Source organism: Chitinophaga silvatica, assembly GCF_003419895.1.
Lineage (GTDB): Bacteria > Bacteroidota > Bacteroidia > Chitinophagales > Chitinophagaceae > Chitinophaga > Chitinophaga silvatica.
Map to the genome: position 1 here is coordinate 1 of NZ_QPMM01000008.1, position 115,343 is coordinate 115,343.

Annotated in this window: 92 protein-coding genes (1 of these 92 running past the window's edge); 50 read left to right on the top strand and 42 right to left on the bottom strand. The window is 39.7% G+C overall.

Translation table 11 applies throughout. The features are described 5' to 3' along the window. Nucleotides 1-1,977: 1,977 nt before the first annotated feature. Nucleotides 1,978-3,003 (bottom strand): LacI family DNA-binding transcriptional regulator, encoded by a 1,026-nt coding sequence (locus DVR12_RS15540; protein WP_116976726.1) that lies wholly within the window; start codon nt 3,001-3,003, stop codon nt 1,978-1,980. A gap of 126 nt (nt 3,004-3,129) precedes the next feature. Continuing rightward, the gene (locus DVR12_RS15545) at nt 3,130-5,697 is read right to left on the bottom strand and encodes a zinc-dependent metalloprotease (protein ID WP_233522405.1); all 2,568 of its coding nucleotides are present in this window, start codon (nt 5,695-5,697) and stop codon (nt 3,130-3,132) included. Between the two features lie 758 nt (nt 5,698-6,455). On the opposite strand from DVR12_RS15545, the gene DVR12_RS15550 reads away from it, so the two are divergent. The 5 genes from DVR12_RS15550 (at nt 6,456) to mnmE (ending at nt 11,055) form a co-directional block, all read left to right on the top strand. Further along, nucleotides 6,456-7,310: a MotA/TolQ/ExbB proton channel family protein gene (locus DVR12_RS15550; protein WP_116976727.1), complete on the top strand. Its 855-nt coding sequence runs from the start codon at nt 6,456-6,458 to the stop codon at nt 7,308-7,310. Nucleotides 7,311-7,369: 59 nt separating this feature from the next. Then, complete coding sequence (locus tag DVR12_RS15555) at nt 7,370-8,026, top strand: ExbD/TolR family protein (protein WP_116976728.1); 657 nt, start codon at nt 7,370-7,372, stop codon at nt 8,024-8,026. Between the two features lie 66 nt (nt 8,027-8,092). Further along, the gene (locus DVR12_RS15560) at nt 8,093-8,683 is read left to right on the top strand and encodes an ExbD/TolR family protein (protein WP_116976729.1); all 591 of its coding nucleotides are present in this window, start codon (nt 8,093-8,095) and stop codon (nt 8,681-8,683) included. Between the two features lie 37 nt (nt 8,684-8,720). Beyond that, nucleotides 8,721-9,557 carry an energy transducer TonB gene (locus tag DVR12_RS15565; protein ID WP_116976730.1) on the top strand — a complete coding sequence of 279 codons (837 nt, stop codon included), beginning with the start codon at nt 8,721-8,723 and terminating at the stop codon, nt 9,555-9,557. Between the two features lie 115 nt (nt 9,558-9,672). Then, nucleotides 9,673-11,055 carry a tRNA uridine-5-carboxymethylaminomethyl(34) synthesis GTPase MnmE gene (gene mnmE, locus DVR12_RS15570; protein ID WP_116976731.1) on the top strand — a complete coding sequence of 461 codons (1,383 nt, stop codon included), beginning with the start codon at nt 9,673-9,675 and terminating at the stop codon, nt 11,053-11,055. A gap of 93 nt (nt 11,056-11,148) precedes the next feature. On the opposite strand, the gene DVR12_RS15575 is transcribed toward mnmE, so the two are convergent. From DVR12_RS15575 to DVR12_RS15590, 3 genes are all read right to left on the bottom strand, one after another. Next, the gene (locus DVR12_RS15575; RefSeq protein WP_147323469.1) at nt 11,149-11,586 is read right to left on the bottom strand and encodes a helix-turn-helix domain-containing protein; all 438 of its coding nucleotides are present in this window, start codon (nt 11,584-11,586) and stop codon (nt 11,149-11,151) included. A gap of 39 nt (nt 11,587-11,625) precedes the next feature. Next, the gene (locus DVR12_RS15580; RefSeq protein WP_116976733.1) at nt 11,626-12,204 is read right to left on the bottom strand and encodes a helix-turn-helix domain-containing protein; all 579 of its coding nucleotides are present in this window, start codon (nt 12,202-12,204) and stop codon (nt 11,626-11,628) included. A gap of 316 nt (nt 12,205-12,520) precedes the next feature. Continuing rightward, a complete protein-coding gene (locus DVR12_RS15590) occupies nt 12,521-13,315 on the bottom strand; it encodes a helix-turn-helix domain-containing protein (RefSeq protein ID WP_116976735.1) in 795 nt (264 codons plus the stop codon). 224 nt (nt 13,316-13,539) lie between these two features. On the opposite strand from DVR12_RS15590, the gene DVR12_RS27590 reads away from it, so the two are divergent. The 3 genes from DVR12_RS27590 (at nt 13,540) to DVR12_RS15600 (ending at nt 16,880) form a co-directional block, all read left to right on the top strand. Next, nucleotides 13,540-13,698, top strand: a complete 159-nt coding sequence (locus DVR12_RS27590) for a hypothetical protein (protein WP_158563284.1) — start codon at nt 13,540-13,542, stop codon at nt 13,696-13,698. Continuing rightward, nucleotides 13,698-14,360, top strand: a complete 663-nt coding sequence (locus tag DVR12_RS15595) for an N-acetyltransferase (protein ID WP_116976736.1) — start codon at nt 13,698-13,700, stop codon at nt 14,358-14,360. The genes DVR12_RS27590 and DVR12_RS15595 overlap by 1 nt, the downstream gene beginning before the upstream one ends. Before the next feature lie 90 nt (nt 14,361-14,450). Continuing rightward, nucleotides 14,451-16,880, top strand: coding sequence for a TonB-dependent receptor (locus tag DVR12_RS15600; RefSeq protein WP_116976737.1), 2,430 nt, complete (start codon nt 14,451-14,453; stop codon nt 16,878-16,880). 56 nt (nt 16,881-16,936) lie between these two features. On the opposite strand, the gene DVR12_RS15605 is transcribed toward DVR12_RS15600, so the two are convergent. Further along, nucleotides 16,937-17,581 (bottom strand): response regulator, encoded by a 645-nt coding sequence (locus tag DVR12_RS15605; protein ID WP_116976738.1) that lies wholly within the window; start codon nt 17,579-17,581, stop codon nt 16,937-16,939. Between the two features lie 92 nt (nt 17,582-17,673). Then, nucleotides 17,674-19,557, bottom strand: a complete 1,884-nt coding sequence (locus DVR12_RS15610; RefSeq protein ID WP_158563285.1) for a tetratricopeptide repeat-containing sensor histidine kinase — start codon at nt 19,555-19,557, stop codon at nt 17,674-17,676. A gap of 572 nt (nt 19,558-20,129) precedes the next feature. On the opposite strand from DVR12_RS15610, the gene DVR12_RS15615 reads away from it, so the two are divergent. The 6 genes from DVR12_RS15615 to DVR12_RS15640 all read left to right on the top strand — a co-directional run bounded on the left by DVR12_RS15615 (nt 20,130) and on the right by DVR12_RS15640 (nt 32,094). Beyond that, complete coding sequence (locus DVR12_RS15615; protein WP_116976740.1) at nt 20,130-23,309, top strand: SusC/RagA family TonB-linked outer membrane protein; 3,180 nt, start codon at nt 20,130-20,132, stop codon at nt 23,307-23,309. A 10-nt stretch (nt 23,310-23,319) separates the two neighbouring features. Next, a complete protein-coding gene (locus DVR12_RS15620) occupies nt 23,320-25,002 on the top strand; it encodes a RagB/SusD family nutrient uptake outer membrane protein (RefSeq protein WP_158563286.1) in 1,683 nt (560 codons plus the stop codon). Nucleotides 25,003-25,035: 33 nt separating this feature from the next. Beyond that, nucleotides 25,036-26,181 carry a glycan-binding surface protein gene (locus DVR12_RS15625; protein ID WP_116976742.1) on the top strand — a complete coding sequence of 382 codons (1,146 nt, stop codon included), beginning with the start codon at nt 25,036-25,038 and terminating at the stop codon, nt 26,179-26,181. 17 nt (nt 26,182-26,198) lie between these two features. Continuing rightward, nucleotides 26,199-26,804: a hypothetical protein gene (locus tag DVR12_RS15630; RefSeq protein ID WP_116976743.1), complete on the top strand. Its 606-nt coding sequence runs from the start codon at nt 26,199-26,201 to the stop codon at nt 26,802-26,804. A gap of 104 nt (nt 26,805-26,908) precedes the next feature. After that, nucleotides 26,909-31,069, top strand: coding sequence for a hybrid sensor histidine kinase/response regulator transcription factor (locus DVR12_RS15635; RefSeq protein ID WP_116976744.1), 4,161 nt, complete (start codon nt 26,909-26,911; stop codon nt 31,067-31,069). Nucleotides 31,070-31,080: 11 nt separating this feature from the next. Next, nucleotides 31,081-32,094: a glycoside hydrolase family 5 protein gene (locus DVR12_RS15640; protein WP_116976745.1), complete on the top strand. Its 1,014-nt coding sequence runs from the start codon at nt 31,081-31,083 to the stop codon at nt 32,092-32,094. On the opposite strand, the gene DVR12_RS15645 is transcribed toward DVR12_RS15640, so the two are convergent. Genes DVR12_RS15645 through DVR12_RS15655 form a run of 3 tightly spaced genes read right to left on the bottom strand, consistent with a single transcriptional unit; the run spans nt 32,091 to nt 33,872 of the window. Next, on the bottom strand, nt 32,091-32,837 hold the full coding sequence (locus DVR12_RS15645; RefSeq protein ID WP_116976746.1) for a DUF4262 domain-containing protein: 747 nt from the start codon (nt 32,835-32,837) through the stop codon (nt 32,091-32,093). The genes DVR12_RS15640 and DVR12_RS15645 overlap by 4 nt on opposite strands. Before the next feature lie 41 nt (nt 32,838-32,878). Then, nucleotides 32,879-33,307: a hypothetical protein gene (locus DVR12_RS15650; protein ID WP_116976747.1), complete on the bottom strand. Its 429-nt coding sequence runs from the start codon at nt 33,305-33,307 to the stop codon at nt 32,879-32,881. Further along, nucleotides 33,297-33,872: an RNA polymerase sigma factor gene (locus DVR12_RS15655; protein WP_317126757.1), complete on the bottom strand. Its 576-nt coding sequence runs from the start codon at nt 33,870-33,872 to the stop codon at nt 33,297-33,299. The genes DVR12_RS15650 and DVR12_RS15655 overlap by 11 nt, the downstream gene beginning before the upstream one ends. Before the next feature lie 113 nt (nt 33,873-33,985). Here DVR12_RS15655 and DVR12_RS15660 point away from each other — a divergent pair, with 113 nt between their 5' ends. Further along, nucleotides 33,986-34,522, top strand: a complete 537-nt coding sequence (locus tag DVR12_RS15660) for a type II toxin-antitoxin system death-on-curing family toxin (protein ID WP_116976749.1) — start codon at nt 33,986-33,988, stop codon at nt 34,520-34,522. 2 nt (nt 34,523-34,524) lie between these two features. Here the strand turns inward: DVR12_RS15660 and DVR12_RS15665 are convergent, their stop codons facing one another. From DVR12_RS15665 to DVR12_RS27805, 7 genes are all read right to left on the bottom strand, one after another. Next, nucleotides 34,525-35,214: a metallophosphoesterase gene (locus tag DVR12_RS15665; protein ID WP_116976750.1), complete on the bottom strand. Its 690-nt coding sequence runs from the start codon at nt 35,212-35,214 to the stop codon at nt 34,525-34,527. Further along, nucleotides 35,211-35,984: a hypothetical protein gene (locus DVR12_RS15670; protein ID WP_116976751.1), complete on the bottom strand. Its 774-nt coding sequence runs from the start codon at nt 35,982-35,984 to the stop codon at nt 35,211-35,213. The genes DVR12_RS15665 and DVR12_RS15670 overlap by 4 nt, the downstream gene beginning before the upstream one ends. A 242-nt stretch (nt 35,985-36,226) precedes the next feature. Continuing rightward, nucleotides 36,227-36,865 (bottom strand): Pr6Pr family membrane protein, encoded by a 639-nt coding sequence (locus tag DVR12_RS15675; RefSeq protein ID WP_116976752.1) that lies wholly within the window; start codon nt 36,863-36,865, stop codon nt 36,227-36,229. Nucleotides 36,866-36,874: 9 nt separating this feature from the next. Further along, nucleotides 36,875-37,507, bottom strand: coding sequence for a DUF5710 domain-containing protein (locus DVR12_RS15680; protein ID WP_116976753.1), 633 nt, complete (start codon nt 37,505-37,507; stop codon nt 36,875-36,877). A 44-nt stretch (nt 37,508-37,551) separates the two neighbouring features. Beyond that, on the bottom strand, nt 37,552-38,016 hold the full coding sequence (locus DVR12_RS15685; RefSeq protein WP_116976754.1) for a VOC family protein: 465 nt from the start codon (nt 38,014-38,016) through the stop codon (nt 37,552-37,554). A gap of 43 nt (nt 38,017-38,059) precedes the next feature. Then, nucleotides 38,060-39,154 (bottom strand): hypothetical protein, encoded by a 1,095-nt coding sequence (locus DVR12_RS15690; protein ID WP_116976755.1) that lies wholly within the window; start codon nt 39,152-39,154, stop codon nt 38,060-38,062. A gap of 231 nt (nt 39,155-39,385) precedes the next feature. Further along, entirely contained in the window at nt 39,386-40,204 is an 819-nt protein-coding gene (locus tag DVR12_RS27805; protein ID WP_199417122.1) for a DUF6515 family protein, read from the bottom strand. A 2,114-nt stretch (nt 40,205-42,318) separates the two neighbouring features. On the opposite strand from DVR12_RS27805, the gene DVR12_RS15700 reads away from it, so the two are divergent. The 4 genes from DVR12_RS15700 to DVR12_RS15715 all read left to right on the top strand — a co-directional run bounded on the left by DVR12_RS15700 (nt 42,319) and on the right by DVR12_RS15715 (nt 45,479). Further along, a complete protein-coding gene (locus tag DVR12_RS15700; RefSeq protein ID WP_116976756.1) occupies nt 42,319-43,221 on the top strand; it encodes an aldo/keto reductase in 903 nt (300 codons plus the stop codon). Between the two features lie 101 nt (nt 43,222-43,322). Beyond that, nucleotides 43,323-44,015, top strand: coding sequence for a DJ-1/PfpI family protein (locus tag DVR12_RS15705; RefSeq protein WP_116976757.1), 693 nt, complete (start codon nt 43,323-43,325; stop codon nt 44,013-44,015). 90 nt (nt 44,016-44,105) lie between these two features. Further along, entirely contained in the window at nt 44,106-44,930 is an 825-nt protein-coding gene (locus DVR12_RS15710; RefSeq protein ID WP_116976758.1) for an N-acetylmuramoyl-L-alanine amidase, read from the top strand. 159 nt (nt 44,931-45,089) lie between these two features. After that, nucleotides 45,090-45,479, top strand: coding sequence for a hypothetical protein (locus DVR12_RS15715; protein ID WP_116976759.1), 390 nt, complete (start codon nt 45,090-45,092; stop codon nt 45,477-45,479). A gap of 52 nt (nt 45,480-45,531) precedes the next feature. Here DVR12_RS15715 and DVR12_RS15720 read toward each other — a convergent pair whose 3' ends face one another. The 4 genes from DVR12_RS15720 to DVR12_RS15735 form a co-directional block, all read right to left on the bottom strand. Continuing rightward, the gene (locus tag DVR12_RS15720; protein WP_116976760.1) at nt 45,532-46,119 is read right to left on the bottom strand and encodes a LutC/YkgG family protein; all 588 of its coding nucleotides are present in this window, start codon (nt 46,117-46,119) and stop codon (nt 45,532-45,534) included. Continuing rightward, nucleotides 46,109-47,341 (bottom strand): LUD domain-containing protein, encoded by a 1,233-nt coding sequence (locus tag DVR12_RS15725; protein WP_199417123.1) that lies wholly within the window; start codon nt 47,339-47,341, stop codon nt 46,109-46,111. Before DVR12_RS15725 ends, DVR12_RS15720 begins: the two co-directional genes overlap by 11 nt. Nucleotides 47,342-47,424: 83 nt before the next feature. Then, the gene (locus DVR12_RS15730; protein WP_116976761.1) at nt 47,425-48,210 is read right to left on the bottom strand and encodes an SDR family oxidoreductase; all 786 of its coding nucleotides are present in this window, start codon (nt 48,208-48,210) and stop codon (nt 47,425-47,427) included. Nucleotides 48,211-48,324: 114 nt separating this feature from the next. Further along, nucleotides 48,325-49,449, bottom strand: coding sequence for an acyltransferase family protein (locus DVR12_RS15735; protein ID WP_116976762.1), 1,125 nt, complete (start codon nt 49,447-49,449; stop codon nt 48,325-48,327). Between the two features lie 172 nt (nt 49,450-49,621). Between DVR12_RS15735 and DVR12_RS15740 the strand changes: the two genes are divergently transcribed. The 7 genes from DVR12_RS15740 to DVR12_RS15770 all read left to right on the top strand — a co-directional run bounded on the left by DVR12_RS15740 (nt 49,622) and on the right by DVR12_RS15770 (nt 60,011). Continuing rightward, a complete protein-coding gene (locus DVR12_RS15740) occupies nt 49,622-50,683 on the top strand; it encodes a glycoside hydrolase family 2 TIM barrel-domain containing protein (RefSeq protein ID WP_116976763.1) in 1,062 nt (353 codons plus the stop codon). A gap of 770 nt (nt 50,684-51,453) precedes the next feature. Next, nucleotides 51,454-52,281 carry an energy transducer TonB gene (locus DVR12_RS15745; RefSeq protein ID WP_116976764.1) on the top strand — a complete coding sequence of 276 codons (828 nt, stop codon included), beginning with the start codon at nt 51,454-51,456 and terminating at the stop codon, nt 52,279-52,281. Between the two features lie 265 nt (nt 52,282-52,546). Next, nucleotides 52,547-55,126, top strand: a complete 2,580-nt coding sequence (locus DVR12_RS15750; RefSeq protein ID WP_116976765.1) for a phosphoenolpyruvate carboxylase — start codon at nt 52,547-52,549, stop codon at nt 55,124-55,126. A gap of 123 nt (nt 55,127-55,249) precedes the next feature. After that, nucleotides 55,250-56,671 (top strand): NADP-dependent phosphogluconate dehydrogenase, encoded by a 1,422-nt coding sequence (gndA, locus tag DVR12_RS15755; protein WP_116976766.1) that lies wholly within the window; start codon nt 55,250-55,252, stop codon nt 56,669-56,671. 21 nt (nt 56,672-56,692) lie between these two features. Then, nucleotides 56,693-58,198, top strand: a complete 1,506-nt coding sequence (gene zwf / locus DVR12_RS15760) for a glucose-6-phosphate dehydrogenase (protein WP_116976767.1) — start codon at nt 56,693-56,695, stop codon at nt 58,196-58,198. Between the two features lie 212 nt (nt 58,199-58,410). Further along, nucleotides 58,411-59,136, top strand: a complete 726-nt coding sequence (pgl, locus tag DVR12_RS15765; RefSeq protein WP_116976768.1) for a 6-phosphogluconolactonase — start codon at nt 58,411-58,413, stop codon at nt 59,134-59,136. A 116-nt stretch (nt 59,137-59,252) separates the two neighbouring features. Next, nucleotides 59,253-60,011: an amidohydrolase family protein gene (locus tag DVR12_RS15770; RefSeq protein WP_116976769.1), complete on the top strand. Its 759-nt coding sequence runs from the start codon at nt 59,253-59,255 to the stop codon at nt 60,009-60,011. A gap of 57 nt (nt 60,012-60,068) precedes the next feature. Here DVR12_RS15770 and DVR12_RS15775 read toward each other — a convergent pair whose 3' ends face one another. After that, entirely contained in the window at nt 60,069-61,628 is a 1,560-nt protein-coding gene (locus DVR12_RS15775; protein WP_116976770.1) for an FMN-binding glutamate synthase family protein, read from the bottom strand. Nucleotides 61,629-61,852: 224 nt separating this feature from the next. Between DVR12_RS15775 and DVR12_RS15780 the strand changes: the two genes are divergently transcribed. The 5 genes from DVR12_RS15780 to DVR12_RS15800 all read left to right on the top strand — a co-directional run bounded on the left by DVR12_RS15780 (nt 61,853) and on the right by DVR12_RS15800 (nt 70,011). Next, entirely contained in the window at nt 61,853-64,459 is a 2,607-nt protein-coding gene (locus DVR12_RS15780; protein WP_116976771.1) for a family 20 glycosylhydrolase, read from the top strand. A gap of 200 nt (nt 64,460-64,659) precedes the next feature. Further along, nucleotides 64,660-66,840: a carbohydrate binding family 9 domain-containing protein gene (locus DVR12_RS15785; protein WP_116976772.1), complete on the top strand. Its 2,181-nt coding sequence runs from the start codon at nt 64,660-64,662 to the stop codon at nt 66,838-66,840. Nucleotides 66,841-67,029: 189 nt separating this feature from the next. Beyond that, nucleotides 67,030-68,391 (top strand): TlpA family protein disulfide reductase, encoded by a 1,362-nt coding sequence (locus tag DVR12_RS15790; protein WP_116976773.1) that lies wholly within the window; start codon nt 67,030-67,032, stop codon nt 68,389-68,391. A 222-nt stretch (nt 68,392-68,613) separates the two neighbouring features. After that, nucleotides 68,614-68,889, top strand: a complete 276-nt coding sequence (locus DVR12_RS15795) for an HTH domain-containing protein (protein ID WP_116976774.1) — start codon at nt 68,614-68,616, stop codon at nt 68,887-68,889. 429 nt (nt 68,890-69,318) lie between these two features. Beyond that, nucleotides 69,319-70,011 (top strand): LytR/AlgR family response regulator transcription factor, encoded by a 693-nt coding sequence (locus tag DVR12_RS15800; RefSeq protein ID WP_116976775.1) that lies wholly within the window; start codon nt 69,319-69,321, stop codon nt 70,009-70,011. A 383-nt stretch (nt 70,012-70,394) separates the two neighbouring features. Here the strand turns inward: DVR12_RS15800 and DVR12_RS15805 are convergent, their stop codons facing one another. From DVR12_RS15805 to DVR12_RS27595, 4 genes are all read right to left on the bottom strand, one after another. Continuing rightward, entirely contained in the window at nt 70,395-71,084 is a 690-nt protein-coding gene (locus DVR12_RS15805) for an AcvB/VirJ family lysyl-phosphatidylglycerol hydrolase (RefSeq protein WP_116976776.1), read from the bottom strand. Nucleotides 71,085-71,136: 52 nt separating this feature from the next. Continuing rightward, nucleotides 71,137-73,716 carry a phosphatidylglycerol lysyltransferase domain-containing protein gene (locus DVR12_RS15810; protein WP_116976777.1) on the bottom strand — a complete coding sequence of 860 codons (2,580 nt, stop codon included), beginning with the start codon at nt 73,714-73,716 and terminating at the stop codon, nt 71,137-71,139. A gap of 177 nt (nt 73,717-73,893) precedes the next feature. Next, nucleotides 73,894-74,331, bottom strand: a complete 438-nt coding sequence (locus DVR12_RS15815) for a universal stress protein (protein WP_116976778.1) — start codon at nt 74,329-74,331, stop codon at nt 73,894-73,896. Nucleotides 74,332-74,368: 37 nt separating this feature from the next. Beyond that, the gene (locus DVR12_RS27595) at nt 74,369-74,569 is read right to left on the bottom strand and encodes a hypothetical protein (RefSeq protein WP_116976779.1); all 201 of its coding nucleotides are present in this window, start codon (nt 74,567-74,569) and stop codon (nt 74,369-74,371) included. Nucleotides 74,570-75,216: 647 nt separating this feature from the next. Between DVR12_RS27595 and DVR12_RS15825 the strand changes: the two genes are divergently transcribed. From DVR12_RS15825 to DVR12_RS15855, 7 genes are all read left to right on the top strand, one after another. Next, nucleotides 75,217-77,007, top strand: coding sequence for an alpha-L-fucosidase (locus DVR12_RS15825; RefSeq protein ID WP_233522407.1), 1,791 nt, complete (start codon nt 75,217-75,219; stop codon nt 77,005-77,007). Nucleotides 77,008-77,023: 16 nt separating this feature from the next. Next, nucleotides 77,024-79,174 carry an alpha-galactosidase gene (locus tag DVR12_RS15830; RefSeq protein ID WP_199417124.1) on the top strand — a complete coding sequence of 717 codons (2,151 nt, stop codon included), beginning with the start codon at nt 77,024-77,026 and terminating at the stop codon, nt 79,172-79,174. A gap of 36 nt (nt 79,175-79,210) precedes the next feature. Further along, nucleotides 79,211-80,551, top strand: a complete 1,341-nt coding sequence (locus tag DVR12_RS15835) for an alpha-L-fucosidase (protein ID WP_116976781.1) — start codon at nt 79,211-79,213, stop codon at nt 80,549-80,551. Between the two features lie 121 nt (nt 80,552-80,672). Then, nucleotides 80,673-82,130 carry a sulfatase family protein gene (locus DVR12_RS15840; RefSeq protein WP_116976782.1) on the top strand — a complete coding sequence of 486 codons (1,458 nt, stop codon included), beginning with the start codon at nt 80,673-80,675 and terminating at the stop codon, nt 82,128-82,130. Nucleotides 82,131-82,468: 338 nt separating this feature from the next. Beyond that, the gene (locus tag DVR12_RS15845) at nt 82,469-83,071 is read left to right on the top strand and encodes a response regulator transcription factor (protein ID WP_116976783.1); all 603 of its coding nucleotides are present in this window, start codon (nt 82,469-82,471) and stop codon (nt 83,069-83,071) included. Nucleotides 83,072-83,260: 189 nt separating this feature from the next. Next, complete coding sequence (locus DVR12_RS15850; RefSeq protein WP_116976784.1) at nt 83,261-85,783, top strand: glycoside hydrolase family 95 protein; 2,523 nt, start codon at nt 83,261-83,263, stop codon at nt 85,781-85,783. A 101-nt stretch (nt 85,784-85,884) separates the two neighbouring features. Beyond that, the gene (locus DVR12_RS15855) at nt 85,885-86,121 is read left to right on the top strand and encodes a hypothetical protein (protein WP_116976785.1); all 237 of its coding nucleotides are present in this window, start codon (nt 85,885-85,887) and stop codon (nt 86,119-86,121) included. Here the strand turns inward: DVR12_RS15855 and DVR12_RS15860 are convergent. Then, nucleotides 86,118-87,416, bottom strand: coding sequence for a tetratricopeptide repeat protein (locus DVR12_RS15860; protein ID WP_116976786.1), 1,299 nt, complete (start codon nt 87,414-87,416; stop codon nt 86,118-86,120). The genes DVR12_RS15855 and DVR12_RS15860 overlap by 4 nt on opposite strands. Nucleotides 87,417-87,600: 184 nt before the next feature. Here DVR12_RS15860 and DVR12_RS15865 point away from each other — a divergent pair, with 184 nt between their 5' ends. After that, nucleotides 87,601-88,545: a FecR family protein gene (locus tag DVR12_RS15865; protein ID WP_116976787.1), complete on the top strand. Its 945-nt coding sequence runs from the start codon at nt 87,601-87,603 to the stop codon at nt 88,543-88,545. A gap of 6 nt (nt 88,546-88,551) precedes the next feature. Here the strand turns inward: DVR12_RS15865 and DVR12_RS15870 are convergent, their stop codons facing one another. From DVR12_RS15870 to DVR12_RS15885, 4 genes are all read right to left on the bottom strand, one after another. Continuing rightward, the gene (locus DVR12_RS15870; RefSeq protein ID WP_116976788.1) at nt 88,552-89,022 is read right to left on the bottom strand and encodes a MarR family winged helix-turn-helix transcriptional regulator; all 471 of its coding nucleotides are present in this window, start codon (nt 89,020-89,022) and stop codon (nt 88,552-88,554) included. A 397-nt stretch (nt 89,023-89,419) separates the two neighbouring features. Continuing rightward, on the bottom strand, nt 89,420-90,595 hold the full coding sequence (uxuA, locus tag DVR12_RS15875; RefSeq protein ID WP_116976789.1) for a mannonate dehydratase: 1,176 nt from the start codon (nt 90,593-90,595) through the stop codon (nt 89,420-89,422). Nucleotides 90,596-90,687: 92 nt separating this feature from the next. After that, entirely contained in the window at nt 90,688-92,004 is a 1,317-nt protein-coding gene (locus DVR12_RS15880) for a glycerate kinase type-2 family protein (RefSeq protein ID WP_116976790.1), read from the bottom strand. 4 nt (nt 92,005-92,008) lie between these two features. Further along, nucleotides 92,009-92,440 carry a hypothetical protein gene (locus DVR12_RS15885; RefSeq protein WP_116976791.1) on the bottom strand — a complete coding sequence of 144 codons (432 nt, stop codon included), beginning with the start codon at nt 92,438-92,440 and terminating at the stop codon, nt 92,009-92,011. Nucleotides 92,441-92,616: 176 nt separating this feature from the next. On the opposite strand from DVR12_RS15885, the gene DVR12_RS15890 reads away from it, so the two are divergent. Beyond that, nucleotides 92,617-95,661, top strand: coding sequence for an amidohydrolase family protein (locus DVR12_RS15890; protein ID WP_233522408.1), 3,045 nt, complete (start codon nt 92,617-92,619; stop codon nt 95,659-95,661). 19 nt (nt 95,662-95,680) lie between these two features. Then, complete coding sequence (locus DVR12_RS15895) at nt 95,681-96,961, top strand: amidohydrolase family protein (protein WP_116976861.1); 1,281 nt, start codon at nt 95,681-95,683, stop codon at nt 96,959-96,961. 76 nt (nt 96,962-97,037) lie between these two features. Here DVR12_RS15895 and tyrS read toward each other — a convergent pair whose 3' ends face one another. Further along, complete coding sequence (gene tyrS / locus DVR12_RS15900; RefSeq protein WP_116976792.1) at nt 97,038-98,321, bottom strand: tyrosine--tRNA ligase; 1,284 nt, start codon at nt 98,319-98,321, stop codon at nt 97,038-97,040. 150 nt (nt 98,322-98,471) lie between these two features. Between tyrS and DVR12_RS15905 the strand changes: the two genes are divergently transcribed. After that, nucleotides 98,472-99,164 carry a TapB family protein gene (locus DVR12_RS15905; RefSeq protein WP_116976793.1) on the top strand — a complete coding sequence of 231 codons (693 nt, stop codon included), beginning with the start codon at nt 98,472-98,474 and terminating at the stop codon, nt 99,162-99,164. Nucleotides 99,165-99,285: 121 nt separating this feature from the next. On the opposite strand, the gene rfbD is transcribed toward DVR12_RS15905, so the two are convergent. From rfbD to DVR12_RS15935, 6 genes are read right to left on the bottom strand one after another with little or no spacing between them, the layout of a single operon-like run. Beyond that, entirely contained in the window at nt 99,286-100,149 is an 864-nt protein-coding gene (gene rfbD / locus DVR12_RS15910; protein WP_116976794.1) for a dTDP-4-dehydrorhamnose reductase, read from the bottom strand. 9 nt (nt 100,150-100,158) lie between these two features. Continuing rightward, a complete protein-coding gene (gene rfbC, locus DVR12_RS15915) occupies nt 100,159-100,719 on the bottom strand; it encodes a dTDP-4-dehydrorhamnose 3,5-epimerase (RefSeq protein ID WP_116976795.1) in 561 nt (186 codons plus the stop codon). A 5-nt stretch (nt 100,720-100,724) separates the two neighbouring features. Next, complete coding sequence (rfbB, locus tag DVR12_RS15920) at nt 100,725-101,780, bottom strand: dTDP-glucose 4,6-dehydratase (RefSeq protein WP_116976796.1); 1,056 nt, start codon at nt 101,778-101,780, stop codon at nt 100,725-100,727. A 12-nt stretch (nt 101,781-101,792) separates the two neighbouring features. Beyond that, nucleotides 101,793-102,743: a UDP-glucuronic acid decarboxylase family protein gene (locus DVR12_RS15925; protein ID WP_116976797.1), complete on the bottom strand. Its 951-nt coding sequence runs from the start codon at nt 102,741-102,743 to the stop codon at nt 101,793-101,795. A 13-nt stretch (nt 102,744-102,756) separates the two neighbouring features. Further along, nucleotides 102,757-104,070, bottom strand: a complete 1,314-nt coding sequence (locus DVR12_RS15930; protein ID WP_116976798.1) for a UDP-glucose dehydrogenase family protein — start codon at nt 104,068-104,070, stop codon at nt 102,757-102,759. After that, nucleotides 104,067-105,203 (bottom strand): DegT/DnrJ/EryC1/StrS family aminotransferase, encoded by a 1,137-nt coding sequence (locus tag DVR12_RS15935; RefSeq protein WP_116976799.1) that lies wholly within the window; start codon nt 105,201-105,203, stop codon nt 104,067-104,069. Before DVR12_RS15935 ends, DVR12_RS15930 begins: the two co-directional genes overlap by 4 nt. 112 nt (nt 105,204-105,315) lie before the next feature. On the opposite strand from DVR12_RS15935, the gene DVR12_RS15940 reads away from it, so the two are divergent. After that, complete coding sequence (locus tag DVR12_RS15940) at nt 105,316-106,575, top strand: 3-deoxy-D-manno-octulosonic acid transferase (protein WP_116976800.1); 1,260 nt, start codon at nt 105,316-105,318, stop codon at nt 106,573-106,575. Here the strand turns inward: DVR12_RS15940 and DVR12_RS15945 are convergent. Next, the gene (locus DVR12_RS15945) at nt 106,545-107,492 is read right to left on the bottom strand and encodes a hypothetical protein (protein WP_116976801.1); all 948 of its coding nucleotides are present in this window, start codon (nt 107,490-107,492) and stop codon (nt 106,545-106,547) included. The two genes, DVR12_RS15940 and DVR12_RS15945, sit on opposite strands and share 31 nt — an antisense overlap. Before the next feature lie 89 nt (nt 107,493-107,581). Here DVR12_RS15945 and DVR12_RS15950 point away from each other — a divergent pair, with 89 nt between their 5' ends. Beyond that, nucleotides 107,582-108,151, top strand: a complete 570-nt coding sequence (locus tag DVR12_RS15950) for a thymidine kinase (protein ID WP_116976802.1) — start codon at nt 107,582-107,584, stop codon at nt 108,149-108,151. A 38-nt stretch (nt 108,152-108,189) separates the two neighbouring features. Here DVR12_RS15950 and DVR12_RS15955 read toward each other — a convergent pair whose 3' ends face one another. Together DVR12_RS15955 and accC are read right to left on the bottom strand one after the other, a co-directional pair. After that, nucleotides 108,190-108,681: a GtrA family protein gene (locus DVR12_RS15955; protein WP_116976803.1), complete on the bottom strand. Its 492-nt coding sequence runs from the start codon at nt 108,679-108,681 to the stop codon at nt 108,190-108,192. Nucleotides 108,682-108,756: 75 nt separating this feature from the next. Next, nucleotides 108,757-110,244 (bottom strand): acetyl-CoA carboxylase biotin carboxylase subunit, encoded by a 1,488-nt coding sequence (accC, locus tag DVR12_RS15960; protein WP_116976804.1) that lies wholly within the window; start codon nt 110,242-110,244, stop codon nt 108,757-108,759. 102 nt (nt 110,245-110,346) lie between these two features. Here accC and DVR12_RS15965 point away from each other — a divergent pair, with 102 nt between their 5' ends. The 4 genes from DVR12_RS15965 to DVR12_RS15980 all read left to right on the top strand — a co-directional run bounded on the left by DVR12_RS15965 (nt 110,347) and on the right by DVR12_RS15980 (nt 113,574). Continuing rightward, a complete protein-coding gene (locus tag DVR12_RS15965; protein WP_116976805.1) occupies nt 110,347-111,015 on the top strand; it encodes a heme exporter protein CcmB in 669 nt (222 codons plus the stop codon). A gap of 142 nt (nt 111,016-111,157) precedes the next feature. After that, nucleotides 111,158-111,817: a cytochrome c biogenesis protein CcsA gene (ccsA, locus tag DVR12_RS15970; RefSeq protein ID WP_116976806.1), complete on the top strand. Its 660-nt coding sequence runs from the start codon at nt 111,158-111,160 to the stop codon at nt 111,815-111,817. Continuing rightward, complete coding sequence (locus DVR12_RS15975; RefSeq protein WP_116976807.1) at nt 111,818-112,048, top strand: CcmD family protein; 231 nt, start codon at nt 111,818-111,820, stop codon at nt 112,046-112,048. It abuts the gene before it with no gap. Nucleotides 112,049-112,155: 107 nt separating this feature from the next. Continuing rightward, the gene (locus tag DVR12_RS15980) at nt 112,156-113,574 is read left to right on the top strand and encodes a Glu/Leu/Phe/Val family dehydrogenase (protein ID WP_116976808.1); all 1,419 of its coding nucleotides are present in this window, start codon (nt 112,156-112,158) and stop codon (nt 113,572-113,574) included. Nucleotides 113,575-113,691: 117 nt separating this feature from the next. On the opposite strand, the gene DVR12_RS15985 is transcribed toward DVR12_RS15980, so the two are convergent. After that, nucleotides 113,692-114,135 (bottom strand): type I restriction enzyme HsdR N-terminal domain-containing protein, encoded by a 444-nt coding sequence (locus tag DVR12_RS15985; protein ID WP_116976809.1) that lies wholly within the window; start codon nt 114,133-114,135, stop codon nt 113,692-113,694. Nucleotides 114,136-114,223: 88 nt separating this feature from the next. Between DVR12_RS15985 and DVR12_RS15990 the strand changes: the two genes are divergently transcribed. After that, nucleotides 114,224-114,994 (top strand): AMP nucleosidase, encoded by a 771-nt coding sequence (locus DVR12_RS15990; RefSeq protein WP_116976810.1) that lies wholly within the window; start codon nt 114,224-114,226, stop codon nt 114,992-114,994. Between the two features lie 20 nt (nt 114,995-115,014). Continuing rightward, nucleotides 115,015-115,343: the beginning of an ABC transporter ATP-binding protein gene (locus tag DVR12_RS15995; protein WP_116976811.1), read on the top strand. Its footprint extends 1,420 nt past the window's final position; only the first 329 of its 1,749 coding nucleotides appear in the window; the start codon lies at nt 115,015-115,017; the stop codon falls past the right edge of the window.

The following is a 115,343-nucleotide window of genomic DNA, read 5'->3' on the forward strand; positions in this document are numbered from 1 at the left end:
AGAGAAGTTAAGCCCCTCATGGCCGATGGTACTGCACTATCATGCGGGAGAGTAGGTAGCTGCCATACTTATTAAAAGCCTCGACATTATTGTCGGGGCTTTTTTATTTTCCACCCTTTATATTTTCTCTCTCAAAGTAATTTTGAATAATATCTCCCTATTTCTATTATTTCCACCCTCAATTTGCCTTCCAGCAATAATATTCATCAACATAAATAAACACAAAACTCAAATACCTGAAACTTCAATACTTTAACTTGAAATCTATACATGGATCTAACAATAACTAAGTTTGAATTATCACATGATGGGGAAACGATTAAAATCTAGAGCGATCATCTAGGAAAATCCTGGCAATACTAATTAACTGAAACATGCGATAAGGCTTTGGGCTTGATTCAATCAGTCAATAGCATAATAAACAAACACTGAACAGTATAATTCGCAAAGGCTTCAGCCCTTCAATGGCAATACGAGCAATCGTTGATTAGTATTAACTGCTTCATTAGCAAAATGAAGAACAAGCTTTAATCTGTGTTAAAAGACATTCCTTAAATAAAATATTTAACAAGTCTTAATCAGTGTTAATCAGGCTACAAGAATGCACACGAGAAGCAATAGAATGATCAAACGTTGATTGATAGAAATTCAGGCTGTATTTGACCCTTCAATGGCATAATATAATACAGCTTCAGGTATGTTCAATCCTTTTTTACTACTGCAACCTAATAGCTAATATGGCTGAATTTAGATCTTGTCAAGATTCATGTAATTGATGAATATCTCCGGATCAAATTTAAATATTACAATGTGACTCTGGTTATGTTCTGAAGCATTAACAACAGAGCAGAAATATGGACCTCAATAGTTAAAATTAATAGAAGAAGATAAGTTTGATTATTATAAGATCATAAAATCTGTTGATTAAACTAAAGAATTTATACAGTAAATGTACTCTCGTAAACACTGTGAAGTTGCTCTGAAATATAGGTTTGTCAATCTTCCATTTTTAATAATTTCATCAATATTAAGCTTTAAAAACTAGCAACAATACCTTCTGTTTTATATAAAGTTGGATGAGTTTTTTCGTTTGCGTTTAATCGTTTTAGTTATATCAATGAAATTTAATTTCTAATTTAATTTTGTTAATGCAAACAATTAATTCGAATTTTTTTATTGATTTTTAGATTGAAGAATATGCTTTGTAATTCTTTGTAGTAAAGGATTTGATATGATATAATTACTAAGTTGATAAGATGGGGTTTTGTTAATCTATTCTTGTTAAGATTTCGCTAACACTTCGATGTTATTAAAGTAATAGTATTGCAATCAGAATGACATACTTAATGTCAAAGTTAGTAATGAATATTATTTTCAAATTTAAAAATAGATTTAAAGAGATAGCTCAACAGAGTTTGAAGACATAAGGACCTATGATTCTGTTACACGTAGCGTTCTGTTTAACTACAAACAGATAACAGAACCATAATTGTTAGTTAACTCCTGAAATAGTTTGTTGCCATATTACATATTAAACTTCAGGAAAAACTTTCCAATTATTATTTACGGGATCAAAAGAAGATAAGTAGCAAGGGAGACGCTGTTTAATAAGCAGGACTTCTTGTTATTTTAAATTGAGTGCGCTCTGTTGGGCTTAACTTTTTCTTGCATTAATTATTGCCTGTTCTGGTAGAATGGTAGGCCATTGCTTGTTACCCTGCCCACATTTTGGGTTGTTTAAGAATGTCTCTCCGCTGTATCTTTTGGTACAGCGGTTGAGGCGTTTATTAACCTTTATTGATTTGTTACCAAACATGAAATAGATATGTAATAAAGAGATTACATATCACTCTCATAGATCAGCAAACAGCTTATAAGTAAGATTGTAGGTGATTATTCACCATACTTGCTTCAAATAGTAGTTGCTCTGTTTAAGATTCCTAATTAAGCGAAAGGAACCTATAAAACCTTAGAAGTTTATTTATTGGTAGATTCTCTCTTAATTAATTCAACAGGAAAAACATAGTTTTTGGTAACCTTAACACTTTCATCCTGATTAATAAGTTGAACAATTGTTTCTACAGCCTTTTGGCCCATATTATATCCGGATTGTTCAATGGTGGTTAAAGTAGGAGAGATAATGCGGGAAGATAAATCATTGGAATATCCTACAACTTTAATTGATTCCGGGATAGCAATATTCCTGTTTCTAGCTTCTTTAATAAATCCTACAGCCGAGCTATCATTGGCTGAAAACAGGCCATCAACTTGCAATCCTGAATCAAATATTTGTTGGGCTGCTGAAGTTGCAGCATCCATTGTCAGATCATGGATAAAAATAAGGCTATCATCATAAGGGATTTGATATTTGGACAATGCTTCTTTATATCCCAAAAGCCTTTGCTGGTATAAATTGCAGGTAAGTGGACCAGAGAAGTGTGCTATTTTTTTACATCCTTGCTGGATTAGGTGCTCTGTAGCCAGAAATCCTCCGGTGAAATCATCACCGGTTATAGTATAACCTTGGAACCCGGTAGGAACGCGATCATAGAATACAATAGGAATATTGTTTTTTATAAAAGGACTGAAATGATCCGGACTGGTAGTGAACATAGAAGAAACTGCTAATAGTCCATCTACTCTTAAAGAGTAAAAGGTATGCACTAATTCCTTCTCCATCGCTACAGTTTCGTCGGATTGTCCGATTACAATACTGAAACCATACTTATGAGCCTCATGCTGAATTCCACTTATGGCAGTACTCTGAAAATACATGGAAGTACGCGGAACAATAAGCCCAATGATATTTGAGCGTTTCTTTCTTAAACTGGATGCTATCCAATTAGGAACATAACCCATTTCTGTTGCAGCCTGTTGAACCTTTTCACGGGTTTCAAGATTTATCAGCGGATTGTTTTGCAATGCCCTTGAAACGGTGGATGCAGACAGATTTAATTGCTGAGCTATATCGTAAATAGTTATTTTATTAGTCCGGTCTTTCACTTTTTTGAGGCTTCGAATGTGAAATAATGGGCGATATTAAGCATTTTCCTGAAAAATTAATAGGGGATTAAAAAGAAAGCGCCCTTTCATAAGTCTATGAAAGGGCGCCAAAAATTGATTTTATGCTTATTGTTTAGGGTCTAAAGCTTTATTGATACGGGCGATCAGGTCCTGGATATGACCACGGGTCATAACATCAGCAGTACCAGCATTTGCCTGTAACTCAGATTTCAGAGCAATTAATTGAGAACGTCCTATGGCGCTAGCGTCAGATTTACCCGGGTTTGCAACCATTGGCATCATCATATTGCCAGAAGCAGGAGCAGCTGGGGATACCAGTTTACTCAGATTATCAACATATGCACGTTGTAAGTTCCTTCTGTATACATCCACAGGCTGGTGTGCATAAATTTCAGAGAAGATACCTTTCTTCAGGTCGGTCAGCATTTCAATAGGTTGATATGCATTCTTTGTATTGAAAGTTGCTTCAGCAGATGATAACTTATTGATTGTGTTTACGTTCATCAGTCTATCCAAAATTGGTTCCTGACGGCTGGCGATAAGGCTAGGCGCATCACCACCAAATTTATTCAGCAGATCCTGGTCGATTAACCATTTAGGAGTAGTGAATAGTTGTTTGTTCAGGAAACTAACAGCATCTTTTTGGATTGACTTTGGAACGATTTCATAAACGGCACCTGACTGTTCTACAGTTTTAGGAGTTTCGTATATACCCCCTACATTCTTGGCAACATGCCCCATGTAGCGGCCAAATTGACCAACAATTTCCTTGTACAGTTCAGAAAGATTGCTATATCCTTCGTTATCTACTTTCGTCCAGGTACCTAAGTTAGGCATGATGCGTTGCAGGTTTTTGATACCATAAGTACTTGCCAGCATAGCATTATCGCCAAGGTCTTCGCTTTGAGATCTGGGATCATCCGGATTCATTTCTGTTCCGAACCAGTATTTTTTATCTTTCAGTTTGTCAACAGTCCATTTATTGAGGATAGGCTTTTCTTCGTCAGCATTTTTTGCCTGAGGAAGTAATTTATAACCCCATTCAATAGCCCATTTATCGTAGTAGTTGATACGAGGATAAAGATCGGCGCCTGAGATACCATCACCAGGTTGAGCTACGTAATTGAAACGGGCATAGTCCATGATTGAAGCAGCATGGCCATTTTGTTTTACCCATTCTTTATCGCGAAGTTTTTCAACTGGATAAGCAGAGCTGGATCCGAAGTTATGACGTAAACCTAAGGTGTGTCCAACTTCATGAGAAGAAACGAAGCGGATCAGTTCACCCATTAGTTCATCACTGAATTGCATATTACGGGCGCGAGGATCATTAGGAGCGGCCTGAACAAAGTACCAGTTACGTAATAAACGCATTACGTTGTGATACCAGTTGATATGGCTTTCGATGATTTCCCCGGAACGTGGATCGTGGACATGTGGACCACTGGCGTTAGGAATATCAGATGGTTTATAAACGATGGCAGAGAATCTGGCATCATCGATAGACCAGGTAGAATCTTCCTGCGGAGTAGGAGCCATTTTAGCCATGATAGCATTCTTAAAGCCAGCTTGTTCGAATGCTACCTGCCAGTCATTAACCCCCATAATCAGGTACTTACGCCATTTTTCAGGAGTAGCAGGATCGATGTAGAAAATGATTGGTTTTACTGGTTCAACGAGTTCACCGCGTTTATATTTCTCCATGTCCTCCGGTTTTGGTTCCAGGCGCCAGCGGGTGATCATTTGGAGTCTTTTAACTCCTTGTGGATCAGCATCGAAGTCGGTAACGCTGGTGGTGAAGAAGCCAACTCGTGGATCGAAGTATCTTGGCTGCATTGGAACTTCAGGAAGGAGAACCAGAGAACTATTCAGTTCAACGGTAGCATTGCCACCCGGAGCAGGCGGCATTCCTGGCATTGATGGGCCACCGCTTTTGCTATAAGTTTTTACGGCTTTGATTTCGGTGTTCATCGGATAAGATTTTACGTCATTCACGTATGACTTATCTGGTTGTAAACCACCTAATTTCAGCAAGCCTTTAACCTGGCCGTCGAAGAAGAGAATATCGTTATCCCCGTTGATGTATTCAGTCATATCGATAACGCTTCCATTATTATTTTTAGAGAAAGCTTTGATATCGAAAGCGGCAACAATAGGTTGTAAGTTAGAATTCCTAACAGACATAAACATAGGCTGGGTAGAGTCTTTGGATATGTCTGAGTAAGAAATGTTTTTCAGGAAAAGGCGGTTATTAGGGCCTTTTTCGAAGCGAACAATATTTTCATTGATGATATCGCCACCGAAACCCATCATTTGGAAACGTAGACCTACGGCTGATTTAGAGAGTCGGTTTACGATAAGGATATCTCTGCCGAGCAATTCATCGGGTACTTCGAAGAAGTAACGATCTTCATGCTTATAAACGTTAAATAACCCTGAATCGGCGATAGCTTTTTCATTGATTATTTCAGCGAAAGGTTTTGGACCGGGTTTTGGACCAGGTTTCAACATTGGAGGTTTGTTGGTAGTGTCTCTGGCTGGCAAAGCAGAAGACGGTGCGGCGTCTTTAGAATTTTTTTTCTTTTGAGCGGCACTAGGTTGGTAGGCTGTAATGCTTAGGCATAGGGCACCAGCCATGGCAATAGCCAGTTTAGTTTGAATTGGTTTGCTCATTTGTGTAAATGAAGGTTTTTGATTATTGTTGATGTTTTTTTAAAACACGTTGCAAGTAAGTATATTAAGTATTAACTTATGTGGAAAATCCACGAGCGCATTAAAAGGGCGTAAGAATGGAAAAATTGAGCTAAAAAGCAAAAAATAGAAATGTTAAAATGACAATAACAAAAGACAGGGTTATGTAATTAATTATTGTTATAAAAAACAATAATATTATATAGTAGAAATGAGTGTTGTGAATATGAAAACCTGCGGCTATATTGCATTCTGATAAGAAAAGGGGTGATTGACAGGAATATGGAGCTGCTAAATTGAATTAGCTTGACTTGGAATATTGATTTAAAGGGAGTTGAAAATAGGTGACAAGATTGTAAGATTTCTGTTGGAACATTTGAATTTTTTCTTAAATTGTGCGTCCAACTTTGAAAAAAATCAAACTTATTTCAAGTCTTGGACAGTAACTAGAGACTGCAATATTGGTTTATTCGCTTATGTAAAGTGTTTGCTCTAAAAAATGATTGGCTAGAAGGCCCAAGAGTCGGGCTTTTGCGTGTGAAGGTTAATTTTTGTGGGTTTTTTTGGGCTGCACTTGTTTTTTTGGACCAACCTTATAACTTTGCGAATCTCTGATTAAAACAGTAAATTGTGCGTTGGGTGTACATTTTAATTTAGCTAAATGGGGCATCTGATTAAAAAGTAATTAGTAACTTCTAACAAACAATAGTTTAATTTTTAACACTAAAATTTCAATCAACATGGCTGAGACTAAAACAACTGTGACTGCAGCTACAGCTAAGGCTTCTTCTCATCAACCTAAAAAGTCATCCAACCTGTTTGCCGCGTTGGCAGTGCCTATCTGCCTGGTGATAGGTTTTCTGTTTTACTTTTTTGTATTAGGAAATCCAGCCAACTTCCAAGGAGGCACTACAGAAGGTCACCCAGTTGAATCTGGTATTGGAAAATGGTTTGCGACTGTGTACAAAGGAGGTTTAATTGTACCTATCCTGATTTCTGTATTGCTGATCTGCTTGACTTTCGTAATTGAGCGTTTCCTGTACCTTTCAAAAGCTAAAGGTAAATTCAGCGGTTCTGAACTGGTTCGTAAAGTACAATTCCACCTGGCTAACCGCAACATTGATGCTGCATTAGCTGAGTGCGACAAACAAAAAGGTTCAGTAGGTAACGTACTGAAAGCAGGTCTGAAAAAGTATAAAGAAATGATTTCTAATACTGAACTGGATACTGATCAAAAGATACTGACTATCAAGAACGAAATCGAAGAAACTACTGCTCTTGAACTGCCTATGATGGAAAAGAACCTGGTGTTCTTATCTACTATTGCATCAGTAGCAACCCTGTTAGGTCTGTTCGGTACTGTATTGGGTATGATCCGCGCGTTCGCTGCGATGTCTACCGGTGGTGCTCCAGATTCTGCACAGTTAGCGGGTGGTATCTCTGAGGCGTTGATTAACACCGCTCTGGGTATCGGTACTTCTGCTGTTGCTATTATCATGTATAACTTCTTTACTACCAATATCGATAGCATCACTTACGCTATTGACGAATCAGGTTTTACTTTAACTCAAAGTTTCGCTGCTAATCACAAATAATTTTGTGGAATTATTGCAGTTTTGAATCTTATTAAAGTAAACTATAAAACAGAGTAAAGATGCCTAAAGTTAAAATGCCAAGGAAAAGCACCAACATCGACATGACGGCGATGTGTGACGTGGCTTTCCTGCTGTTAACTTTCTTTATGCTGGCGACTAAGTTTAAACCGGACGAACCGGTAACCGTAGTTACTCCATCCTCTATTAACACTACCCTCTTACCTGATTCTGATGTGTTGTTATTCACAGTGGATAAGGATGGTCGGGTGTTCTTTAGCATGGACGGACAGCCAAAAAGAAGAAAGCTTATAGAAGACTTGAACACGCAGTATAAATTGGGCCTCGACGAGAAAGAAATCAGAAACTTCGTTGTAGGTGCCAGCGTAGGTACTCCGATTAAAGACCTGAAGACGTATCTTTCAATGAGTGAAGATCAACGTAAAGCTGGGGGACTGGATAAAGGTATACCTACTGATTCTGCTAACAATGAATTAGGTGCATGGATTCAATACGGTATCGCTGCCCAAGGTACTAACTTAGCCAAGGTTAAGTACTGTATCAAAGCGGATAACGAAACTCCTTATCCTAAGATCAAAGAAATTCTGGAAACGTTTAAAAGTAAACATATCCAGAAACTCAACCTCGTAACTAACCTGGAGGAACCTCCAAAAGGTACTGCTGCATGGCAAGAGTTACAAGGAACTAAACAACACTAAGTAAACGACAGCAATAACTTCCTGACCTGGAAGGCTGTTGATTTCTGAACCAAAAAATTCGCTACTATGGCAGAAATGGATACCAGCAGTAGTGGTGGGAAAGGTAAGAAACACGGTGGGACGAAATCGAAAAAGTTATCTACCCGCGTGGATATGACACCAATGGTGGATTTGGGTTTTCTTTTGATTACCTTCTTCATGCTAACCACTACGATGTCCAAGCCCAAAACAATGGACTTGATCATGCCAAAAGATACCGAGAACGAAAAAGAGCAGAACAAAGTAAAAGAAAGTACTGCGTTGACTATCTTACTCGGAAAAGATAATAGAGTTTATTACTACGAAGGTTTAGCGCAAGATCCTAACGCTTCTGCAGATCCTAATTTCTTCAAAGCAACATCATTTGCTAACACTGGAGGAATCAGAGATGAGATCATCAGAAAACGTGACGAAGTAGCCAGACTGAGAAACTCTAAAGGAGAACCTGAAGACGTTGTTGTTATTATTAAGGCGGATGATGATGCCAATTATAAGAACTTCGTAGATATCCTTGACGAAATGGCTATCAACAGGATTCAACGTTACGCAACTGTAGACATCAGTGAACAAGATAAAAAGTGGATTAAATCTACAGAAACTGCGAACGGTGTTCAATAATTAATTTTTTTTTTGCATCCATCATAAAATATCAACAATGGATTCTGCTAAGATCTTAAAATCCGACTTTCTTGATATCCTGTTTGACGGTAGGAACAAGGAGTATGGAGCTTACGATTTGCGTAGACAATATGATAAACGGGTTAGAAATGCCATCTTAGGTACTGCTTCTCTGTTTTTGATTTTCTTCGCAACGTATATGATATCACAGTGGGTGAAAGCTTCTGAAGGTGAAAACTTGAAGAAGCCTGTGATTCAGGAAATTAAGATGGAGGACGTGAAAATTCCGGACGATCCGAAAACACCACCTCCACCGCCACCTCCTCCTGCACCACCACCACCAGTAAAACCGTCAGTGCAGTTCACTCCTCCTGTAATCAAGAAAGATAACGAGGTTCCAGAGGATGAAAAACCTCCTAAACAAGAGGATATTAAAGATAAAGCTATCAGCACCAAAACCCAGGAAGGTGATCCTAACGGGGTTGAACCTGGTCTGTTTGAAGATAGTAAAGGTTCTGGCGTAGTTGGACCTCCTCCTGCTCCTGCCAAAGAAGAGATCTTTACCTTCGTAGAACAACCTCCTACCTTCCCAGGTGGAGAAGAAGCGTTAGCTAAATATCTGAGCAAAAATATCCGTTATCCTCGCGTTGCTCAGGATAATGGTATCTCAGGTACCGTATTCGTTCAGTTCGTAGTAGATTCTGAAGGAAACATTAAAGATGTAAAAACAGTAGGCGCTGCTAAAGGCGGTGGTCTGGAAGAAGAAGCGATCCGCGTGGTAAAAACCATGCCTAAGTGGAAACCTGGTAAGCAAAACAGCCGTCCGGTTTCTGTACAGTTCAACCTTCCAATCCGCTTTACTCTGCAAGAGTAGTACTGTATCAACTTTATACTTAAAAGCCCGTTTCTACTCAGTAGAGACGGGCTTTTTTTATTCCTCCTCCTTTTTAGCGGATTGTCCGTAAATTTGCACCCTTATATTCAATGCTATGCTGGGAAAATTAATAGGTTTTGACGATACAATTGTTGCTGTAGCCACCGCGCCAGGATTAGGAGCCATCGCAGTCATCAGGCTCAGCGGTAGCCAGGCATTTTCTATCTGTAATCACCTCTTCCCATCTAAAGACCTTACTAAACAACCAAGCCACACCCTTCATTTTGGTAATATCGTAGATAACCATGCAATTATCGATGAAGTAGTAGTTAGCCTTTATAAAGGCCCTAAATCCTATACCGGCGAAGACACCATAGAAATATCCTGTCATGGTTCTCCATACATCCAGCAACGCATCATCGATGCCTGTGTTAAAGGCGGTGCCCGCCTGGCAAAACCAGGAGAATTTACCCAACGCGCTTTCCTTAATGGCAAACTCGACCTTACCCAGGCAGAGTCTGTTGCCGACCTGATAGCCAGCAATTCTGCGGCATCTCATCAAACTGCCATGCAGCAAATGAGAGGAGGCTTTTCTAAAGAACTCCATATTCTCAGAGAACAACTAATTACTTTCTCTGCCCTCATAGAATTGGAACTCGATTTTAGCCAGGAAGATGTTGAATTTGCCGATAGAACCGGATTATATACCCTGGTAAACGATGCTGCCAAATTAGTTCATCAGCTTATAGACTCATTCCAAATGGGGAACGTTATCAAAAATGGGGTAAATACTGCTATCGTTGGTAAACCTAATGCTGGAAAATCAACCTTACTCAATACCTTATTGAATGAGAATAGAGCTATTGTAAGCGATATTGCCGGCACCACCCGCGACACCATAGAAGAAGTACTCAATATAGATGGCATTCTGTTCAGATTAATTGACACTGCCGGAATCCGCGAAAGCAACGACACAATCGAAAGCATCGGTGTGCAGAAAACTATGGAAAAAATCAAGGAAGCCGGTGTTGTTGTTTATCTCTTTGATGCGAATGAAATCACTGTCGATGAATTGCAACAGCAAATAGATTCCTTCAAATCCCAACAAATCAATTACCTCCTAGTTGGTAACAAAATTGATATTACCGGAGAATCTGCTCTCAGAGAAAAATTTGTAAACATCCCTGATATTCTCTTCATCTCTGCCAAAAATCATGAACATATTGCTGAACTGAAAAAAGTCTTAGTAGGTAAAGTAATGTCTGGCGACCTCAATACAGAAAATACAATCGTCACAAATGCACGCCATTTCGCTGCGCTAAAAGAAGTACTTAAATCACTTAACGATGTAAGACAAGGAATGGACAATGGCCTGCCAGGAGATCTGCTAGCCCTGGATATTCGTTTATGCCTGCATCATCTTGGTGAAATAACAGGTGAGGTTACTAATGAAGATAGATTGGATTATATTTTTAGTAAGTTCTGTATCGGGAAGTAATTACCAAATTATTTGGCTATAATTTAGTTACCAACTTATAATAGGTGGGATGCAATGTTTTTATCTCCTCCTCATTATTTTCGATTTTAAGATTTAGATTCTTTGACGCTTTATAGTATCTTCTTTTTGTTGTTTGATATTCTGAAAAAATGAAATCGGAAGTCCTGTGACCTGCATTAAATCGGCCGACATTATCTTAACTGAAAAGTAGCCTAATTTCCTCGCTATAACCGGAAGGTCCAAATTTGTATAAACAAGTAGTTCTTTTACTTTATTCACTCTTACTTCCTTAGCATAGTTCTCGAAAGTTTTTTCATATTTATCGATAAACCATATTTCTGCTTCAGTTCGGGGCAAAGTTAACTTGGATTGAATATGGTCATACAGGGAAAAGTTTTCATTAAGCTGAGGATCTGATTGATAAATTTCATTTATCCATGATTTAATATTATTAACAACATGATTTTTAATTTCTTCGGTATACTGCATATTATTTCGGTTACGTAAGGAGTAGTCAGTTTTGTGTATCATCTCAAATAGATAATGGGAATTAATTTGCCAGAATAAAACTTAGATACCTACTAAGTCCAGAAATTTCCGTTCTTTCACGGCTAACTGTTTGTATTGCGAGGGAGTAATGCCTGTAAGTTTTTTAAATTGGGCAGACAAATGATGAACACTACTAAACCCTACTTCAAAGGCGATCTCGCTAAGTGATATTTGATCATAATCCAGTAGTTCCTTAACTTTCTCGAGTCGATGTAACATGAAATACCGTTCAACGGTGATACCTTCCAGTTTTGAGAACAAATCACTCAGGTATCCAAATTCGTAAGCCAGTTTTCCTGAGATAAAGCTTGAAAGCTTAAGTTGATTGGAATCAGTGCTTAAAGAAAGATAATCCCTTACACATTGTTTTACTTCTTCTACAAGTTGATTTACTCTGCATTCAATAATCTTGAGCCCAATTTTTTGAAGGCTATCTGCCAGTTGCTTTTTACGAGTAGAATCCAATTCATACAGAAAAGTTATCCTCCCAAGATTCACACCAGATACGCTGATATCAAGTGTGGTCAAGATGTTCCTGACAATGAGAATACAGCGTTGGCAAACCATGTTTTTAACGTAAAGTGTATAAACGATATCCATTGTAATAACTTTATGATCTCTAAAAAATTTAAAGCTGTTTTATTACATATACTGCAATTGCAACTAATCGTAAACCCATTATTATAATGAGGGCATACATCAATTTCCATTCGGGAGGAATTGATTTAACAGATGCGTATGCAAGTTTGACTTTAATAAACCCAGTTTGTATTAAATGCCTGTAATTGGATTTTGAAGTAAATGCCTGTTTCATTGTTACCTATTCATTTATTTAGAATAGTGCAAAATTATGGTGTGGGAACCTGGGAGGTTTGAAGGAAACAGCTATTGATTTGAATAAACTGGCTATTCTGCCCTAAATATTATAGAAGAATCCAAAATGATACAGTGGTTTAAATGCAGCATAAGCAGAAGGTTGAGCTCCGAATAGTTGAAAAAAAGTGCGGGAAAAATGGGCCTGATCAGCAAATCCGGCCTCGTAAGCCGCTTCTTTGGATGATTTGCCTTCCATCAGGTTTTGGGTTGCCATAGCTACACGCTGCCACAAAACGTATTGTCGAAGTGGGGCACCGACTTGCTCCCGGAACAAGTGTAAAAAGCGATTTTCAGATAAGTGTATGGCAGATGCCAACGCTGCCGCAGAAACCTTGTTGTGAATATTTTGACGTATTAAATCGATCACCTTCTTTATTCTATCGTCAAGTGGTGGACTAAAAGGTACTTCCTGAAGAAGATGATGATAAACAGTATTAGTTAATGAGTTGAATATATTGCTATCTGTGATTAACTGCTGGCGTGTCATTTGAAGCGCTTCAATAACAGGTAGAATGTCTTTCTCCGGAAAATATTTAATTGGCTTCCCTTCTAAAACTTTTTCCTGCACCAAACGACCAAGTTGTACGTCAGGCATAATACAGGTAGTGACCTGCCATCCATTAAATTCTTTCAAACTATGTTCAATCCCAGAATTAATAAGTACTGCCTCAGCCTCCTGCCAGCCATCATTTTCTGTCCAAACAATAAACGGTTTACGATCCAGTGAACAAGTAAACTGAATAACGGCATGTTGATGAATGTCTGTTACCAGGTGAGGTGAAATTAGCATACTACGGGTAGAACCCAGGTACATGGCGGCTTTGGGATGTTGCATACTATTCCTTATTGAACTGCTAATTTATCACAATTCCACCTCAGTAACAAGCCGGAAATGTCTTTCCCTGATAACATAAATATCTGAATTCCTGAAATCTTGGAATTATGTACATCTATCACTTCATGATGTAACAATGAGCCTCCCAGGTCATTGTAGCTTTGTGTTATCAAATCATTCAATAAACAAAAAAATAAAAATCATGGAAACAAAGAATTGCACTTGTGGAACAACTACTAAGAACAACAATACTTGTGCTTGTGGCGACAATTGTCCTGGAAGTACCTGTACCTGTGGTTGTAACTGTGGAGCCTAAACAAAAATCCGGGAAGAGCGTGATCCTCGCTCTTCCTGTTATTACCAAATCTAAAAGCTATTTGTAATGTCGCTATACACCTTCGCGAAACATGAAGAACTTCCTTCAATAAAATCAATTCCGGGTTTACAAATCAAGGAAAGTAAAGACGTTTCCATTCTTTCTCAGTTGGGAAATATAACAGAAAAGGAAGTAGTAAAGCGGGTAAATAACGGCAATCTTGCATTCATAGCTTATTTCCATCAAACACCAGTAGCTTTCGGCTGGATGGCTATGGGAAAAGCAAGTATTGGTGAGCTGGGGCACCAATTTGTTTTACCTCCTCAAAATCGTTACCTCTGGAATTTTAGAACAATTTCGGCATTCCGGGGATTAGGTATCTACCCTGCATTGTTGCAATATATACTTAGGAGTGAAGCAAATAAAACTGATCGCTTTTGGATTATCCATGCCCCTGAGAATAAGTCTTCTCTTAAAGGAATCCTCAAAGCAGGATTTCACCATGTTGGTCAGTTATATGTAAGGTCTGATGGGCTGCCTGGATTTGCTGCAAATTCCCTTACAAATGAAGAAAAGAAGCTCATTGCATCAATGGATTTTATTTTTTCTGAAGAACCAACAACCAAGTGTTGGAGTTGCAATAGTCCATATATGAAAATGAAAGCAACTACTTGCTGCTGTAAGATCTCCGGAAATATTTGTACAAATCCAATTTCCATAAACTACTAAATCCTTTCCATAAACTATTTGTCAAACGAGGCTTATGCGTCGTAATGCTCTCTTATTGTCTGAAAATATTCACACATAAAACAAAATATTATGAAAAAAATTTTATTCCTTCTTCCGATGTTTTCTCTTCTGGCATCGGTATTACATGCGCAGCAAATTCAGGGTAGTGTAAGTGATGAAAAAGGAGAACCTCTTAGTGGTGCCACAATTGCCCTGCGTAGAGCAAAAGATAATTCCCTTATAAAACTTAGTCTTTCTGATATGGGTAATTTTACTTTTACAGAAGTACCTCAGGATACCGTAATTATTACTATTAGCTATGTAGGATTTGAAGTCTATTATTCATTACCATTCTATGTTTCTGAAAAAATAATGAATCTTCCTGTATTTAATCTTCATAAAACAAGCAATAATCTGAAAAGTATAGGAGTATCTGCTCGTAAGCCAATAGTAGATGTCAGACCAGATAAAATTGTATTAAATGTAGAGGGTACGATTTATGCAATAGGAGCAAATACTTTGGAGTTACTACGCAAAGCTCCGGGAGTAATAGTTGATAAGGATGATAATCTGACCTTGAATGGCCGAAATGGGGTACAGGTATACATCGATAATAAACCATCCCCTCTGAAGGCGCAGGACATGAGTAATTACCTGCAGTCTCTTTCTTCCTCACAAGTTGAAGCAATTGAAATTATTAGCAATCCCTCAGTACAATATGATGCTGCTGGTACGGCCGGTATTATTAATATCAGGTTGAAGAAGAATAAAACACAGGGATTAAATGGTAGTATCTCTGCTGGTATAAGTGTTAGCAGTAATATAAGAGTTGATGATGGCTTTTCGCTCAACTATCGTAATAAAACATTTAATGCTTTTGGTTCATACACCGGAGCTTTGGGAAAATCGGGGATGGACTTTAACCTTTATCGCATTGTAAAAGACACTGCTTTTGATCAAAAAAGTGATATTCTTTTCAAAAACCGTAGCCATAATTTCAAGGCCGGTCTTGATTACACACCTGATTCCAAAAATTCATTTGGGTTAATGATAAATGGAAGCCTGGCTTCCCCTACGCAGGAAAATCATAATTATACTCCCATTACCTATTATCCAACCGGGATTAAAGATCGAATCCTGGATGCAGCCAATTACAATAGCATGAAAAATAATAATGTAAATGTTAATCTTAATTATGGGTTTAAAGATAATGCCGGCCACGTTTTAGGAGTAAATGGCGACTACGGTTATTATTCCTTGAATTCCGATCAGTGGCAACCAAATACCTTTTTGCAACCAGATGAAAAAACGGTAATAAGTAACAAAAACTACATTATCGAAAGTCCAACGCATATTGATATCTATTCGATAAAAGCAGATTATGAACAGGGATTGGCAAAAGGACGTTTAGGTATTGGTGCCAAGTTGGGATACGTTAAAACCGATAATATTTTTAATCAAAAGAATGAAGTTGATGGTAAAATATCCCTGGATAGTGCAGCAAGTAATTCTTTTAGCTATACCGAAAATGTAAATGCATTATATACCACGTATTCACGCGATTTCAAAGGCTTTTCATTACAAGGAGGTATACGGATTGAGCATTCTGCGGTTAAAGGAGAATTATTCGGTTCAGAAAATACTCTAACAGAAGAGCAATCATTCCATAAAAACTATATAGACTTTTTTCCGAACCTTTCATTCACACTTGCCCCACAAACTAATCACCAGTTTGTATTGTCATTTAATCGGCGGATAGACCGACCTGTTTATAAGGATCTAAATCCCTTCGAGTATAGAATTAATGAATACACCTATCATAAAGGTAGTACACAGGTACGTCCACAGTATAGTAATACAGTAAGCCTTACATATACATACAAGTTCCGGTTAAATACCACACTTAGCTATGGTCATGTTAAAGATGTATTTGGTCAGGTGGTAGATACGGCTTATGGAACCAAGGGATATCTTTCAAATCGTAATCTGGCTGCTCAGGATATAACTAATTTAAACATTAGTTTTCCATTCCAATATAAGAACTATAGCCTTTTCGCCAATGTAAATGCCTATTATTCAAAGTACCAGGCTTCTTATGGAATAGGCAGAGAGTTGAATCTGGATGTATACGGGGCAAATATTTTCCTGCAAAACAACCTTCGGTTTGGGAAAGGCTGGACAGGAGAATTAAGTGCCTTTTATACAACTCCGTCTATCTGGCAGGGTAGTATGAAGGCAGATGCTATCTGGAGCGCTGATGCTGGTTTACAAAAACTACTATTAAAGGGAAATGCTACTGTCAAAGTATCGGTCAGCGATATATTCAATACCTCTAAGTGGAGTGCCAGTTCTGAGTTTGCCGGACAGAGAATTAATGTAACAGGAAAGCAGGAAACCAGGCAATTTAAATTATCATTTACCTATCGTTTTGGTAACAGCCAGGTAAAAGCTGCAAAACAAATTCAGAGTGGTACTGATGAAGAACGTAAACGTGTTGAGAGTAGTGGTATGTCTAATTAACATTTTTTTGAAGAGTCCATTTGTTAATTTCAAATGGACTTTTTTATACTTTCTACCTACGCCAACCCCCGCTTTATTGCTTCTTTTACCAGGCTGGCTGTATTTTTTACGCCTAATTTCTGAGTAATATTAAACCGGTGGGTTTCAACAGTACGTAAACTAATGTATAGTTTTTCAGCGATTTCTTGATTGCTTAATGCTTCTCCAATGTATTTAAGAACTTCGACTTCGCGTTTGGTGAGAGGAATTTCGTATTTGCTTACACGTTGCCCGGTGATTGCTTCGTGAATAAGGTTTTGCTGGATTTGATTATCGAGATATTGTTTTCCTTCATTCACATCACGGATAGCCTTCAGTAGAGTATTGTAGTCTGTATTTTTGAGGAGATAACCTGCAGCGCCATTACGAAGCATTTGACGAACATAATGTGAGTCGTCATGGCTAGTAAGTGCTATTACACGAACATCTGGATATTTCCTGCTTATTGTTTTGCATAGTTCTACGCCAGATATATCGGGTAATTGTATATCCATTAAGATTACATTGGGCTGCAAGGTTGCCAAATGTTCGAGTAGCTTGTTACCATCCTGGCATTCAAATATTACGTCCATATCAGGAGCTCCTGCCAGCATGGCTTTAAGGCCATTAATCACCATTAGATGATCATCGATAATTGCTATTTTGATGGTAGGATAAATCATACTGTTTTGCGTAAAATTGGTGTTTCTAATAAGTCTGAGATATTTGATGTTCTGACCCGGAACTAATGCTATTGAAATATATCCAATTTCTTTTAAATCCTATCATGAATAACCTGGATAATATCAAATTCGGCATAAACACTGGTTCCCTGGTTTGGTGAGCTATTCCACTCAATAGTTCCGTTAAGCGTTTTTACTCTTGATTTAAGTGATAAAAAGCCTGTTCCGTCAACCTCTGTTGCTTTTAACCCCTTGCCATTGTCTTCGACCGTAACAGAAAGCAGAAGGGCTACCTCGCTGAGTTGTACCATAATACTATCGGCATTGGCATGCCTTATTGCATAATGCACAAGTTCCTGAGTAATACGATAAACTGCAAGTTCAAAGCTATGCAGACAACGAGGAATGTTACCCATGGTATGATATACTACTTTTGTATGGCTGTTTTTCCCAATGTTTTTACAGAAGCGATGCAACGACTCATCGAGTCCGAATTCCATTTCGGGCATCAGGTTATGGGCTGTTTTACGAACTTCCTGCGAGGCATCATCCAGTAACCGGAGTACAATGCCAAAACCAGTTGAGCTCCCAATGCTCGGTTGTACTTGCTGTAATTGGCTTAAGTGCATTTTTATTGCGGCCAGCATGCCTGATACACCATCGTGAAACTCAGTGGCAATTCTTGCCATTTCTTTTTCTTCCCCGTTCATGGCCGCTTCGAGTAATTTCACTTCGTTCCCCTTTCCGAGAGTCTGTAATCTTTCTTTCTGTAGTTTATGCTGGAAACGATTATGCTGAATTAATAATACCATAATCAATAGTATACAGCTTGCAATTGAAAGGATCGATATCAGGAGGTTATTCTTGCGTTGAATTACAAGTTTGCCCTGTGTAATAGCTGCATCTTTCTGCGCTGAATGATGTTTTATCTCCATTTCACCAATGGTCTGCAAGTGTTTATTACTCAATATGCTGTCTGAAACAGTTTTATATAATGTCAAAAATTTATAGGCATTTGCATAATCTCCCGTCTTACTATAAGATTGCTGTAGTTTGTTATATACTTCTGCAATGCCTTCCTGTGAATTTATCTGCTGAGCCGTATTTAATCCTTCTTCGAGTAAACGTCTGGCGGCTTTATGATCCCCCATTTCCATATAAATGCCGGCCAGGATGCCTTGGATTTGTATAATGGCGTACTGACTTTTTACCAGTTCCGCTTTTTCAAAAGCAAGGTTTGCATATACTAGTGCGGAATCATAACGGCGCAATCGGTTATAATGATCGGCAAGGTTTACAGCTGCTATCTGAATAATATAGTCATTGTGGGTGAGGCGACCTATTTCAAGCGCACGTTGCTGGCGAACTAAGCTTTCCTCTGGTTGCTGAAGTTCAAAATATACAGCACCTTGATTAATGATGGCCTGTGCCAGCACTGCGCTGTCTTTGTATTTGATAGCGAGTCTTTCTGCCGTTTCATAATCATTTAGTGCCGGTTTGTATGCTTTCATTGCAAATAATACCCTGCCTTTGCCAACGTGTAGATTACGTTTATATGCTTCCAGGTTATGTACGGTAAACAGATCAATAGCCCTTTGATAATTAGCTAATGAACTATCATATTGTGCCATAAACTGGTAGGAATTTGCGACGCTACCATAACAGGCACCTATTCCCCAATAGTCACTCATTTTTTCATATAGCGTTGCTGCCTTGTAGAAGCAGATCAGGCTGCTATCATATTTACCCATTTCTGTATAAACGAAACCACTGTAGTGGTATGCTTTAGCCTCCCCTTGAATATATTTTTGTTCATGACTAAAGGCAGCAGCTTTATTGTAAGCGGTTAAGGCAGCTCGTTGACTTACCGGTTCCAGTGCTTCAGCCGAATCGAGGAGCCGATCTGCCATTATAGAATCCTGCGCCAGGGTAGGTATAGTAAAAAGCAGATGCAAGACCAATAAAATATGAGTCATTAATTTCATGAGATAATTCAAGAATACAATGATACTGGACAATTTTGGGGTATGTCTACGTAGTTCAACGTAGGCAGAGAATTCAGTTATCTACACTTTTAGGGTCTGTGAAATCTGGAGGAAAGTAGAATATGTTTTTAACGCAGTTAAATGTAAATGTAGTTTACTATTGTCTTTTACGCTTTCGTATAAAGTTTACTCCTCTTTATATACTACAATTGTTAAGACTTATTTATCAATATTAGTATTATGATAACCCGACCTACTACAATTTTTTCAAATAATTTTATTTTAAATTGTTGATTTTCAATGTATTGATGTAGGTTAACATTTGTGTTATAATCGTTATCAATGCTGATAGGTTTTTTTATGAAAGTATGATAGCTTCATCATGAATTCCGATGTTATGAATTGTAATAAGTGACCTATACCACATTTACTACTGTTACAAATGCATCCCGTACTCGATAAGAATTTCACAAACAATTCCACAAATATATCAACCAAACACTGTTAGTTTTTAAATCAAACGTTATGAAACACTTATTATCTCACCTTCAAATCATTCATCAATGAGAAAAACTTTAAACAGGTTAAAACCCGTGTGCTGTTTTTTCATTTGCTATTCATTGTTAATGATTAGTAGTTCCCTCACTGTATTTAGTCAGTCTCGCACGGTTAAAGGCGTAATTACAAGTGAAGCCCATCCACTGCCTGGTGCTACTGTTCTCGTAAAAGGTACAAAAACAGTGGCTCTTAGTAATTTACAAGGAGAATTTTCAATTAATGCAGCAAAAGGTGATGTATTGGTTATCACCTACCTCAGTTATCAAACAAAAGAGGTAGTTGTTGGAGATGAAGCCGTTATCCGCATTGCACTTGTTTCTTCAGCAAGTAAACTGGATGAATTGGTAGTAGTAGCTTATGGTAAATCCAAACGTGCGAACCTTACCGGTGCCCAAACGACTGTAACATCCAAAGAGATGGATCGCACAGTGAATACAACTTTGGAGCAGGCAATTCAGGGAAGAGCTGCAGGTGTATACATTACTCAAAATTCAGGACAGCCGGGTGGAGGAATATCTTTAAACATCAGGGGTATTAACTCTATTAATGGTACAAATGAACCATTATATGTAATAGATGGTGTGCAGATTCCCGGTTCGGTTGTTTCATTTGGCTCAACCAGTTCATCGAATCCATTGGCTGGACTTAATCCTGCTGATATCGATAATATAGAAGTTTTACAAGGCCCCTCTGCTACTGCTTTATTTGGTTCCAGAGCAACCAACGGGGTATTAATGATTACCACTAAAAGAGGTAAAGCTGGCGATTCAAAATTAGATTATTCGTTTCAATATAATGTTCAGGCTCCCCCGCCACGTATAGCTGTTATGGATTTGCGTCAGTATGCCCAAATGGTAAACGAATATCACCAAATTGCAGGTGGTAATACGCAAGGTGAGTTTAAAGACCCTTCATTGTTGGGAAAAGGCACTGACTGGCAAAAAGAGCTGTTTAGAAATGCTCCAATGAGCAAACATCAGCTCAGTTTAAGCGGAGGAACCGACAAAACAACATTCTATCTTTCAGGGGAGTATCTGAAGCAAAGTGGTATCGCTCTGGGCTCAGGTTTTGATAGATATGGATTTAGACTGAATCTTGATAACAAACCCCGAAATTGGGTAACGTTGAATGCTAACCTAAGCTTCAATCAAATCAACGAAAACCTGACAACCAGCCAGGAAAACATTATTTCCACTGCTATAACACTTACTCCTCAAATTCCTGTAAAAAACCTTGATGGTACATGGGGAGGAGGCGACCTTACAAATGGAGCTAATATTTATACACCAGTTAACCCTATCGCAATTGCTAATCTGAATATCAACAGATCAATAAGAAGGCAACTCCTCGGAGGTATTGGTGCAAGCATTAATCCCCTTAAGGATTTGTATATCAAAACCAATTTCAACACTAATGTTGGTTTCTCAAATACAGAAAATTTCCTGCCTACCTATTCTATCGGTTGGGCTGTAAATGATCAGGCAAGCCTCACCAATCTTAATGGTACAAATACCTACTGGAACCTGAATCAATTGATTGAATACACCAAATCAATTGGTAAGCATAATATCAATCTGATGGTAGGTCATGAATCTCAGTATAGCAACTGGAAAAACTTAACTGCTGGAAGAAAAGGCTTTCTAACTAATGATATACTGGATCTAAATGCTGGTAATGCAGCTAATGCTACTAATGGAGGTGGACAAGGTGAATGGGCAATGGAATCATTTTTTGGGAGACTGAATTATAACTATGAAGATCGTTATATCCTTTCTACATCTATAAGAAGAGATGGTTCGGCCAATTTTGGAGATGAAAACATTTGGGGATATTTTCCTGCTGTATCAGCTGCATGGCGTATTTCGAAGGAAAAGTTCTTTAATGTTTCTTTTATCAGTGATCTAAAGCTGAGGTTTGAAACCGGTACAACGGGTAACTCTGGTGGTGGTGGCGCAATTTATTCACCAATGCAGGCCGCAGCTACTCCAACAGGTACCGGGTTTTTACCAGCACGTTATTCCAACCCAACATTACAATGGGAGTCTACCCAGACTAATAACATCGGTATTAACGTAGGCCTTCTGGAAAACAGAATTAGTTTGGAAGTAGATTATTATAAGAAGCGTACCACCAATCTCTTAATGGAGGCATTACTCCCATGGTACATGGGTACTAATGGAACCGGATCTGTGGCAGCTCCTACAGTAAATGCAGGCACTCTCGAAAATAAAGGGTGGGCATTTACAATCAATACTACCAACATCAAAACCAAAGAGTTTAAATGGGAGAGCAGTTTAAACCTTTCTGGCTTCAAAGCTAAAAGTATTGCTTTTAATAGTGAAAGCGGAATGTTTAGTCGCACCTCCTGGTGGTTGGATAACTGGACTCAACGTTCTGTTATTGGCCAAGCACCTTGGTTATTCATGGGTTATAAAGAAGATGGAATATTCCAATCAGTTGAAGAAATAAACAATAGCCCGGTACCTGTTGATAATACCGGTAAACGCTTTCCTACGAATGTGGATAACATCTGGGTAGGAGACGTGAAATACAAAGACATCAGTGGTCCTGATGGCAAACCTGATGGAATCATTGATGTGAATGATCTTACATTCATTGGAAATCCTTGGCCAAAAGTATTTGGTGGATTAACTAATAACTTCTCTTATAAAGGATTTGACATAAGCATACTTATTACCGGAACTTATGGTAACGACGTGTACAATTATCTGGCAAGAGTAAATTCAAACCCAAATCAGATTAATATCAGCCGGAATATGATGGTGAAAGCTATGGAATATGCAAAACCAGTCAGCGAAGACGGAAAGGTATATCTCTCAAATCCAGGTACCAATGTTCCCCGTATTTCAAACGGCCCAAACAATAACTATGTCCGCATTACAGATAAATATGTAGAAGATGGATCTTTTTTAAGACTAAAAAATATTTCTCTCTCCTATAGTTTGCCAGCTTCTCTAATAGGTCATCAGAAAATAATTAAGGGTGCCAGATTCACATTCGGTGTTCAAAACCTCTTAACTCTTACAGGATATTCCGGATATGATCCAGAGGTGGGAGCTTATGTGGGAAGAGATGCCAGTTCTACAAATCAGGCTATTGGCCTCGATTATGGCCGTTATCCACTCACCCGTATTTACACCTTTGCGCTTAATGTTAATTTCTAAAAAGCCGGTTATGAAAAAAAGTAAACTTACTATATATCACTATATGTGCTTGCTGGCAACAGTTTTGCTGGTGTCCTGTGCTAAAGATTTTTTACGCAGACCACCTAAAGATGCAATCGTTGATGCCAGTTTCTATAAAAATGATGATCAGGTAATGGCTGCTACTGCTTTGCTGTATAGCAAAGTATGGTTCGACTATAATGGTAGATCTGCCATTAGCTTGGGCGACTTTCGTGCAGGTACAGCTTATTCGGCATGGAATGATAAAGACAACGTAGAATTTAATACTACAGGAAATACAACTGCCAATGGCGATTCATGGAGGTCATTTTTTATTGTAGTCGGCCAATCAAATCTTGCGATTGCCAACATCAATAAATATGCAGGACCTGAAGTTTCTGCTTCCGTTAAAAAAATGGCGATTGCAGAAGCCCGTTTTATGCGTGCATTGGCATACCGGTACCTCGTAATGAACTGGGGAGAAGTTCCTATTATTGAAGATAATCAGAAACTGGTCTCCGATACCTCACTTCGTAAAAACACAATTCCTAGTGTCTGGAAATTTATTATTTCAGAGATGCGTGCATTGGCAGAAGATTTACCTGAAACTCCAGCCCGTGAAGGTCGTATCACCAAATATACAGCAGAAGGAATGCTGGCTCGCTTTTACCTTACCAGAGCAGGAGTTGGAGCTAATGGCTCCGGAGCCAGAAATCAGACCGATCTGGATAGCGCAAAATATTTTGCTCAGCAGGTAATTACAAAAAGCAGTTATAAGTTGCTGAAAAGCTACTACGATCTGTTCCTCTTCCCATATGATAATAATTCAGAATCGATGTTCTCTCTGCAATGGGCATACGCACCAGGCGACTGGGGTGCTGCCAATGCAGCTCCTTCTGATCTGAACTATGATAATAAAATGTGTAATGGCGATGGCTGGGGAGGCGATAAAGGAGCTACCTGGTGGGTGATCAGTAAGTACGAGGGAATGGTAAATTATGGAGATACACTCATCAGTGGCCGGACGCTGGATCAGCGCCTGAAAACCACCTTCTTTATGCCAGGTGCCTATTATCCTGAAATCACTCAAAAACTTCCTGACGGAACTACCCCTAAATTAATATTCCCATATGTAACAGGTGATAACAACTTCCTGAATATTAAAAAGTATGTAATAGGAAGGGCAGCAGACGTAGGAGGACAAGCAGCACAGCAAAACTATCCTAATGATACATATATGATGCGCCTCTCAGAAATGTATCTTATTTATGCCGAAGCTGCATTGGGAAATAATGCCAGTACTTCAGATGCAACCGCAGTGGAATATTTTAATACCATTCATACAAGAGCAGGATTACCCGAATACCAGAAACCACTGACAGCCGACGTAATCTTTAATGAACGCATTGTTGAATTTGCAATGGAAGGAATGGCCTGGTACGACTTGGTTTCGCTGCATTATTATAATAAAGCAAAAACATACGAAATTCTGAATTCTCAGGATAGAGGTCTGTTTGCTACAGCACCAGATAAAATGCCGGATCCTACATCCTGGAAATGTGTAAAAACATCCTGGGCTTCTTTCAGAAAAATTGTGGCTAATGATGGAAATTTCCGAATTCCAATTCCAACGGCCGAATTAAGCCAGGCTCCAAATCTGAAGAAAGAAGCAGTTGATTACTATGCTAAGTAATCAGATCCATTATTTCCAATAAACATAAAACTTATGCAAAAGATATATAAATCCATATTGCTGTTTCTTCTGTGTATAGGAATAGTTTGCTGCTATTCTGCATGTACTAAGGAAAGCCTTTCAAATAATGGGGAACCAAAAATTAATTATGTAAGAGTTACTGACCCGGCTGCCGCCGATTCATTAGTAGTAGAAGCCGGCCAGGGAATGCTCATTGCAATTGTGGGCGAAAACCTTGGCGATGCCCGCGAAATTTGGTTCAACGATCAGAAAGCAAATCTTACAAGTCCATATATTACCTCCACCGTTATTTTGGTAAGTGTACCGTCTCAGATCCCGGTAGAAGTAGATAATAAATTGAAGATCATCTTTGCAAACGGGAAAAAACTTGAGTATAATTTTCCTGTAAAAATCAGCAAACCATTAATAACACGCATGGATTGCGAATATGTTGCTGATGGAGATGTAGCTACTATTACAGGCGACTACTTCTATGCACCTGTGAAAGTGATTTTTCCTGGTGGAAAAGAAGGTGAAATTGTAGAGGTAAAAGATAAACAGGTGAAGGTAAAAGTGCCGGCAGGAACAGAACCCGGACAAATCACCATTAAAACAAATTTTGGGCAGGTAGAATCGGATTTCTGGTTCCGTGATAACAGAAACATTTTTATTAGCAGCGATCCTTTTACCGGTTGGTGGAATTCCAACTTTGTAGTAAGCAATCCTGGCCCCAATGATCCCCCTTTGATTAATGGGAATTACATTCGTGTTAAACAATCAATCGGCAATTGGGCATGGATTGAATTAGCTGGTGGGCCGGCAAGTGCAATGGGGCCTATCAGTAAGAAAATTCCGGATGAAGCCATTCTGAAACCTGAAAACTACAATCTCAAATTTGAGCTGAATACTAAGAAACCATACAACAGTAATGGAATAAAATTCTGTGTAGGTGTTCCCGATGATAAGCAGGGCGACTACTTCTGGGCTCCTCCCTATGATACAAAAGGGGTATGGCAAACTGTAATTATTCCTTATGAAGAAGTAACAAAAGCCTATGCCAATAGAAGCATTCAGCCGGATGGATATTATACACGTGTAGTATTTAGTGGCCCCGGTGATCTGGATTGCGATATGTCGTTCGATAATTTCCGTGTAGTTCCTAAGGTTATTAAGAAATAAATAGTAAATCGACTTTCATGAATACTCATATATATAAACGTCTCGTTTTAATTCTGGGCATCAACTTAATGCTGCTTTGCATGATCTCTTGTAAGAAGAATGAAGAGACAGCCATACCTGATAAAGTTACGCTGCTTAGCTTTGGCCCTTCCGGAGTAAAGCCTGGAGATAAAATCAGTTTTATCGGTTATCATCTCGATAGAGTTACTGCTATTGAGTTGACAGGCGCAAAAGTTGAAGCCTCTGCGTTTGTTGAGAAAGCTGCTGATCATATTACAATTACAGTACCGCAGGAGACTTTAAAAGGGAAGGTTACCCTGAAAGCACCCGAGGGAGATATTGTTTCCAAAAGCTTGCTGAATCTGGATGTACCGGTTACTGTAACAGATATACCGGCTACAGCAACTAAGGGAAGTAACATTAGTATTAAGGGCACATTTGTAAACTGGATTACCAGAGTAACATTTGGAAACGATGCATCTGTTACAACATTTGTAAGCAAGTCATTGACTGAAATAGTATTACAAGTGCCGAATAATGCTAAAACGGGAACATTGATCTTCAGTGTAGATGGTTTTGAACCTAAGGATATTGAATCAGACGATGTAGTGGTCATACAATAACCCGAAAATAGCAGCGGATTTAATAAGAGGAGTTGTATTTTCATACCTCCCGGCAACGGGAGGTATGTGTAGTATTTTTTTCCCAACAAGGGCCACGTTTTCAGATGAAGCTTACCTATATTAAATATGGATTATTATTACTGATGTGTTGTATAAACGCATCCGCTTTTGCACAGGATATCCCTTATTCTTTTTCACATCTCGATGTAAATAATGGCCTATCTCACAATGGGATTACCAGTATTAAAAAAGATGCTAAAGGATTCCTTTGGTTTGGAACCCTGAATGGATTAAACAGATTCGATGGTTCTAAATTTAAAGTGTACAAACATCGGTTAAATGATCCGGCTTCTATCCCAGATAACTTTATCACTAATATCTATGATGCTCCCGGAAACTGCTTTTGGATAAAAACACAGTTGGGATATGCCATCTATGATCCGGAAACAGATAGCTTCAGTGAGAAAGTTGAAAAACTACTTCCTTCCCCGGAAGTTCCCGGATATCAGATAGAAAAAGTACTGAAAGGAAGTAATGGCGAGTTTTATTTTCTGCGGGCCGATCATGGTATCATCATCTACAATGAACAAACTAAAGTTTCTAAAACCTATAGTTATATTAAAGGAGATACAACCAGTTTGCATGGTATTGATGTTGCCGATATAGCGTTGGACGAACGTGGTGATCTTTGGATTGCATACCTTAATGGGTGGGTAGAACAATTTGATACACGCACTCATAAAGTAATATATCGTGCAACCCCACTGTATAATATGGTTGCAGGAAAGAAACCAGCTAAGTATCAAATATTTATTGACCGGCAACAGGATATCTGGTTGTTCGCTGCCAATAGTGATGGACTTTATTACTATAGCCCTTCAGGTAATATCAGTAAACATTTTTATAAAGATGCTTCCGAGAATAGATTATATGCAAATGTTGTAAATACTGTAATACAGGACCAACAAGGAAGTATCTGGATCGCAACCGATCCGGGCGGAGTACATATTCTGGATAAATCTACTTTCCTCATCCGAAATGTGATCCGCGATGAATTAAATCCAAATAGCCTGAGTCAAAACAGTATAACTACTGTATATGGCGATTCTACCGGTATGATCTGGTTAGGTACCTATAAGAAAGGAATCAATTACTATTATCCTGGTATTTTTAAATTTCCACTATATAGTCATACCCCCTTACAACCAGACGGACTTAATTACAGCGATATCAATGCCTTTGCTGAAGATCATAAAGGTAATCTCTGGCTTGGTAGTAATGGAGGAGGAATAACCTATTTCAACCGGCAAAATAATACCTGGAAAGCATATGTAAATGAAAAATCAAATCCCAATAGCCTTAGTACTAATGTAATTGTTAGCTTGTGTGTAGATCATCTGCAAAATCTTTGGGTGGGTACTTACCTGGGAGGACTTGATTATTTTGATGGAAAGACTTTTAAACACTATCGCCACGATGAAAATGATCCCAATAGCCTGTCGGATAACCGGGTTTATGAAATCATGGAGGATAGTGAACAGAAAATCTGGATTGGAACCCTTTCTGGTGGTGTGAATATTTTTGATCCCCAAACCCAGACCTTTAAGCATCTTCGCCGGGCCGATTCGGTGAGTATCCATTCTGATTATGTTTTCACATTGCTGGAAGACAGACGTAAAGATATCTGGATTGGAACCTCGAATGGAATAGATGTATTCCACCGTAAAACAGGTAAATATGTACATTATCAGCACAATAATGATAGCACCGGAAGTCTGGCAAATGATAATATCCTTTCAATGATTGAAGATAGCCGGGGGTATATCTGTATAGGTACCAGGGAAGGACTAAATATTTTCAATCCGAATACCCAGCGATTTACATTATTCAGAGAAGAAGACGGTTTACCTGATAATAACGTTCTTGGAATCCGGGAAGACCGAAATCACCACCTATGGATTAGTACTGCCAACGGAATTTCTAACGGGATCGTGAATGCCGATAATGAGGAATATAAGATCAACTTCATCAACTATGATGTGAAGGACGGATTACAGGGAAAACAATTCAATGAAGATGCTTCCCTGGCAACTGCTAATGGGGAAATGGTTTTTGGAGGTGGCAATGGCTTTAATATTTTTAATCCTGCTGGTATTAAAATAAACAATACCCAACCCGAATTAGTTTTTACCGATTTTCAACTATTTAATCATTCAATAAATCCAGGAGAAAAAATCAATGGAAAAATAATCTTATCTGCATCTATTACTATTACAAATAATATTGTACTCAACTACAATCAAAACTTTTTCTCAATTGAGTTTGCAGCTCTCGACTTCCTGATGCCGGATAAAGTGAAGTATCAATATAAGATGGAAGGAGTTGATAAAAACTGGATTGCCTCTGATAATAAAATCCGTAAAGCAACCTATACCAACATTGATCCTGGCAATTATATATTTAAAGTAAGAGTTGCTTCAGGAAATGATACGTGGAATGATAAAGTTCTGTCTCTGAATATCCGCATCCTGCCGCCTTTCTGGAAAACTCAGATTGCTTATGCCTGTTATGTTTTTCTCTTCATCTCTATATTACTTTATATCAGATATCGTGGCATCAAGAAGATCCGTATGCAATTTGCTATGGAACAGGAGAAACAGGAAGTTCAGCGAATTAGAGAGCAGGAGCGGGAAGAAGCAAAAAGGTTACATGAACTGGATAGAATGAAGATAAAGTTTCTTACGAATATCAGTCATGAGTTCAGAACGCCTTTGTCGCTGATCCTGGCCCCCATTGAAAAAATGATGAAAGATTCCCAAGGAACAGAACACCAGGCCCAGATGAATATGATTCATCGTAATGTAAGGCGTGTGCTAAACCTGGTAAATCAACTGCTGGATTTTAGGAAAATGGAGGTTTATGAATTGAAACTGGATACAAAACCTGGAGATATAATCAGGTTTATCAAAGATGTCTCTTTCTCGTTCATGGATATTGCGGAACAAAAGAATATCAAATTTGCTTTTGATACAGATATTGATGCTCTGGAAACGTATTTTGACCATGATAAAATTGAAAGAATTCTCTTCAATTTATTATCCAATGCATTTAAGTTTACCCCCGCTGGTGGCCATGTAGGAGTGTTTCTGAATTTTATTCCTGCAATTGAAGAAGGTAAACAGGTACATCTTCGAATTAATGTAATTGATTCTGGAATTGGTATTCCTCCGGAGAAGATCGATAAAATATTTGATAGATTTTATCAGCACGATATTCCGGCTTCTCTTATTAATCAGGGTAGCGGAATAGGATTATCTATAACCCGTGAATTTGTTAAACTACATGAAGGTACTATTCATGTAGAATCGATTACTAATGGCGGTAGTTGTTTTATTGTAGAACTTCCGTTAGAAGTTATATCAACAATAAACAAGAAAGATAACAATGAGAAAAATGATGTTGCACCAGTAAAGGAAATTAATAAAAAACCAACAATTCTTTTGGTAGAAGATAGTGATGATTTCAGATTTTATCTGAAAGATAATTTACAGGAGTATTTCTGTTTGTTGGAAGCAGCTAATGGCAAGGAAGGGTGGCAAAAGGCATTAGCCCTGCATCCCGATTTAATAGTTAGTGATGTGAGTATGCCGGAAATGAATGGTTTGGAGTTATGTACTAAAATTAAACAGGATAAACGTACATCACATATTCCAATCATTCTGCTAACGGCACTGGTAGGAGAGGAATTTCAGCTAAAAGGGCTGGAAAATGGAGCAAATGATTACCTCTGTAAGCCATTCAATTTTGAAATGTTATTATCGAAAATTAGAAACCTGCTAACCTTACAAACAACCATCAAGAAAGTATACACAAAACAGGTAGATGTGCAGGTAGCTGATATCGCTATCCAATCGGTGGATGAAAAATTCATTGCTGCTGCATTGACATATATAGAAGAAAATTTACAGAATGCCGATTTAAGTGTTGCTGAGCTGAGCAAACATTTATGTATTAGCCGGGTTTCTTTATATAAGAAAATGCTTCAGCTTACAGGCAAAACACCGGTAGATTTCATACGCTCTATCCGACTTAAGAAAGCCGCACAGATGCTGGAAAAAAGTCAGCTTAGTATTGCCGAAATATCCTACATCGTAGGATTCAATACACCTCATTATTTTACAAAATCCTTCAAGGCAGAATTTGGAGTATTACCGTCAGTTTATATCAAACAATTAGGAAAAGATACTTCAAATAAGGCCTTATAATACTTATAACTATGCAAAAGATATTACTTACTATTCTCTTTTTATATACTGTTGGATGTTCGAGATCTGCAAAATCCGCAAGTCCGGATACCCCAACGCGTGATACTGTTTCTGCTTCGGTATCACCTGTTAAAAAACATGGAGCCTTGCATGTAGAGGGCCGATACCTGAAAGACCAGCAAAATAATACTGTTGTGCTACGAGGACAGAGCTTAGGTTGGAGCACCTGGTGGCCTCAATACTGGAATGCAGATGTTGTGAATTGGCTGGCAGATGATTTTAAAACAGATATTATTCGTGCTGCCATGGGGGTAGATATGAAACCAGGATTTCTGAATGATAGTTCCCGTCAGCTTTCTTTGCTAAGGAAGGTGATCGATGGGGCTTTGGCTAAAGGTAGTTATGTAATCATCGATTGGCATTGTGAGCCATTTTATCAGGAAGAAGCTGTTGCTTTTTTTAGTGCTATGGCGAAGGCTTATGGGCATCATCCTCATATTATGTATGAGATTATTAATGAGCCTAATAATACTCAAACATGGCCTCAGGTTAAGGCATATGCTGCAGCTGTAATAGCGGCTATCAGAGCTAATGATCCTGATAACATCATTTTAGTCGGCTGCCCAAATTGGGATCAGAAAATTAAGGAAGTAGCTGATGCTCCGTTAACCGGCTATACTAATATCATGTACACGGTTCACTTCTATGCTGCCACTCACAAGCAATGGCTGAGAGACGACTGTGCTTATGCGCTGAGTAAAAACATTCCCATCTTTATTACAGAATGTAATGGCTCTGAAGCTTCAGGTAGCGGACATATAGACTATCCCGAGTGGGAAGCCTGGTTTTCCTTTATGGAGAGTAATAAGCTTAGCTGGATCAACTGGTCTGTTTCGGATAAAGCCAATGAGTTATGTTCTATCCTCCTTCCCGGAGCTCCGGCCAACGGTAACTGGACAAAAGAGCAGCTGACTGAAACCGGGAATTATATTAGGGCAAAGTTGAGAAGCTTCAGTACTCGTTAATCTTCTTCCCAGATCCAGGGATCATTAGGCGAATTACGTGTAGCAGATCGATTATATGTTAAATGATAGAGTTGATTTACACTCGGATCAATTAAAGTTATTTGTTCAAACGCTACTAGTTTCGCATCATCGAGATCTGGATCTTCCTCGCTATGGAATTGCCAGTCGCCATCTTCATTATGATATACATACAGGATAGGTTTTCCTTCCAGTACTTGTTTTGTAGTAAAGACCCCCAGGTTTCTTTCTTCATAGAATTTGAAGTCGATATTTCTATCGAGTAATGGTTGCTTGAATTTCCAATCGGGGTTAAATCCTATTTCCCATGGAAAGCGGGATTGTTTGTCGGGCCATACTAATTGTAACGATGGATAGTTTTCTGTATCATAAAAGAGATTGGTAACTCCCATGTAATCTGAATAATACGTTTTATGTACCTCCAGGAATTGCACTTTATAATTCTGGATGAAATTATCGTATAGGATACCTGGTGTGAGGGAACTTCCATTGGTGATTTTTGCACATCCGATATTTAGCAGATCACCTAATTGATCAGTAGATAAACCGAATGCTATAAGTTCGGGATGATTAAATTTCTGATATAGTCCAATCGTGTATGCGAAGGCGGGGAGATAATCATCCGCTTCTATCAATACAATAAAGCAGCCATATTTATCTATTTTTCTTTGAATCTCTTTTGAAGAAATAGGAGTGTGGTTGCAATCTTTGCTATCCTGATTCATTTTACTTTGGTTGTAAATGTTTTTGTTGATTTTATAGCTTGTTAAGGAATTTCCTTTATGTTCTCTTGTTTTACAGGCTCGCTTTGATGTTTGTCAATATCCAATAATTTATTAAAAAAGAATAAATTCAGAACAACGCTAATTACAAGTATCATAAGAATGATTAATGTCCATCTACGTGTTGGGTTAAAAAACTGGATTGAGGTGGATGCTTGAATTTTGATGAAATGACATTCAGAAATTTGCTTGTCTGAAATAATCTTTAGTAATCTATCCTTTACCCCTGGGGGAGGTGTAATGCTATATAATTTTAAGTGTTTTTCAAAGTCGCTTTCAGTTTGTACGACAGCTGATTCTATTTCAGGATACAGCTTTCTTAGCGAGCCCAGTTCCTTTACTTCATCAGAACTAGCCAGGCCACAGACACATTTTTCTATGATACCGCTCGATATGTAAGATTCAATATCCAAAACTTTTCATCATTTTTCTCAATGATCGTATAGCGCTAGATACCCTTGTTTTAACTGTTCCTAAAGGAATACCCAATATTTGTGAAATTTCTGCCTGAGTATATCCCTGAAAGTAAGATAATTCTATTAATTCGCTATGTTCTTTCTTTAGCAATTTGGCCAAGGGTCTTATTCCATTATCTTCCTGTAAGGTTCCTTCAGGAAGTGGTAAATCAGTTAAGGATTCATTTTTCTTATTGTTTTTGAAATCCTTACTGCGTATAATATCTATAGCTGTATTTCTGGCGATCCAAAGTATCCATATAAATAGGCTTGCTATCTTTGGATCATATTTATGTAAATTATTCCAAACCTTTAAAAAGGTATCCTGTAATGCTTCTTCTGCTATGTTTCGGTTATTTAACATATCATATAGATGTTTGTAGATTGCTGGGGCATGCTCGTCGTATAACTGATTAAAAATAATCTCTTTGTTTTCTGGAAGGAAAACAAAACCTGAATCTTTATGTGGATTATTATTGTCCAAATTTACTTCAGAGATGTTTGATTTTATTATATTGAGCAACAGCCAGCATTTCTTAAGTGCTACTATTCTAAATACGGGATGATAATCCAGAAAGTTTGGGTGCTTAAATTATTTTTTAAATGAGAATATTAATATGATAATAAAAGTTAACTATGAATTACAGAGATGAAACAACAGGTATTTTAAAAGTACTTAATGACTATACCTATGCCTTGAATGTATTGGATCAATATGACCACCAATTACTTGAAATCTCAGATATTACCACCCAAAATTTGTTTGAAATCACGTATGAATCTGCGATGAGGGCAATTGTCGGATTACGCGACAAATTTGGTGGTAGTAGTTTGTTTGGTAATGAGAAAGATGAATCTTTTCAAGGGTCGCTTGCTGCTATTTATCAGACTTTCAATAATGAGTATTTATATCCTTCTGTGGAAGAGAAGGCCGCAAACCTTTTATATTTTGTTGTAAAGAATCATTCGTTCTCTGATGGGAACAAACGTATTGCTGCATTTTTGTTTGTATGGTTTCTTGAAAGAAATAATATTCTCTATCATACTGATGGCACAATGAAGTTGGCTAATAATACATTGGTAGCACTTACATTGATGATAGCAGAATCGAAACCCGAAGAGAAAGAAATGATGGTTAAAGTGGTAGTGAATTTAATCAATAACCGCAACTAACGTTAGCTTTCAATTATCTCCATAGCCGCCAGACATCGGAATTTCATGCCTTCTACAATTATTGTATTTGATTCGTGGTAATGACCATAGTACCATTCTTTGCACCCAGCCTGGTTTACAGCAGCATATATCTGACTCATAATTGCCCTTTCCTGGTGGAGCTCTTGCATTAATTGAGCATCGTTAGAAGCATAATGAGTAACAATTGGTGGGATAATATATGGCCAGGCTTCCTGCGGAGCTATATGGGAGATTACTAAATCAATTTGTTGAGTCGGGATACTCTGAATGGTCGCAGTATCAAAAATTACCTTTTCATCTTCCCAGTAATCTTTTCCTATTGTTCTGCTTTTTCGGTCTATAGAAATACCTCCCCCAATAAAAAGAACTTTTCGGTTCTCTATAGTTAGTACTTCGTAATCTTGTACCAGTTTTATGCACTCAAGTTGTATAGATTCCCTATTATCCCAGAACCATTTATTATCGTGGTTTCCTCTGAGGATATACAGAAAGTTTTGAGATTGGATCAGAAACTTATCTATTTGTTTTAAAATACTGATGTCCCGGGCCTTAGAATTAAAGCCCAGGCCCCAGTCTCCAACCTGAATAATATTAGCCTTGGTAATGTCTCTGCGTTTTAGTTGATAAAGTATTTCAGGATAACCACCATGTATGTCACCAATCAAAATCATTTATCATCCAGTTTAACACCTCTTTCTATACGCTCTTCTACTATTTTCAGTAGATGATTGTATTTATCTGTTTGTTGAACTCTTGCCAATAAAACGTAGGCATCTTTTAAGGATGATAGCGAGATGATATCTTCCAGTGTGGCAGAGTTTTCAGTTGCATCAATAAAACCTTCAAAATCGCCTAATACTGCCAGGGCATACTGAACAGCTAATTCTGTTTCATTAATTTCCTCAAGAATCTCTGCTGTGGCCATCATATCAGGACCTACAAAGTGTGGGTAGTGGCTCATAATTGAACAGGTAATCTTGCTCTTATTTTGCCATACAGCTGCTTTGGGCCGAGGTAAGTTTGTATTGCTAAAGAAATCTATCAATACATTGCACCATTCTCTCAGTACAACTGCGTAGAGCCATACATCGGCAGTGATAGGACGTTCGGGGTAATGATCCGCCAATGTTCTTACTTCTGCTGATAAATAGGAGAGCTGTTGCAGCACTATTTTTCGTAATGTCGCTTCCTGTGGGGCAAAATTTCCATTTTCACTAAGGGAAATCAATAAACGCACCAGATCGGTAAACTGGCTCTCTCCATTAGCTTTCAGGGATAATGTAAAATCTTCAAAGAGGGCAGACTGCGATAATATTTCTTTTGCAAGTTGCACAGGTAGGTAACTGGTGTCTCTTAACTTATCTGTTACTCTACCTAGGTCATTTGAGGCGATGGCCTGCCAAAGCGGGGTGTAATTACTTTTCTCAAATATTGTATTCATGGGTAAGGATATGTTGACTACTATCCAAATATAAGATGTTTTTAGGCTTGCTGTCAAATATAAATTCAAGCAAAAAAAAGGGTAACATTAACACATTTTAATTTAACCACTTCTCATCAATTTTATTAAAAAAATAAGATAATTATTTTCGTTTTTGGCTAGAGAAGTTTGAAGAAAATGTTGTTTGTTAAATCATTCCATTTGCACGATCGCCGTTACAAGGCAATAGATTAATTAATGACTTATGGTTGGCCCCTCTTCGTTAATTGCTTAGCAATCGCCAAGAAAATTAATGAGAATAATATAAAGACAAATGCCAGTACAATAATTGCAACGATAGTCGCATTCCAGCCCTGATCTACAACATTTAGAAACGGATATGGATAGAAACCTGAAATAGTTCCTCTAATTAAAACATAGATTATATAGCCCAATGGATATAATAGAAATGACCATAAGTATTTATAGCATAACGTGTTTTTAGGCACAAAATAAATCCAATACAATACAAATAGGATCGGAAGAACAGTATGCAATAATTCATCAACTATCTTTTGTAATCCGATCGGGTGCCAGAGAGACCTGAGAACAATATTGTATACAAGACTTACAATAAGGATATAGACAGTTAATGCAGTTGCTACCTGTGGTTTTGCAAACCATTTACCAATGCCGGATTTGGGTATTAGCAATAAGGTAGTGCTATTGATGGCAAGTAGAATATTTGTCAGAATGGTAAAGAAGCTAAAAAAGCGAATTACCAGTTCATAGGTAGGAACTTCTTTGTTGCCCATCATAATTACAAATTGGGCAATCAATGCAAACCAGCCTCCAAAAGATAGGATAATAAGAATTATTTGCTGTAATGATTGTTTATTCATAGTGTAACATTAGCCTGGTCGGATAGCAAATTCGTTAATTAATCTTGCATGTTCATTCATTTCGTAATCTGCATCGATAATGGCGTTATATTTTAGGTTAAAGGATTGAAGTTGAAGTTTTGCTGCCTCTTCCCTGGTTTTAGGGTGAAATAATCCATTTTGTTTGTTAAACAGGTAGCTGTCTTCCTGTTTGCTGTGACATATTTCACAATGATTCAGCCAAAGATGGCGGTCGGCCACATCAGACCATACATATTTATACAGAGGATATTCTTTATTCAGGAGAGATTGAAGATTATCTGAAATCTCTATTATCTGCTCAAAAATGGCAAAAAAGTCTTGCAGTCTCCATACCAGTTCATCTCTTTCATTATTATCCTTTTCGTAGAAAAAATTTGCTGCAAAAGCGATGAATGTATTGGAGTGATGGCATTTCCAGCAGGGGGAAGTAGATTTTATGAGAATTACCGGGTCTGGAAGTATGATGCATGGATTCTGTTGAGGAATCCATGCATCTATATCGATTAGCCGATCGAAATCATCGGCTGGCAAGTACCAGGATTGATCTTCATGGCTCCATCTGGCGCCTTTGGCGCTAGCCAGCTCCTTTTCTGTAGGGGGAACATTCAAAAACAATGACATAACAATTATGCTTGTAATTGAATTTAAGCAAAAAAGGGGGATTATTAGTATTTATCGTCATTGATTTCTAACCAATAACCGTCCGGATCTTTCAGATAAATTTGTTGTACACCATCTACCCGTTTGGTAACAGCGTTGGCTTTACCTGGCCAGTCTTCAAACGCTATTTTATGCGATTTCAACACTGCGAGAAAATCAGCCATCGAAGGCACGCTAAAGCATAGGTGGGTATTCTTATCGTGAGTCGTAGCTGCTTTAGCGCCAGAAATGATATGTACCTGGCTATGGTCTCCGACTTTAAACCAGCTATGGCGTCCATCCTTAAATGGTTCGTCCATAGGTTCCAATCCAATTATATCTTTGTAAAATGCCGTGCTTTTATCCAGATCAATCACATATAAAGCCATATGATTGAGCAAAGGATATTGCTTCTTCGTTTGTCCGTTCATCTGAGTTGAAATGCCAGTAAATAGCAGGAGAAATCCTGCAGCGATAAAAAACTGTTTCATAGACAACAAGATAGAAAATTGCTGTCGGGAAATTTAGTTTTTTTTAATTGGCTCCTTTAAATGCAATTGATTCGATAATGACATCCAGTTTTTTCAGTGCTGGCAGGTCAGATTTTAGTATTTTATCGCCTGTTACCTGGTCGTATTGTTTAGGATCTCCTGTATTATTGGCTTTTAGTACAATCAGCACACCTTTACCGTCTAGTGACCCACCTTGCCAGTTGGTGACCATTCCGCTGTTGGTCCATTCGAAAGCATTCAGTTTGAATGGCTTACCATTTACTTTATTTAACTTGTCGAGTGGGTCGCCGGCTTTGATACCATATGGCGATTTCCACTTTGAAGGGAAGTGTGAGAAGGTAATGATATTTCCATTTTCACCATCAAACTGAACTTCTACTTCATTATCTGTATCCGGATAAATTAAGTATGCTTCTCCTTCTTTATCTCCTGCGAGATTTATGGCATCATGTTGAGTAACGTTATGTTCGCCGTACATTTCCACGAGTTGCTCAGGTTTACGCACCTGGAATAGAGGGCGTACTTCCCAGTTGCGGGTATCTACGGCAGCAGTAGCTTCTGTATTGGTTTCAGTAGCAGCATGTTCTGTAGCGGTAGTTTGATTATCTGTTGTTTCGGTAGAAGCACCAGCGCTGGTATTGTTATTGGCAGCAATCACGTCGGCAATTGTAGCAGGTGGTTTTTTACCGGTAACGGGGCCGGCATAAGTTACCAAAAAGTCTTTTTTATCGTCCAGGAGGGCTTTTGTTTCGTCTTTATATTTATTAGCAGTATAGGTAGCAATAGGAAATACGCTGTTTGTTTGCAGGCCCAGGCTACGCAGGTTGGCTATGTAACGTTGACGATTACAATCGCTATACTGATAAAGGTATTTTAAGGCAGCATCAAAAGCTACCAGGTCTTTTTTCAGGTCAAAGACGGTGGAGTCGATATCCAGGCCGGCGTTACCACTGCGGGTAAGTTGTTCGGCGATATATCCGGAAATAGAGTCATGAGGTAATTGATAGTGAGCGGCGATTCTGGCAGAAAAATCATCAATGATCGATTGACTAAGCTTAGACTGAGCATTCGATAAAACAGGAGCCAGGAACGCAACAAATATGAGAAACCTTTTCATGGGTATTATTTAAAAAAGCGTGAAATACTATATTACAATTAACTGCTTTATGATCACTAAGTTATAGAATCTTTAATTTACAGAAAACAGCTTATGTGCTAGTAGAACGTTTCAGGAATTGAATATAGTATTTAATTCGCTTAGAACCTTTGAGGAAGTTACTTTTAATAAGTGAAAGGGGCCAACTAAAACAAGTTTTAGTTAGCCCCTTCGACATAGGAGGATGTATCCCTATTGTTCGTCGGTCATTTTTCCTACCACCTGGTAGCCGGCCAGCGAGTTATCTGAATTATAGATTGGTTGGTAATACATACCGTCTGGTGAGACGTAGTATTGCTGACCGTTAATCTGAACGCTCCTGGAATTCTCTGGTAATTGTGGTATCAGAGAATTTGGATCGTATGGCTGATTATTATTGGTATTATCTGTTGTTACGGTTTGGTTACCTATTTTACCGTTTTTCCCCACTACCATATAACGTCTGCCATTATCTGTCATCGTTTCCTGATAGAAGGTGCCATTGGATTCGAAGTAAGTATTACCATTAAAGGTAATTTCCTGGGCATCATCGGGCAGATTAGGAACGGCTGCGCCTATTGGAGCTTCTACTACCTGATATCCCCTGTCGTCGCCTGTCGATTCATAGTACGTACCACCGTAATAGTAGACAGGACCAAATGCAGGGCCTAATGAGAAGTAGCCAAAAGGCAGAGCTGAAAAGTATAAACCTATTGAAGGGAAATAAGGGCGGTAATATGGCCTGTAGTAAGGGCGATAATATCCATTGTAATGCGGGCGCCCGTAGTAAACTCTTGCTGAGCTGATTGGACCACGATTATATCCGCCTCTGTAAACTGGAGCTGATGCACGGGGGGCTACATAAACTCTGCTACCACCACCGAAGCCGCCACCACCAATTCTTCCTCCACCACCACCATGGAAACCGCCACCGCCTCCATGGCCTCCGCCTCTTTGCGCATAGGTTTCGGAAATAGTTAAGGTGCTTAAGAGGCCTGCCAGCACCAATAACATTAGATATCTGCTTTTCATTTTCTTTAACATTAAGAGTAGAAATTCAATCAATTCCTCAGTTTTTTCCGTTAGTTGTTGGACTGTTTTTGTTGGCTAAAGTTTAATTAATTGATATAGTACAAAAATGCGGCCGAATTTATTAAAGTTAATACTGGAGCTGGTTTGGAGGATCTGGTTTCAGGGCTCGGTGCTGAATTTAGAAAACTTATAACATCTCGATAACTTATTCATTCATTTTATTCACGAAGTTTTCCGTGTTCATACCGTTTTTTTCTATTCGCTTTTCATTCATTTTGTAAATGCTGTAATAATCTGATTTTTAAATTGATAGAGATACTATCTTTGCATTATATCGATTGATAATCGTTATGATTTAACCCAAAAACAAAATCCTATTCTTTTTAGCCATGTCTGTAGCTGTCAAATGTTATTTCAACTATTCTAAGAGCAAACTAATTATTAGCCTTATTAATTCTGAAATGAGCAACCTAATGCAATCCTTTTTATTTAACCGTCAATTTCAAACTTATATTTTTCTTGGTCATTACCATTACCGGTTCTTCCTATTCGTACTGAATTAGGAATTGCAGGCAAATCATTATCAGCAATTCAGAAACAGGAACTGATGCAATGTCATACATTGACCGCTATTTCTATGCATAACTGGTTCCATGCATAACTGAAGAACAAGTCAATGGATAAACAATTTTACCTGTTCTCTCTTCAGATATACGGACTGTTGTGGCAACATATAGAGCAAAATATTATGAATACCTGACCGGTATCTTTGTTTGTTAACCTGTTTTTATTGCAATTCATTTTTTCACTAATGGGGTGATAGTACATTCAACTGAAGGACTGTTTTTCTAAGCGGTCCAAATTTTCTCGAATTACTGACATCCGTAATTGTACTACCTAAGCATTGTTTGCTTGCAGGTTTATACTGTCAGGTAACTCAATGCAGGATAATCCATAACATTATTGGAGTGCAAATACACGATGGAAGCTTTAATCCGGGACCGTTTCTCTAGATGGTCCTTTTACTAAAAAATTCCAGTAGCAATAAGAGTTGCTATTGTTTATATATACTATTGAATTTCTAAATATGATTTATTTATGAAACAGAATTTAATCAAAAAAAATCGCTGCAAAATTTTGCTTGAGTTCTGAAGACAGAGCGGGGCTCCGGCTGGTAATTAAGGTTAGAAGTGAATGTTGAAAGAATAAAACAGTTGCTAAGTGATTACGAGAATAACAGAATCCTGTTATTGGAAGAAGGATGGCAGTATTTGAGTAAAACAGATGCTACCAGCCTAATAACAGAATAGCATTGTTGGAAAAGTAAGTCCGGCAATTGATTATCGTGTAACGGTGTATACCAATTCGTATATCACCAGGGCTGGCTATGCACATCATATTAAAATTTTAATCATGAACAGAAATACAATGTTGAAAGTGCAAAGTGTAAAAATCAAATCCAGGGATCAGTAACCACATTGAAGTTTGATGTTGTAAGATAATCACTGTTGTTTGTTGTTATTGATTCGGCAGGAGCCGTTTTTCTAAACGGTTCCTTTATTCCAAAAAGTATTAATCAATATACTCAAATGCTTTTTCATAGGGGAATTTGACTTGGGAGTGGATAACGGACCATCTTTCCAGATGGTCCATATCATCTCTAAATCTTTTTTGACAATTAACATTCGATGGATCGGACATACTAAAAAGAGGGCTGTTTTTCTAGACGGCCCTATTCCCTAAAATTCTTAGCTACCAATATCATTTTGGATGCTATAAAACGATTATTTTGAGGTGGACGAAAATTGAATACAAGGGCTGTTTTTCAAAGCGGCCCATTTTTTTTATTGATTAAGTATTAAAAGAATAAACCGGCAGCTAAGACAATTATTTCGCTTTAATTCCTTCTTAATTATTAAATACACTGGCTTCAGTAAAACCAATTACTCTCCAAATAAGTTCTTCTCAATTATTAAATACAAAAGCTTTAGCAACTATTTCTATGTTCAGTATGTTCAGCCAGCTTGAAGACAGATTAATCTTATCACACTTATCTCAATCTTATACCCTAAATTTATAGCGTTAAGACTTCCCCCACAATTAATCTAAAGTTTATGGAATATACGTTACTGGGTAAATCAAATCTGAATGTCAGTAAATTGGGTTTTGGTTGTATGTCTTTAAATTATAACGATCAAAACAGTGCTTTCTCCATTATTTCAAAAGCAATAGATAACGGAATCAATTTATTTGATACGGCTGATCTGTACGATCACGGCGAAAATGAGGTACTACTCGGAAAAGCGGTCAAAACTAAACGGCACGACATTATTATTGCCACTAAAGTTGGTAACCAGTGGCGACCAGATAACCAGAGCTGGGATTGGAACCCAACTAAAAAATATATTCTTGCTTCGGTAGAAGACAGCCTTCGAAGATTAAACACCGACTATATAGATTTGTATCAACTTCATGGAGGTACAATTGCAGATCCAATAGATGAAACTATTTCCGCATTTGAACAATTGAAAAGAGAAGGGAAAATCAGATACTATGGCATCTCGTCTATAAGACCCAATGTCATTAATGAATATATTAAGAAATCACATATTGTAAGTGTGATGATGCAGTATAGTTTATTAGACCGGAGGCCAGAAGAAGCCTGCCTGTCTCAACTGCTCGAACATAATATTGGTGTACTGGTGAGAGGAGGGTTGGCAAAAGGGCTATTGGTCAATAAACCCCCGGTAAACTACCTCAATTATACAGCGGAACAGGTAAAAGATGCTGCTGATGCAGTTGCCCGCAATTCCGGTGCCAGCAGAGCTGTAACACAAACAGCACTGGAGTTCGTATTTCAGCATCCTGCTGTCAGCAGTGCCATCGTAGGAATTAGAACAATTGAGCAGTTGGATGAAGCGCTGAAAACAATACACTCGCCTAAATTAAATACCGAAGAAATGCAACAGCTCAGATCTGCAATTCCAATTAACAAATACGAAGAACACAGGATATAGAATATCTGCCATTTTTAAAATTCAGTACAGCATAGGTTCAAAGAATAAATGCGATAAACTTACAGTTGCAATTATTATCTTGTTGAAATTAGAAAGTTGTTATGCAGAAATTAAAAATAGGAATGTTACTATTCCCTGAGCTAACGGCACTCGACTTTGTTGGCCCATATGATGTTTTTATAAAAGCTCCCTGTTTTGAAGTATTCACAATTGCTAAAACCACAGAACCTCTGCAGGCAGAAGGTGGTCTGTGGTTTAAACCTGCTATATCACTTACCGATTGCCCACCGCTCGATATCCTTTTTGTACCAGGAGGTAAAGGAATAAACAATTTACTAACGGATATGGAGGTCCTTGATTTTTTGCGGCTGCAAGGAGCTACTGCAAAATATATCACTTCAGTATGTACCGGCTCCCTGGTACTTGCTGCTGCTGGGTTGTTAGACGGATTTGAAGCTACTACACATTGGCGGTCATTGGAACTGTTAGGATTGTTTGATGTTACGGTACAGAACAAAAGGATAGTAAAAGATCGTAATCGGATTACGGCGGCCGGAGTAAGTGCCGGGATTGATTTCGGGCTTATGCTAACAGCCTTGATTGGCGGGGAGGAAACAGCAAAAATTGTTCAATTACAGCTCGAGTATCATCCCGAGCCTCCATTCAGGGCCGGATCTCCTCAAACAGCCGGATTGCCGGTACTTCAACGAACTAAAGAACTTACTCAACCTATCTACAATTTGCGCAAGAAAATAATCCAACAATTAATCCAACAAAAAACACCTGAATCTTAAACATCCAAACAGGCTTCATTTTTGCAGAGTTCCAGAAATAACAAAAGTAGATGAGTATCTTTACTTTATAAGTTTCATTAAACTGTGATTATGAAGCATAGCATCATCCGCATCAGCTTACTGATTATAATAATCGGGTTTGCATATTGTGCAAGGAATCCATACGCTGCAACCAATAAGGAATATCGCAGAGAGGCTAAGAAGTTTGCGAAGCAATTGAGACAGCAACCCGAAACAATTGCAGGAGCAGATGGAGCACCTGTTGAGCCATGGGTTGGTACTATCAACTTCAATTTGCGTAAACCTGCTTATGTTATCATTCATCATACTGCCCAGAATTCCTGTGCTCAAACTTTAAAAACCTTTACACTGCAAAGAACGCAGGTAAGTGCACATTATGTGATTTGCCGGAATGGTACTATTCATCATATGCTAAACGATTATTTACGTGCCTGGCATGGTGGTATTGCACGATGGGGAAATCTGACTGATATCAATTCAACTTCAATAGGTATTGAATTGGATAATAATGGGGCTGAACCTTTTGATAGTGCGCAAATTAATAGCTTAATGGTTTTATTGGGCAGATTAAAGAGTCAATATGCTATTCCCACAGCTAATTTTATAGGGCATGGAGATATCGCTCCGGGAAGAAAAGTAGATCCCAGTGCCTATTTCCCATGGCAGCAACTGGCAGATAAAGGATTTGGACTGTGGTATAAAGACACTACTGGTATTGTGGTGCCTTCTAATTTTGAAACTATCACAGCACTACGGATTATCGGGTATGATGTGAAGGATACTGCTGCTGCAATAAAGGCATTTAAACGTCATTTTATGTCTGCTGATACTACTGTCGGATTTACAGAAGGCGGGCAAAAGATTCTGTATAGTATTGAACAGCAAAGCCGCTAGGACAAATACCTGCAGTGTATTCAAGAGTTTATTTTGCTATGTGGAGTAAATATGTTATTTTAATAATGAGTTAGGCCAATATACCAAAATCGAAAAGAGATCACTATTTAGCTTGTTATTAATCGCTTGTGTTATTCTCCATGTTATCAATCCTCTGCCATGAATAACTGTAAAAAATTCCCGTTATTGCTGTTTGCTGTAGGTGCTCTGTGTTTTTTATTACCTCACCAGCAAATTATAGCTAAATCTAACAACCTTCGTTACGATTCTTCCTGCCTTGTCAAAACTGATGCGAGTTTTGATTTTACCGACCTGCAACGAAAAAAGGTGATTGCTGTTATTGATAACAGAGTTACGGGGGGTATTGAAGAAGCAGGGAAGATCACCTGGGAAAATTCTCCCAATGCTCCTGAGTACTATCAGATTATTCTCCGAAAAGGGAAGGTAACTATTAAGTATAAGGGAACTGCTTGCCAGGATCGTTTGATTTGGCAAGATATTGAAGACTGTAAGGCAGACCTTAAGAAACTGCTTTCTCCTGCGCAATAGCCAGGAAAAACTGACCGGCTGTAGGAAGATTTACAGCCGGTCAATTTCTAAATTAAACAAGATATACACTTAGACTTCTGGCACCCTGTGCTCCATGAACCAGCACAGCACCGATATCGGCAGTTGCTGAAGGCCCCATCATGAAACAGCCATAGGCTGTATCTTCCAGGCTTACTTTTAGGTAAGCATCATACATATCTGCTACTAATTCTGTTGGCGTTAGCAAGATCACAAGATGCTGGGAGAGGAATCCCAGTGCATTTACAACGAGGTCTTCCTGTGTTAGCCATACCATTCCATTTTCGGCCACGCCAAATCTTGCTCTGATTACTCCAACATCAACATCTGCTAATTCATGTGGGTTTATAACCGAATGAATGTCACGATTCCCCTGGATGTCGGATGATGCTGAGCAAATTACCTTAGCTTCCGGAAATTGTTGGTTGAGCAGAAATTGGGCGGATTTGAGGCTGCCTGGTTTGTAAATGCTTCCTCCTGCATCAATAATTCTCTCTTCAAATGCAGGTAACAGAGCTGTGATTTTTTTAGGAAAATCCGGAATTTCCGGATAATCGATCTGCGTAGCAGGTAACTGACTGCGAACAGCAGACAGTACTTGGTTGCGGGTGTTACTGTCCATGATCTTTAGCTTTATATTGTAAATACCTTTCACGAAATGTTTGCTTGGCGAAAGAAGGAAGTTCCCGATGTCTGCCCCCGGGATTTAATGCACGGTTGTACAATAGAAAATGAGGCGTAAATCGTAATGCACTGCCGGTTGCTGTTTCAGCACTTCTAAATAATCCCGGATGTTCAAATACCTTTCCTATAGTACCAAAGGCCAGTCGTCTGCTGATCGGTAGATATTTCTTTTCTGCCATTACTTTTCTCCACTTTAAGATCTGATCGCTGATATCAATTTTTACAGGACATACATCGGTGCAGGAACCACAAGTAGAGTGGTAGGGCAGTTCACTATATTTCGATTCGTCAAATGTTGGGTCAGGTATTACTCCAATGGGGCCTGAATTGGTGGCTCCATATGCCAGTCCGCCACTCCGGCGATAAACAGGATAAGTATTCATACAGGCGCCGCAACGTATACCCTTTAAGGAGTGCCAGAAATCGTTGAGCCTGAGCCGCCGGCTGCGGCCATTGTCGGTAATGATAATGTGCATTTCTGATCCGGGTCTTGGACCAGTGAAATGGGAGGTATACCGAGTGGCTAGTGTACCTAATGCACTTCTGGAGAGAAGACTGATAAAAATACTGAGATCAGTAACTTCAGGAATTAACTTCTCTATGCCCATACTCACAATGTGTAGGGGCGGTACGGATGCTCCAATGCCGGCATTCCCTTCGTTGGGGCATACGACAAAGGTTCCGGTTTCCGCAAGGGCAAAATTTACTCCTGTCATACCTGCGTCGGCAGAAAGGAATTTTTTGCGTGCGTTTTCTCGCATTGCTTCGTTCAAATAATGAGGGTCATAATTGTTTGGATCTGTTCCAATATTTTTCCAGGGGAAGCTTTCTACTTTAAGGATATCGTGTAGGAATTCTATTAATTCGTTGGTTCGTGGTTGTACTTGTGCTACTTCGTTGGTTTGCGGAATGGCATCGAGGAGCATTTTGATATACTTCACACAACTGCCGGCCGGCCCAATAATATACTCGAATGATTTGAAGTTTTCTGCTGCAGAATGTAGTTGGTCACCCTCATTGGCCATGGGGTGTCCGCAACAGGTCTGAGTAAGCGGATAACCCACTTCTATTCCAAAATGCTCCAACAGCTCAAGGGTTGCAATACCTGCTTCCGGAAAAAAACCATCGATGTAGCATGGAATAAACAAGCCAATTTTCATACAGTGCGATTTGATAGGTTTCTAGTATCAGATAACACCGTATTATTTCAGATAGTTTAATCTGAGAGAGATTCTTTTCCAGATTACATAGCTGGAGTTTTTCCTCCGTCTACTGCGGTACTTGTACCTGTGATGTACGAAGCGGCAGGAGAGGCCAGGAATGCTGCGAAAGCTGCTATTTCATGTGCTTCTCCAAATCGTTGCATTGGAATTTCTTTCAGCCATTCTTCAGAAATTACTGAGGGCGAAACATTTCTTTTTTCTGCTAATGTGTTGAATAGAGAATCTAATCGTGCAGTAGAGGTACTACCTGGAAGCACATTATTTACTGTAATTCCGAAAGGTGCTACTTCTGTTGCCAGTGTTTTAGCCCAGGAAGCTACAGCCCAACGTATTGTATTGCTTACCCCAAGATTTTTCAACGGAGTTTTTACAGAGGTGGAAATTATATTGATAATTCTTCCATAACCTTCTTTCTTCATAACCGGTACCAGCACCTGTGCCAATGTTTGATTGCATAAAATATGTTGAGTAAAGGCATTGGTGAAATCAGATAACTGGGCATCTAAGATAGGGCCGGCAGCAGGGCCTCCGGTATTGTTAATTAATATATGGATGGGTGTTTGCTGTACCAGGGAAACAGCCATATGTTTTACTGCCTCAACATTAGAAAAATCAGCAACGGCATAACGATGGTTTTGCCCTTCTGTGCTGCGAAGTGTTGGTATTATTTCCTTTAATTTATCCTCATTTCGGGCTAATAGAATGCAATTGGCTCCTAATAAGGCTAATTCTTCAGCAATGGCCAGGCCAATCCCTTGTGTGCTGCCACAGATCAGCGCAGTTTTTCCGTTTAATGAGAGATTCATAGTAGCTATATTTCCTGCAAAGATGCGGAAGTTTTTAATAAGGGGTATAAATGAGTGAAGCGAATATCATAAGATGTAATCCTACAATATTCGCTTCACTCTGTTATAAAAAAGCTATACTCTTACGTAGATCTTTTTCTTGTCGAGAAAATACCCAACCAGCCAGCAGGATAGCATAAAGGCCAATGAGAATAATAATGACCCGAATTTACCTGGAGATATAGGTTGGAAGAAAGTATCGTTAATCCATTGATATAAAGAAACGCTACCTACCTGGAAGAACCAGAACAAAATGGCAAGCACTTCAGATAAGAGATACAAAAAGAGCGGGTTCTTACCAAATACTGTAAAGAAGCCAGTGCCTTTTGTGAAACCCTGAATATCGATAATAAAGATTAACAATGATAATAACAGGAAATCTATCCCAACAGTAAGAAGTACATAGGAGCTGGTCCATAATTTCTTATTGATCGGGAATACAGTATTCCACAAATATGCTAAGGCAATCAGTACTGCTCCGGTGAGTACCATTTTGCCGATACCGGCTTTGGTTCTACCTTGTTGTTGTACGAACATACCGGCATAATAACCTGCAATTACATTTACAACCGCCGGGATGGTACTAAGAAAACCTTCAGGATCGAAAGCAATACCTTCGCCATGATACATATGGTTATCGCCAATCAGGAATTTATCGAGCAGGATGCCGGCATTTCCATTGATACCATATTGATCGCCCGGTACACCACAATACCACATAATGGCCCAATAGCCAAGCAGGAAGATTGCGCTGATTGCCCATACTGCTTTCTTGGAGCAATAATGGATCAGTAATGATGCAATGCCATAACAAAGCGCAATACGTTGCAATACTCCGAGAATACGGGTATGGCTGAATGGTTTGAATTCATAACCGCCTCCTTCGGCATGATCAACAAACGGGAACCAATACATTAGGTAGCCCAATAAGAAGATAATGAGGGTTCTTTTAAAAATCTTTCCAAGCACCGCAGAATTTCCAAGTTGCGAATACTTCTTCATACTAAAGCTCATAGCATTACCTACGGCAAATAGAAATGAAGGGAAAACAAGATCGGTTGGTGTCCATCCATGCCAGGCGGCATGATCAAGTGGCCAATAGGTACCGCCGGTTCCTCCAGTGTTTACGATAATCATAAAACAAACTGTCATACCGCGGAATACATCTAACGGCAAAAAGCGTTGAGAGCCTTGTGTCATTCCAATATCAATTGTGGTTGATTAAAAATGGTAAGGAATATTTAAACAGTGAATGAGCTGGATACAATATAGAGATCAATCCCCCAAAATCCAAATACCTTAACAAATTAATTTAAAAAGTAGAAGTCTGGTAGCAGCAGGAAGACGTATTTTATACGCTCATTCGTTACCTATGCATAAGTTCATTGTCCTTTTTACACTGATTCTTTTAGCAATTAGTTGTAAACAATCCCCGAATAAAACGGATGCCTGGCCTCTTGAAAAAGCTGGTAACTGGTACACTGCTAAAGGTTGGTTGCGAGGCTGTAATTTTATTCCCAGTACCGCTGTAAACCAATTGGAAATGTGGCAGAAGGAGACTTTTGATACTGCCACTATCAACCGGGAGCTGGGATATGCAGAAGGTATCGGCTATAATTCTGTAAGGGTTTTCCTTCATCACCTCGTCTGGAAACTGGATGCAAAAGGGTTTAAAAACCGGATCAATAATTATTTGACTATCGCCGAAAAACATCACATCAGTACCATATTCGTGTTCTTTGATGATTGCTGGGATAGCACCTATCATTTCGGAAATCAGCCAGCTCCCAGAACCGGCATTCATAATTCGGGCTGGATTCAGGACCCCGGCCTGGCCATTTATCAACAGCCTAAACTCACAGATACACTGGAACATTATGTAAAAGATATACTCTCAACCTTTAAGAACGATCCCAGAATACTGATGTGGGATTTATATAATGAACCCGGAAATTCAGGTAATGGCACTCATAGCCTGACTTTACTGAAAGAGGTATTTCGTTGGGCCAGGGAAGTGAACCCTTCTCAACCACTGACGTCCGGGCTTTTCACTTATACTTTACCGGAACTAAATGATTTTCAGCTTAAGCATTCAGACATCATTTCCTACCACAATTATTTTTCTGATACTGCACAAAAAGAAACTATTGCCAGTCTGAAGACGTTTGGCCGACCTGTTATCTGCACAGAATACATGGCCAGGATTCTTGGAAGCAGATTCGATAATGTTATGCCTTTGCTTAAGAAGGAGCATGTTGGTGCTTATAACTGGGGATTAGTGAAAGGGAAAACCAATACCATATTTGCATGGGATGTTCCGGTTGTTGATGGTAAAGAACCTGCGGTTTGGTTTCATGATATTTTTTATGAAGATGGCAGACCTTATGATTCAACAGAACTACGTTTGATAAAATCATTAACACAAAAACTATAAAAAAATTTCCGATAAATATTTGGAATTATTAAAACCCTATGTATATTTGTCTACCAATTAAGTAGACTAATAACTACTGGCCAACAGGGAACCTATAAATTAGTTCCCGGCATCCTTTGATCCACCAGCAAGGCGTTGCCAACATCAATAAACAGATTGATTAATTGTGTAAAAACACATACTATGAAAAGGCAATTGCTTGGTGGACTGCGTACCCAAACGCAAAATAATAATCTTACCTGTTCCCGTTATCCAAATTATGGATGCTGTTGTTACGGCATTAACTGTTGAAGATCTTGCGTTCTGTAAGCTGTAAATAGAATGCCTGGTCAGGCTTGCGGGAATGGTATACTGCAATTTATTGGTGGTAAATTTTCAGTACTAATACCTACCCGCACCCTCCTGGCATCATTAACGGTAAAGTATATACGTAAATAATTTTAACCTTACTCAACTTCAGTTCATAGGGGCCTTGCTAAACAATTCTGGTGGGTTTTGTCGGGCATCTGCCCCTGGTGCTGGAGAACATAACTAACTAACCAACCTGCTTACTTAATTTATTTCGAAGTCAGTGTATATAACGCAAATGACTACACTTTTTCGGAAAGCCTGAATTATATCGAAGGAACCACTTGTTTTCAGGTAAGGTCCCCAGTGCCAGCAAGTCCCGACTCCGTGTCGGGACTTCTTTTTTATCTCCCGAAAAAAAATTTTCCCATGGTTTATGGAAATTTATTTCCTGCTACATCTAATTAGTAAACCTGGTACTTATGGACTCAACTAAAATCCTGAAAGCATCGTTTCTCGACATTCTCTTCGATGACAGAAACAAATCCTATGGTGCTTACGAACTGCGTAGCCATTACGACAGAAGAGTGCGTAATGCTATAATAGCAACATCCTCAATTGTGCTGGTTATGATTGGGGGATATGTATTAAACAATAGGTTGATGGCTGCTGTGGATGCCCCCAAACTAATCGTTCGTACTGAAACAAAATTGGAAGAAGTTAAATTACCTGATCCCGACCCAATTATTCCACCGCCACCAGTAGAAGCGGCGCCTCTACCGCAAGTGGCTACACGGGCATTTACAAATCCTGTGATCACTTCGCAGGAAGTACAACCTGAAGAGGCCCCTCCTCGCCAGGAAGAGTTGAAACACGTAGCAATTGGCACTGCAGATATAGATGGAATTGAAGATGGAATACCTGCCGAATTGGGCAAAGGTGGTAATGGAACAGATGTAGTAACTATAGAAAAAGGTAATACTGAAAGTGATAAACCTTTTGGATGGGTAGAGATTATGCCTGAATTCCCTGGGGGAGAAGCTGCATTGATGAAATATTTACAAAAAAATACAAAATTTCCTTCTCTGGCACTGGACAATGGAATTCAGGGAACCGTATTTGTGCAGTTTGTAGTAAACAGAGATGGTACTATCACAGATGTAAAAACAACTGGTGCTCAAAAAGGTGGAGGGCTGGAAGATGAAGCATTACGTGTTGTTCGCAGCATGCCTAAGTGGAAACCAGGACGACAAAATGGGCAGAACGTGGCGGTGTTCTTTAACCTGCCCATTAATTTCAAAAGTGAATAGTTTTAGTATGTGGTACACTTAACGGTCATTATTTATCCCGGCCTCCATCCATCATTTAACCTATGCCCATTCTAATCCTGGTTAAAATCCCGGCTGTAATTACAGTCGGGATTTCCTTTTTAAACGCCATATTTACAATTAGATAATATTCAAACTTTGTACTTATATATCAAACAAAAATCAAAAAACTCAAAAATTACCATAATAATTCTTAATTTAACGGCCGCTTAGTTCTCCTTCTTTAGCAATATAAACGGATTTTAGTATGGAAGCGCCGGTAAATAACTCGCTGCAACAGTTTAAAAACCTTGTAGGCACAAAGTTTCAACTGTATAATAGTCTCTTCACCTCTCTACCATTTCATAAGGTGGAAAAGACTGGTATTTTTCTGTCCTTATTTTTGCTACACTGTGAAGAAGAATATGCCAAGGGAAGCAGCCCGCAAGAAATTGTAACCTCCTTTTTTCATCAATACACTACCTATACGGAAGAAAGACAGTTGACCGATCTCCTGTTCCGGTTTGTGCAATACGCAGAACGTCAGGTAGTATTATTTGATGCCCTGGAAGATGCCGCATTCCGGAATATCCGTGATATGCAGGGCACCGGAACTTTAAGACATCTTCAGTCGGAAGTGACACAGGAACAGGCACAAGATGAGTTGAAGGAAAAATTGAAGGATTTTTCTGTAAGACTCGTTCTCACTGCTCACCCAACCCAATTTTACCCAAGTGAAGTATTAGGTATTATCAACGACTTGTCTAAAGCCCTGATCGATGAAAATACCAGCCAGGTAAATATGTACCTGCAGCAATTGGGTAAAACCCCTTTCTTTAAAAAGGAAAAGCCAACACCATTCGATGAAGCTATCAGCCTGGTATGGTTCCTTGAAAATATATTTTACCCTTCCGTTGGTCGTATACTGTCATTCGTTCGCGGTCAGTTCCCGGGAGCTTTACCGGAAAATAACTCCCTGATCCGCCTGGGCTTCTGGCCAGGAGGCGACAGAGACGGAAACCCTTTTGTAAAAGAACCTACTACCATAGAAGTTGCTGCAGCATTGCGTACCTCTATCCTGAAATGCTATTTCAGAGAGGTGAGGAATCTGCGTCGCCGACTCACCTTTAAAGGAGTGGAAAATGTGGTAGCAGCCCTGGAAACAAAACTCTCTGCCAATCTTTTTAAACCAGGACATATTGCTGATATTTCCAAAGAAGAGATATTGTCAACCCTCCGTGGTATCAGAAATACTATTATGACAGACCTCAACGGCCTGTTTGTGCACCTGGTAGATAATCTGATCAATAAGGTAGAAGTATTTGGAATTTTCTTCGCAACGCTCGATATCCGTCAGGATAGCTCTATACACCAGGCAGTACTGGAGAATGTGGCAAGCAGCACAGACAATCTGCCATCCAATTATAAGGAGCTAGACGATGCTGAGAAGATCAAATTGCTTGCAAATATTCAAAAACCAGTAGATCCGGGATCTCTGGAAAACCTGCTGCATCAGGATACATTACAAACCATTGCGGCCATTAAAACCATTCAGCAAATGAATGGCGAAGAAGGTTGCAACAGATATATTATTAGTCATAGTACCAGCGTACTGAACGTAATGGAAGTTTACGGTTTGTTTTTGCTGAGTGGCTGGAAGAAGGAAGAAATGTCGGTAGATATTGTTCCTCTCTTTGAAACCATCGATGACTTACGACATGCCGGTCAGGTAATGAAGTCATTATACGAAAATGAGATCTATCGTGAGCATCTCCGTCGCCGCCACTGCAAACAAACTATTATGCTGGGCTTCTCCGACGGAACCAAGGATGGGGGTTATCTTATGGCCAATTGGAGTATTTATAAGGCCAAGGAAGAACTGACAAATATTTCCAAGGAATATGGTATCAGTGTGGTGTTCTTTGACGGTAGAGGTGGTCCTCCGGCTCGTGGTGGTGGAAAAACCCATCAATTCTACGCTTCAATGGGTAGAAATATTGCCAATAAAGAAATTCAGCAAACAATACAGGGTCAGACGATTAGTTCCAATTTCGGAACTATTGATGCTGCTCAGTTTAATATGGAGCAGCTGATTCATGCTGGTATCAGCAATGAATTGTTCTCTTCCCGTGAGGTAACACTTACCAAATCGGAGGAGCAAATGTTGCAATCCCTGGCCGATGAAGGTTACCAGGCTTATAATAGACTTAAGAATCATCCTTACTTCCTGGCCTATCTGGATCATGCAAGTCCATTACGCTACTATGCAGAAGCTAATATCGGCAGCCGGCCTAGTAAACGTAACGCCTCAGCGAAACTCAATCTGAACGATCTGAGGGCCGTACCTTATGTAGGTGCCTGGAGCCAGTTGAAACAAAACGTTCCTGGCTATTATGGTGTGGGTAGTGCATTGGAGCAACTAGATAAGCAAGGTAAATGGGAAGAAGTATATCACCTTTATCAACATTCCCTGTTTTTCAGAACATTGCTTGATAACTGCGAGATGGCTATGAAGAAGAGTTATTTCCCGCTAACAGCTTATCTGGCCAAGCATCCTCAATATGGGGAGGTATGGCAGATGATTTATAATGAATTTGAGCTTACTCAGAAATATTTGCTTAAACTAAGTGGTGAAACTGAACTGATGGCTGCCAGCCCGATCGATCAGTTATCAATCCAGATGCGTGAAAGGATTGTGTTGCCGTTATTAACGGTTCAGCAATACGCACTTACTAAGATTCGTGAATCCGATGCACAAAATGGCAACGGGCCTGACCGTGAAACCTACGAAAAATTGATAATGCGCTGCTCTTTTGGAATTATCAATGCAGGTCGAAATTCTGCATAACATAATGATAATTATATACTTGCGGATTTATGGATTGAGGCGGTCTGCGCTTTAATCCATAAATCCGGCTTTTGAATTCGTATTTCTTCCCTACTTTTACATCTCCTTAAGTAACAACTCTATATGGCAAACAGCTTATATGACTTTGGAATGATTGGTCTGGGAGTGATGGGGCGTAACCTGTTACTCAACATGGCTGATCACGGCTTTTCTGTTATCGGTTTTGATAAAGATGCAGCAAAAAATAATGCACTGGAAACTGCTGCAACTCCCGGTACTACTGTGAAAGGTGTTTCAGAGTTATCCACAATGATTCAACTTCTTGAGCGTCCGCGTAAAGTGATGATGTTAGTGCCAGCAGGGCAGCCGGTTGATGACGTAATTACTTCCTTATTACCATTACTGGAACCAGGAGATGTAGTTATCGACGGCGGTAACTCACACTATACAGACACGCTTCGTCGTGTTCAGCAACTTCGTGAGCAAGGTATCCATTTTATGGGTATTGGTGTCAGCGGTGGTGAACAAGGCGCACGTACAGGTCCTAGTATTATGCCAGGTGGCGACGAGGATGCTTATGCAAAGGTGAAACCGATGCTGGAAGCTATTGCAGCTAAAGTAAAGGGAGTACCTTGTGTAGCTTACCTGGGTAAAGAAGGCGCTGGTCACTATGTTAAAATGGTGCATAACGGTATCGAATATGCGATTATGCAATTGATCAGCGAAAGTTATACTTTACTGAAGCTGGGCGCCAAACTGAATAATGACCAGTTACACGAGGTATTTAAAAGCTGGAATTTAGGATCACTTCAATCATTCCTGGTAGAAATTACAGCCGATATATTCCTGCAGAACGACGACAAAACTGATAAACGACTTATTGACGTGATTTCAGATAAAGCTGGTTCCAAGGGTACGGGTAAATGGACTTCCCAGGATGCAATGGAATTACCGGTAGCTGTACCAACTATCGATACAGCTGTAGCGATGCGTACCATTTCTGGTTATAAAGAACAAAGACTGGAAGCAGCCGGAATCTATAAAGCTCCTGAAAATACATTGCATGCACCTGTAGATATGTGGATTCAGCAAGTGCATGATGCTTTATATTTTGCTACTATTCTGAGCTATGCTCAAGGTTTAGCGATGCTGCATGAAGCATCCAAAGATCTGAAAATGGATATTCCTTTACCAGAAGTGGTTAAAGTATGGAGAGGCGGATGTATTATCCGTTCCAGCCTCCTGGAAGTATTCACGCAGGCTTACCAGCAAAATGCAGACTTAGCAAATATTTTACTGGATAAAGGAGTGGCTTACCTGATAGAATCGGTTGAGGCAAATACCAGAAGTGTAGTTGCTCAGGCCGCAACAGCAGGAGTACCTGTGGCAGGCCTCATGTCGGCTCTGTCTTATTTTGATGCTTTCCGTACTGGCCGTATGGCTACCAACTTAATTCAGGCACAAAGGGATTATTTTGGAGCACATACCTACCAGCGCATCGATATGCCTGGAACTTTCCATACAGAATGGCAGCATAATCAATAATATTCATCTTCAATTAAGTATATGCAAGTCCATAAACGCCCACCTGCCTCCATCGTATTTATTTTCGGAGGAAGCGGCGATTTAAACTACCGGAAACTGACGCCTGCGTTATATAATCTCTTTTTAGATGAGTGGATGCCCGAGAAGTTTGCTATCGTAGGCATAGGTCGCAGCCCGTACAACAACGAAGATTATAATAAGCACCTTCTGGAAGGGATTATGAAGTTTTCCCGTCGGAAAGGTGAACAGAATGGTCATTGGAAAGATTTTAGTGACCATGTTTCCTATCTGCAAATGGATGTGGAAGATCCTCCTGCCTTTAACAAGATCTCAGATTTTGTTAAACAAAAAGAAACTGATTGGGGAATACATCCTAATGTGGTTTTCTACCTGGCAGTAGCCCCGCAATTAGTGCCTGATATCGCTACCCGGTTAGGTAATCTGAACCTTTGTTCTGATAAACACTTTACCCGTATCGTGATTGAAAAGCCTTTTGGTCACGATCTGAAAAGTGCCAGTGAATTAAATGAACTGCTTGCGCAGAAATTTACAGAAGAACAGATCTATCGTATAGATCACTACCTGGGTAAGGAAACTATCCAGAATATCCTGGCTTTAAGATTTGCCAATACACTGTTCGAACCTGTTTGGAATCGGAATTATATCGATAATATCCAGATTACTGCAGCTGAAAGTGTAGGGCTCGAAGGACGCGGTAATTACTACGAAAGAGCCGGCGCTTTGAGAGATATGATCCAGAATCATATCCTGCAAATTCTTTGTATCCTGGCAATGGAGCCTCCGGTATCTTTCGATGCCAATGAGGTAAGAAATAAAAAGGTGGACGTATTAAATGCTATCCGCCGAATCACTCCTGATAAAGTTCATGAATTCGCAGTCAGAGGACAGTATTCCAGTGGCTGGATGAAAGGAGATCAGGTAGTAGGATACCGTGAAGAAAAAGGTGTAGACCCTAATTCTAATATAGAAACCTATGCAGCCGCTAAATTCTTTGTGGATAACTGGCGTTGGCAGGGAGTTCCTTTCTATGTTAGAACTGGTAAATACCTGCATCAGAAAGCAACCAACATTGTTATTACTTTCAAAGAAGCACCTCCTTACTCTTTCCCTATAGAAGCCGCTCAGTCGTGGCGCCCGAACAGACTTACCATCAGCATTCAACCTGAAATGGATATCCGTATCCGCTTCCAGGCCAAACGCCCTGGTCAGACTATGACGCTCGACCCGGTTGATATGACTTTCAATTACGATGCTGCAAATGGTGAACATGCTCCTGAAGCTTACGAAACTTTGTTGCTCGATGTAATGGAAGGGGATGCCACTCTCTTTATGCGTGGCGATCAGGTAGATGCTGCCTGGAAAGTAATTATGCCTATTCTGGAAACCTGGGAAAATCGTACACCACAAGATTTCCCTAACTATGCTCCTGATTCATGGGGCCCGGATGAAGCAGATGCACTGGTGGCCCGCGATGGTCATACATGGATTAACTTACCATCTAAATAAGCTCACCTGGTTCGCTTTTTTCTCGCAAAGAAGCAGAGATTAATATTAAGAGGCGTAAGGACCGTGGCGAATGTTTTAAGAACTGCTGATAGGCTTCAATTAAAAAAGAAATTTATCATTGCTTCTGTAATAATCGCTACAGTCCTTACGCCTCTTAATATTAATCTCTGCTTCTTTGCGAGAAATGCGAGCCTGCGAGCCAAAACTAATTTATGGAATTACACGTAGCAAAAGATCCAGTTCAATTAAGCGAAAACGTTGCTGCCTGGATCAGCAATTACATCCTGGAAGTATTACAAAAACAGGAGCGTTTTACCTTTGTATTATCCGGAGGAAACACGCCTAAGCAACTTTATACCCTGCTTGCTAAGGCTCCCTATAATATGATGATTCCCTGGGAACGCATCCATTTTTTCTGGGGAGATGAAAGAGCTGTTCCTTTTGAAGATGACCGTAATAACGCCAAAATGGCTTTTGAAACGTTACTCGACAAAGTGAATGTAAATCCGGAAAACATTCATATTATGAGAACAGATATCAGCCCCGAAGCATCTGCTACCGAATATGAGGAAATCTTAAATAACTATTTCGGAAAAGAGAAAACCACTTTTGATCTGGTATTATTAGGGATGGGAGATGATGGACATACCTTGTCTTTGTTCCCTGGTTTGCCTATCGTACATGAGCATAAGGCATGGGTTAAATCTTTATGGCTGGAAGCTCAAAATATGTATCGTATCACGCTTACTGCTCCTGTTGTAAATTTGGCTGCCTGTGTGGTTTTTCTCGCAACCGGAGAAGGAAAAGCAATTACGCTGAAGAATGTAATTGATGGAACTTTTGATGCAGAGAAATTCCCAAGCCAGTTAATCCGCCCGCAAAACGGAGAGCTTCATTGGTTTGTTGATGAAGCAGCAGCCGGAGCTTTAGAAATATAAATTTATATCTCAGATGTAAAGGGTTAATAATTGATCAATTATTAACCCTTTGTTTTACTTGCTGTCATATCTCAGCTATTTTAAGTAGCTTGTGTACTCAACGAAACAACGATGATATGAAGTTTGATAAGCCCATATTCGATTCGCACCTACACATTATTGATGACCAATTCCCCTTACAGTCTAATCAGGGTTATTTGCCACCAAAATTTACCGTGACAGATTACAAGCAACAAACAGCTAACTTAAACATTAAGGGTGGAGCTATTGTATCCGGTTCTTTCCAGGGGTTTGATCAGGAATATCTGAAAGCTGCATTAACAGAATTAGGATCTGGATTTGTAGGCGTAACTCAAATTCCGGCATCAACCAGCGATGAAGAAATTCTTGCATTGGATAAAGCCGGTGTCAGAGGTGTAAGATTTAATATTCAGAGAGGTGGATCTGAAAGCATTATTTACCTCGAACAACTTGCACAACGTGTATACGACCTCGCTAAGTGGCATGTTGAGTTATATGTCGACTCCCGGCAGCTTCCGGCTCTATTTACCACTTTACAAAAACTACCTGTTGTGGTAATTGATCATTTGGGATTATCAAAAGCCGGATTTAAGCATTTGCTGCAATTAGTAGAAAAAGGAGCTTACGTTAAGGCTACAGGCTTTAGCCGCTGCGATTTTGATGTTCTCCCGGCAATGAGACAAATTACGGCAATCAATCAGGGAGCCTTAATCTTTGGTACTGACTTACCTTCTACCAGAGCGCCAAAACCTTTTTCTGAAAAAGATTTACAATTGATTCTCGATAGTTTTCCTACTTCCCTGGCAGAAAAGATTTGTTGGGAAAATGCAGCGAAACTATACAAGCTTGCATAAAAAACAGAAGCGAATCTTATTAACAAGATTCGCTTCTGTTATATTCAGGTAACTGAATTACCAGTTATCGATACTGATACTTTGTACTCCCGGAGAATTAACTAATGAACCAGGGGTTTGGGAAGGATAGATGTCTTCAAACGATTTAACCTCATTCATAAATACCCTTCTGTAGAGATGTTGTCTGGTAACATCATGAGGATGTTTCAATCCTGCTGCTCCAGCCAATTCCAGGGCGCTTTCTACGGTATCCTGATGATAGTTTGCCACCCTGTGTTTTTTGTCGTCAACCACCAGGCCGGCAGATAACCATTTATCCTGTGTGGCCACACCTGTAGGACATTTATTAGTATTGCAGATTAATGCCTGAATACAACCCAAAGCCATCATCATTGCTCTGGCACTGTTACAGGTATCTGCTCCCAAAGCCATGGCCCTTAGTATATGGAACCCGGTTAATACTTTACCGGATGCAATAATTTTGACATGCTGACGAATATTAAATCCAACCAATGCATTTTGTACAAATGCCAGACCATCCATCAACGGCATTCCCACAGAGTTGGAAAACTCAGGAGGAGCAGCGCCGGTACCACCTTCACCACCATCGACAGTAATGAAATCGGGATATATATCCGTTGCAATCATAGCCTTGCAAATGGCATAAAACTCATGAGGCTGACCAATACATAATTTGAAGCCTACAGGTTTTCCACCGCTTAATTCTCTTAGCTGTTTAATAAACTGCATCATTTCTTTCGGACTATTGAAAGCAGTATGATAGGGAGGGGAGAAGACAGTAGTATAAGGTTTTACGTGACGAATAGCCGCAATTTCAGGTGTATTTTTAGCAGCAGGTAAAATACCTCCGTGTCCGGGTTTTGCTCCCTGCGAAATCTTCAGCTCAATCATTTTTACCTGTGGTAATATTGCTTTTTCTGCAAATAATTCATTTGAGAAATTACCCTCTTCATCCCTGCATCCGAAATATCCGGTTCCTATTTGCCAGATGATATCTCCACCCTGTTTTAAATGATTATCGCTGATTCCACCTTCTCCGGTGTTATGTGCAAAATTGCCGATTTTAGCACCACCATTCAGCGCCTGAACAGCATTGGAACTTAATGAGCCATAGCTCATGGCGCTAACATTTAATATACTGGCGGAGTAAGGTTGCTTACAATCTTTACCCCCAAAAACAACTCTGGGGTCCTTATCCATTTTATCGAAATTCTGTGGTTGAATAGAATGGGCCATCCACTCATAACCTTCAGCATATACGTTGAACTGTGTACCAAAAGGTTGGGAATCCAACTCTCGCTTCGCCCTTTGGTAAATGGTAGATCTATCTACCCGATTGATCGGACTACCATCAATATCACTCTCTACAAAATATTGATAGATTTTAGGTCGTAATGCCTCCATCCAGAAACGCATACGGCCTACTATCGGGTAGTTTCGCATGATAGCATGTTTCTTTTGCATCATGTCCAATAATCCCATAATCACTACCGGAACAACTAATATCAACAACCAATTTACCCAGGGAAAGAAAATGCCTAAACCGATGACGACTGCCAGACTGATAGCCGAGAAAATTAAGAATGCTTTTGCCATACTATTGATTTTAAAGATAAAATGTCGCTACTAAATATTCGTAAATTCTGATATATAAAACTACATAACATCTCCCAGGAAATTTTGTTAAAAATCCCTTTTCTTACCAAAAACTATCTAATAATTCCATTTATCAGCAAATCATAACTATCATATATAATCAAATTCAGTTTTTAAATTAATTTATTATCTTACGTGATAGCCAATTTTCTAATCATCCACATATGAACAGATACAATTATCTAGGTAACCTGCTTACCGGATGCCTGTTGTTAAGCGCCACCAGTAGCATAAAAGCGCAGCAAGCCAGCACATTTGAGGCTGCCAAACTTAAAGCCAGCTGGGAGGTTGTTGAAAATAACTACCAGGGCAAAACGAACTTCCTATCCAACTTTACTTTTGTAAACACCGCCAACAAACCATTCCCAACAAAAGGATGGCAGTTGTATTTCAACTTTATCAGAATGGTTAACCCGGAAGAGTTACCAAGCCATGTTAAAGTAGAACATATCAATGGTGACCTTTACCGCCTGGTACCTACCAGTAATTTTGCCGGGATAGCACCTGGCGATTCTCTGAAAGTAGGAATGGTGGGGGATGCCTGGGCCGTAAACTTTACAGATGCTCCGTCCGGATTGTATCTTGTATGGGATGATCAACCTGCCAAAGGATATTCAATCAATAATTACAGCATCAGACCTTCAACATCAGCCAAACAATTGATGCGCTATCCGGGCGATAAAACAGCCGTTATTACGCCAACGGATATATTCAAACAAAACAGTAGCATTAAAGATATTCCGGCATCCCAATTGCCTCAGATTTTTCCTACGCCAGCTAACTATTCAACCAATAATAGTAGCCTGACGCTGGATGCACCTCCTGTTGTGGAAGCAGATCCTGAACTGGCAAACAGTGCAGCATTCCTGCGAACTGAAATGACAACCTTGCTGGGTAAGCGAGCCAATGGAAAAGCAGTTATATCACTTAAAAAAGATGCTGCACTGGCAGCAGATACCTATACACTCGAAGTAACTGCTGAAGGCGTAAAAATTACTGCCGGTAGCGATGAAGGAGCATTTTACGCTGTGCAATCGCTCCGTTCTTTAATTCCTCCTGCTGCCTGGAGCGCTGCCCAAAAATCAATTACTATTACAGGGGTTAAGGTGAAAGATTATCCGCGCTTTGGTTACAGAGCATTCATGATCGATGTTTCCCGCAACTTCCATAACAAAAGAGATATTAAACGTATTCTCGATGCCATGGCATTGTATAAACTCAATGTTTTGCACTTCCATTTCAGTGATGATGAAGGTTGGAGATTGGAAATACCTGGCTTGCCAGAGCTTACCGGTGTTGGTGCTAAACGCGGCCACAGCAAGGATTGGAGAGATATGCTCCAGCCGTCCTATGGCTCCGGACCAGACACTACTAATGTTGCCGGTACCGGATTTTTTAGTCGCACCGATTTTATAGAAATCCTTAAGTATGCAACAGAAAGGCATATACGCGTACTCCCGGAAATTGAAAGTCCCGGCCATGCCCGTGCTTCTGTTAAATCAATGGAATCGCGCTACTACAAACTTAAGGAAGCTGGTGACGAAGCGGCTGCAAAAGAATATCTGCTCACCGACCTGGAAGATAAATCGGAATATGCTTCTGTTCAATATTGGAATGATAACGTAATGAACGTTGCGTTGCCATCCACTTATCATTTCCTTGATAAAGTAGTTACTGAAATTCAGGCAATGTATAAAGAAGCAGGAGCACCATTAACACATATCCATATGGGGGGTGATGAGGTGCCAGGTGGAGTATTTGAAAAATCTCCTGCCTGCATAAACCTGATGAAATCTGACCCTACCGTAAAAAATGTAAATGATCTGTGGTACTACTATTACCGTAAAGTGAATGAGCTATTGAAAAGCAAGGGCCTGACAGTAGCAGGATGGGAAGAAGCCGGTATGCGTAAAACTGCAATGCAGGGAGCCTCACATAGTATTCCAAATCCTGATTTTGCAAATAATAATTTCCAGCTAAATGTATGGAATAATGTAATCGGAGAAGGACAGGAAGATTTATCCTATCGTCTTGCCAACGCCGGTTATAAAGTTATTTTATCTGGTGTTAGTAATTTTTATTTTGATATGGCTTATATGAAATCCTTTGATGAACCAGGATTTTATTGGGGTGGATTTGTAGATGTGGATAAGCCCTTTTATTTTATTCCATTCGATTATTACAAGAATGTAAAAGTGGACGCCAGAGGTAATCCTGTTGATCCATCAACCTTTATAGGAAAAGACAGGCTAACAGAGTTTGGTGCCAGCAATATACCAGGTATTCAGGGGCTTTTGTGGAGTGAAACTGTTACCAGTTCAGATAGAATGGAATATATGATTTTGCCTAAGTTATTTGGTCTGGCAGAAAGGGCCTGGGCTCAGGATCCTGCATGGGCAACGGAAAAATATCCGGCTAAGGCAGAAGCAATGTATGCAGATGCCTGGAGTGTATTCAGCAACGTATTAGGTAAACGTGAAATGAACAGATTGGAATATTTCAATGGAGGTTATAATACCCGTATTCCAACAGCCGGTGCTAAGGTAGAAAATGGAGTACTTACAGCCAACGTACAAATGCCAGGATTGATTATCCGTTATACTGTTAATGGAGAAGAACCTACTGCTAAGAGTCCTGTTTATAATGGACCTATTCAGGCAGGTGGTAAGATAGTGAAATTGAAAGTCTTTAGCCTTAAAGGTCGTGGCGGCAGATCCACAACCGTAAAAGTACCACAACCCGATAATCAACTGAAAAATATCAAACTATAATAATTGCTCGCAAGCTCGCGGTTTCGCGCAGAGAAGCAAAGATTAATATTAAGGAGTATAAGGGTTGAAGTGAATCTATTAAAGTAAAGTATTCGCCTCAACCCTTATACTCCTTAAAAATTAAATTTGTGCACCTTAATATTAATCTTTGTGCCTTTGCGGGAAATACAATCGAGCTTGCGAGTAACAAAACCCGATCCATGTTTCGACTTATTCCACTGTTATGTTGTTGCCTGTTCATACTTCCGTTATCAGCGCAAAAGAGAAATGACGCATTTCAGCTTCACATCAGAAAAACGACCACACCACTGAAAATAGACGGAGTAGTAGATGAAGAAGCCTGGCAGAAGGCAGATATTGCCTCCAATTTTCACATGGTATTACCCATGGATACCAGTGCAGCGCATTTACGTACCGACGTTAGAATGACCTACGACGATAAATACCTTTACCTGTTGGTAGAAAACTATACGGAAGGAGATGGTCCTTATATGGTAGAATCGTTGCGCCGCGATTTTGCGTTCCTGAAAAATGACAACTTTCTATTGTTTATGGACCCATTTGATGACCAGACGAATGGATTTTCATTTGGAGCAAATGCAGCTGGTGCCCAATGGGATGGATTGATGTATGATGGTGGAAAAGTTGATTTAAGCTGGGATAACAAGTGGGTTTCAGTAGTTAAGAATTATCCGGATAAATGGGTGTTTGAAGCAGCCATACCATTTAAGACTATCAGATATAAAAAAGGCATAACAAAATGGGGAATTAATTTCAGCCGAAATGACCTGAAAACAACTGAGAAGTCGGCCTGGGCACCGGTACCACGCCAATTTCCGACAGCTTCTCTTGCCTATACAGGCAATTTAATCTGGGATGCCCCTCCTCCGGCGGCCGGACCAAATATTTCGTTGATCCCTTATGCACTTGGAGGAATCTCGAAAGATTACGACAAACAGACTAAAACAAAATACAGAAGGGATGCAGGTATTGATGCCAAGGTAGCTGTTACCTCTTCACTGAATCTGGATCTTACGGTAAATCCGGATTTCTCGCAGGTAGATGTTGATAAGCAAGTGACGAACCTCGACAGATTTGAGCTTTTTTACCCCGAAAAAAGGCAGTTTTTCCTGGAGAACGGAGATCAGTTATCCAACTTCGGATATTCCACAATTAGGCCTTTTTTTAGCCGTAGAATTGGTTTGGGAGGAGTGCCTATACGTTTCGGTGCCAGATTGAGTGGTAAACTGAATAAGGATTGGAGATTAGGTATTATGAATATGGAAACAGGCAAACAGGAGGAGACTGGCCTGCCGGCACAAAACTTTACAGTAGCGGCCATTCAGCGCAGGGTATTTTCCCGGTCTAACCTGGGATTTATTTTTATTAATAAAGAATCTATCAACTATTCACCCGAGAAGGAATCGGGTTTGCCTATTTATAACAGATATAACAGGAATGCAGGGTTAGAGTATAACCTGGCATCTTCCAATAATTTCTGGACGGGTAAAGCAATGCTTTTAAAGTCTTATACACCCGGGTTGAGTACCAAAGATTGGGCGCATGCAGCAAATTTGCAGTATACAAGCAAAACATGGAGTATAGGATGGCAACATGAGTATGTAGGTAGTAACTATAATGCAGAAGTAGGCTATGTACCAAGAAAAGGGTATTTTAAAATGGCCCCGCAGATCACGCATTTATTTTTCCCGGTATCCGGATCCATATTGAGCCATGGGCCTCAATTGACCAGCACCTGGATTTTCAATGAAGGAGCATTTTCCCGAACAGATAATGAAACGATGTTGAATTATGGTATTGTATTCCGTAAACGAAATACTTTAAATGTTTGGGCATCCAATACCTATATCAAGCTATTGACACCGTTTGATCCTACAAATCTGGGGAAAGATAGCTTGCTGACGGGAAGCCAGCATAATTGGAATACCATAGGAGCAGACTATGTTTCAAAGCCTCAGAGTTTATTTACCTATGCATTATCCGCCCGCTATGGTGGTTATTATGCTAATGGTAACAGATTGATGACCAATACTGAGCTGGGCTATCGTTTTCAACCCTATGTAAGTATAGCTTTAAGTGCGAACTATAATTATATAGAATTACCAAAGCCGTGGGGGAATACCAGTTTTTGGCTGGTAGGGCCACGGTTGGATGTAACGATGACCAATACACTCTTTTTCACCGGGTTTATGCAATATAATGGACAGCAGAAAAATATGAACCTGAATACGAGGTTTCAATGGCGTTATCGACCTGCTTCTGATCTTTTTATTGTGTATACAGATAATTATTTGCCGGAACCTTTTTTTGTGAAAAACCGTGCCCTGGTGCTAAAGCTGGTTTATTGGTTTAACATTTAACCATTTTGTATTAACAGTTAAGATTCTATTAACACTTTGAAATAATAATCCACTTATCATTGCACCACGAAATTTAGTGTATCAAAATAAAACTATTTGTTTTTGATTAAAGTTTTTCATTTACTATCGTTGTGAATACAAGCTCCCTGTGGTTTTTACCATGGGGATTTTATTTTAAAAGCTGTATTTATGTGCCTCTTGAAAAGACTTTTAATGCCTTTAATTGGCAGTATACTAATATTCTTACCGTTGGTAGCAATATCCCAGGATCTTGCGGTTATAACTGGTAGGACTGATAACCATCGATTGCAAAAGGTTTCACTTGCCTGGTGGCAGGATGGAAATTTCGTGCCGGTTACGATTTTTAATGAAGTGTCGGTTGCCGATAGTTTCAACTTTCATATAACCCTTCCCGTAAATAAACCGGTATTTTTTTATTTAGATGGAGGATCGGATGTTGTTTTATTGGGATTGATAATGGGTGGGGATAGTATTTATATATTGAAACAGAACGATAGTTTACTGGTCAGCGGAAAAGGTGCGAGGGTAAACACGGCGATGTATTTAGCACAGCGGCTGCAAGACAGGGTGGCATTGCAGAAGGGGAGAGTGGAAAACCAACTTGAAGCAGCAGGTTTGCAGTTGGCAATAGCAAAACAAATTTTATTACAATATAAAGATAGTTTAAGTCCTTCTGTTAGTATGCTGATGAAGGCCCATTTAATGGGAGGGCCTATGCAACAGCTAACAGGAATCTTATGGCAATTACCCCCTGCTCCGGATAGTACATTGGAAGAACGGCAGGTAACTTTTTATCGTGAAAAAATTTTACCTCTACTACCGGATGTAGAAATTAATGATATAACGGTAATGTCTACACGTTTTTCAAATTATTTAATACAGAAAGCGGAAGCAGATTTTTATATACAGCATCGTTTCGAATGCAATACCAAAGCAGTGTATGAATGGGTAAAGCAACACTATGGCGGTAAGGTTCGTGATAAGCTATTGGCGCAGGCACTAATGCAGGGATATGCCTCGGGTAATCAGCCGGAAGATCAGGATTGGTGTGTGCGCGATTTTTTGGGTATGGTACAGGATTCGAGCTGCAAACAGGCCATAGCAAGGATTTACGGAAAATCCAGGAAGGGTTTGAGTAGGGGAAATCAGGCACCTTCTTTTAATATTACTGATCCAACAGGTAAGAATGTGAGCCTGCAACAATTCCTCGGAAAGGTAGTGCTGCTGCACTTTTACGACAGTAAAGATCCGGTTTTGCCAGCGCTGCAGGAAATAAAATCCTGTTTTAAGGATACTGAAGTATGTTTTCTGAATATCGGGAATGGCGCTATGGAGGCGGGATTTACTGGATTACAGTTGGTGTTGAATGAGGCGACGAGAGCGGTACTTTCTCAGTATGAAGTAAACAGATATCCTTCTTTAATTGTGGTCGGAAAAGACGGAAAAATATTTGCAGTGAAGCCGCCGGATCCTGCTACAGATCATGGAACTGCACTAACTAATATCATTTATGAAGCATTATTGCAGTGATGTTTTTTTGAAGATTTTAACCAATAAAATAAGGGCTGCTAACGTTTAATATCGGTACGCAGACCGATTGCATTAATGACATTGACCCGCAGCTGATTTTTTCGAAATGTATTTAAACCAGTTTCTTAATATTTACATTAAAATATATATATGATAATGCTGGTTTAATCAATGCTTTTACCGTACATTCAATAAATAACCGTTAAGACCCCTCTATGCCACATGCCAAAGCGTTATTTTGACAGACTGCAGACCATTGATTACTTAATCAGGATCAAAGGGACCGGTAAGCCAGCTCAGTTAGCCAAGCGGCTTCGTATTTCCGAAAGAACACTCTATGAATTCCTCAAAATGATGAAGGAGTTAGGTGCTCCGATTGAGTACGACCGGTACAAAGAAAGCTACTTCTACTCAGAAAAAGGCGGATTTAACGTCAGGTTCTCTAAAAACCTGATTCCCGTCGGTATGATGTTGCTTTTGTTCCTGTTTACATGGTAATAAGTATGGTCCGCGCAAAACGTTGTTAACCAATCGTTCTAACGTTATTGCGCCTACGATACCCGTATCCATCGGGTTTAGATCTGATTATACAGCTGTGATATCAGTTGTTAAAGGATCTTTTATGTAATTCATCTGAAAAGGTGGACTGGCTGCGCATTGTCTTTACCAGGCAATGTTTGCTACCAGTTCACCTTTTTTTGTGCACTTAACATTGGATTAACTATTCAATCAATTATTAACCCCAATTTTAATGATGAAAAGATTATCACCTTGTTAAAGCGAATAACAGAATAAGAATTCTTTTCATAACGCGGTTTAGATTAGATTTTAGATTATACGCGGGTCTCTATTCAGTCACCTGCTCTATTTAAATCGTCTATCCGTCAACAACGAAAGATAATGATTTTTGCGAGCTAAAATAGCTATATGGCTTTAAACTGTATCATAATAGGGAATAACCCGGAAGGCTTCCATGAGCTGGAAAATTATCTCTCCGAAATTCCATTCGTTTACCTGATTGGTCGTTTTGCCAACCTGGAAGAAGCCGACCTATGGCTGAAAAATGGAGTAGTAGACATCTTAATAATGGGAGTTATGGAAGATGATCCCGTTCTGCAATTGGGTGAGGTTTATCTTCTCCCGCTTTTCATACTATTGTATGCTGATGGATTACAGGAACCGGTCGATTTCCAGCCCGTAGAACCCCTAACGTTACCCTTTACCTCAACGGCATTGAAAAACACATTCTCTCAAATCAACACAATAATTAACATGGAAGGTATCGAAACCCCGTCTTCATTCATTTCCGATTATTTCAGTATCCGAACCACCGAAAAATTGGAGAAAGTCGCTTACAACGATCTGCAGTATGTTGAAGTCCTTAATGATCACATAATGCTACACCTCGGAGAACAGAAACTGCTTACAGAAGAAACTCTCGACTACATCATCGCAAAATTACCCGCTACAACTTTTATGAGGGTACACCGGTGGTTTGTTATCAACCTAAAATATATCGATAATATAGGAGAGGATTATGTTCAGGTCGCAGGAGCCAAAATCAGACTGACTTCCGCCATGCAACAAGAATTGCTAAAACGATACAGGATATTGCAATAACCTATAACGTTATAATTGGTATACGCTTTCAGGACGCTTTTGGAGCCGCCCCGCCAGATTGTATTATGTAGTAAATTGTTTATTTGCTGCTATACTGGCTGTGCGCCAATAGTAAACTGATAGAGAGTGAATGGCTGTAACATTATCGGATTTCGTATCGCGCTTATAATGAACTGTATATGAAGTATGGGGTAATGCCTTCGAATATGTATCATTATTAATGATATAGTTCCTGGAGCAAATATTACCAGCTATACCAACGGAATAGCTGATAATATTAAGGTCTCTTAGTTTGGAATAACTGTTAATGGAAAACAGGAATACCTATTTATTGGAAGTTTTTAAATGATTTACTGGCGTTGCAATTATTACAGTATACCTGATTATTTATGAAGTGCAGAAAGTATTTTACCCGCCACTCCATTAGCATCCTCGTCATAATTATGGCCACCTGGTAATATCAGGTGCTGATAGGGAACCTTAATGGCAGTAAAATTGAAATCTTTCTCCTCATCTCCAAAAACAAACAATAACGGCTTATCTGTGATCTTATTGATCTCCGAGAGAACAGATAACCCCTTGTTGTTCGACCGCCCCAACATATCTGATACATGCACCTCAAGATCTGTATATGCAGAGGGCGACAAAAATACCAACTGCTTTATCTCCGCAGCGGTTGCAGGTGGGAGATTAGTGTATATAAAAGAAAGCACATCTGCTCCTAATGAATATCCTACCAGTATTACTCCATCATGAGAGCTCCATTGGGATTGATAAAAAGTAATTAAATCAGCAACATCCCTGGCTGCCTGCTGTGGGGTCTTTTTATTCCAAAAATATTTCAAGGCATTTAGCGCAACAACCGGGTAATTCTTCTGGTTGAAGGCCGTAATCATATTGGCCGAAAATTTTTTCATACCTCCATCTCCCGTAATGTAAAGAATCAAAGGAGAGGTAGTCGCAGAAGCAGGAGCTTTTACCATTGTGGGTAAACTGGCTACCCGGTTTTGAGCCGTAGTAGCCATACCAGCTAATAATAAAGAAATAACAATTATTCTTCGTAGCAATATCATATGATCAATTAACAATTACCTATCCAACAAAATCCATTCCGCTATTGTTCGTCTATGGCTGCATTACCTTACTTAATGCAGAAGGTAATTGTATGAGGTCAAAATCATGTTCGTAAACCAGGTATTTGTTTGTCCACGTAGTTGCATACTTCTCCTTAAATTCACGTAATCCCTGGTAATGCCTGAAGAATCGCAATTTCTCATATGCATATTTTACCATTTTCTCAGCCGTATTCTGTGGCTGAGAAATTCCCGACATCGGTACCATCCCAAGATTCAGATATTCAAGCCCTTTCTCCTGGGCGTCCTGGATCAGGGCAATAATTAATGCATCCATTACGCCTCCTGGTACATTACTCTTCTTACGTATCAAATCATAGGTACATTCTCCTGGTGCATAATCCGGAATAATATTCAGAAAGGCTACTACCTTGCCTTCGCTGTCTGCAACCGTAATAACATCCTGATCCCTGATTGCTTCAGAATCGAACAACCCTTGTGAGAAAGTAAGCTCTTTTACTTCATATTGATGCAACCATTCATCGCTCACTTCTTTCAGTTGGGCAATCAAAGCAGGCAATTGAGGCGCTTTATGGAAGGTAGTCACAAATCCTTTGGCGGCAAGGCTATTCAACCCATTACGTAACGATTTTTTATCCTTACCACTTAATGTGAAATTGCGAATATCCATAATGGCTTCCTGGCCAATCAACATCTTCTTTTTCTTAAGCTGATTGAAATAATAGGTGCTTTCTTCATCTACCCGGTAAAAAGCCGGCCTTAATCCCATTTTTTTACACTGCTGATCAAACTCCTCCAACAAAGGAGTTTTATTCTCCTCTCTGCATACGGGTTCTTCCAATACTATAGCAAAGCTCCCTGCTACTCTGTAAGCAACAAAACCTTCATAGTCTTCCGATACGTAAAGAATCTTGTCCTGCCCCACTTTGAAGTAATCCATCGGAGAATCGCCATACTGGCTCAGATAGAACCTGGCTTTTTCAAGGGCATTATTGGTTGGGTGAGTAACATGCAGGTAGGGCCGGATGATAGTATAGAACAGAAATGCCCAGGCACTTACACCCAGTACCCGGAGGGCCGACATAAATTCTTTTCCAAACTTGGTTAAAGGTTGAAGTCCATCATCTTCCAGTAACATAAAACAATGGAAGGCATGGCGTAACGATTGTTGCCAGGTGAAATCGATATTAAAATGGCGGGCATTAAGAAAGTAAAACCCTATCGTACCGAATATCAGTACTACAAGGAATGTGGCTACTGCTGTTACTATTCCAATGTTTACCAGTTGAGGATTGCTTTTGACACGATATTGCTTCGATGTAATGAGTAATATGATGCTGGTGATCAATGCAAGGGTTGCTTCTTCATAATCCAAAGCCTTTCCAATATGCCCGAATACTGAGAGTAGCGAAACACTCAATGCCACTATCCATGCACTTCGCAGACCTCTGATCAGAAAGGTTCCTGTAACCAGCAGTACCAGACCCATAAACACCACCAACAGGTTTGTTGCATGGATTGAAGTGCCCGGAATATATGCTTTTAACAAGTGCATTCGATAAGAAAGTGGGGGAGTAAGCACTGAGAAAATATTTACCATACCCAATAAAAAAATTAGAATGGGTGGCAATAAACGCAACACCAATTCTCTACCTTTCAGGGCAAAGGCAATCATTCCGGCAATCAACGGTAACCAGAATTCAAATAACCTGAAAAGCAGAGTAATCTCGAGTGCCTGCAAAGTTGTATAACCGTAGCTGGTTAATATAAATGTTAATGATAGTTCAATAGCTCCCAGCCCGCGAAGGAATGGAGAAATAATCAGAAAGATGGTTGCTACAATATATCCTACGCAGGAGGCTTCCAGTGATGGTGGAGCGCCCACTGCCAGCATACTGAGGTAAAGATGTGCAACACCGGCAATTTCAATTAGCACTGATGCCAGAACTGTACCTGTAAACGCAGGTATTGAAAGTTGAAAAGTGAAAATTTCATCTATCTGGTGCGATGCCCCGGGAAAATATTTTGTTATTAGTTGGTAAGCCTTACCTTTTGTTTGCATTGATCTCACCAACATTACAACTCCACCCAGCAGGATACAAATGGCTATTAGCCCCCATGCGGCATCTTTCATAGAACCCGCATGCAGCATAGCATATCCTACTACGGGGATGCCCACCAGAAAAACCGAAAGAATTCCTACGAATCCATAAATACCCGAAGCCTGATGTATTTGTTGTTTATGTAAACTGCTTCGTCTGAGACTTTGAGGAAGGTAGGCGAGGGAACTGATTCCTCCGGCTGGCAGGAATACTGATAATAAATTCCGTTTCAGAAATAATTCAGTACACCTGAATAAATCGAGTTTTGCGCCAATGGCCCTGAAACTAAATACATACATCCCAGCCTGAAGCAGTATATACGCAATAGTGACAATAACGCCAATTACTACCCATTCTATATCCGCGTTTTTAATGGCAGGAATTAAAGAATAAAGTTCGTGACGCTGTGACCGGAAAAAATAAATAGCTAACAAAATGAATAGGACTGCCAGCAACTCTTTTAAGTGGAGTTTACGCCAAAATGCTGCAGTGAAAAACTTTCTTGCCAAGACTAGTAGGTTTGTTTAAATCTGTTGTATTCGTAACCCGCAAAGTTACGGCAACTTTTAACAGTCCATTTTGCTCAACTCCAGTTTAAGCGGATTTTAATGTGGCTGCAAAAAAGAGGCCAGCTGATTTAAGTCGGCTGGCCCATGTTGTTTTATTGATTGTTGAGTGTAAAAGACTTAGTGTTTGGTACTATTGTACGGAACTACCAATACAGGAATCCTTGAATGCCTGATAATATATTCGGCATTGCTACCCAATAACATATGGTCTATTCCTGTTCTGCCATGGGTACCGGTAACAATCATGGATACACGATTGAGATTAGCCTGCGACAATATTTCTTCTTTAGGATATCCGGTTGTTACAATGGTTTGGATAGTAGTATCAGGATATTGTGCCTTGTATACTTCTAATTGATCTTCTACCTGTTTGATCCTGGTAGGAATATCATCAACATACACAGGCCCCGTTTCAGGTAATCCAACACTAATACCTAATTCCACTACTGAAAAAAGGATAACTCCCTGCTGTAATGTATTAGCTAATTGAACGCCGGTATGTATTACCTGGTTAGAATAAGTGCTTAGATCTACTGCAATCAAAATATCTGACATATACTGATATTTAGTGTGAATGATAATTCATGAATGATCACATATCAAAGGTAGTACTAATCCTTATTTTAGTGCGCGTAATGCTATGATAATGAGTTTGTTTGGCCAGCTCATTCATTGAGCTGCCGGGAACTGATAATAAAAAGCTGATATCTGTTAGCAGCGAGAATTCCTTTTTTTTATAAAAAAACGGAGATAGATATAGCGCATTTTCCTGGTTTCTCATTTCTTTCCTCATCTTTCAATTTCACACTGCAAAGATAAGTGAATAAGTATTCATTACTGAGGTTGTTGGTTTGTTAAAATATAAAAGCCTTCGCAGTGGACACTGCAAAGGCGATATAGCTAGATGATGATTAAATCAAAAACCCATTGATTTCTTTAAAACGATGGGAAACTGTTTAACCGTTATATGCGAATGGTTGCTAATTGTCGATGTTGGAATCCGTCAGCCTCGAAAAACCAACGGAGCTAATTTGGTTAGTTGTATGCATTTATTAAGGCAAAATCATATCTACAATATTAGGGGTATCAGAAATTCAGATCGTTAATGGAATCTAAACAAGAATTGAAATAACAGATAATTAGGAAATAAAAAAGCCTCTGCCGCAAACATACGGCAGAGGCCAATAAAACATTCACATGGCACTGGCGACATGGCACCAGATGCAGTATATACCATTAAAGCCTATGATGAAATCGCTTGAGTACAGAGGTTTAGTGCTTCTATTATTAAAATTAGATATAAATTTTCGCAATATTCGTTAACCATTGGTTAATCCAAATATTAGTAGCATTTTCCCTTTCCCTGATATGATTTTTCCAGGCATTTGCTTATACCAGCAGATATATATATTTTTTACCTGTTGTTGTAAAAATCGAGTCATGTTCCACAAAATGCTATCAGTTGTATACTGTATTATCTGCCTTTTCCACTTATCCGTATCCGCTCAGGATATGCCAGATAGCTGGAATAAGGAAGCAGCTGCAACTGTGCATCCCGGACTAAAATGGTTTACAGACGCAAAATTTGGCCTCTTCATCCACTGGGGCCTATATTCTAAATTAGGTGGGCGATGGAAAGATAGCAGCTACTTCGGTAGCGGTGAATGGATTATGAACAGAGCCCAGGCCCCCGCCAGTGAATATGCCGAAATAGCCAAAACCTTTAACCCGGTTGACTTTAATGCCTCCGAATGGGCTACTACTGCCAAAGAAGCCGGAATTAAATATCTCGTGATTACAGCCAAACACCACGAAGGCTTTAGTATGTTCGACTCAAAAGTTACCAACTTCGATATCATTGATGCTTCTCCTTACCATAAAGACCCCATGAAAGAACTGGCTGAGGCCTGCCGGCAGCAAGGACTCCGGTTTGGCTTCTACTATTCACAGTATCTCGACTGGCACGAACCTAACGGGGGAGGAAATACCTGGGATTTCAATAAGTCAGCTAAAGACTATAAACAATATTATCAATCCAAATCCATCCCCCAGCTAAAAGAATTATTAAATAACTATGGCCCCCTCGGCCTGATCTGGTTTGATATGCCAGGTGGATTATCAGAATCGGAAACCAAAACAATGATAGATAGCCTGAAAGTAATACAACCTACCTGTTTGTTTAGTAGTCGGGTAGGGCATGGATTAGGGGATTATAAAGACTTTGGCGATTCAGAAGTTCCTCCAACTCCAATTTCCGGCGCCTGGGAATCTATTTATACACATAACGACTCCTGGGGGTATATTCAGCACGATATGAATTTCAAATCTCCCACAGAGATTATCCGCCTCCTTTCAAATGTAGCTTCTAAAGGTGGAAACCTGATGCTGAATGTGGGCCCGGATGGCAACGGGAAATGGCCGGCGTATAGTATCCTTTATCTCAAAGAAACAGGTAAGTGGTTAAAAAAATATGGAGAAAGTATTTATGGTACAACCTACGGACTTATTCCTGCACAACCCTGGGGGGTATCAACCAGCAAACCTGGAAAAATATACCTGCATGTATGGCAGGTTCCTTCAAATAAAATTTTGAGAGTACATGGTCTTACTGCTAAAATAAAGTCAATCGCCATTTTGGGAGAGAAAAAACCTCTGGCCTTTAAACAATCAGATACTGAAACCCAGATTACTTTGCCGCAAATCTGGCCGGATGAAAGAAATACAGTGGTTGAAGTTGTATATGATGGATATCAGCAAGATCTTTCTCAACTACGTACACAAACCGTTAGCAATTATTATCCACAAACTGAAATACCCGCTGTTTACGCAATCTTCAATGGAGAAGCACATATCAAACAGTATACATTTTCACATTATTTCGGTGATTGGAAACATGAAAATTGTATCACCGATATTAAGAAACCTTCCGATGCAGTAATATTTCCACTTGAAGTAGAAGAGGCGGGCGATTATAAAGTAGTGCTGGATTATGCCTGTGAACCTGAAAGCGCATCACAGCAAGGATTTGTTACGCTCCTGGGGCAACAACTACCTTTCCAGACATTACAAACCGGAACATCCGATAGTCATCGCCCTATGATATTTATTCAACATACTGTAGGCATTATTCATATAGAAAAAGGCAAACAAAATTTAGCGATCAGACCAGCAACAGGTAATAAACAGGCTTTATTCCAACTCCGGAAAATTATTTTACAACCGGTTAAATAGACTTTAGAACAGAGACATGAAAAAATTATGTATGCTCACAGTGTTACTGGTAGGTTGCTATTCCTACATAGTAGCACAGCAAAAGAGCACCACCGATTGGCTTATCAACAATCAGGGATATAAGACAGCAGTAACTGCTACTGCTCAGGATATCACTATTGCAAATGGATTGATAAGCAGAAGTTTTCGTACTTCTCCCAATGTGATATGCACAGATTATCGTAATCTGATTAATGGAGATCAATTGCTCAGAGCTGTAAAACCTGAAGCCCGTTTAATTATTGACGGAAAAGCATATCAGATTGGTGGAGCCTATGGACAGTCGCAACAGGCTTATCTTTTACCTGATTGGTTGCAACAAGTAAAAGGATATACCGATTTTCAGTTTGATAAATATGAAGTGTTACCATTGAAGGCTCCCTTGAAATGGAAGGCGCGTAGCTGGTCTTTCCCGGTAACCCAAATAAGCGGAAAAGATTTGGTGTTTTATTATAAATCAACCATTCCAGTTTTAAAAGGCATAGAAGTAAAGGTGCATTATGAAATGGTTGATGGATTGCCATTGTTATGCAAATGGCTGGAAATTGAGAATAAAAGCCTACAACCTTTACTCCTCGATCAGGTGGTAAATGAAATACTGGCAACGCCGGAGGAAGAATCTGCCGTTGTTGGAAGTGTACAGAAAATGCAGGTGCCACACAACATTTATATCGAAAGTAATTATGCTTTCAATAATGCTATGAAGGCCAATTTAAGTGATCAGACCACTCATTGGAAAACCGATAGTACCTACACATCACAGGTGAATTATGATTTGCAGACTCCTTGTTTGCTGGAAGTTTATCCTGAAGTACCGGTTGGAATTAAGTTAATGCCCAACGAACACTTTACTTCTATACGTACATACGAATTGTTGCTGGATAGTTATGACAGAGAAAGAAATGGATTGGCTAAAAGGCAGATGTACAGGGCGATTGCACCATGGACCTTACAGAATCCAATATTCATGCATCTGGTTAGTACAGATATTCAGAAGGTAAAAGATATTGTTGATCAATGTGCTGCAACAGGATATGAAGGCATCATATTAAGTTTTGGAAGTGGATTGAATATGGAAGATACCAGTGCTGCCAATATCGCAAAGTTCAAATCCCTGGCTGATTATGCGCATAGTAAGAAAGTTTTATTGGGAGGATATTCATTGTTTTCCAGCCGTAGAATTAGCGATGAAGATGATGTAATAAATCCACTTACCGGAAAGCCGGGTGGTGCATTTTTTGGAAATGCGCCATGTTTAGGAAGTAAATGGGGGTTAAGTTATCTCAACAAACTGAAATACTTTATACAGGAAACAGGTTTCGATATTTTCGAAAATGATGGCCCATATCCCGGAGATGTTTGCGCTTCAACAGTGCATCCTGGTCATACCGGGTTGAAAGATTCTCAATGGAAGCAAATGGAGTTGCAGAAAGAATTATATCATTGGTTGTGCGAACGTGGTGTATATATTAATGCGCCGGATTGGTATTTTCTGGATGGCACTAATAAGATTGCATTGGGATATAGAGAAGTGAATTTCTCTTTACCGAGAGAAGAGCAATTGATGTTAAACAGACAGAATATTTTTGATGGAACCTGGGAAAAAACTCCAGCTATGGGTTGGGGTTTTGTTCCACTAAGCGAATACCAGGGTGGAGGCGCAGCAGCTACCATTGAACCGCTTAAAGATCACCTTACTGTTTATCAGCAATTGATGATACAATACTATGGAGCTGGTATACAGGCTTGTTACAGAGGCCCAAGGTTATACGATGCTGATGTTACAAAGGATCTTGTTCGTCAAACGGTTAATTGGTATAAGAAGTACAGGGATATTCTAAATACTGATATCATTCACTTACGCAGACCTGATGGGAGAGATTGGGATGGAATTATGCATGTAAGCGCATCGTTGCCACAGAAAGCATTTGTTTTATTATACAATCCAACTGCTAAAACAATTACCCGCGATATCCAATTGCCAATGTATTATAGTGGTGCTACCCAAAGCATCAATATAAGAGAAAAAGACGGGCCAGCTAAAAAGTATCTATTGGATCGCGGATATAATGCTCACCTTAAAATTACAATACCAGCAGCAGGTTATACCTGGTTGGTTGCAGAATAATCACCTTTATAATTTCTATCAAATCAAATCTACATTATGAAAAAACTGTCTTTATTATTGATGCTATGCCTGGTTGGAGTAGTCCAGATTCAAGCGCAAAAAAAGATATTTAATGAAACAGATGAACAGAAAGAGCAACGTTTAGCCTGGTGGGTAAATGACCGTTTTGGAATGTTTATTCACTGGGGCCTGTATTCTATGCCGGCACGCCACGAATGGGTAAAGAAATATGAAAAGATGACGAATGAAGAATATCAAAAATATTTCGATTTATTTAACCCGGATCTTTACAACCCAAAAGAGTGGGCACGTCAGGCTAAGGCTGCAGGTATGAAATACGCTGTAATCACTACAAAACACCACGAAGGTTTTTGTTTGTTCGATTCTAAATTCACTGATTATAAGGCTACCAATACTCCTATTAAAAAAGATCTGATCAAGGAATTTGTAGATGCATTCAGAGCAGAAGGATTGAAAGTAGGATTTTATTATTCACTGATCGACTGGCACCATCCGGATTTTACAATTGATGGAGTGCATCCTCAGAGCCCTTCTGATGCATCTAAATATGCAGAGTTGAACAAGGGCAGGGATATGAATAAATACCGTGAGTATTTAAAGAATCAATTGAAAGAGTTAATGACAAACTATGGCAAAATTGATATTCTTTGGGCCGATTTTTCTTATCCTGGTGAACATGGAAAAGGAAAGGATGACTGGAATTCACTCGAGCTCATAAAAATGATCAGAAAACTGCAACCGGGAATTCTGATCAATAACAGATTGGATTTGGAAGAATATGATGATGGCGGTGATTTCGTAACTCCTGAACAATATAAAGTAGCTGAATGGCCAACCCGTAACGGAAAGAAAATACATTGGGAAACCTGTCAGACTTTCTCAGGTTCCTGGGGTTATCACAGAGACGAGACTTCCTGGAAGGATAATAAGCAATTGCTCGTATTGCTGATCGAAACTGTAAGCAAAGGTGGTAACCTGTTATTGAACGTAGGTCCAACTTCCAGAGGGTTGTTTGATTATCGTGCAACAGACAGATTACATGATATGGGAGATTGGATGACGGTAAACAGTCGTTCTATTTATGGATGTACTCAGGCGCCGGCGGATATTAAAGTACCGGAAAACAGCCTGCTAACATACAATCCTGATACCAAGCGTTTGTATGTTCATTTACTGGATTATCCGCTACAGCGTTTCGAGTTACCAGGAATGAAAGGAAAAGTGAAATATGCACAATTCCTGCATGATGGTAGCGAAATTAAAATGCGTAGCACAGATAAAGGTGATTTGGCTTTGGAATTACCTGTTCATAAGCCAAAATTAGAGATTCCGGTTATTGAGTTGGTGTTACAATAACCTTATTTCAAACGGGATAAAAGTCCAAAGAGGCATAAGAAATCACATCTTATGCCTCTTTGCGTGTTTATAAGAAAACACTATATTTAGAGCACCATTTTCTTATTGTCAAACATCCCGGATGAAAACAATTTTTATCAGCCTGGCAGCTTTAGTTGCTTTAGTTTCTATTAGTTTTATACCATTCACCAAAGTAGAGAAGCCTCCTAATGTCGTAATAATTTTTATGGATGATATGGGGTATGGTGATCTCGAATGTTATGCCGGTAGCCCCTGGCATACACCAAATTTGAATCAGTTGGCAGCCGATGGAATGCGGTTTACGTATTTCTATGCAGTGCAGGCGGTTTGCTCAGCTTCAAGAGCAGGGCTATTAACGGGTTGTTACCCCAATAGGGTAGGTATTAGCGGAGCGCTATGGCCTACTGCCCCAATAGCGTTGGATACCACAGAACAAACAATAGCCAGTTTATTAAAAGCTAAGGGGTATAAAACCGGAATGGTGGGGAAGTGGCATTTAGGATCAAAAGCCCCGTGGCTGCCATTACAACATGGGTTTGATGAATATCTGGGATTACCGTATTCCAACGATATGTGGCCTGTACATTATGATGGAAAGCCCTATTCTGATACTTCCACCAACCCACGTAAAAATTATCCGATTTTGCCTTTGATAGAGGGTAATAACATGGTGAAGCAGCTTAAGACCCTTGAAGATCAGGCTACCCTTACAACCTTATATACGGAACGTGCATGTAAGTTTATCCGCGAGAATAAGTCAAAGCCTTTCTTTTTATATATGGCTCACAGTATGCCTCATGTTCCATTGGCAGTTTCTGATAAGCATAAAGGGAAAAGTAAGGATGGTTTGTTTGGAGATGTGATTACGGAGATAGATTGGTCGGTAGGGGAAGTTTTAAAAACGTTGGCACAAAACGGACTAGATAAAAATACGCTTGTTGTTTTTACAAGCGATAATGGACCCTGGTTGTCTTATGGTAATCATGCAGGCAATACAGGCGGGCTGAAGGAAGGAAAAGGAACATCCTGGGAAGGAGGGATCAGAGTACCATGTTTAATGAAATGGTCTGGGAAAGTTCCGGCTGGTACGGTATGTAATAAGATGGCGGCTACAATTGATCTGTTGCCAACAATAGCCAGGTTATGTGGGGCTAGTCGGCCAGCCAAAAAAATTGACGGAGTAGATATTCAATCATTATTATTTAATGAAAAGGATGCAAACCCCAGAGATGAATTAGCCGTATATTACCAGAAGAATAGTTTGGAAGCAATAAGGAAGGGGCCTTGGAAATTAGTGTTGCCGCATAGGGCCAGAACCTACAAATTAAATTTGCCTGGCTATGACGGTTTTCCTGGTGCTCAACCTGAAATAGATTTACCTTTGGCATTGTATGATATACGGCGGGATCCCGGAGAAACTTTAGATGTACAAAACCACTTTCCAGAGATAGTAAAGGAGTTATTAGCGATTGCCGATAAGTACAGAAAAACTTTAGGAGATGATTTAACAGGAGAAGTTGGAACAGAAAGAAGAGCAGCAGGAAAGGTAAATTTATAATATATAAAATAATATAATTTATTGAAGACAGATTATTTGCCGGCTTTTAATTAATTGATTTATAGATTATTACACCGATGTTAATCTAATAAGAGTCTAAGATTAACCACGTTATATAATGTTTTATTTCTCATGTAAAACATACTGTCTTGTAATAGTTATTGAAAAACCATATACGTATCCGATTGACTACTGCGGGTAATTGTTTCAAATTTGTTTCGGGTATGGAAACCGTGTAATCTTTCCATTTAATAATTATCAACCATACCAGCTTCCGGGAATTGCAGTTTACAAAATGGAGGATTTCATATGAATATACATAACCCAAAAGGAAAATTATGAAAAAAGTGCGGCCTTTAAATCCTGTGAATGTGGGAGAAGCGCCTGGATTGGAAGTATCAGAATTGCACAGCGAACCAACAGAATTGTTACAACAATTAGCAAAAGATATCTGCAACCTGGTTTTTATGGATATAGAGATACCTGGATTGACTGCGATAGAAGCCGCTAGTATTGTAAAAGCAGCTTATCCGGATATAAACGTGTTATTGCTGACATTGAACGAGAAGGAGCAAGAAATAACAGCAGTTCCGGCTGTAAAAAAAGAATATGAAACAGAGCATGTTCCGCCTGTTACTTTATCTGAATTTATTTCTCAGGTATATGAAACAGCATTACAGTCAAATCTGGTGGCAGTCAATAAAGTACTGGCATTCTTTCGTAAAGAAAAACCTGCCTTTCAGGACCCTTATGGATTATCACCGAGAGAAAAAGAAATATTACGTTGTCTGGTAAACGGAGATACTTATAAGCAGGTAGCTGACGGCTGTCATATTAGTGTGGGCACTGTACGTTCCCATATCATGAACATTTATCGTAAACTCGATGTAAATTCTCGCTCCAATGCTATAGTTAAGGCAATGAAAGAACACCTGGTCTGATAGCCACCCCAGATTTCCCCCTGAGCCTTCCTATTCCCGTTGCAGTGCTTTCCCTGTCGTTCAAATACGCAGTGCTGTTGTACGCCTATGCTTTTGGTTTTATAACGCATGTTATAAACTCCTGCCATCTATATATAGTAAATGCAACCGATTGCGCGTATATTGGCTCTGATTAATTCCTGGCTTTAAATGACTAAAAATATTCTGACAGCTTTATGCTCTCTGATTGCCATTACCTGTAATGCATTTCCACCATCAGATTCCTTGCTAAAACTCTGGTACCGCCAACCTGCCTCTCAATGGGTGGAAGCGTTGCCTGTTGGCAATGGAAGAATTGGCGCCATGATATATGGGGGAACCCAACAGGAAGAACTACAGCTAAATGAAGGCTTCCTCTGGTCTGGCACTCCAAGAGATGGGAATAATCCGGATGCCGCCCGGCAACTACCTGTTATCCGACAACTGCTCCTTGATGAAAGGTATCGGGCTGCCGATTCAGTTGCCAGGAAAATGATGGGAACCTATAGCGCCAGATACCTTACTTTAGGAAGCTTGCTGATAAATTATGATCTGTCGTCTCAATATTCTTCCTACCAAAGAGAGTTGGATCTTAACAGTGGTATTGCCAAAGTGAAGTATGTTGCTAATGGGGTTACTTATACAAGAGAAGTGTTTTGCAGCTATCCGGATCAGTTGTTGGTTATCAGGTTAACCGCCAGTAAAAAAGGTGCCCTTAATTTCGTTACGGCGTTTAAAAATCCTATGCCTGCTACCCGGCAGGCTATCAATAATCACCGTTGGTCTATGAAGGGAAGATGTCCTGAATATGTTGCTGCCAGAGCGTCCGAACCTCAACAAATTATTTACGGTGATAAAGGTATCCGTTATGAAGTATTGCTGGATGCAAAAGTAAACCAGGGTACCATTTCTGCCGATACTTCCGGGATTCGTATTAATGGTGCTACTGAAGCTATTCTATATCTGTCTATTGGTACCAGCTTTAATGATGGCTTACCGGAAGGAAAAGACCCGCATTTAGCAGCAGAAGCTCCTTTACAAAACAATGCAACATATAAGCAGATTAAAAATGCTCACCAAAACGATTACTCAACTATTTTCAACAGCGTAAACTTACAGCTGGGAACCGATAGCGCTGCATTGCTTCCCACTGATACCCGCTTACTCAATTATACCAGGGCCGGTGGAAATATTGATCCTCAACTTACCACACTTCTTTACCAGTACGGTCGCTATCTTATGATTGCCGGTTCCAGAAAAGGTGGACCTGCCATGAACCTGCAAGGATTGTGGAATAGAGAGATGCAGCCGCCATGGGGCTCTAACTACACTATAAATATTAATACAGAGATGAATTATTGGCCTGTGGAAACAGCCAATCTTTCAGAATGTGCTTTACCATTATTTGAGCAGATAGAACGAATGGTTGAACGGGGAAAGATTACAGCAAAGGTCAACTACCATGCAAATGGCTGGGTAGCACATCATAATTCCGATATCTGGGCAATGACAAATCCCTCAGGGGGCATAGATTTCAATGATCCCCGTGGTAATCCTACCTGGGCAATATGGCCAATGGGAGGTGCATGGCTTAGCAGAAGTATATGGGAGCATTATTTATTTAATGGCAGCAAACAATACCTGGAAAAAAATTATCCGATTCTTAAGGGTGCCAGTCTGTTTATGTTGGATTGGCTGATTCGCAATCCAGATGGTAAATGGGTTACCAGTCCATCTACCAGCCCGGAAAATAATTTTTCCACCGGAAAACAGAAGGATGGTTCTGTAAGCATTGCCTCAACAATGGATCTTTCCATTATCCGTGACTTGTTCGATAATACAATTCATGCAGCTACAATATTGCAAACTGATAAAGAGCTTATAAGCCGTTTATCTAATACTCTCAGGGAGATTTATCCTTTTCATGCAGGGCAATATGGGCAATTGCAGGAATGGTATAAAGATTGGGATGACCCAAATGATAGCCACAGACACGTCTCTCACTTATACGGATTGTATCCCGGTAGCTTTATCTCTCCACGAAGAGATAGTGTTATAACGTCGGCGGCTAAACGTAGTTTATTGCTGAGAGGAGATGGTGGTACCGGATGGTCTAAAGCCTGGAAAATAAATTACTGGGCAAGATTGGAAGACGGAAATCATGCCTGGAAAATGTTGAATAAGCAATTATTTCTTGCTGGCGGGCAGGCTGTAAGTATGGCCGATAATAGTGGTGGCTCCTATCCCAATTTGTTTGATGCACATCCTCCGTTTCAGATCGACGGAAACTTTGGCGTAACTGCCGGAATTACTGAGATGTTGCTGCAAAGCCACGATGGTGCTATTTACCTGTTACCAGCCTTGCCCGATATATGGCCTTCGGGTACAGTTAAAGGTTTGAAAGCCCGGGGTGGGTTTATTGTAGATATTAGCTGGGAAAATGGCCGTATAAGCAACGCAACTATTAGATCTACGATTGGAGGAAATTGCAGAATACGTAGTAAGGTGCCCGTAAGAATAAATGGAAAAGTGCTTCAACAGGTAACTGGTTTAAACACAAGTATGTTCTATCAGTTACCATCTAAAACAGTTACGGAGGTAAAGGATAGTAGTAAGCTGGCCAGCCTTAACCTGGTTCAGGTTTTTGAGTATGAGGTGAATATGAAAGCCGGAGAAATTATCAATCTGCAATAACCTAAAGAGTTTAAAATTTTTTAACATATGAATCGCTGGTTTTACGGCAGAAAATGCTTAAATTGTAGTGCAACTATACACTATGTTTAAACTTTAGAGAGATGAGTTGGATGGATGATTTATATGTTATTTACCAAAAGCTGGATGCCAACAGATGTGACGAGGTAAAAAATAACATTCTTAAAGCCCAGATTGATGGATGTGCGCGTGGAAAGGCTTATTTCCTGGTACTGCAACAACTGGTTCATATTAAAACAGGTAAGGCACCTGTTTACGAGTTAATCAAAGGCGAAATTGAAAGCTTTATTCATCATAGCAGAGAACAGTATCTGAATTAATGTTTTAGTTCTTCTATTAACTTCTGTGCTTTGATATAAGTGGGGGCTCCTGGTTGGATTTTTAATAACCATTCCAGACATTCCTGCCTGTGCCCTTCTTTCAGATAACTTAAGGCAATATAAAAAGCAGCATCGCTACGCAGCTCACTACTGTTGTTATATACTAGCAGCAGGTCTTGCCGTGCAGTATCCAGCTGGTTTAAATCTATTAATGCCACACTTCTGTAGAAACGTGCGTAAACATTCCCTGGATTAGTTTTTAATACGTCATTCAACAGTTTGATAGCTTCATTGAAATGGCCATGATTAAACAGGTGAATGGCTGCTTCGGGGAGTCGTATGCTATCTACATCCGGGATCTGCATCTCTGTGGATGCAAATTGCTTGTATATATTTTTCCGCCACGGACTTATAAATAGCAGTATGGCAATTGTTGCCGCTACCAGTGCAACCAGTATTACATATCGTAGTATTGGAATTCCTGAATTGTCTTTCAATGTATACCAGGCGTTACGATGCATATATAACAGATGTTGCAGTTCATCGCGCCTGGAATCCGGACAAATACGCTGTGCCAATAACTGTCGTACTATATTAAATCGTTTGACCTGCTGGCTGAGCAGAGGAGAATCTTGAAGCCGCTCCGAAAATGATTGTCTTTCCGCTTCAGGCATTTGTCCGTTCAAAAATCTGTCGGCATCCAGTAAATCAGTATCTGGTAAGCTGGCTACTTTTAGTTTAGCATCAATATCTCTGAATAAGCTTCTGTAACAATCGGATCTTCTTTCCGGTAGCTCGGTTACGGGAATATTTGTTTCTGCTGCAACGTCTTCCTGCAAACAGTTATCGACCAGCGACCATCTGAGTATTTCCTTACATTCATCCGATAGGGTGAGATAAAATTGATAGGCTAACCTTCGTTTTTCTCCTTCCTTTAAAACATTTTCCACATCCTGAATATCATCTCTGCTAAGCGTTGATAATTCTTCAGCTTCCAATCCCGGAATACGCTGGCCTCTACGCTCGAGTTCCTGTTCCCAGATTCGTTTGCATAGTAGTTGTAGGAAAGGTTCGAAATCTGATACTTTTAAAGGATGGGAACGGGCGAAGTAGTAGATATCCATCAGTGCCTCTTCAAAAATATAAGCAGCATCTTTGATTGTTCCACTTTTTTGTAAGATAAATCGCTTTTCCTTGGATGCAAATTTTTGATAAATCTGCTCAACGATATTTGGGTTATGTTGAAGCAATCCCTCAATATATTCCTGGTCGTTTTCGATTGGTTCAGGTGACATAATGATCGATTTTGCCTATTTCATCTCTAATAAAAATATTAAACGTTCCTCATCTGGCCTAATTAATTATTAGGCACATCTATATCGTAATACAAAAGGAATGCCCTTAATATTGCCAGGAAGTTGAGTATCTTGCCATATTTATACTACTTATACTACCAACATTTTAGGACAGTATTTCAATATGTATCAACCGGAACCGGAGACTATCAGACTGATTTCCAATTATATTCAGTCACCGCAGGACCCTGCATTACAGCAACAAATTGCTGAATTATGCGTTAGCGATCCGGAACTTGCACAATATGTGGAAGAGCAGTTAATGGAGTGGTTGAAACAAGGTGCTGTCTTACCAACTCCTACTATTCCGGTAACTTCTCCAACCGATCACAAACAATCATATTCCTGGTTTCGCTGGGCTATTGCCGGTGTCTTTCTGCTGTTATCAGGCTCATTATTTTTCTGGTACTATAAACATCAGCAGCAAAATCAACTTCAGGTCTATACGAATACCCGTAAAGACACTGTAATTATTCCATTGGTTTACCAGAATTCAATCATATTAAACAAGCAATCGGCTATCGCCTATAATTCAAAATTAAATGGTAATCCTGCGATCAAAATGATTAATGGAGACGCATATATAGAAATTAACAGAACAAAGCAGGTAGGGGTTCAATTAGATGCTCAAACAGTTTTATATACCAGTAAAGCCACCTTTAATGTTCATAAAACCGAAGACCTGGTGCAGGTTATACTGGTTAAAGGACTTGCCACTATTGTGCAGGACGATGTGAAAGAATGGGACCTGAAGCCTAATATTCAGATAAAACGACAATTACACAAACAAATTCTGCAAAGCAAAGTAAAAAGTTTGTCGGCACTTGCCTGGAAAACCAGGATATTAAACTTCAGGGACATTCCGTTGCCCGAAGCGCTGGATGGAATTAACAGCTACTTTCGGATAGAAATAGTAATCCCCCCTTCCGCTGAAACTCTCACTAAAAGAAAGATTACAGCAGACTTCAGTAATCTGTCGATTTCTGAAACCATATCCAGCCTGAAAAAATTGCTAAAACTTCCTATCGTTAAGGAGCGGCCAGGTAAATACTATATTACACTTAAATGATCGGGCTTAAGATAGATTTAGCCCCGTTGTAATGCTTTTGAGAATTGTTTTTAATCGTTGCATCTCTTCTTTCCCGGTAATGTTGGCATAATACTCGGTAACCTCATCAACTACATCATAGACAGTAATCATGAATTCTTTACCCTTATCCGTTAAGAATATCAGGCTGGCTCTATTATCAGTATCGTGCTTACGGGTACTGATATAGTTACTTGCCTCCAGATTCTTAACAACTTTGCTCATTGCCTGTTTGCTAATTCTGGCCTTTCTTGCCAGGTCGTTGTTGATGGTGCCGTGTGAATCTATATTCACCAGTAATACCATATCTCCTAATTTAAAATCAGTATACCCTCTTTCCCTGATTTTCTGAATAATACGGAGATCTATATCCTTTTTGAATTGGTTGATCAGACGGGCAAGACTATTAGACCTATCGGTCATATACGCCTCGTACTTTGCGTCAATAGTTGCACTCATTATGCTGTAGGTTTAGTATAAAAACGGATAATATTAATATCCGAATGCAATGCTACAAAAAATTTCTCTCGCAAAGGAGCAAAGGAAGCCAAGAGGCATAAGAATTTTTTACAGATAAGTCTAAAAAGACCAAAGCGAATGTTTTACGAGTTTCCAATGGGTATGATTATCAATAATAAAACCAATCGGTAATTCTTAAAACATTCGCTATTCCTTATGCTGCTCAAAAAAGCTTAATAGCTTTGTGAGCAAGAGCAGTGTCATTTGTACACGTAATCAGCCATTACGGTATTGGTTCAAATACATTTTCTGCTCTGGTGTAGCATCTCAGTCCGACGATGGTATTGCTTATCCCCACCTTTACTCGTTGTACAGACCTGATGCTGGTAGTAGTTAGTCAATCAGAGCCTAAAGCCCCGGCTATTCCCATTTCCAGGCCTCTTAGCTCTGCCAGGCCGCGTAAACGACCAATGGCGCTATATCCTGGATTAGTCTTTTTATTTAAATCATCCAGCATCTGGTGACCATGATCCGGACGCATAGGTATAGATACATTGCGACGTTTCATTGTCAGAAGGATGTTTTTTACTACTGCAAACATATTCACATCCCCTTCCAGGTGGTTTGCTTCGTAGAAATTACCTAAAGCATCACTTTCTGTACTTCTCAAATGAAGGAAATGGATATGATCTCCCAGTCGCTCAATCATTCCTGGTAAGTCATTATCAGATCTTACACCATAAGACCCGGTGCAGAAACATAGTCCATTGGAGGAGTAAGGAGCTGCTACCAACAATTCTCTTGCATCCTGCTCTGTACTTACAACTCTTGGTAAGCCAAAAATTGGGAATGGAGGATCATCCGGGTGTATTGCCAGTTTTACGCCTACTTCTTCTGCTACAGGAGCAATTTGTTGCAGGAAATAGAAAAGATGGAGCTTTAACTGTGTTGCATCAATTCCTTTGTATTTATCCAGGGCTTCCTGAAAAAGCTCAAGTGTAAAGCTTTCCTCTGATCCGGGTAATCCGGCGATGATATTTCTTTGTATCGTAGTTTTTTCCTCGTCGGTCATGCTATCGAACCGCTCTTTGGCCATAGCAATTTCCTCCTCGGTATAGTCTTTCTCTGCATTTGGTCTTTTCAACATAAACAGATCAAATGCTACCAGTGCTGCCTTTTCGAATCGTAATGCCTTGGAACCATCAGCAACGGTATAGGAAAGATCAGTACGCGTCCAATCCAGAACAGGCATGAAATTGTAAGTAACGATACGGATATCACAAGCTGCCAGATTACGTAGCGTTTGCTGGTAGTTTTGGATATACTCTTTGAAACGGCCACGTTGCGTTTTGATATCTTCATGCACAGGCACACTTTCAACAACAGACCAGGTAAGACCTGCCGCCTCGATAATAGCCTTTCGTTTTAGTATTTCTTCCTTCGTCCATACTATTCCATTGGGTACATGGTGTAGTGCTGTAACAATTCCGGTAGCTCCTGCCTGTTTTATATCGGCAAGACTTACAGGATCGTTAGGGCCGTACCAACGCCATGTCTGTTCCATTCTCTGCATAATGCATATATGTTTAGTAAATCCAGAATTTACGGGTTAGAAACCCCAAAAATATAATCTATCTACACATATACAAACTTTGATTTCAAATTTTAAGCTTCTGATTCTCTTATCAATACAACCATTATGTCCATTACATTTGTATTGGTAGGCCCTGTAATGATTAACCCGCCTACCTTTGAGAAGAACGTCCAGGCATCATTATTTGCAAGAAAAACTAATGGGTTGAGCTGTAAATCTTTTGCTTTTTTAATCGTTGATGCATTTACGATAGCGCCTGCGGCCTCAGTTGGGCCATCATTCCCATCTGTTCCTGCACTCAAAATTGTGATTTGTGGGTAGTTTTCTATAAGTCTGGCCGCAGTTAATGCAAATTGTTGATTACGCCCTCCTTTACCGCTTCCTGTTACCACTACTGTTGTTTCTCCTCCTGCCAGCAAACATGCCGGTAAAGTACCTTTATATTCAAGTGCTGAATTAACCAGCCATTTAGCTACTGTATCAACATTCCCCGTTACAGTAGATGATAACTGACAGGAATAATAACCCAGTTCTTTAGCAGTTTTCTCTGCTGCACTTAAGGCGATGGCATTACTCCCTATCAGATAATTACTGGTAAATGAAAGTTCTTTACTTCCGGGTTTGAGTGTTTCTGCAATGTTGCCCTGCACTCCTTCCTTGATATGCTGTAATATAACCTGTGGAATTTTATTGATAAGCTGATATTTTTCCAGGATAGTCATACAGTCCTGAAACGTAGAAGGATCTGCTACCGTAGGTCCCGACCCAATAATACTCAGATCATCCCCGACCACATCACTTAAAATTAAGGAACAAACCCTGGCCGGAGCCAATAATCTGGCAAGTTGTCCGCCTTTTATTGCTGATAAATGTTTTCTGACAATATTCATTTCGTATATATCAGCGCCACTTTTCAACAAAGCCTCAAATACCGTCTGTATATCAGATAAGGTAGTTCCTTCATGCACATCGGCCAATAATGATGAAGCACCACCGGAAAGGAGGAATAGTACTAAATCGTTTGCTGCTACCAGTTTTGAAAGTTCAAGAATTCTAACAGTAGCGGCTATACTATTAGAATCAGGAATGGGGTGCCCGGCCTCTATCAGCTCCAGGTTTTGTAGCGGCATTCCATGGCCATATTTGGTTACAATGCAACCTTGTAGCCTGAAATAGGGGCTTAATATTTGTTCTGCCTCTCTGGCCATTGCAGCTGATGCTTTACCAGCTCCAAAAATCCAGATTTTACCGTCTGTGGGGATTGTATAGGAAATTCCTGCAATCAGAAGAGTATTGGCACCGGAAATGATGATATTACTTTGCATCAATTGTTCCGGATGCACAGCTGCTACAGCCGCCAGAAATATATTTTCTATATCAGTGTTCAATAGATTACTGATTAGCTTTTCTCTGCCTTTTTTTCTCCATTTTGGCTTCCAGGTGATCTTTTTTGTTCATTTCCCAATCCGTCCATTTCTTAAACTGGGTTGGAGTCAGTACACTTTTAAAACGTTGACTACGTTCAGTATCCAATGTTTTAAATTGAGTCATTCGCTCTTTATTGGTGAGCTCTGAATTGGCCTTTACTTCATCCATTCTGCGAACAATATCTAAGTTGATAGCATAGATCTGCCGGATCTGATCTTTGTTAAGCGCAAGTTTGTGCGATATCTTATCAGTGATTTTGTCGGCCCTGCCTTCTACCGACCAACGTCCTCTCATCATAGTGGTATCCTGCACCTGTGCGTGAGAAGTAATAGCGGTTGTGCAAAAGCAAATCGCCAGGAAAAGCAATCGGGCAGCATTAAACTTCATAGTCAGCATGTCGAGTGAATTTAAACAAACTTAGGTGTATTCATGATTCAAATTATCCCTTTTTCGTGTGAATCCAAAACGCTAATTGCCATTCATAAAAAAAATGGCATTTTATTGAATTCGCCTTTAATGATTTGTTATTTTAGCCGGTCAACTAAATCTGAACCTCTAAATTAGAGACACGCATGAAAAAAGCTTTTGAGAAACCCGGGATAGCGCTACTATCACGGTGTCTGGCCTATGCTATGAACAGGCATCGCAGTAAGTTGCTCATGCTTGGTTTACTGGCTACTGCCACCTATGCCAATGCACAGGAAACCTTCCCGGTTAATGGGATTGCCGACCCAAGGGAACGTTGTTTTGCCTTTACACATGCCACTATTGTAAAGGATGCCCAAACAGTTTTAAATAATGCAACCCTCGTGATCAGAGACGGAAAGATCATCGACGTCGGGCCTTCCGCCTCTATCCCTAAGGATGCTGTAGTTCTGGATTGTAAAGGAAAATACATCTATCCTTCCTTTGTAGATATCTTTAGTAACTACGGACTTTCAGATGCTAAAAAAGGCGGATCCGCCTGGAATGCTCCTCCTCAGTTCCTCTCTAATACAAAAGGGCCATACGGATGGAATCAGGCAATCAAAAGTGAAATAAATGCAGCTGATGTTTTTGCGGTAGATGATTCTAAAGCCAGTCCTTTAAGAGAAATCGGGTTTGGAACGGTTCTTACCCAACAACAGGATGGTATTGCCCGTGGTACTGCCGCCCTGGTGACGCTGGCCACTGAAAGAGAAAATACTGTGGTATTGCGTGAAAAGGCCGCTGCTGGCTATTCTTTCGATAAGGGTAGCTCCACTCAAAACTACCCCAACTCCCTGATGGGTAGCATTGCGTTGCTACGTCAGACTTATCTGGATGCCCAATGGTATAAAAGTCAAACTGGCAAAGAAGGGCTCAATCTTAGTCTCCAGGCCTGGAATAATAACCAGCAACTTCCTCAGATTTTTGAGGTTGCTGATAAATGGGATGCCATCAGAGCCGATAAAATAGGTGATGAATTCGGAGTTCAATACATTATTAAAGCTGGTGGAAACGAATATCAACGGATTAATGAAATTGCTGCTACTAAAGCTACCTTCATTTTACCATTGAATTTCCCAGGCGCTATGGATGTTGAAGATCCTAACGATGCCCGTTTTGTTTCCCTGGCCAGTATGAAACATTGGGAAATGGCCCCTACAGAACCTGCTGCTTTTGAAAAGGCTAATATACCTTTTTGTTTAACTGCTGCAGATCTAAAGGATACCAAACAATTCCTGGCCAACCTGAGGAAAGCAATTGAATATGGGCTCACTCCTGCCAAAGCACTGGAAGCGCTTACAAAAACACCTGCTACCTTAATTAAATCCTATGATAAAGTAGGAAGCCTGGAAACCGGTAAGCTAGCCAATTTCCTCATTACATCTGGTCCTGTATTCGAAGAGAAAACCATTATCTTCCAAAACTGGGTGCAAGGACATAAATACAGTCTGAAGACTGATGGATGGAATGATATCCGAGGCGTTTATTCTGTTACAACTACTCCTGGAGGTACTTATAATGTTGAAGTAAAAGGTTCTGTTACTGCTCCATCTATCGCTGTTTTGCAACAGGATACCTTACCTGGTAAACTGGAAATTGATGGAAAGCTTGTTTCATTGTCGATCCCGCTGGCTAAAAATTCAAAATCAACAGTAAGGCTTAGCGGAATACTTGGAGCCACCAACTGGGAAGGAACAGGTGTTGATACCAGCGGTAACCCCGTTAAATGGACAGCTTCCTTCGTGAAAGCAATTCCGGAAAAAACTGATACTAAGAAGACTAATGCTCCAACTGTTGGGCCATTATACTTCCCATTCAATGGTTATGGTTGGGAAAAATTACCTCAACAACAGGATTTGCTGATTAGAAATGCAACGGTATGGACAAACGAAAAAGATGGTGTACTCCAAAACACTGATGTGCTGATTCGTGGTGGTAAGATTGCTCAGGTAGGTAAGAATTTGCCTGCCGGTAATGCTAAAGTGGTAGATGGAACCGGTAAGCACTTATCTGCTGGTATTATAGATGAACACTCACATATTGCAATCAGTAGTGGAGTGAACGAATCTTCTCAGTCTGTGACCGCGGAAGTTAGAATTGCCGATGTTGTAAACCCTGAAGATGTGAATATCTATCGCCAGTTAAGCGGCGGAGTAACTGCTTCTCACCTGCTACATGGAAGTGCCAATGCGATAGGCGGACAATCACAACTTATCAAACTTCGTTGGGGCCAGACAGCCGAAGGATTAAAAGTTGATAACTGGGATCCGTTTATCAAATTTGCTTTAGGCGAAAACGTAAAGCAATCAAACTGGGGAGACAGAAATACGGTTAGATTCCCACAAACAAGAATGGGGGTAGAACAAGTGTATGTAGATGCCTTTACCAGAGCAAGAGAATATGATAAGCAAGGCCCTAACAAACGCCGTGATCTGGAGCTGGATGCATTGAGTGAAATACTCAATCACAAACGCTTTATTACCTGCCACTCTTATGTACAGAGTGAAATAAATATGCTGATGCATGTTGCTGATAGTTTCCATTTCAGAGTAAACACCTTTACGCATATATTAGAAGGTTATAAGGTGGCCGACAAAATGAAAGCACATGGTGCCGGTGCCGGAACATTTGCTGATTGGTGGGCATATAAAATGGAAGTACAGGATGCAATTCCTTACAACGCTGCTATTATGGATAAAGTGGGAGTAATTACAGCCATCAATTCCGATGATGCTGAAATGGCCCGCAGATTAAATCAGGAAGCTGCTAAAACTGTGAAATACGGAGGGTTAAGTGAAGAAGAAGCCTTAAAACTGGTAACATTAAATCCTGCTAAACTCTTACATATGGATAGCCGTATGGGTAGTATAAAAGTTGGAAAAGATGCCGACGTAGTTTTATGGACAGATAATCCGTTAAGTATTTATGCCAAAGCTGCTGTTACCATCGTAGATGGAGTTATAGAATTTGATCGTGACTCCGATCTGCAATTGCGTAGCCGAATAGCCACGGAGCGTAATCGTCTTATTCAGTTGATGTTGGCAGAAAAGAAAAAAGGAGCGCCTGTAAAGAAGGCAACTTTTGTACCTGATGAGATCTATCATTGTGAAGATCTGCAGGGCGGACATCAAATGGGAATTGTTTTTTAACAAACGTATTAGCACAGCTATGAAAAAGAAATTCATTTTAATGGGCCTGGCATTAGGACTTCATTCGGCCTACGCCCAGGAAACTATATCACCTGCAGGTCCGCAATCCAAACCAGTTTTTCTGTTTGGAGGAACTATACACATAGGCAATGGAAAGGTTATTGAAAATGGCAGTATTGTTTTCGATAAAGGAAAAATCATTGCAATAGGAACATTGGTGCCACCTGCATCTGCTAGTGTAACAACCATACATTTAGAAGGTAAGCATGTTTATCCGGGAATCATAGTTCCTGACTCTGATTTGGGATTGATAGAATTTGAGAGTGTAAGAGCTACTATCGATGCCAGAGAAGTAGGAGAGATGAATCCTTCTGTCAGATCACTCATTGCCTACAATACCGATTCAAAAGTGATCAATACATTACGTTCCAACGGTATCTTACTGGCACAGATTACTCCTAAGGGAGGTATTATCAGTGGTACCTCTTCAGTAGTGCAGCTCGACGCCTGGAACTGGGAAGATGCAGCTTACAAAACAGATAATGGATTACATTTCTTTATGCCACGCCAGAGTGGTGGCGGGCGCCGGGGCCCTAATGGTGCTGAAGCTCCTAAAACAGCTCTGGATCAGGTAGAAGGCGTACGAACCTTTTTCCGTGAGGCTAAAGCCTATTTGCAGGAATCTAAGCATACTGCTACTAATCTGAAATTCGAAGCAATGCGCCCTCTGTTCAAAAAAGATCAGAAGCTATTTATTCACTGCGATTTAGTAAAGGAGATGCTGATTGCAATTGATTTTGCTAAAGAATTTGATTTGGATGTGACCATCGTTGGGGGAGCAGATTCCTGGCAGATTGCCGATTTGCTGAAGCAAGCAAATATCTCCGTAATCCTGAACCAACCACATAGTTTACCTATCATGCAGGACGATGATGTGGATCAGCCTTATAAAACAGCAGCACAATTGCAAAAGGCAGGTGTATTGTATTGTCTTAGCAATGAAGGGTTCTGGCAACAACGTAACCTGGGCTTTGAAGCAGGTACAGCTGCCACTTACGGTCTTACCAAAGAAGAAGCCTTATCGGCCGTTACAATCAACGCTGCTAAGATCTTAGGAATTGATAAACAAACAGGAACCCTGGAAGTAGGCAAAGATGCCAATATCACAGTTAGCGATGGTGATCTGCTGGATATGAAATCCAGCGTTATTATTCATGCATTTATTCAGGGAAGGGAAATTAATCTTGATAATAAACAGAAACAGCTTTCTGAGAAGTATCATAAGAAGTATGGACTTTAATCAGGATAGAAATAAAAAGGAAGAGGAAGTTGCTAAAGCGTAGCAACTTCCTCTTCCTTTTTATACAAAACTCTTATTATACAGTCTTTACCAGGTAATAATTAGTTTTTCCTTTCTGGATTAAAAGGTATTTATTATTCAGAAGATCTGGAGTTGAAATTACCTGATCTATACCTGTAGCTTTTTTCTTATTAACACTTACTCCACCGCCCTGCACCAGTTTACGTGCTTCGCTTTTGCTTGGAAGGATTCCGGTTTCAGCTAAAAGGGTGACGATGTCTTTACCTGCTTCTAAATCAGAGGCTGCAACTTCATGTTGTGGCACCCCGTTCATTACATCCAGTAACTGGTCTTCTGATAAAGAAGCAAGAATGGCAGCGGTGTTATTATTAAAAAGTATGGAAGAAGCTTCAACAGCAAATTCATAGTTTTCTTTACCATGAATGAAGGTTGTTACTTCCTGAGCGAGTCTTCTTTGCAGAATCCTGCGCCCGGCATCCGCTCTGTGTTCTGCGATTATTGCATCTATTTCTTCCTGGCCTAAGAAAGTGAATATTTTAATATAGCTTTCGGCATCAACATCTGTTGTATTGAACCAGAATTGGTAGAACATATAAGGAGATGTTCTTTTCGCATCGAGCCAAACAGTGCCTTGTTCTGTTTTTCCGAACTTGGTGCCATCTGCTTTTTTGATCAGAGGGCAGGTAAAAGCAAATGCTTCACCACCTGCTTTACGGCGTATAAGCTCAGTACCTGTAACTATATTCCCCCATTGGTCGGATCCGCCCATTTGGAGTTTGCAGTTTTTGGCAGTATATAAATGATAGAAATCGTAGCCTTGAATTAATTGATAGGTAAATTCGGTAAAGGACATACCATTTTCACCTTCCAGTCTTTTTCTTACAGAATCTTTAGACATCATGTAATTAACAGTGATGTGTTTGCCTGTATCACGAATAAAGTCTAAGAAGGAGATATGCTGGAACCAATCGAAATTGTTTACCATTTCGGCAGCGTTTGGCTTAGCCGGATCAAAATCCAGGAAGCTTTCGAGCTGTGCTCTGATACCGGCAACATTTTTTGACAGGGTATCGAGGTCTAACATTTTTCTTTCCTCTGCTTTGAACGAAGGGTCACCCACCATACCAGTAGCTCCACCTACCAGTGCAAAGGGTTTATGCCCTGCCTTTTGCAGGTGCACCAGCAATAAGATAGGTACGAGGCTTCCTATATGCAGGGACTCAGCAGTAGGGTCAAAACCAATATATGCGCTGGTCATTTCCTTTAGCAATTGCTCTTCAGTACCAGGCATCATATCCTGTATCATACCCCGCCAACGCAGTTCTTCTATCAGATTCATGATTTATTATTCAATTTTTGCAAACCTACAAAAATAAACAGGAATAACTTAGTTTATGGTGGCCTTCGTCATATATAAGAATATCTATGTACATTTATATCAGAAACCCCATTGTTTACATTGATTTGTTCACCCAGAAAGCGCATGTTTATGAAAAGCCTTGTGATCTTGCTGTTAACAGCATGCAGTGTATTGTCGATTAACGCCCAAAATTGTAAAGGTTACTATTATCTTACCAACAATGCTGAAATCGAAATGACAATCTTCGATTCAAAAGATAATGCAAGCGGAAAAACAGTTTATAAAGTTACCCGGGTCCGGAACACTGGTGACAGCACTATTTCAGATTTTACAAATAACTACTACGACAGGGATGCTCAATTATTAACTTCCGGAGAAGGACATTTCCGATGTTATGGATCGGGTGTGGTATTGGATATGAAAATGAGTATTCCATCCATGCAACAAATGGAGGATATTAAAATTCCGGCGAAACCTAATAAAGCATATCTCGATTATCCGGCCGAAATGCAGGTCGGGCAACAATTGAAAGATGGCTTGTTTGAAATGACCGGTAAAATGAACGGTGTAGACGTTGACGTTAGTTATAGTGTGAATAATCGAAAAGTTGCCGGTCAGGAAATGGTTACTACGCCGGCTGGCACCTGGACCTGCTACAAAATTGCGTATGATATTGATTTTGAAATGAGGATGATGGGAGCGGGGATTCCGATTCAATTTAGTGCGGTAGAATGGTTTGCTCCGGGATTCGGAACCGTGAAATCTGTTTCTATGAAAGATGGACAGTTGGTAGGAGCAACCTTAATAACCTCCGTTAAATGATTTAAGAAGACCAATTCATAGAGGTTGGCTTAAACTAATTATATCTTTCAAAGGTACACTGGAATGGAAAAGGGCTGTCTCGAAGTGTGAGACAGCCCTTTTCTATATTTTCCTAAAACTATTATTTAGCTAATAATTTAGCCAGGCTATCTCTCCAATAAGGAATACTGATGCCGAAAGTAGTTTTAATTTTTTCTTTATTTAATACACTGTAAGCCGGGCGTTTTGCTGCTGTTTTATACTTATCTGATGTAACAGGCAAAATAGTGGTTGTAGCTTTTGTCATTTCTTTAATTGCTACAGCGAAATCGAACCAACTGGTAACCCCTTCGTTGCTATAATGATATATACCACCGATGGCAGTTTCAGGATTTGCCGCTTTAAAATTGATAACCTCAATAATAGCAGCAGCCAGGTCACCTGCATAGGTAGGGGTTCCTACCTGATCATATACCACGGTAAGTTCTGGTCTCTCCTGCATTAATTCCTGCATTCTTTTTACAAAGTTTACAGCAAATTCAGAATACAGCCAGGAAGTACGAATGACGATGGTATCAGGGTTATAACCTATTGCAGCAGCTTCTCCTCTTACTTTTGAAGCACCATAAATCGTTTCAGGATCGGTGTCATCTTCTTCGGTATATGGAACATTCTGACGACCACTGAATACATAATCTGTAGAGATATGTATTAGCTGAGCGTTGTAACGTGCGCATATTTCAGCTAATGACAACACGGCCTGGAAGTTTAGCAGAAATGCATTGTCTTCTTCCTGCTCTGCCTTGTCTACCGCTGTATAGGCAGCACAATTGATGCAGGCATCAATTTGCTGAGCTGCAAAATATGAATCTAAAGCAGTTGCATCTGTAATATCCAGGTCTTCATAATCTGTAAACAGAAAGTTGAGTGCTGGATAGTTATTTGCTAACTGTTTAAGTGATTGCCCAAGTTGTCCGTTTCCTCCGGTTACAAGAATATTTTTCATACTTTAAGATCAACTGTTAAATACAAAGTTGTGGTGAATATCAGCCAATTTAGGTAGAATCTGATCTTTTTCTGAAACTATTGCGTCATTAAGATCAATTCCCCAATCGATGTTCAGTGCCGGATCATTATAAATGATACCACCTTCGCTGGCTTTATGATAGAAATTATCACATTTATACATTACTTCAGCCGTTTCACTTGTTACTGCATATCCGTGTGCAAAACCTTTTGGCACGAGTAGCTGTAGTTTATTTTCTGCACTTAATTCAATAGTAAATGATTTCCCGTAGGTAGGAGAGCCTTTACGAATATCAACTACAACATCGATAATCCGTCCTTCCAATACACGTATTAATTTGGTTTGAGCATAAGGCTCCAATTGGTAATGCAGGCCTCTTAATACACCATAGGTAGATCTGGCTTGATTGTCCTGAACAAAGTTGTATTCAAGCCCGTTGGCTTTAAAAGTGTTGGCATTATAGCTTTCAAAGAAATAGCCTCTGTTATCCCCAAATACTGTTGGTTCGAAGATTAAAAGGTCGGCTATTCCGGTTTGCAGAAAAGGCATGTAGGTTATCGTGTTTGATATTGTTCCTCGTAATATTGTTGATAAGCCCCGCTGGTTACGTTGGTAAGCCAGCTTTCATTTTGTAAATACCAATCAACAGTTTTTTCCAGGCCTTCTTCGAATTGTAAAGAAGGTTCCCATCCCAATTCCTTGTTCAGTTTTGTAGCATCAATGGCATATCTTAAATCGTGGCCCGCTCTGTCTTTTACAAAAGTAATGAGTTGTGCAGAAGCCCCTTCTTTACGATTTAACTTCTTATCCATTATTTTACATAAAAGCTGAATCAAATCAATGTTTTTCCATTCATTGAAACCTCCAACATTATAGGTTTCACCATTTTTGCCATGATGGAAAATGGTATCAATAGCTCTGGCATGATCGTTCACAAATAACCAATCTCTTACATTTTCACCTTTACCATAAACAGGTACCGGTTTATTATTCTTGATGTTATGAATGGCTAATGGGATCAATTTTTCCGGGAAGTGGTGAGAACCGTAATTATTGGAACAATTAGAAATAACAACCGGTAGATGATAGGTATGATGATAAGCCATTACAAAATGATCCGAACTAGCTTTGGATGCTGAGTATGGAGATCTGGGATCATAAGCAGTAGTTTCAACAAAGAAACCTTCTTCGCCTAAAGAGCCATATACTTCATCGGTTGATACATGGTAGAAAAGTTTTCCTTCCATATTATCACTCCAGTGCTTTTTAGCATTATTAAGCAATACTGCTGTTCCCAGAACATTGGTCTTAATAAACGCAAGAGGGTCCATGATCGAGCGATCTACATGGCTCTCTGCAGCTAGGTGAATAACTCCGTCAAATTTATACTTTTCAAAAAGTTCGTTGACTCTGGTGTCGTCTGTAATATCTCCTTTCTCAAAAATATAATTAGGCTTATCCTGAATATCTGTAAGGTTTTCCAGATTCCCGGCATAAGTAAGGGCATCCATGTTCACAATTTCATATGATGGATATTTATTCACAAATAATCTTACCACATGTGAACCAATGAAGCCTGCACCTCCAGTGATCAAGAGTTTCCTTTTCATTAACGAAATTATTTAGCTGTTACTTAATAAAGCTGTTTTAAAATATTCATAGGTGATCCTCAAACCATCCTGACGACTAACTTTTGGTTCCCATCCGAGAATTGAACGGGCTTTGGTAATGTCTGGCTGGCGTTGTTTTGGATCATCTTTTGGTAATGGATGATAAACAATTTTTTGTTTACTTCCTGTTAATGCGATGATTTCCTCAGCAAACTGTTGTAAAGTTATTTCCTGTGGATTTCCAATATTAACAGGCAAATGATAGTCAGATAATAATAATCGGTAAATTCCTTCGATCAAATCATCAACATAACAAAAAGATCGTGTCTGACTTCCATCACCAAATACTGTAAGATCCTGTCCATTCAATGCCTGACTCATAAATGCAGGTAATGCCCTACCATCATTGAGACGCATTCTCGGACCATAAGTGTTGAAGATACGAACTATGCGTGTATCTACTCCATGGAAATTATGATATGCCATTGTAATTGATTCCAGGAATCTTTTGGCTTCGTCATAAACGCCTCTCGGACCTACAGGATTTACATTCCCCCAGTATTCTTCCGGTTGAGGATGAACCGTAGGATCTCCGTATACTTCAGATGTTGAAGCAACTAATATTCTTGCTTTTTTATCTTTTGCTAACCCTAAGAGATTATGTGTACCTAATGCTCCTACCTTTAAAGTTTGGATAGGCATCTTCAGATAATCAATAGGACTTGCAGGGGATGCAAAGTTCAGAATATAATCCAGCTTTCCGGGAACATGAACAAATTTTGTTACATCATGATGATAGTATTCAAAATTTGGAAGAGGAAATAAATGTTCTATGTTTTTAATATTGCCGGTTAGCAGGTTATCCATCGCAATAACGTGATAGCCTTCTTTTACAAATCTATCGCAGAGATGTGACCCAAGAAATCCTGCACCTCCTGCTATTAGTATTCTTTTAGTTTCCATGGCATATTAAGATTTAAAGGATAGATGGAGTGCGTCCAACACTTTCGTAATGATATCCGAGTTCTTTCATTCTGCTGACTTCAAAAAGATTTCTACCATCGAAGATGGCCTTATTGTTCAATGCAGTTCCAATCTTATTAAAATCAGGAGTTCTGAAAACACTCCATTCTGTAGCAATTATTAATGCATCTGCATTTTCCAAACAGGTATACTGATGTTCTGAATAGGTAATTTTATCTCCAATTACCTGCTGCACATTCTTCATTGCTTCAGGATCAAATGCAGTAACTGTAGCTCCGGCCTCCAGCAATGCATTGATAATATATAATGCTGGTGCTTCCCTGATGTCATCTGTGTTTGGTTTGAATGCCAGACCCCATATTGCGAAGTGCTTACCTTTCAGATCATTATTAAAGAATGCCTTAATCTTTGGAATTAAAAAGAGCTTTTGCAACTCATTTACTTCCATTACTGCATTTAATATTTTGAAATCATAAGCTGCATCTTCAGAGGACTTAACCAGGGCCTGTACATCCTTAGGAAAGCAGCTCCCTCCATATCCAATACCAGGAAACAAAAATCTTTTTCCTATACGGTCATCACTTCCCATACCTCTGCGTACCATATCCACATCTGCTCCTAATTTTTCGCAAAGGATAGCTATTTCATTCATAAATGAAATCTTGGTAGCCAGGAAAGAATTAGCTGCATATTTTGTAAGTTCTGCAGATTTTTCGTCCATGTATATGATAGGATTTCCCTGTCTTACAAATGGAGCGTACAGATCTCCCATTACTTTTCTTGCTCTGTCGGAACAAGTGCCTATTACAACGCGGTCGGGTTTCATGAAATCATCAACTGCCACACCCTCTCTTAAGAACTCCGGATTGGAGACTACATCAAAAGGAGTTTTACAGTTTTTGGCAATAGCGGCTATAACTTTCTCCGCTGTACCTACAGGTACGGTGCTTTTGTCGACAATCACCTTGTAATCTGTCATGATCTTCCCCAATTGCTCTGCCACATTCAGTACAAATGATAAATCTGCTGCCCCGTCGGCTCCCGGAGGTGTAGGTAATGCCAGAAAAATAACTTCAGCTTCTTTAATACCTTCTTCCAGATTGGTAGTAAAAAACAGACGTTCTTCTTTCAGATTTCTCTCGAAAAGTTTCTCTAATCCAGGTTCATAGATTGTAACCTGGCCTTCTGATAACTTTTTTACTTTGTTGGCATCAATGTCCACACAGGTTACTTCATTACCCGTTTCGGCAAAACAAGTACCAGTTACAAGACCTACGTAACCAGTACCCACTACTGTAATTTTCATGAGGGGGTGTTTAAAAATGTTTTAATTGACTGAATTATATAATCCAGTTGATCTTGATCCATTTCAGTGTGTATCGGTAAGGAAATCACCCTATGGGTGAGTTGATCGGTAACAGGTAGATTAAATTCAGCCCCTCCAAAATCGGCAAACATTTTCTGACGGTGAGCCGGAACAGGATAGTAAATCATAGCCGGAATGCCTTTTGATGCAAGGTATTCCTGCAATTTATTTCTATCGGCGCCAACCAGTTGCAGTGTATACTGATGAAAAACATGATAGTTGTTGGCTGCACGATATGGGGTAATAATAGACGGAACATCTGCAAACCCAGCATCGTAAGCATCTGCAACAGCTCTGCGCGCTTCAATATACTGATCCAATAATGGTAATTTGATGTTTAAAACAGCCGCCTGAACTGAATCGAGTCTTGAATTGCAACCTACTACATCATGATAATAACGGGCCGATTGTCCGTGATTTGCCACCATTTTCAATTTAGCCGCTAATTCATCATCATTGGTAAAGATGGCTCCGCCATCTCCGTAACAACCCAGGTTCTTTGACGGGAAAAATGAAGTACAGCCAATATGACCAATAGTACCTGCTTTTTTACGACTTCCATCAGCAAACGTATAATCAGCACCGATTGCCTGTGCATTATCTTCAATTACATAAAGATTATGCCTGGCCGCTAAAGCCATTAATGGCTCCATATCAGTTACTTGTCCGTATAAATGTACAGGAACTATAGCTTTGGTTTTTGGGGTAATTGCTTTTTCAATTGCTGCAACATCCAAACAATAGGTTTTAGGATCAATATCCACAAACACAGGTTTCAATCTTAATAAAGCAATTACTTCTGCTGTTGCAATAAACGTGAAAGATGGGGTGATCACTTCATCCCCAGGTTCCAACCCTAAGGCCATCATGGCTATTTGTAAGGCATCAGTACCATTTGCACAAGGTATCACATGCTTCACGTCCAGATACGATTGCAGTTCTCCTGAAAACTGCTGAACGGCGCTTCCATTAATAAAAGCGGTGCTGTTCAGTACTTCCTCGATGGCTGCATCTACCTGGGGTTTAATCTTATTATACTGGCGTTTCAAATCTACCATCTGAATAGGAACCATATGATCGTATATTTTTATTTTGTTTAAAGTGTGCAAATTTACAAATTTTGGGATTGGTAAGGGAGTATCTTTGCCCGCAACAAGAAATTCAGGTAAAAGTACGTATTCTATTATGTTAGGAACCGGGATATATAATACAGGCCTTCAATTATACCAATTTGTAGTGCGGATTGCCGCTATGGCAGGCAAAAGCAAAGCCCGGAAATGGCTTGATGGCCGAAAAGACTGGCAAAACAAGTTGTCGGCAGCCCAATTGGGCGATGGTAGCACCATTTGGGTACATGCCGCTTCCCTGGGTGAATTTGAACAGGGCCGCCCGGTACTGGAGGCCTTACGCAAAAATTACCCTGCCAATAAAATTTTGTTAACTTTTTTCTCCCCTTCCGGGTACGAGGTGCGAAAAGACTACCAAGGTGCTGATTTTGTATGCTATCTTCCGCTGGATACTGCAAAAAATGCCCGGGAATTTATTGAAATTATCAAGCCCGCTCTTGCCATCTTTATAAAGTACGAATTCTGGTATCATTATCTGACCACTTTGCATGCCCGAAACGTACCAACTTTACTGGTTTCCGGGATTTTTCGGCCAGATCAGATCTTCTTTAAAGGATATGGCTCCATGTTCAAAAAGTTACTTAAGCAGCTTACCCATATTTTCGTTCAGAACCCTACCTCATTGGATTTGCTCAGAAATATAGGGATAAACCAGGTTACGGTAAGCGGCGATACGAGGTTCGACAGAGTAGCCGATCTGTTGAAAGAACAACGTTCTGTTCCTGAAATTGAAAGCTTGTCGGATAACCGTCTTATTGTTGCCGGGAGTACCTGGCCGGAAGATGAAAAGCTACTTAGTCAGTGGTGGCAACAACATCAACCCTCCAATACCTGCTTGATTCTTGCCCCCCATGAAATTCATGAAGAGCATTTACAGGCTATTGAAAATCTTTTCCCCGATGCTATCAGGTTTTCCCTTTTTAAAACTCAACCTGCTACTAAGCCTAAAGTATTGATTATCGATAATATAGGCATGCTAACCATCTTATACAGGTATGCATATCTATCCTATGTTGGTGGTGGATTGGCAAAAGGGGGGATTCATAATGTGCTGGAACCAGCTGTTTATAGTAAACCTGTGATTATTGGCCCTGTCTATGACAAGTATTTTGAAGCTGTTGAATTGGTAGCTGCAGGTGGTGCCGCAGTAGTAACAGATTTACAATCTCTTTCCCAGATATTGGAAAAATTGTTCACAGAGCCTGAATTCTACTCGAAAATGGCTGCTACGGCAGGAAAATATGTTCAACAAAATATCGGAGCTACTGAAAAAGTACTCACCTACATTCAGGAGAAGCGTTTTCTTAGTAAAGCATAGAATTGCTGTACCAATTTGTGATCATCCTGCCAACCCTGAATAATCTTGATTTCGCGCTGAAGCCAGTAATCGGCTTCCTGAAGTGTTGTGAAATCGTTGAGTGTTTTAATGGAACGCTCGTATAAATCCCTGTCTCCATTAAACAAATCTTCTATAAACTGATACTTGTCGTTAATCCCAATTGCCTGGCGAAGGTCTTTTATTGGTATTTCGCCTAGTTTTTGTGCCAGTTCCTGTTTTTCGAGGCGCAGACGGTCGTTCAGTGATTGACCGGTAGATTCTTTAACCTCTTTTACCTCCTTAGTTTCAGGAGTAGGATCAAATAATGTGGCTTGCGATCTGGCAGGTGCAGGTATTGGTGTTTCTATAACTTTAGTAACAGGCGGAGGAGGAGGTGGTTCAGGAGCGGTAGTCTGTTTGGCAAATACAGAATTGAGGTCTGTAATCTCATGGGCCTTGGCAGCTGTGTTGATATCTACTACATCAGATGTTTTATAGGCAGAATTGATATCTTCTGTTTCCCTCACCTGGTTGTTGAGCTCCGTTACAGGAATTACCTTCTCAATATGTTTGGGAGCAGGTGTTTCTGCCTCTTTATAAGGGTAAGTGGTATTATTGTTTACTGCAATGTTAATATCTTCTGCCTTAGGAACCGGAGCGGCCACAGGATTATTTGACGGTAATGTTGTAGTTTGCGCCTCTGTTTCAGTAGTTGAAACGGCAACAGTTATAGGTTGCTGAGAGGGTAAAATAACTGCAACGTTAGCGTGTTTGTCGAGTTGCTCGAGGTGTTGAAGGGTACGTACACGTAATACTTCTGCCTGCAACAATTGCACATAATAGGAAATCGTTGCCAGGTCTGCTCCGGAATTTTTCAATTCCAGCAATTTTTCAATTAATGCACTAATTTTTTCCATGCCTTAATTGTTAACGTTAATAGGTAGGAAATATTTCATTTTTATAAAAATAGAATATTTCAATTAATTAATAATCAAATTACTACAATATGTTTATTGAACCTTCTATAACAGGAGGGCGTAGGGGATGGATAGAGGTGATTTGTGGATCTATGTTTTCAGGAAAAACAGAAGAATTGATTCGTCGGTTGAAAAGAGCAAGGATAGCAAATCTGAAAGTAGAAATCTTTAAACCGGCAATAGACGTGCGATATGATGAGGTAAATATTACGTCGCACGATGAAAATAAGATCAATTCTACCCCAATTGAAAACTCACAGCAAATTCTGCTACTGGCGCAGGATGTAGATGTTGTAGGAATAGATGAAGCTCAGTTCTTTGATGCGGAATTGCCAAATGTATGTGATCAGCTGGCTTTGGCGGGTGTGCGGGTAATTGTTGCAGGGTTAGATATGGATTATACCGGAAAACCATTTGGACAGATGCCTTTTTTACTGGCAAAAGCAGATTATATTACAAAATTACATGCTATTTGTGTAGTGTGTGGAAATATCGCCAACTATTCTTTCAGGAAGTCCGCATCCAAAGAAACCTTATTACTGGGAGAAAAAGATTTGTACGAGCCAAGATGCAGGCATTGTTATTATACCCATCCATAGCTTGAAAGGAATTAGTAAATATTATAGAGGTACCACCTTTATAATATTTGCTCCTTTTTTACTTTAAATGTGAATTTTTTCTGGGTAAGATAGCTGAATATTACTACCAGTATAGTAGTTAGAATTTTACTGATAGTAGGATAGAGATTAAAATGTTCAACAAATATCTTCATAAAAACATAGTTGAGCATAATACAAATACCCACCATGATAAAGTATCTGAAAAGTTGAACCCTGCCCCTGATATTGGATTCTGAGAACACTACATATTTACTTAAAAGGAAGCCAGTAGGAAATGTTACTGCCATAGCCATAAACAACGCACCAATGTGGGCCCCCATATCAAATAAACCAAAATGGATGGTTTCATGACGTAGGATGAAATTGTAACTGATAAAATACAGGAATATATCCAACAACGTATTACCACCGCCACAAGCCAGGTAGCGGAACGTTTGAAATGGCATTACCTTCGAAAAAGGAGGGTAAATAAAGCCCAGGATCTGTAAAATCAAGTTACGTAGTGTCATGAAAAATTGGCGCAAATTTAAGTGTTTTCCGCATGCGGAAAACTACTTTAACGAAAGTTAATAACTATTATATAGTTATCTTAACATATTCCTTTTTTTCCAGTTGGAAACAGTTTTTTGATCTTCACTGGTTGATTGTAAAGGTACATTTTGCTGCTGCCACACATACGCAGCCAGGATTGCTGCCACCTGTTCTTCCTTCAGATTGTTCTCCTGCAAGGCTTGCGGCGTAAAAAATTTACTGATGAAATTTGTATCAAAGTTTCCTTCAATAAATGCAGGTTGTTGTAATGCCCAATGCCCGAATGGTAAAGTGGTTTTAATACCTTTTACTATGTACTCTTCAATTGCACGTATTAATCTGTGACGGGCTTCATCGCGGTTGCTACCCCATGCAATAAGTTTAGCGATCATTGGATCATAGAAAATTGGTATATCCATTCCCTGTTCGTAACCATCATCTACTCTTACTCCATAACCTTGCGGACGGATATATGTTTCCAGTTTTCCGGTATCCGGAAGGAAGTTATTCATCGGGTCTTCTGCGCAAATGCGTAATTCAATGGCATGGCCATTTATTTTGAGGTCATCCTGGGAAAAGGAAAGTTTTTCTCCCCTGGCAATCTTTATTTGTTCTTTTACCAGGTCTAAACCTGTAATCAGTTCTGTAACGGGATGTTCTACCTGGAGGCGTGTATTCATTTCCAGGAAATAGAAGTTTAGTGCTTCATCTACCAGGAATTCAACTGTACCGGCTCCGTAATAATTACAAGCTTTGGCTACATCAACCGCACATTGCCCCATAGCAGCTCTGATAGCAGGAGTAAGGCAAGATGAAGGCGCTTCTTCAATTAGTTTCTGGTGCCTGCGCTGAATGGAACATTCACGTTCGAACAGGTATACACAGTTACCGTGTTTGTCGCCCAGGATCTGAATCTCAATATGTTTCGGTGAGCCTACATATTTTTCAATAAATACAGCATCATCGCCAAATGCGCTAAGGGCCTCACTTTTAGCCATGCGTATCTGTTCCTCCAATTCTGAAGGCTCATTTACGATACGCATACCTTTACCACCGCCACCGGCAGAGGCTTTGATCAGAATCGGGAACCCCGTTTTCTTTACTACTTCTTTAGCTTCCTCCAGACTTCTCAGTGGTGTTTCGGTGCCGGGAACCATTGGTACTCCAAATTTCTGAGCAGCTTGCTTGGCAGCCAGTTTACTACCCATTACCTCAATAGAAGAAGCGGAGGGGCCTATAAATGTGATACCGGCAGCAGTAACCTGCTCGGCAAATTTTGCGTTTTCACTGAGGAATCCATAACCAGGATGAATGGCATCTGCATTCTTTTCCTTTGCTACTGCAATGATTTTTTCGCCTAATAAATAAGATTGATTTGATGGTGCCGGGCCAATACATACCGCTTCATCTGCAAACAACACAAAAGGCATGGTACGATCGGCTTCAGAATATACCGCAACAGTTTTAATGCCCATTTCCCTCGCAGATCGCATAATCCGTAATGCAATTTCACCTCTATTGGCTACCAGAATTTTATTCATCGACAGTAATTTATATGGATTGGCTAATATAGTTAGTTTTATGGACTTAGGATTAAATCGTTGTACTTATCTGTAAATCCTGACTATCTTTGCGGCCATACCATGAGGAAGAAAAGTACTATACATCAGGTAATAACCCTTGTAAAGAAGGATCTTACGTTAGAATTGCGTCAACAGTATGCATTTTATGGAGTATTATTATACATAGTTTCTACTGTTTTTGTAATCAATCTGATGTTAGGAAAACCGGATGACAAGCTATGGAATGCCCTTTTTTGGGTAATCCAGCTTTTTGTGGCCGTAAATGCTGTTGCCAAAAGCTTTATGCAGGAGAGTAAAGGCCGGTTGCTATATTTCTATTCACTGGTACATCCAAGGGTATTTATAATGGCGAAACTCATCTATAATATCATTTTAATGATTTTGATGAGCTTAATTGCCATGATATGTAGTATTGCGTTCCTGGGAAATCCAATCGCCAATATGGGATATTTTATAGGAATGGTATTGATGGGGGGCGTAAGTTTATCCCTTCTCTTTACCATGCTGGCAGCAATTGCGGCCCAGGCCAACCATAATGCCGCTTTAATGGCGGTAATGGGGTTTCCGCTTATTTTGCCAATTTTGATGCTGCTGGCCAATATTTCAGTTTCTGCTTTCCTTACTGTTTATCAGCCAGGATTACCAAAAATGTTTTTCCTTCTCGGAGGGATGGATATCCTGGTAATAGCCTTAACACTCATTCTTTTCCCATTTCTGTGGAAAGATTGATGAAATATCAAACAAACAGCTAACTTCTATAAACGAATTTTAATAGGTATTTATAGATGTTGCAATAAACTTAAAATCGCCTAAAATCTTTGTACTTAAGGGGAAAACCTGTAGGTTTGCCCCCGGAATATAGCTATAAAAAATGGCCAAACATTGGTGGAAAGCATTAGCGATACTGCTTCTTTTATATGTAATTATCGCCGGGTTTACTATTAATATACCAATTATAGGAACCAACGGACAGTCATCCAGAGGATTGTTCTTTCACGTGCCGATGTGGATATCTATGTATACGATGTTCACTATCTCCCTCGTCTATTCTCTTTTATTCCTTAACAAATACGATTTAAAGAAAGATATTGTAGCGTCCAGCGCTGCCGGCGTAGGGGCTTTCTTTGGCATACTTGGATTTGCTACTGGTACACTCTGGGCTACCTATACCTGGGGCGGTACCCTGACAGACGATCCTAAACAGATGTGTACTGCCATTGCCATCTTAATTTATTTAGCATACCTGGTGTTGCGTATGTCTATCCAGGATATGGACAAAAGGGCGCGTATCTCTGCTGTTTTCAACATATTCGCCTATGCCTTACTAATCCCGCTTACATATATCATCCCCCGGATGGTTGATTCTTTGCACCCGGGAAGTGCTACTACTCCAGGTTTTGCTTCAAAAGACACAGACGGTACTATGAAAATGGTGTTATATCCTGCATTTATCGGATGGACATTATTAGGCGTCTGGATTTTTACTTTAGTAGTGCGCTACAAAAAATTACAACTTAAAAAACTCTTTTAAATGATTAATAAAGCGTTTTCATTCTGCCTTACAGCTGCGCTATTAATGATTTCCGTATTAGCCAACGCACAACAGCAAGATACCGAGAAAGGCCCGGTAAACGAGTTTTTCCGTAGCAATGATAAAATTTACGTAGTGGTAGGTGTCTTAGTGATCATCTTCCTGGGAATAACTTTGTTCCTTATCAATCTGGATAGAAAGATCGGTAAGCTTGAAAAAAATGAGAAATAATATTGGCAAAGGGCGGGATTAATTCCCGCCCTTGCCGTTTGGAACAGCAAATATCAATTTAACCATAGCATTTACAATTTTAATCGTTTTACCAAAACAATAGTTTTATGTCGCAAGAACAGCATTATAGCTTTTTCCAAAGTGTGGAAAAGAGCTTCGACAAAGCAGCTGCGTTCACAAAATGGGATAAAGGTATCCTGGAGCAGATCAAAGCCTGCAACGCTGTATACCAGATTAAATTCCCAGTAAGAATAGGCGATACCGTTCAAGTAATTGAAGCATACCGTGTACAACACTCTCACCACAAACTGCCTTGTAAAGGTGGTATTCGCTTCAGCGAAGAAGTAAACCAGGATGAAGTGATGGCATTGGCTTCCTTAATGACCTATAAATGCGCTATCGTAAACGTTCCGTTTGGTGGTGCTAAAGGCGGTATCAAAATCAATCCCCGCAACTTTACTCCTTTCCAGCTGGAAGCAATTACCCGTCGTTATACTGCCGAATTGGTAAAGAAAAACTTTATTGGCCCGGGTACAGACGTGCCTGCTCCTGATTACGGTACCGGTGAAAGAGAAATGAGCTGGATCCTCGATACCTACATGAGCTTACGCCCAGGAGAAATAGATGGTTACGGTTGTGTGACCGGTAAACCAGTTTCTCAGGGTGGTGTACGTGGTCGTACTGAAGCTACCGGTTTAGGTGTATTCTACGGATTACGTGAACTGTGCAATATTAAGGAAGATATGGACCGCATTGGCCTTACTACTGGCCTTACCGGTAAAAGAGTGGTGGTTCAGGGTATGGGTAACGTAGGATACCATGCTGCTAAATATTTCAACGAAGCAGGTGCTAAGGTAATCTGCCTGATCGAATGGGATGGCGCCATCTTCAACGAAAATGGTATGAACCCGGATGAAGTATTAATGCATAAAAAAGCTACCGGCTCTATCGTTAACTTCCCTGGTGCTGTAAACCTGAAGAAAAATACAGACGGTCTGGAACTCGAATGCGAAATTCTGATCCCTGCAGCACTGGAAAATGTAATCGATGAAAACAATGCTCCAAACGTTAAAGCTAAGATCATCGGTGAAGCCGCAAATGGTCCTTTAACTCCGGAAGCAGATGAAATCCTGAATAAAAAAGGTGTGATCATCGTTCCTGATATGTTCCTGAATGCAGGTGGTGTAACCGTTTCATATTTCGAATGGCTGAAAAACCTTAGCCACGTTCGTTATGGCCGCTTAGGAAAACGTTTCGATGAAAATATGAACATGCATATTCTTCAAACTATCGAAGACCTTACCGGTAAGAAAGTTTCTGAGCAGGAAAGAAAATTCATTGCACATGGTGCTGATGAAGTAGATCTGGTTTACTCTGGTCTTGAAGAAACCATGCACGCTGCTTTACACGAAGTTCGCGATGCTATGATTGCAAATCCTCAGATCACTGATATGCGTACTGCTGCTTATGTTGTAGCTATCAATAAGGTAGGTGCTGCATACGAACAACTGGGTATTTTCCCTTGATCGGATAAACGCAAACGCACTAATAATATCAAAAAGCATAAAGGTCGGACTACTGATCTTTATGCTTTTTTATTTTTAGGTTGATGGATTAATGTGGAGATCTGCCTTTTTTATTTTTTAGATAGATGGATAAGCAGGAAGAGCTTTTAGAAATTGCCATTGATTGGCGGTATATGTACCACAAAAGGTATGAAGACCATTAGTGATCACCAGGTAACTGGCCGGCATAGCCATATTATACTGTACTACCTGTTGCAGCGTTTTGTTGGTCAGCGGAACATTCATCTCTTTACACTCTATCAGCATCCATGGCTGCATATCTCTGTTGTAAATCACTATATCATATCGCTTCTTTACTTCCCCTATATAAATTTCCCTTTCTATCCCAATTAGGGCAGAGGGATACTCAAGTGTTTGAACCAGATAATTGAGGAAATTTTGCCTTACCCATTCCTCTGGTGTAAGTAGAATATATTTCTTTCTTAATCGGTCAAAGATCAATTCTTTGTTTCCTTCTTTGACAATTTTGAAATCCGGCGTTGGAAAGGTGATAGCAATCAAATGTTGATAGATTTTGATGCGAAGATAGTTACAATACTATAATATGGGCAGTCGGAGAAAAAACCTTATATTTGCCTGTCAAAAGGCTATGAAGACAAAAGAAGAAATTGTAGCTAATTGGTTGCCCCGCTACACAGGAGAAAAATTGGAAAATTTTGGGTCTCACATTCTCCTCACGAATTTCAGTAACTATGTTACCATGTTTGCAGAATGGAACAACGTTCAGATTGTTGGTCAGGGCAGACCTATGCAATGTGCAACCGCTGGTGATATTACCATTATCAATTTTGGAATGGGCAGCCCTGGTGCTGCAACGGTAATGGATCTTTTATCTGCAATTACTCCTAAAGCAGTATTGTTTTTAGGTAAATGTGGTGGATTGAAGAAGAAAAATCAGATAGGTGATCTGATTCTGCCAATTGCCGCTATCAGAGGAGAAGGAACCAGCAACGATTATTTCCCACCGGAAGTTCCTGCTTTACCGGCATTTGCTTTACAGAAAGCTATCTCTACTACCATCAGAGACGCTGGTCAGGATTACTGGACCGGTACCTGCTATTCTACCAACAGAAGGGTATGGGAACATGATTCCGAATTCAAGCAATATCTTGAAAAAATCAGAGCAATGGCGGTAGATATGGAAACAGCCACGATCTTTTCAGTAGGCTTTTTCAATAAAATTCCTACAGGCGCATTACTCCTGGTTTCCGACCAGCCAATGGTACCGGAAGGTGTAAAAACGGAAGACAGCGATAAAAAGGTAACTACAAAATTTGTAGAGCGTCATCTGAAAATAGGAATAGATTCATTACGCAAACTCATTGAGAGTCACCAAACCGTGAAGCATCTTCGTTTTTAGATTTGTTGTAACTTCCGGGTATGCTTACAAAGCGGGTAGATATCCAAAGCCTGGAAGTTAAATTCCAATCTGGCAACACAACAACAACGGCTGTAAATGAAATTTCCTTTTCAATAGGGAAAGGGGAAGTGGTGGGCGTCGTCGGTGAATCCGGCTCCGGAAAATCGGTGACAGCTCTATCTTTAATGAGACTGATTAACACTCCTGGTACTACAACACGGGGCAATATTCTTTTTCAGAACTCAAATGAGGCTGTAGTTAACCTGGTGCAGCTTTCAGATTCGACCATGCGCTCCTATAGAGGAAAAGAGCTGAGCATGATCTTTCAGGAGCCAATGACAGCGCTTAA

Coding starts and splice junctions, on each gene's coding strand:
- DVR12_RS15645 (WP_116976746.1), bottom strand. CDS start 32,837: ATGAATCAGGATAGCAAAGATTGCAACCACACTCCTATTTCTTCAAAA.
- DVR12_RS15950 (WP_116976802.1), top strand. CDS start 107,582: ATGTTTATTGAACCTTCTATAACAGGAGGGCGTAGGGGATGGATAGAG.
- DVR12_RS15930 (WP_116976798.1), bottom strand. CDS start 104,070: ATGAAAATTACAGTAGTGGGTACTGGTTACGTAGGTCTTGTAACTGGT.
- DVR12_RS15770 (WP_116976769.1), top strand. CDS start 59,253: ATGAAGTTTGATAAGCCCATATTCGATTCGCACCTACACATTATTGAT.
- DVR12_RS15945 (WP_116976801.1), bottom strand. CDS start 107,492: ATGGAAAAAATTAGTGCATTAATTGAAAAATTGCTGGAATTGAAAAAT.
- DVR12_RS15625 (WP_116976742.1), top strand. CDS start 25,036: ATGCAAAAGATATATAAATCCATATTGCTGTTTCTTCTGTGTATAGGA.
- DVR12_RS15775 (WP_116976770.1), bottom strand. CDS start 61,628: ATGGCAAAAGCATTCTTAATTTTCTCGGCTATCAGTCTGGCAGTCGTC.
- DVR12_RS15680 (WP_116976753.1), bottom strand. CDS start 37,507: ATGTCATTGTTTTTGAATGTTCCCCCTACAGAAAAGGAGCTGGCTAGC.
- DVR12_RS15690 (WP_116976755.1), bottom strand. CDS start 39,154: ATGAAAAGGTTTCTCATATTTGTTGCGTTCCTGGCTCCTGTTTTATCG.
- DVR12_RS15700 (WP_116976756.1), top strand. CDS start 42,319: ATGGAATATACGTTACTGGGTAAATCAAATCTGAATGTCAGTAAATTG.
- DVR12_RS15705 (WP_116976757.1), top strand. CDS start 43,323: ATGCAGAAATTAAAAATAGGAATGTTACTATTCCCTGAGCTAACGGCA.
- DVR12_RS15800 (WP_116976775.1), top strand. CDS start 69,319: ATGGCTTTAAACTGTATCATAATAGGGAATAACCCGGAAGGCTTCCAT.
- DVR12_RS15620 (WP_158563286.1), top strand. CDS start 23,320: ATGAAAAAAAGTAAACTTACTATATATCACTATATGTGCTTGCTGGCA.
- gndA (WP_116976766.1), top strand. CDS start 55,250: ATGGCAAACAGCTTATATGACTTTGGAATGATTGGTCTGGGAGTGATG.
- DVR12_RS15605 (WP_116976738.1), bottom strand. CDS start 17,581: ATGATTTATCCTACCATCAAAATAGCAATTATCGATGATCATCTAATG.
- DVR12_RS15610 (WP_158563285.1), bottom strand. CDS start 19,557: ATGACTCATATTTTATTGGTCTTGCATCTGCTTTTTACTATACCTACC.
- DVR12_RS15565 (WP_116976730.1), top strand. CDS start 8,721: ATGGATTCTGCTAAGATCTTAAAATCCGACTTTCTTGATATCCTGTTT.
- DVR12_RS15675 (WP_116976752.1), bottom strand. CDS start 36,865: ATGAATAAACAATCATTACAGCAAATAATTCTTATTATCCTATCTTTT.
- DVR12_RS15545 (WP_233522405.1), bottom strand. CDS start 5,697: ATGAGCAAACCAATTCAAACTAAACTGGCTATTGCCATGGCTGGTGCC.
- DVR12_RS15595 (WP_116976736.1), top strand. CDS start 13,698: ATGTCGCTATACACCTTCGCGAAACATGAAGAACTTCCTTCAATAAAA.
- rfbD (WP_116976794.1), bottom strand. CDS start 100,149: ATGAAAAATATTCTTGTAACCGGAGGAAACGGACAACTTGGGCAATCA.
- DVR12_RS15935 (WP_116976799.1), bottom strand. CDS start 105,203: ATGGTTCCTATTCAGATGGTAGATTTGAAACGCCAGTATAATAAGATT.
- DVR12_RS15550 (WP_116976727.1), top strand. CDS start 6,456: ATGGCTGAGACTAAAACAACTGTGACTGCAGCTACAGCTAAGGCTTCT.
- DVR12_RS15745 (WP_116976764.1), top strand. CDS start 51,454: ATGGACTCAACTAAAATCCTGAAAGCATCGTTTCTCGACATTCTCTTC.
- DVR12_RS15850 (WP_116976784.1), top strand. CDS start 83,261: ATGACTAAAAATATTCTGACAGCTTTATGCTCTCTGATTGCCATTACC.
- DVR12_RS15730 (WP_116976761.1), bottom strand. CDS start 48,210: ATGAATCTCTCATTAAACGGAAAAACTGCGCTGATCTGTGGCAGCACA.
- rfbC (WP_116976795.1), bottom strand. CDS start 100,719: ATGCCTTTTCTGCAAACCGGAATAGCCGACCTTTTAATCTTCGAACCA.
- DVR12_RS15940 (WP_116976800.1), top strand. CDS start 105,316: ATGTTAGGAACCGGGATATATAATACAGGCCTTCAATTATACCAATTT.
- DVR12_RS15865 (WP_116976787.1), top strand. CDS start 87,601: ATGTATCAACCGGAACCGGAGACTATCAGACTGATTTCCAATTATATT.
- DVR12_RS15965 (WP_116976805.1), top strand. CDS start 110,347: ATGAGGAAGAAAAGTACTATACATCAGGTAATAACCCTTGTAAAGAAG.
- DVR12_RS15870 (WP_116976788.1), bottom strand. CDS start 89,022: ATGAGTGCAACTATTGACGCAAAGTACGAGGCGTATATGACCGATAGG.
- DVR12_RS15735 (WP_116976762.1), bottom strand. CDS start 49,449: ATGACACAAGGCTCTCAACGCTTTTTGCCGTTAGATGTATTCCGCGGT.
- DVR12_RS15780 (WP_116976771.1), top strand. CDS start 61,853: ATGAACAGATACAATTATCTAGGTAACCTGCTTACCGGATGCCTGTTG.
- DVR12_RS15685 (WP_116976754.1), bottom strand. CDS start 38,016: ATGAAACAGTTTTTTATCGCTGCAGGATTTCTCCTGCTATTTACTGGC.
- DVR12_RS15555 (WP_116976728.1), top strand. CDS start 7,370: ATGCCTAAAGTTAAAATGCCAAGGAAAAGCACCAACATCGACATGACG.
- DVR12_RS27595 (WP_116976779.1), bottom strand. CDS start 74,569: ATGAGGAAAGAAATGAGAAACCAGGAAAATGCGCTATATCTATCTCCG.
- DVR12_RS15615 (WP_116976740.1), top strand. CDS start 20,130: ATGAGAAAAACTTTAAACAGGTTAAAACCCGTGTGCTGTTTTTTCATT.
- DVR12_RS15715 (WP_116976759.1), top strand. CDS start 45,090: ATGAATAACTGTAAAAAATTCCCGTTATTGCTGTTTGCTGTAGGTGCT.
- DVR12_RS15980 (WP_116976808.1), top strand. CDS start 112,156: ATGTCGCAAGAACAGCATTATAGCTTTTTCCAAAGTGTGGAAAAGAGC.
- DVR12_RS15990 (WP_116976810.1), top strand. CDS start 114,224: ATGAAGACAAAAGAAGAAATTGTAGCTAATTGGTTGCCCCGCTACACA.
- ccsA (WP_116976806.1), top strand. CDS start 111,158: ATGGCCAAACATTGGTGGAAAGCATTAGCGATACTGCTTCTTTTATAT.
- DVR12_RS15590 (WP_116976735.1), bottom strand. CDS start 13,315: ATGCAACATCCCAAAGCCGCCATGTACCTGGGTTCTACCCGTAGTATG.
- DVR12_RS15795 (WP_116976774.1), top strand. CDS start 68,614: ATGCCAAAGCGTTATTTTGACAGACTGCAGACCATTGATTACTTAATC.
- DVR12_RS15805 (WP_116976776.1), bottom strand. CDS start 71,084: ATGATATTGCTACGAAGAATAATTGTTATTTCTTTATTATTAGCTGGT.
- DVR12_RS15560 (WP_116976729.1), top strand. CDS start 8,093: ATGGCAGAAATGGATACCAGCAGTAGTGGTGGGAAAGGTAAGAAACAC.
- DVR12_RS15925 (WP_116976797.1), bottom strand. CDS start 102,743: ATGGAAACTAAAAGAATACTAATAGCAGGAGGTGCAGGATTTCTTGGG.
- DVR12_RS15785 (WP_116976772.1), top strand. CDS start 64,660: ATGTTTCGACTTATTCCACTGTTATGTTGTTGCCTGTTCATACTTCCG.
- pgl (WP_116976768.1), top strand. CDS start 58,411: ATGGAATTACACGTAGCAAAAGATCCAGTTCAATTAAGCGAAAACGTT.
- DVR12_RS15635 (WP_116976744.1), top strand. CDS start 26,909: ATGAAGCTTACCTATATTAAATATGGATTATTATTACTGATGTGTTGT.
- zwf (WP_116976767.1), top strand. CDS start 56,693: ATGCAAGTCCATAAACGCCCACCTGCCTCCATCGTATTTATTTTCGGA.
- DVR12_RS15575 (WP_147323469.1), bottom strand. CDS start 11,586: ATGATACACAAAACTGACTACTCCTTACGTAACCGAAATAATATGCAG.
- DVR12_RS15640 (WP_116976745.1), top strand. CDS start 31,081: ATGCAAAAGATATTACTTACTATTCTCTTTTTATATACTGTTGGATGT.
- rfbB (WP_116976796.1), bottom strand. CDS start 101,780: ATGAAAAGGAAACTCTTGATCACTGGAGGTGCAGGCTTCATTGGTTCA.
- DVR12_RS15815 (WP_116976778.1), bottom strand. CDS start 74,331: ATGTCAGATATTTTGATTGCAGTAGATCTAAGCACTTATTCTAACCAG.
- DVR12_RS15830 (WP_199417124.1), top strand. CDS start 77,024: ATGAAAAAATTATGTATGCTCACAGTGTTACTGGTAGGTTGCTATTCC.
- uxuA (WP_116976789.1), bottom strand. CDS start 90,595: ATGCAGAGAATGGAACAGACATGGCGTTGGTACGGCCCTAACGATCCT.
- DVR12_RS15885 (WP_116976791.1), bottom strand. CDS start 92,440: ATGCTGACTATGAAGTTTAATGCTGCCCGATTGCTTTTCCTGGCGATT.
- DVR12_RS15895 (WP_116976861.1), top strand. CDS start 95,681: ATGAAAAAGAAATTCATTTTAATGGGCCTGGCATTAGGACTTCATTCG.
- DVR12_RS15720 (WP_116976760.1), bottom strand. CDS start 46,119: ATGGACAGTAACACCCGCAACCAAGTACTGTCTGCTGTTCGCAGTCAG.
- DVR12_RS15975 (WP_116976807.1), top strand. CDS start 111,818: ATGATTAATAAAGCGTTTTCATTCTGCCTTACAGCTGCGCTATTAATG.
- DVR12_RS15860 (WP_116976786.1), bottom strand. CDS start 87,416: ATGTCACCTGAACCAATCGAAAACGACCAGGAATATATTGAGGGATTG.
- DVR12_RS15840 (WP_116976782.1), top strand. CDS start 80,673: ATGAAAACAATTTTTATCAGCCTGGCAGCTTTAGTTGCTTTAGTTTCT.
- DVR12_RS15845 (WP_116976783.1), top strand. CDS start 82,469: ATGAAAAAAGTGCGGCCTTTAAATCCTGTGAATGTGGGAGAAGCGCCT.
- DVR12_RS15725 (WP_199417123.1), bottom strand. CDS start 47,341: ATGAAAATTGGCTTGTTTATTCCATGCTACATCGATGGTTTTTTTCCG.
- tyrS (WP_116976792.1), bottom strand. CDS start 98,321: ATGAATCTGATAGAAGAACTGCGTTGGCGGGGTATGATACAGGATATG.
- DVR12_RS15890 (WP_233522408.1), top strand. CDS start 92,617: ATGAAAAAAGCTTTTGAGAAACCCGGGATAGCGCTACTATCACGGTGT.
- DVR12_RS15665 (WP_116976750.1), bottom strand. CDS start 35,214: ATGATTTTGATTGGTGACATACATGGTGGTTATCCTGAAATACTTTAT.
- DVR12_RS15825 (WP_233522407.1), top strand. CDS start 75,217: ATGTTCCACAAAATGCTATCAGTTGTATACTGTATTATCTGCCTTTTC.
- DVR12_RS15790 (WP_116976773.1), top strand. CDS start 67,030: ATGTGCCTCTTGAAAAGACTTTTAATGCCTTTAATTGGCAGTATACTA.
- DVR12_RS15955 (WP_116976803.1), bottom strand. CDS start 108,681: ATGACACTACGTAACTTGATTTTACAGATCCTGGGCTTTATTTACCCT.
- accC (WP_116976804.1), bottom strand. CDS start 110,244: ATGAATAAAATTCTGGTAGCCAATAGAGGTGAAATTGCATTACGGATT.
- DVR12_RS15750 (WP_116976765.1), top strand. CDS start 52,547: ATGGAAGCGCCGGTAAATAACTCGCTGCAACAGTTTAAAAACCTTGTA.
- DVR12_RS15580 (WP_116976733.1), bottom strand. CDS start 12,204: ATGGATATCGTTTATACACTTTACGTTAAAAACATGGTTTGCCAACGC.
- DVR12_RS15660 (WP_116976749.1), top strand. CDS start 33,986: ATGAATTACAGAGATGAAACAACAGGTATTTTAAAAGTACTTAATGAC.
- DVR12_RS15600 (WP_116976737.1), top strand. CDS start 14,451: ATGAAAAAAATTTTATTCCTTCTTCCGATGTTTTCTCTTCTGGCATCG.
- DVR12_RS15740 (WP_116976763.1), top strand. CDS start 49,622: ATGCATAAGTTCATTGTCCTTTTTACACTGATTCTTTTAGCAATTAGT.
- mnmE (WP_116976731.1), top strand. CDS start 9,673: ATGCTGGGAAAATTAATAGGTTTTGACGATACAATTGTTGCTGTAGCC.
- DVR12_RS27805 (WP_199417122.1), bottom strand. CDS start 40,204: ATGAAAAGCAGATATCTAATGTTATTGGTGCTGGCAGGCCTCTTAAGC.
- DVR12_RS15855 (WP_116976785.1), top strand. CDS start 85,885: ATGAGTTGGATGGATGATTTATATGTTATTTACCAAAAGCTGGATGCC.
- DVR12_RS15905 (WP_116976793.1), top strand. CDS start 98,472: ATGAAAAGCCTTGTGATCTTGCTGTTAACAGCATGCAGTGTATTGTCG.
- DVR12_RS15710 (WP_116976758.1), top strand. CDS start 44,106: ATGAAGCATAGCATCATCCGCATCAGCTTACTGATTATAATAATCGGG.
- DVR12_RS15670 (WP_116976751.1), bottom strand. CDS start 35,984: ATGAATACAATATTTGAGAAAAGTAATTACACCCCGCTTTGGCAGGCC.
- DVR12_RS15835 (WP_116976781.1), top strand. CDS start 79,211: ATGAAAAAACTGTCTTTATTATTGATGCTATGCCTGGTTGGAGTAGTC.
- DVR12_RS15630 (WP_116976743.1), top strand. CDS start 26,199: ATGAATACTCATATATATAAACGTCTCGTTTTAATTCTGGGCATCAAC.